General features: G+C 67.1%; 105 protein-coding genes and 1 riboswitch (1 of these 106 running past the window's edge). Of the genes, 41 read left to right on the plus strand and 64 right to left on the minus strand.

What is annotated here, in order from left to right:
- The 3 genes from ASD42_RS17995 to glpK (ASD42_RS18005) form a co-directional block, all read right to left on the minus strand.
- Nucleotides 1–352, minus strand: the start of a protein-coding gene (locus ASD42_RS17995) for an SDR family oxidoreductase (protein WP_056818152.1). It extends 398 nt beyond the left edge of the window; only the first 352 of its 750 coding nucleotides appear in the window; the start codon lies at nucleotides 350–352; its stop codon lies off the left edge, out of view.
- Between the two features lie 172 nt (nucleotides 353–524).
- Nucleotides 525–2,204 (minus strand): glycerol-3-phosphate dehydrogenase, encoded by a 1,680-nt coding sequence (gene glpD, locus ASD42_RS18000; protein WP_056818154.1) that lies wholly within the window; start codon nucleotides 2,202–2,204, stop codon nucleotides 525–527.
- Nucleotides 2,205–2,236: 32 nt separating this feature from the next.
- Nucleotides 2,237–3,739 carry a glycerol kinase GlpK gene (glpK, locus tag ASD42_RS18005; protein WP_056818156.1) on the minus strand — a complete coding sequence of 501 codons (1,503 nt, stop codon included), beginning with the start codon at nucleotides 3,737–3,739 and terminating at the stop codon, nucleotides 2,237–2,239.
- 133 nt (nucleotides 3,740–3,872) lie between these two features.
- On the opposite strand from glpK (ASD42_RS18005), the gene ASD42_RS18010 reads away from it, so the two are divergent.
- Nucleotides 3,873–4,625 carry an IclR family transcriptional regulator gene (locus ASD42_RS18010; RefSeq protein WP_056818157.1) on the plus strand — a complete coding sequence of 251 codons (753 nt, stop codon included), beginning with the start codon at nucleotides 3,873–3,875 and terminating at the stop codon, nucleotides 4,623–4,625.
- A gap of 55 nt (nucleotides 4,626–4,680) precedes the next feature.
- Complete coding sequence (gene glpK / locus ASD42_RS18015; protein WP_056818160.1) at nucleotides 4,681–6,183, plus strand: glycerol kinase GlpK; 1,503 nt, start codon at nucleotides 4,681–4,683, stop codon at nucleotides 6,181–6,183.
- Between the two features lie 39 nt (nucleotides 6,184–6,222).
- On the opposite strand, the gene ASD42_RS18020 is transcribed toward glpK (ASD42_RS18015), so the two are convergent.
- The 4 genes from ASD42_RS18020 to ASD42_RS18035 all read right to left on the minus strand — a co-directional run bounded on the left by ASD42_RS18020 (nucleotide 6,223) and on the right by ASD42_RS18035 (nucleotide 11,670).
- Nucleotides 6,223–7,104 (minus strand): hypothetical protein, encoded by an 882-nt coding sequence (locus ASD42_RS18020; protein WP_056819191.1) that lies wholly within the window; start codon nucleotides 7,102–7,104, stop codon nucleotides 6,223–6,225.
- Between the two features lie 41 nt (nucleotides 7,105–7,145).
- Nucleotides 7,146–8,294 carry an MFS transporter gene (locus ASD42_RS18025; protein ID WP_056818161.1) on the minus strand — a complete coding sequence of 383 codons (1,149 nt, stop codon included), beginning with the start codon at nucleotides 8,292–8,294 and terminating at the stop codon, nucleotides 7,146–7,148.
- Between the two features lie 354 nt (nucleotides 8,295–8,648).
- The gene (locus tag ASD42_RS18030) at nucleotides 8,649–9,866 is read right to left on the minus strand and encodes an NADP-dependent isocitrate dehydrogenase (protein ID WP_056818163.1); all 1,218 of its coding nucleotides are present in this window, start codon (nucleotides 9,864–9,866) and stop codon (nucleotides 8,649–8,651) included.
- A gap of 310 nt (nucleotides 9,867–10,176) precedes the next feature.
- The gene (locus tag ASD42_RS18035; RefSeq protein ID WP_235569654.1) at nucleotides 10,177–11,670 is read right to left on the minus strand and encodes an MFS transporter; all 1,494 of its coding nucleotides are present in this window, start codon (nucleotides 11,668–11,670) and stop codon (nucleotides 10,177–10,179) included.
- Nucleotides 11,671–11,804: 134 nt separating this feature from the next.
- Here ASD42_RS18035 and ASD42_RS18040 point away from each other — a divergent pair, with 134 nt between their 5' ends.
- The 3 genes from ASD42_RS18040 (at nucleotide 11,805) to metX (ending at nucleotide 15,243) form a co-directional block, all read left to right on the plus strand.
- On the plus strand, nucleotides 11,805–12,527 hold the full coding sequence (locus ASD42_RS18040; protein WP_056818165.1) for a TetR family transcriptional regulator: 723 nt from the start codon (nucleotides 11,805–11,807) through the stop codon (nucleotides 12,525–12,527).
- Between the two features lie 64 nt (nucleotides 12,528–12,591).
- Nucleotides 12,592–12,702: riboswitch (SAM riboswitch) on the plus strand.
- An 82-nt stretch (nucleotides 12,703–12,784) separates the two neighbouring features.
- The gene (locus ASD42_RS18045) at nucleotides 12,785–14,101 is read left to right on the plus strand and encodes a bifunctional o-acetylhomoserine/o-acetylserine sulfhydrylase (RefSeq protein WP_056819196.1); all 1,317 of its coding nucleotides are present in this window, start codon (nucleotides 12,785–12,787) and stop codon (nucleotides 14,099–14,101) included.
- Nucleotides 14,098–15,243 (plus strand): homoserine O-acetyltransferase MetX, encoded by a 1,146-nt coding sequence (metX, locus tag ASD42_RS18050; protein WP_200950475.1) that lies wholly within the window; start codon nucleotides 14,098–14,100, stop codon nucleotides 15,241–15,243. Before ASD42_RS18045 ends, metX begins: the two co-directional genes overlap by 4 nt.
- Nucleotides 15,244–15,246: 3 nt before the next feature.
- Here the strand turns inward: metX and ASD42_RS18055 are convergent, their stop codons facing one another.
- A complete protein-coding gene (locus ASD42_RS18055; protein ID WP_056818167.1) occupies nucleotides 15,247–15,882 on the minus strand; it encodes a TetR/AcrR family transcriptional regulator in 636 nt (211 codons plus the stop codon).
- 140 nt (nucleotides 15,883–16,022) lie between these two features.
- Here ASD42_RS18055 and ASD42_RS18060 point away from each other — a divergent pair, with 140 nt between their 5' ends.
- The gene (locus tag ASD42_RS18060) at nucleotides 16,023–16,970 is read left to right on the plus strand and encodes an oxygenase MpaB family protein (RefSeq protein ID WP_056818169.1); all 948 of its coding nucleotides are present in this window, start codon (nucleotides 16,023–16,025) and stop codon (nucleotides 16,968–16,970) included.
- A gap of 1 nt (nucleotide 16,971) precedes the next feature.
- On the opposite strand, the gene ASD42_RS18065 is transcribed toward ASD42_RS18060, so the two are convergent.
- Entirely contained in the window at nucleotides 16,972–17,298 is a 327-nt protein-coding gene (locus ASD42_RS18065; RefSeq protein WP_235569656.1) for a DUF3017 domain-containing protein, read from the minus strand.
- Nucleotides 17,299–17,344: 46 nt separating this feature from the next.
- Between ASD42_RS18065 and ASD42_RS18070 the strand changes: the two genes are divergently transcribed.
- Complete coding sequence (locus ASD42_RS18070) at nucleotides 17,345–17,827, plus strand: tRNA (cytidine(34)-2'-O)-methyltransferase (RefSeq protein WP_056818171.1); 483 nt, start codon at nucleotides 17,345–17,347, stop codon at nucleotides 17,825–17,827.
- Between the two features lies 1 nt (nucleotide 17,828).
- Here the strand turns inward: ASD42_RS18070 and ASD42_RS18075 are convergent, their stop codons facing one another.
- Genes ASD42_RS18075 through ASD42_RS18090 form a run of 4 tightly spaced genes read right to left on the minus strand, consistent with a single transcriptional unit; the run spans nucleotide 17,829 to nucleotide 23,043 of the window.
- Nucleotides 17,829–18,053: a DUF167 domain-containing protein gene (locus ASD42_RS18075; RefSeq protein WP_056818173.1), complete on the minus strand. Its 225-nt coding sequence runs from the start codon at nucleotides 18,051–18,053 to the stop codon at nucleotides 17,829–17,831.
- On the minus strand, nucleotides 18,013–19,014 hold the full coding sequence (locus tag ASD42_RS18080; RefSeq protein WP_056818175.1) for a DUF4349 domain-containing protein: 1,002 nt from the start codon (nucleotides 19,012–19,014) through the stop codon (nucleotides 18,013–18,015). Before ASD42_RS18080 ends, ASD42_RS18075 begins: the two co-directional genes overlap by 41 nt.
- A gap of 59 nt (nucleotides 19,015–19,073) precedes the next feature.
- Complete coding sequence (locus tag ASD42_RS18085) at nucleotides 19,074–22,529, minus strand: error-prone DNA polymerase (protein WP_056818177.1); 3,456 nt, start codon at nucleotides 22,527–22,529, stop codon at nucleotides 19,074–19,076.
- 58 nt (nucleotides 22,530–22,587) lie between these two features.
- Nucleotides 22,588–23,043: a hypothetical protein gene (locus ASD42_RS18090; RefSeq protein WP_063816123.1), complete on the minus strand. Its 456-nt coding sequence runs from the start codon at nucleotides 23,041–23,043 to the stop codon at nucleotides 22,588–22,590.
- Nucleotides 23,044–23,175: 132 nt separating this feature from the next.
- On the opposite strand from ASD42_RS18090, the gene ASD42_RS18095 reads away from it, so the two are divergent.
- Nucleotides 23,176–24,132 carry an SDR family NAD(P)-dependent oxidoreductase gene (locus ASD42_RS18095; protein WP_056818179.1) on the plus strand — a complete coding sequence of 319 codons (957 nt, stop codon included), beginning with the start codon at nucleotides 23,176–23,178 and terminating at the stop codon, nucleotides 24,130–24,132.
- Nucleotides 24,133–24,204: 72 nt separating this feature from the next.
- Here the strand turns inward: ASD42_RS18095 and ASD42_RS18100 are convergent, their stop codons facing one another.
- Both ASD42_RS18100 and ASD42_RS18105 read right to left on the minus strand, forming a co-directional pair.
- Nucleotides 24,205–24,645, minus strand: coding sequence for a GNAT family N-acetyltransferase (locus tag ASD42_RS18100; protein WP_056818180.1), 441 nt, complete (start codon nucleotides 24,643–24,645; stop codon nucleotides 24,205–24,207).
- A 74-nt stretch (nucleotides 24,646–24,719) separates the two neighbouring features.
- Nucleotides 24,720–25,646 (minus strand): sucrase ferredoxin, encoded by a 927-nt coding sequence (locus ASD42_RS18105; protein ID WP_056818182.1) that lies wholly within the window; start codon nucleotides 25,644–25,646, stop codon nucleotides 24,720–24,722.
- 264 nt (nucleotides 25,647–25,910) lie between these two features.
- Here ASD42_RS18105 and ASD42_RS18110 point away from each other — a divergent pair, with 264 nt between their 5' ends.
- Nucleotides 25,911–26,666, plus strand: coding sequence for a hypothetical protein (locus ASD42_RS18110; protein ID WP_056818183.1), 756 nt, complete (start codon nucleotides 25,911–25,913; stop codon nucleotides 26,664–26,666).
- Here the strand turns inward: ASD42_RS18110 and ASD42_RS18115 are convergent.
- Nucleotides 26,657–28,228: a DNA polymerase Y family protein gene (locus ASD42_RS18115; protein WP_056819204.1), complete on the minus strand. Its 1,572-nt coding sequence runs from the start codon at nucleotides 28,226–28,228 to the stop codon at nucleotides 26,657–26,659. The two genes, ASD42_RS18110 and ASD42_RS18115, sit on opposite strands and share 10 nt — an antisense overlap.
- A 201-nt stretch (nucleotides 28,229–28,429) precedes the next feature.
- The gene (locus ASD42_RS18120; protein ID WP_056818185.1) at nucleotides 28,430–29,170 is read right to left on the minus strand and encodes a hypothetical protein; all 741 of its coding nucleotides are present in this window, start codon (nucleotides 29,168–29,170) and stop codon (nucleotides 28,430–28,432) included.
- Nucleotides 29,171–29,369: 199 nt separating this feature from the next.
- On the opposite strand from ASD42_RS18120, the gene ASD42_RS18125 reads away from it, so the two are divergent.
- Nucleotides 29,370–30,503: a serine/threonine-protein kinase gene (locus ASD42_RS18125; protein WP_056819206.1), complete on the plus strand. Its 1,134-nt coding sequence runs from the start codon at nucleotides 29,370–29,372 to the stop codon at nucleotides 30,501–30,503.
- Here the strand turns inward: ASD42_RS18125 and ASD42_RS18130 are convergent, their stop codons facing one another.
- A complete protein-coding gene (locus tag ASD42_RS18130; protein WP_056819208.1) occupies nucleotides 30,504–31,139 on the minus strand; it encodes a response regulator in 636 nt (211 codons plus the stop codon). It abuts the gene before it with no gap.
- A 110-nt stretch (nucleotides 31,140–31,249) separates the two neighbouring features.
- Nucleotides 31,250–32,578: an ATP-binding protein gene (locus tag ASD42_RS18135; RefSeq protein WP_056818188.1), complete on the minus strand. Its 1,329-nt coding sequence runs from the start codon at nucleotides 32,576–32,578 to the stop codon at nucleotides 31,250–31,252.
- Nucleotides 32,579–33,285: 707 nt separating this feature from the next.
- Here ASD42_RS18135 and ASD42_RS18140 point away from each other — a divergent pair.
- The 5 genes from ASD42_RS18140 (at nucleotide 33,286) to ASD42_RS35630 (ending at nucleotide 40,029) form a co-directional block, all read left to right on the plus strand.
- The gene (locus tag ASD42_RS18140; RefSeq protein WP_056818190.1) at nucleotides 33,286–33,915 is read left to right on the plus strand and encodes an MspA family porin; all 630 of its coding nucleotides are present in this window, start codon (nucleotides 33,286–33,288) and stop codon (nucleotides 33,913–33,915) included.
- 85 nt (nucleotides 33,916–34,000) lie between these two features.
- Nucleotides 34,001–37,828, plus strand: coding sequence for an NACHT and WD repeat domain-containing protein (locus tag ASD42_RS18145; RefSeq protein WP_056818192.1), 3,828 nt, complete (start codon nucleotides 34,001–34,003; stop codon nucleotides 37,826–37,828).
- Between the two features lie 65 nt (nucleotides 37,829–37,893).
- The gene (locus ASD42_RS18150; protein ID WP_235569663.1) at nucleotides 37,894–39,603 is read left to right on the plus strand and encodes a PspC domain-containing protein; all 1,710 of its coding nucleotides are present in this window, start codon (nucleotides 37,894–37,896) and stop codon (nucleotides 39,601–39,603) included.
- Nucleotides 39,596–39,808, plus strand: coding sequence for a hypothetical protein (locus ASD42_RS18155; protein WP_056818196.1), 213 nt, complete (start codon nucleotides 39,596–39,598; stop codon nucleotides 39,806–39,808). Before ASD42_RS18150 ends, ASD42_RS18155 begins: the two co-directional genes overlap by 8 nt.
- Before the next feature lie 86 nt (nucleotides 39,809–39,894).
- On the plus strand, nucleotides 39,895–40,029 hold the full coding sequence (locus ASD42_RS35630; RefSeq protein WP_268793533.1) for a hypothetical protein: 135 nt from the start codon (nucleotides 39,895–39,897) through the stop codon (nucleotides 40,027–40,029).
- A gap of 1 nt (nucleotide 40,030) precedes the next feature.
- On the opposite strand, the gene guaA is transcribed toward ASD42_RS35630, so the two are convergent.
- Nucleotides 40,031–41,605 (minus strand): glutamine-hydrolyzing GMP synthase, encoded by a 1,575-nt coding sequence (gene guaA, locus ASD42_RS18160; protein ID WP_370585280.1) that lies wholly within the window; start codon nucleotides 41,603–41,605, stop codon nucleotides 40,031–40,033.
- 132 nt (nucleotides 41,606–41,737) lie between these two features.
- On the opposite strand from guaA, the gene ASD42_RS18165 reads away from it, so the two are divergent.
- On the plus strand, nucleotides 41,738–42,538 hold the full coding sequence (locus ASD42_RS18165) for an alpha/beta fold hydrolase (protein ID WP_056819211.1): 801 nt from the start codon (nucleotides 41,738–41,740) through the stop codon (nucleotides 42,536–42,538).
- Nucleotides 42,539–42,543: 5 nt separating this feature from the next.
- Here the strand turns inward: ASD42_RS18165 and ASD42_RS18170 are convergent, their stop codons facing one another.
- Together ASD42_RS18170 and guaB are read right to left on the minus strand one after the other, a co-directional pair.
- On the minus strand, nucleotides 42,544–43,698 hold the full coding sequence (locus tag ASD42_RS18170) for a GuaB3 family IMP dehydrogenase-related protein (RefSeq protein ID WP_056818200.1): 1,155 nt from the start codon (nucleotides 43,696–43,698) through the stop codon (nucleotides 42,544–42,546).
- 268 nt (nucleotides 43,699–43,966) lie between these two features.
- Nucleotides 43,967–45,511: an IMP dehydrogenase gene (gene guaB, locus ASD42_RS18175; RefSeq protein WP_174555356.1), complete on the minus strand. Its 1,545-nt coding sequence runs from the start codon at nucleotides 45,509–45,511 to the stop codon at nucleotides 43,967–43,969.
- Between the two features lie 222 nt (nucleotides 45,512–45,733).
- On the opposite strand from guaB, the gene ASD42_RS18180 reads away from it, so the two are divergent.
- Complete coding sequence (locus ASD42_RS18180; RefSeq protein WP_022567296.1) at nucleotides 45,734–46,147, plus strand: DUF5319 domain-containing protein; 414 nt, start codon at nucleotides 45,734–45,736, stop codon at nucleotides 46,145–46,147.
- Between the two features lie 169 nt (nucleotides 46,148–46,316).
- Here ASD42_RS18180 and ASD42_RS18185 read toward each other — a convergent pair whose 3' ends face one another.
- The 3 genes from ASD42_RS18185 to ASD42_RS18195 all read right to left on the minus strand — a co-directional run bounded on the left by ASD42_RS18185 (nucleotide 46,317) and on the right by ASD42_RS18195 (nucleotide 48,981).
- Complete coding sequence (locus ASD42_RS18185; protein ID WP_063893669.1) at nucleotides 46,317–47,420, minus strand: anti-sigma-D factor RsdA; 1,104 nt, start codon at nucleotides 47,418–47,420, stop codon at nucleotides 46,317–46,319.
- Nucleotides 47,413–47,991, minus strand: a complete 579-nt coding sequence (locus tag ASD42_RS18190; protein ID WP_056818204.1) for a sigma-70 family RNA polymerase sigma factor — start codon at nucleotides 47,989–47,991, stop codon at nucleotides 47,413–47,415. Before ASD42_RS18190 ends, ASD42_RS18185 begins: the two co-directional genes overlap by 8 nt.
- Before the next feature lie 156 nt (nucleotides 47,992–48,147).
- Nucleotides 48,148–48,981 carry a hypothetical protein gene (locus ASD42_RS18195; protein WP_056818206.1) on the minus strand — a complete coding sequence of 278 codons (834 nt, stop codon included), beginning with the start codon at nucleotides 48,979–48,981 and terminating at the stop codon, nucleotides 48,148–48,150.
- A gap of 621 nt (nucleotides 48,982–49,602) precedes the next feature.
- On the opposite strand from ASD42_RS18195, the gene ASD42_RS18200 reads away from it, so the two are divergent.
- The 3 genes from ASD42_RS18200 to ASD42_RS18210 all read left to right on the plus strand — a co-directional run bounded on the left by ASD42_RS18200 (nucleotide 49,603) and on the right by ASD42_RS18210 (nucleotide 50,915).
- Nucleotides 49,603–49,896 carry a WhiB family transcriptional regulator gene (locus tag ASD42_RS18200; RefSeq protein WP_022567299.1) on the plus strand — a complete coding sequence of 98 codons (294 nt, stop codon included), beginning with the start codon at nucleotides 49,603–49,605 and terminating at the stop codon, nucleotides 49,894–49,896.
- A gap of 148 nt (nucleotides 49,897–50,044) precedes the next feature.
- Nucleotides 50,045–50,662, plus strand: coding sequence for a sigma-70 family RNA polymerase sigma factor (locus ASD42_RS18205; protein WP_371852131.1), 618 nt, complete (start codon nucleotides 50,045–50,047; stop codon nucleotides 50,660–50,662).
- A gap of 1 nt (nucleotide 50,663) precedes the next feature.
- Nucleotides 50,664–50,915 (plus strand): RskA family anti-sigma factor, encoded by a 252-nt coding sequence (locus ASD42_RS18210; RefSeq protein WP_056818210.1) that lies wholly within the window; start codon nucleotides 50,664–50,666, stop codon nucleotides 50,913–50,915.
- A gap of 60 nt (nucleotides 50,916–50,975) precedes the next feature.
- Here the strand turns inward: ASD42_RS18210 and groL are convergent, their stop codons facing one another.
- Together groL and groES are read right to left on the minus strand one after the other, a co-directional pair.
- A complete protein-coding gene (gene groL, locus ASD42_RS18215) occupies nucleotides 50,976–52,586 on the minus strand; it encodes a chaperonin GroEL (protein ID WP_056818212.1) in 1,611 nt (536 codons plus the stop codon).
- Nucleotides 52,587–52,670: 84 nt separating this feature from the next.
- Nucleotides 52,671–52,970, minus strand: coding sequence for a co-chaperone GroES (groES, locus tag ASD42_RS18220; protein WP_056818214.1), 300 nt, complete (start codon nucleotides 52,968–52,970; stop codon nucleotides 52,671–52,673).
- Between the two features lie 352 nt (nucleotides 52,971–53,322).
- Between groES and ASD42_RS18225 the strand changes: the two genes are divergently transcribed.
- The gene (locus ASD42_RS18225; RefSeq protein WP_056819216.1) at nucleotides 53,323–54,810 is read left to right on the plus strand and encodes an Hsp70 family protein; all 1,488 of its coding nucleotides are present in this window, start codon (nucleotides 53,323–53,325) and stop codon (nucleotides 54,808–54,810) included.
- A 52-nt stretch (nucleotides 54,811–54,862) separates the two neighbouring features.
- Here ASD42_RS18225 and tsaD read toward each other — a convergent pair whose 3' ends face one another.
- From tsaD to ASD42_RS18260, 7 genes are all read right to left on the minus strand, one after another.
- Entirely contained in the window at nucleotides 54,863–55,909 is a 1,047-nt protein-coding gene (gene tsaD / locus ASD42_RS18230) for a tRNA (adenosine(37)-N6)-threonylcarbamoyltransferase complex transferase subunit TsaD (RefSeq protein WP_056818216.1), read from the minus strand.
- The gene (gene rimI / locus ASD42_RS18235; RefSeq protein ID WP_056819219.1) at nucleotides 55,906–56,400 is read right to left on the minus strand and encodes a ribosomal protein S18-alanine N-acetyltransferase; all 495 of its coding nucleotides are present in this window, start codon (nucleotides 56,398–56,400) and stop codon (nucleotides 55,906–55,908) included. The genes tsaD and rimI overlap by 4 nt, the downstream gene beginning before the upstream one ends.
- A 29-nt stretch (nucleotides 56,401–56,429) precedes the next feature.
- Nucleotides 56,430–57,122 (minus strand): tRNA (adenosine(37)-N6)-threonylcarbamoyltransferase complex dimerization subunit type 1 TsaB, encoded by a 693-nt coding sequence (tsaB, locus tag ASD42_RS18240; RefSeq protein WP_056818218.1) that lies wholly within the window; start codon nucleotides 57,120–57,122, stop codon nucleotides 56,430–56,432.
- A gap of 65 nt (nucleotides 57,123–57,187) precedes the next feature.
- Nucleotides 57,188–57,643 (minus strand): tRNA (adenosine(37)-N6)-threonylcarbamoyltransferase complex ATPase subunit type 1 TsaE, encoded by a 456-nt coding sequence (gene tsaE / locus ASD42_RS18245; protein ID WP_056818220.1) that lies wholly within the window; start codon nucleotides 57,641–57,643, stop codon nucleotides 57,188–57,190.
- Nucleotides 57,636–58,712 (minus strand): alpha/beta fold hydrolase, encoded by a 1,077-nt coding sequence (locus tag ASD42_RS18250; RefSeq protein WP_056818221.1) that lies wholly within the window; start codon nucleotides 58,710–58,712, stop codon nucleotides 57,636–57,638. The genes tsaE and ASD42_RS18250 overlap by 8 nt, the downstream gene beginning before the upstream one ends.
- Complete coding sequence (gene alr, locus ASD42_RS18255) at nucleotides 58,709–59,872, minus strand: alanine racemase (protein ID WP_056818223.1); 1,164 nt, start codon at nucleotides 59,870–59,872, stop codon at nucleotides 58,709–58,711. Before alr ends, ASD42_RS18250 begins: the two co-directional genes overlap by 4 nt.
- On the minus strand, nucleotides 59,869–61,341 hold the full coding sequence (locus ASD42_RS18260; RefSeq protein ID WP_056819221.1) for a bifunctional ADP-dependent NAD(P)H-hydrate dehydratase/NAD(P)H-hydrate epimerase: 1,473 nt from the start codon (nucleotides 61,339–61,341) through the stop codon (nucleotides 59,869–59,871). The genes alr and ASD42_RS18260 overlap by 4 nt, the downstream gene beginning before the upstream one ends.
- A 71-nt stretch (nucleotides 61,342–61,412) precedes the next feature.
- On the opposite strand from ASD42_RS18260, the gene ASD42_RS18265 reads away from it, so the two are divergent.
- Nucleotides 61,413–61,838, plus strand: a complete 426-nt coding sequence (locus ASD42_RS18265) for a plastocyanin/azurin family copper-binding protein (protein WP_082844301.1) — start codon at nucleotides 61,413–61,415, stop codon at nucleotides 61,836–61,838.
- Between the two features lie 35 nt (nucleotides 61,839–61,873).
- Here ASD42_RS18265 and glmS read toward each other — a convergent pair whose 3' ends face one another.
- Nucleotides 61,874–63,754, minus strand: coding sequence for a glutamine--fructose-6-phosphate transaminase (isomerizing) (gene glmS, locus ASD42_RS18270; protein WP_056818225.1), 1,881 nt, complete (start codon nucleotides 63,752–63,754; stop codon nucleotides 61,874–61,876).
- Nucleotides 63,755–63,790: 36 nt separating this feature from the next.
- Between glmS and ASD42_RS18275 the strand changes: the two genes are divergently transcribed.
- Complete coding sequence (locus ASD42_RS18275; RefSeq protein WP_056818227.1) at nucleotides 63,791–64,645, plus strand: dienelactone hydrolase family protein; 855 nt, start codon at nucleotides 63,791–63,793, stop codon at nucleotides 64,643–64,645.
- A 61-nt stretch (nucleotides 64,646–64,706) separates the two neighbouring features.
- Here ASD42_RS18275 and ASD42_RS18280 read toward each other — a convergent pair whose 3' ends face one another.
- From ASD42_RS18280 to ASD42_RS18300, 5 genes are all read right to left on the minus strand, one after another.
- Nucleotides 64,707–65,048: a hypothetical protein gene (locus ASD42_RS18280; RefSeq protein WP_056818229.1), complete on the minus strand. Its 342-nt coding sequence runs from the start codon at nucleotides 65,046–65,048 to the stop codon at nucleotides 64,707–64,709.
- A gap of 25 nt (nucleotides 65,049–65,073) precedes the next feature.
- Nucleotides 65,074–66,609 (minus strand): hypothetical protein, encoded by a 1,536-nt coding sequence (locus ASD42_RS34445; RefSeq protein WP_156677503.1) that lies wholly within the window; start codon nucleotides 66,607–66,609, stop codon nucleotides 65,074–65,076.
- 99 nt (nucleotides 66,610–66,708) lie between these two features.
- Nucleotides 66,709–67,023, minus strand: a complete 315-nt coding sequence (locus tag ASD42_RS18290; RefSeq protein WP_056819224.1) for a type VII secretion target — start codon at nucleotides 67,021–67,023, stop codon at nucleotides 66,709–66,711.
- A gap of 130 nt (nucleotides 67,024–67,153) precedes the next feature.
- A complete protein-coding gene (locus ASD42_RS18295) occupies nucleotides 67,154–67,462 on the minus strand; it encodes a DUF6802 family protein (RefSeq protein ID WP_056818233.1) in 309 nt (102 codons plus the stop codon).
- A 91-nt stretch (nucleotides 67,463–67,553) separates the two neighbouring features.
- Nucleotides 67,554–67,745 carry a PspC domain-containing protein gene (locus ASD42_RS18300; RefSeq protein ID WP_056819227.1) on the minus strand — a complete coding sequence of 64 codons (192 nt, stop codon included), beginning with the start codon at nucleotides 67,743–67,745 and terminating at the stop codon, nucleotides 67,554–67,556.
- A 198-nt stretch (nucleotides 67,746–67,943) separates the two neighbouring features.
- On the opposite strand from ASD42_RS18300, the gene ASD42_RS18305 reads away from it, so the two are divergent.
- Entirely contained in the window at nucleotides 67,944–69,530 is a 1,587-nt protein-coding gene (locus ASD42_RS18305) for an ABC-F family ATP-binding cassette domain-containing protein (RefSeq protein ID WP_442938658.1), read from the plus strand.
- 4 nt (nucleotides 69,531–69,534) lie between these two features.
- Nucleotides 69,535–69,960: a hypothetical protein gene (locus ASD42_RS18310; RefSeq protein WP_056818237.1), complete on the plus strand. Its 426-nt coding sequence runs from the start codon at nucleotides 69,535–69,537 to the stop codon at nucleotides 69,958–69,960.
- On the opposite strand, the gene ASD42_RS18315 is transcribed toward ASD42_RS18310, so the two are convergent.
- From ASD42_RS18315 to ASD42_RS18340, 6 genes are all read right to left on the minus strand, one after another.
- A complete protein-coding gene (locus tag ASD42_RS18315; protein WP_056818239.1) occupies nucleotides 69,957–70,310 on the minus strand; it encodes a hypothetical protein in 354 nt (117 codons plus the stop codon). The two genes, ASD42_RS18310 and ASD42_RS18315, sit on opposite strands and share 4 nt — an antisense overlap.
- A gap of 131 nt (nucleotides 70,311–70,441) precedes the next feature.
- On the minus strand, nucleotides 70,442–71,779 hold the full coding sequence (gene glmM, locus ASD42_RS18320) for a phosphoglucosamine mutase (protein WP_056818241.1): 1,338 nt from the start codon (nucleotides 71,777–71,779) through the stop codon (nucleotides 70,442–70,444).
- Between the two features lie 144 nt (nucleotides 71,780–71,923).
- Nucleotides 71,924–72,448: a 30S ribosomal protein S9 gene (gene rpsI, locus ASD42_RS18325; RefSeq protein WP_082844303.1), complete on the minus strand. Its 525-nt coding sequence runs from the start codon at nucleotides 72,446–72,448 to the stop codon at nucleotides 71,924–71,926.
- Complete coding sequence (rplM, locus tag ASD42_RS18330) at nucleotides 72,445–72,888, minus strand: 50S ribosomal protein L13 (protein WP_056819237.1); 444 nt, start codon at nucleotides 72,886–72,888, stop codon at nucleotides 72,445–72,447. The genes rpsI and rplM overlap by 4 nt, the downstream gene beginning before the upstream one ends.
- Nucleotides 72,889–73,092: 204 nt before the next feature.
- Nucleotides 73,093–74,442 carry a hypothetical protein gene (locus tag ASD42_RS18335; RefSeq protein ID WP_235569665.1) on the minus strand — a complete coding sequence of 450 codons (1,350 nt, stop codon included), beginning with the start codon at nucleotides 74,440–74,442 and terminating at the stop codon, nucleotides 73,093–73,095.
- 70 nt (nucleotides 74,443–74,512) lie between these two features.
- Nucleotides 74,513–77,047, minus strand: a complete 2,535-nt coding sequence (locus ASD42_RS18340; protein WP_056818245.1) for an ATP-binding cassette domain-containing protein — start codon at nucleotides 77,045–77,047, stop codon at nucleotides 74,513–74,515.
- A gap of 107 nt (nucleotides 77,048–77,154) precedes the next feature.
- Here ASD42_RS18340 and ASD42_RS18345 point away from each other — a divergent pair, with 107 nt between their 5' ends.
- Nucleotides 77,155–78,600, plus strand: a complete 1,446-nt coding sequence (locus ASD42_RS18345; protein ID WP_056818247.1) for a hypothetical protein — start codon at nucleotides 77,155–77,157, stop codon at nucleotides 78,598–78,600.
- A 193-nt stretch (nucleotides 78,601–78,793) separates the two neighbouring features.
- Here the strand turns inward: ASD42_RS18345 and ASD42_RS18350 are convergent, their stop codons facing one another.
- On the minus strand, nucleotides 78,794–80,104 hold the full coding sequence (locus tag ASD42_RS18350) for an FHA domain-containing protein (protein WP_056818249.1): 1,311 nt from the start codon (nucleotides 80,102–80,104) through the stop codon (nucleotides 78,794–78,796).
- A 165-nt stretch (nucleotides 80,105–80,269) separates the two neighbouring features.
- Here ASD42_RS18350 and ASD42_RS18355 point away from each other — a divergent pair, with 165 nt between their 5' ends.
- The 8 genes from ASD42_RS18355 to ASD42_RS18390 all read left to right on the plus strand — a co-directional run bounded on the left by ASD42_RS18355 (nucleotide 80,270) and on the right by ASD42_RS18390 (nucleotide 89,256).
- Nucleotides 80,270–81,469, plus strand: coding sequence for a DUF7373 family lipoprotein (locus ASD42_RS18355; RefSeq protein WP_056818251.1), 1,200 nt, complete (start codon nucleotides 80,270–80,272; stop codon nucleotides 81,467–81,469).
- A gap of 71 nt (nucleotides 81,470–81,540) precedes the next feature.
- A complete protein-coding gene (locus ASD42_RS18360) occupies nucleotides 81,541–82,734 on the plus strand; it encodes a DUF7373 family lipoprotein (RefSeq protein ID WP_056818253.1) in 1,194 nt (397 codons plus the stop codon).
- Nucleotides 82,731–83,963: a DUF7373 family lipoprotein gene (locus ASD42_RS18365; RefSeq protein ID WP_056818255.1), complete on the plus strand. Its 1,233-nt coding sequence runs from the start codon at nucleotides 82,731–82,733 to the stop codon at nucleotides 83,961–83,963. Before ASD42_RS18360 ends, ASD42_RS18365 begins: the two co-directional genes overlap by 4 nt.
- A 93-nt stretch (nucleotides 83,964–84,056) precedes the next feature.
- Nucleotides 84,057–85,610, plus strand: a complete 1,554-nt coding sequence (locus tag ASD42_RS18370) for a serine/threonine-protein kinase (RefSeq protein ID WP_235569667.1) — start codon at nucleotides 84,057–84,059, stop codon at nucleotides 85,608–85,610.
- A gap of 180 nt (nucleotides 85,611–85,790) precedes the next feature.
- The gene (locus ASD42_RS18375; RefSeq protein ID WP_056818259.1) at nucleotides 85,791–86,960 is read left to right on the plus strand and encodes a DUF7373 family lipoprotein; all 1,170 of its coding nucleotides are present in this window, start codon (nucleotides 85,791–85,793) and stop codon (nucleotides 86,958–86,960) included.
- A 30-nt stretch (nucleotides 86,961–86,990) separates the two neighbouring features.
- On the plus strand, nucleotides 86,991–88,262 hold the full coding sequence (locus ASD42_RS18380) for a DUF7373 family lipoprotein (protein WP_056818260.1): 1,272 nt from the start codon (nucleotides 86,991–86,993) through the stop codon (nucleotides 88,260–88,262).
- Between the two features lie 330 nt (nucleotides 88,263–88,592).
- On the plus strand, nucleotides 88,593–88,916 hold the full coding sequence (locus ASD42_RS18385; RefSeq protein WP_056818263.1) for a WXG100 family type VII secretion target: 324 nt from the start codon (nucleotides 88,593–88,595) through the stop codon (nucleotides 88,914–88,916).
- A 37-nt stretch (nucleotides 88,917–88,953) separates the two neighbouring features.
- On the plus strand, nucleotides 88,954–89,256 hold the full coding sequence (locus ASD42_RS18390) for a WXG100 family type VII secretion target (RefSeq protein ID WP_056818264.1): 303 nt from the start codon (nucleotides 88,954–88,956) through the stop codon (nucleotides 89,254–89,256).
- Between the two features lie 122 nt (nucleotides 89,257–89,378).
- Here ASD42_RS18390 and ASD42_RS18395 read toward each other — a convergent pair whose 3' ends face one another.
- The 3 genes from ASD42_RS18395 to eccCa are packed head-to-tail and all read right to left on the minus strand — an operon-like array spanning nucleotide 89,379 to nucleotide 95,400.
- Complete coding sequence (locus tag ASD42_RS18395) at nucleotides 89,379–89,939, minus strand: hypothetical protein (RefSeq protein WP_056818266.1); 561 nt, start codon at nucleotides 89,937–89,939, stop codon at nucleotides 89,379–89,381.
- Entirely contained in the window at nucleotides 89,936–91,366 is a 1,431-nt protein-coding gene (locus ASD42_RS18400) for a type VII secretion-associated protein (protein WP_056818267.1), read from the minus strand. Before ASD42_RS18400 ends, ASD42_RS18395 begins: the two co-directional genes overlap by 4 nt.
- Nucleotides 91,363–95,400 (minus strand): type VII secretion protein EccCa, encoded by a 4,038-nt coding sequence (gene eccCa / locus ASD42_RS18405; RefSeq protein WP_056818269.1) that lies wholly within the window; start codon nucleotides 95,398–95,400, stop codon nucleotides 91,363–91,365. Before eccCa ends, ASD42_RS18400 begins: the two co-directional genes overlap by 4 nt.
- A 188-nt stretch (nucleotides 95,401–95,588) precedes the next feature.
- Here eccCa and eccD point away from each other — a divergent pair, with 188 nt between their 5' ends.
- The 3 genes from eccD (at nucleotide 95,589) to ASD42_RS18420 (ending at nucleotide 99,300) form a co-directional block, all read left to right on the plus strand.
- A complete protein-coding gene (eccD, locus tag ASD42_RS18410) occupies nucleotides 95,589–97,055 on the plus strand; it encodes a type VII secretion integral membrane protein EccD (RefSeq protein WP_056818272.1) in 1,467 nt (488 codons plus the stop codon).
- Between the two features lie 59 nt (nucleotides 97,056–97,114).
- Nucleotides 97,115–98,470 carry a type VII secretion-associated serine protease mycosin gene (gene mycP / locus ASD42_RS18415; protein ID WP_235569675.1) on the plus strand — a complete coding sequence of 452 codons (1,356 nt, stop codon included), beginning with the start codon at nucleotides 97,115–97,117 and terminating at the stop codon, nucleotides 98,468–98,470.
- Nucleotides 98,471–98,532: 62 nt separating this feature from the next.
- Nucleotides 98,533–99,300, plus strand: coding sequence for a potassium channel family protein (locus ASD42_RS18420; protein WP_056818274.1), 768 nt, complete (start codon nucleotides 98,533–98,535; stop codon nucleotides 99,298–99,300).
- On the opposite strand, the gene eccB is transcribed toward ASD42_RS18420, so the two are convergent.
- On the minus strand, nucleotides 99,297–100,775 hold the full coding sequence (gene eccB, locus ASD42_RS18425; RefSeq protein ID WP_056818276.1) for a type VII secretion protein EccB: 1,479 nt from the start codon (nucleotides 100,773–100,775) through the stop codon (nucleotides 99,297–99,299). The two genes, ASD42_RS18420 and eccB, sit on opposite strands and share 4 nt — an antisense overlap.
- Nucleotides 100,776–100,888: 113 nt before the next feature.
- Between eccB and eccE the strand changes: the two genes are divergently transcribed.
- Entirely contained in the window at nucleotides 100,889–102,532 is a 1,644-nt protein-coding gene (eccE, locus tag ASD42_RS18430; protein WP_056818278.1) for a type VII secretion protein EccE, read from the plus strand.
- A gap of 4 nt (nucleotides 102,533–102,536) precedes the next feature.
- Here the strand turns inward: eccE and ASD42_RS18435 are convergent, their stop codons facing one another.
- The gene (locus ASD42_RS18435; RefSeq protein WP_056819242.1) at nucleotides 102,537–103,097 is read right to left on the minus strand and encodes an NADPH-dependent FMN reductase; all 561 of its coding nucleotides are present in this window, start codon (nucleotides 103,095–103,097) and stop codon (nucleotides 102,537–102,539) included.
- A 103-nt stretch (nucleotides 103,098–103,200) separates the two neighbouring features.
- On the opposite strand from ASD42_RS18435, the gene ASD42_RS18440 reads away from it, so the two are divergent.
- Complete coding sequence (locus ASD42_RS18440; RefSeq protein WP_056818280.1) at nucleotides 103,201–104,181, plus strand: GAF domain-containing protein; 981 nt, start codon at nucleotides 103,201–103,203, stop codon at nucleotides 104,179–104,181.
- On the opposite strand, the gene ASD42_RS18445 is transcribed toward ASD42_RS18440, so the two are convergent.
- The gene (locus ASD42_RS18445; protein WP_056818282.1) at nucleotides 104,182–104,988 is read right to left on the minus strand and encodes an S-methyl-5'-thioadenosine phosphorylase; all 807 of its coding nucleotides are present in this window, start codon (nucleotides 104,986–104,988) and stop codon (nucleotides 104,182–104,184) included.
- Between the two features lie 133 nt (nucleotides 104,989–105,121).
- Here ASD42_RS18445 and ASD42_RS18450 point away from each other — a divergent pair, with 133 nt between their 5' ends.
- Together ASD42_RS18450 and ASD42_RS18455 are read left to right on the plus strand one after the other, a co-directional pair.
- Nucleotides 105,122–105,457 carry a metal-sensitive transcriptional regulator gene (locus ASD42_RS18450; RefSeq protein ID WP_056818283.1) on the plus strand — a complete coding sequence of 112 codons (336 nt, stop codon included), beginning with the start codon at nucleotides 105,122–105,124 and terminating at the stop codon, nucleotides 105,455–105,457.
- 74 nt (nucleotides 105,458–105,531) lie between these two features.
- Nucleotides 105,532–106,908 carry an ATP-binding protein gene (locus tag ASD42_RS18455; RefSeq protein WP_084787193.1) on the plus strand — a complete coding sequence of 459 codons (1,377 nt, stop codon included), beginning with the start codon at nucleotides 105,532–105,534 and terminating at the stop codon, nucleotides 106,906–106,908.
- 19 nt (nucleotides 106,909–106,927) lie between these two features.
- On the opposite strand, the gene ASD42_RS18460 is transcribed toward ASD42_RS18455, so the two are convergent.
- The 11 genes from ASD42_RS18460 to infA form a co-directional block, all read right to left on the minus strand.
- Nucleotides 106,928–107,878, minus strand: coding sequence for a nitrilase-related carbon-nitrogen hydrolase (locus ASD42_RS18460; protein WP_056818285.1), 951 nt, complete (start codon nucleotides 107,876–107,878; stop codon nucleotides 106,928–106,930).
- A gap of 254 nt (nucleotides 107,879–108,132) precedes the next feature.
- Complete coding sequence (locus ASD42_RS18465) at nucleotides 108,133–109,083, minus strand: helix-turn-helix domain-containing protein (protein ID WP_056818287.1); 951 nt, start codon at nucleotides 109,081–109,083, stop codon at nucleotides 108,133–108,135.
- Nucleotides 109,084–109,331: 248 nt separating this feature from the next.
- The gene (locus ASD42_RS18470) at nucleotides 109,332–110,306 is read right to left on the minus strand and encodes a helix-turn-helix domain-containing protein (protein WP_056818289.1); all 975 of its coding nucleotides are present in this window, start codon (nucleotides 110,304–110,306) and stop codon (nucleotides 109,332–109,334) included.
- A gap of 305 nt (nucleotides 110,307–110,611) precedes the next feature.
- On the minus strand, nucleotides 110,612–111,433 hold the full coding sequence (gene truA / locus ASD42_RS18475; RefSeq protein WP_063057019.1) for a tRNA pseudouridine(38-40) synthase TruA: 822 nt from the start codon (nucleotides 111,431–111,433) through the stop codon (nucleotides 110,612–110,614).
- 82 nt (nucleotides 111,434–111,515) lie between these two features.
- Nucleotides 111,516–112,031, minus strand: coding sequence for a 50S ribosomal protein L17 (gene rplQ, locus ASD42_RS18480; RefSeq protein ID WP_056818291.1), 516 nt, complete (start codon nucleotides 112,029–112,031; stop codon nucleotides 111,516–111,518).
- 21 nt (nucleotides 112,032–112,052) lie between these two features.
- Nucleotides 112,053–113,111, minus strand: a complete 1,059-nt coding sequence (locus tag ASD42_RS18485; RefSeq protein ID WP_056818293.1) for a DNA-directed RNA polymerase subunit alpha — start codon at nucleotides 113,109–113,111, stop codon at nucleotides 112,053–112,055.
- 91 nt (nucleotides 113,112–113,202) lie between these two features.
- Nucleotides 113,203–113,808, minus strand: a complete 606-nt coding sequence (gene rpsD / locus ASD42_RS18490; protein ID WP_056818294.1) for a 30S ribosomal protein S4 — start codon at nucleotides 113,806–113,808, stop codon at nucleotides 113,203–113,205.
- A gap of 24 nt (nucleotides 113,809–113,832) precedes the next feature.
- Entirely contained in the window at nucleotides 113,833–114,246 is a 414-nt protein-coding gene (gene rpsK, locus ASD42_RS18495) for a 30S ribosomal protein S11 (protein WP_019045110.1), read from the minus strand.
- Nucleotides 114,247–114,255: 9 nt separating this feature from the next.
- Nucleotides 114,256–114,627 carry a 30S ribosomal protein S13 gene (gene rpsM, locus ASD42_RS18500; protein ID WP_056818296.1) on the minus strand — a complete coding sequence of 124 codons (372 nt, stop codon included), beginning with the start codon at nucleotides 114,625–114,627 and terminating at the stop codon, nucleotides 114,256–114,258.
- 181 nt (nucleotides 114,628–114,808) lie between these two features.
- A complete protein-coding gene (gene rpmJ / locus ASD42_RS18505; protein ID WP_056818299.1) occupies nucleotides 114,809–114,922 on the minus strand; it encodes a 50S ribosomal protein L36 in 114 nt (37 codons plus the stop codon).
- A 145-nt stretch (nucleotides 114,923–115,067) separates the two neighbouring features.
- The gene (gene infA / locus ASD42_RS18510; RefSeq protein ID WP_003418601.1) at nucleotides 115,068–115,289 is read right to left on the minus strand and encodes a translation initiation factor IF-1; all 222 of its coding nucleotides are present in this window, start codon (nucleotides 115,287–115,289) and stop codon (nucleotides 115,068–115,070) included.
- Between the last annotated feature and the right edge of the window lie 54 nt (nucleotides 115,290–115,343).

A 115,343-nucleotide genomic window follows, 5' to 3' on the forward strand; every position in this document is an offset into this window, starting at 1 on the left:
GGGCGGCAACGAAATTCACCATCGCGGTCTGGCGGTTGGCCTTGTGGTGGCCGGTGCCGAGCGGCGCGCCCTTACCGAGGCCGGCATTGACGATCACCCGGTCGATGGTGCCGAATTCCTCGGCGAACTCGTCGAAGACGGTGAACACCGCGGCATCGTCGGTGACGTCGAGTTGCTTCACCGAGACGACCCGGTCGGAGTGGTCGGCGAGGATCTGCGTGCGCAGTTCGTCGAGGCGCTCGGTCCGGCGAGCACACAGGCCGAGGTCGTACCCGAGCGCGGCGAACTGGCGGGCCATCTCGGCGCCGAGTCCGGAGCTGGCGCCGGTGATCAGGATGGTGCCCCGGCTCACGACAGTGCCGGAATTCGTCGGGGGGTGATTCGCGATTCCATGTGCCCACGCTAACCACCGCGCGGCGTGGTCGTCGAGGATCGGCGACTATGTTGCCCGACCCGAGGCACCGCGGTTGCGCACGCCTTCGCTCCGGCGAGGGCGGCAGCCGCCGCAGTGCTGTCGGCAGGGTTCAGCGGGTCGCGACCAGCCTCGCCGCATTGGCCGCCGCGTCGTCGCCCGCTTCGTTGGCGGCGAGTTCGGCGTGGACCCGGTCGTAGTACCGGTTGATCTCGGCGTTGGTGGTCTCCTCGGTCCAGCCGAGCAACGGCGCGATCAGGCGGGCGACCTCCGGCGCGGCGGCGAGACCGCGATCGGGGACCTCGATGGAGATCCGGGTGCGGCGGGTGAGGATGTCGTCGAGATGCAGGGCGCCCTCGTGGGTGACGGCGTAGACGATCTCGGCGGCGATGTAGTCCGATGCCCCCGGAACCGGGTGACGCAGGGCGGGATCAGCGGCGATGAGGCCGAAGATATCGGTGCTCAGCGAACCGTAACGGCCGAGCAGGTGCTCGACCACGTCGACCGGCAGTCGCTGTGACACCGACAGGTCGGTCACCTCGGCGAGCATGTCGAAGTAGCCCGCCGCGCCGACGATGGGCAACTGCGCGGTCGACGAGGCGGGAACATCCCCACCCAGGCGCGCGACGGCAGCGTCGACGACATCGGCGGCCATCACCCGGTAGGTCGTGTACTTGCCGCCCGCGATCACGAACAGGCCCGGCGCGGGTTCGGCGACGGCGTGTTCGCGCGAGAGTTTCGCGGTCTCCTTCGTGGCACCGGTCATCAGCGGGCGGAGGCCCGCGTAGGTGCCGACGATGTCTGCCCTGGTCAACGGCTCGCGCAGCAACGCGTTGACGTGATCGAGGATGTATTGCACGTCGGCGGCGGTGGCCGTCGGGTGGTTCTTGTCCAGGGCCCATTCGGTGTCGGTGGTGCCGATGATCCAGTGTTCGGCCCACGGGATCACGAACAGGACCGACTTCTCGGTGCGCATGATCATGCCGGTGTGCAGGTTCAGCCGGTCGCGCGGCACGAGGATGTGCACGCCCTTCGACATCTGGACGTGGAACGGGAAGTCCACGCCGGTCATCTTGATCATGTCGTCGGTCCACACGCCGGTCGCGCTGATCACGGCGCGGGCCCGAATGGTGTGCGTCAGGCTGGTTTCCAGGTCTTCCACGCGCGCACCGACGACCTTGTCGCCGTCGCGTTCCAGCCCGATCACCTTGGTGCGGGTCAGCACCGTGGCGCCGTGTTCAGCGGCGGTCCTGGCGATCATCATCGTGTGGCGGGCGTCGTCGACCTGCGCGTCGTAGTAGCGGATGGCGCCGGTCATCGCGTCATCGCGCAGCGCGGGCGCGAGTTCCAGTGCGCCGGAACGGGTCAGGTGCTTGTGCATCGGGACGGTGCGCGCGCCACCGAGGGTGTCGTACAGCGCGATACCGGCCCCGATGTACGCGCGCTCCCACACTCGGTGCTGGAGCGGAAACAGGAACGGCACCGGATGCACCAGGTGCGGCGCGAGCGTATTCAGCAGCAGCCCACGCTCTTTGAGCGCCTCGCGCACCAGCGCGAAGTCCATCTGCTCCAGGTACCGAAGGCCACCGTGGATGAGCTTGGACGACCGGCTCGAGGTGCCCGCGGCGAAATCACGTGCCTCGACCAGGGTGACCGACAGGCCGCGCGACGCGGCGTCGAGCGCGGCACCGGCGCCGGTCACGCCACCACCGATGACCAGGACATCGACCTCGGCGGTGTCGAGCGTGCCGACAGCCTTCTCGCGGTAGGTGGGGTCCAGTTGCACAGACACGATGATCTCCTTCTCGAAAGTATTGTGGTGATTCAGATTTCGGCCCAGTCGAGGGTGCGCTCGACGGCTTTGAGCCAGCGGCGGTAGCCGTGTTCGCGTTGCTCGTCGGACCAGCTCGGATACCAGCGGACGTCTTCGGACCAGTTGTCGAGCAGTTCGTCGGTGCCGCTCCAGAAACCCACGGCCAGTCCCGCGGCGTAGGCGGCGCCGAGCGCGGTGGTCTCGGCGACGACCGGTCGCGAGACCGGGACGCCGAGTAGATCGGCTTGGATCTGCATGGCCAGCTGGTTCACCGTGACGCCGCCGTCCACCCGCAGCGTCGCCAGCCGGACGCCCGCGTCGCGCTGCATGGCCTCGACCACGTCGCGGGTCTGGTAGGCGATGGATTCCAAAGTAGCCCTGGCCAAGTGGGCGTTGTTGCTGTAGCGCGACAGCCCGACGACCGCGCCGCGTGCATCGGGTCGCCAGTACGGCGCGAACAGACCGGAGAAGGCGGGCACGAAGTACACGCCGCCGGAATCGGCCACCTGACCGGCGAGGTCCTCGATCTGCGCGGCGCCGGCGATGATGCCCATCTGGTCGCGCAACCACTGCACCGCGGAGCCGGTGACCGCGATCGAACCCTCCAGCGCGTAGGCGGGCTTGTCGTCGCCGAACTGGTAGGCGACGGTGGTGATCAGGCCGTGGTTCGAGCGCACGATCTCCGTGCCGGTGTTGAGCATCAGGAAATTGCCTGTGCCATAGGTGTTCTTGGCCTCGCCGGGCTGGAAGCACACCTGTCCGACACCTGCGGCTTGCTGGTCGCCGAGCACGCCCGCGATGGGCACCGACCCTTTGAACGGGCCGTCGGGTTTAGTGGTTCCGAACAGTTCCGGGTTCGCCGACGGTGCGATGGTCGGCAGCATGGCGCGTGGGATGCCGAAGATCGCGAGGAGTTCGTCGTCCCAGTCGAGGGTTTCGAGATCCATCAGCATGGTTCGCGAGGCATTGGTGGGGTCGGTGACGTGCACGCCGCCGGTGAGATTCCAGATCAGCCAGCTGTCGAGGGTGCCGAACAGGGCGTCACCGCGCTCGGCGTCGGCGCGCACGCCCGCGACATTGTCGAGGATCCACTTCAGCTTGCCGCCGGAGAAATACGGCGCGGGCGGCAGGCCGGTCTTCTCGCGGATGAGCGCACTGTGCCCGGCGGCGTCGAGATCGGCGATGATGCGGTCGGTGCGGGTGTCCTGCCAGACGATGGCATTGCCATAGGGGCGGCCGGTGCGGCGGTTCCACACGACCGTGGTCTCGCGCTGGTTGGTGACGCCGATGGCGGCGAGGTCGTCGGCCGTGAGATCGGCGAGCGAGAGAGCGGTCTTGACGACGGTGCGGGTGCGTTCCCAGATCTCGTCCGGGTTGTGTTCGACCCAGCCCGGCTGCGGCATGATCTGGGAGTGTTCGAGCTGATGGCGGGCTACAACGGTGCCTTTGTGGTCGAAAACCATGAATCGCGTCGAAGTCGTGCCCTGGTCGATCGCGCCCACATACCGGTTCATTTGTCGTCCTTCCCGGACCTCGCCATCGAGTCCGTCGATCGGGCACCTGGGCCCGGAACCCACGCTAGGAACGCGCGGACGCGCACACCACACGCACCGTTCGACAATGCTGAACGGTGGTAGGTTCGGGGCCATGCCTGGGCCGATCCAGTCGATCGAACGCGCCGCCGCCGTGCTGCGTCTGCTCGCGCGCGGATCGGGACCGCTGGGCGTCGGCGAGATCGCGACCGCCCTCGACCTGGCCAAACCCACCGCGCACGGCATCCTGCGGACGCTGCTCGGCGTCGGTTTCGTCGGGCAGGACACACTCACCGGCAAATACCTACTCGGCCCCGCGATCGGTGAACTCGGGACCGATCGGCTCGATGTGAACGAGTTGCGTTCGCGGGCGATCCACCGGGCCGACGCCCTCGCCTCCCGTTCCGGGGAATCGGTGCGCATCGCGGTGGCTCGGGAAACCGGGATCACGGTCATCCACCACGTCTTCCGGCCCGACAACAGCGTCCAAGCCTTGGCGGTCGGCGAAATACTTCCCGCTCACGCGACCGCGCTCGGCAAGGTACTGCTGGCCTACGACGCCGCGGCGGAAGCCGTTGCGCTCCAAGGGTTCACCCAGCGGACGATCACCGAACGCGACATGCTCGACCATGCCATCGCCGAGGTTCGGCGGCGGGGTTGGGCGGACGAAGTCGAGGAGCACCGCTCGGGCGAAGCGGGCATCGCCGCGCCCGTTCGAGCCAGAGGCGGGCTGGTCGTCGCGGCTATCGGCATCACCGGGCCGACGGATCGGCTGTGCGACAACCGCTTACAGGTGCGTCCCGCCGCGATCGAGCAGGTTCGCGCCGCCGCTCTCGCCGTGCACCGTGACCTGACGGCAGCGCAATGAGCTGGGCCGGTATTCCCGCCGCCGCGGCATCGGCCGACAACGAGAGCAGACGACGATGACCCAACGTTTCGTGCTCGCTATCGATCAGGGCACCACCTCGAGCCGGTGCATCGTCTTCGATCAGCACGCCCGGCTGGCCGGCATGGCGCAGCGGACCCATCGTCAGCACTACCCCAGGTCGGGATGGGTGGAGCAAGACGCGCTCGAGATCTGGCGGACGGTCGAGCGAATCGTGCCCGCGGCGCTGCGCGATGCCGGGATCACCGTGGACCAGGTGGCCGCGATCGGCATCGCCAATCAGCGCGAGACCACCGTGGTGTGGGATCGGCGCACGGGGCTGCCGGTGCGGCTGGCCATCGTCTGGCAGGACGTGCGCACCGAAGAGCTGGTCGATCGGATGAAGGAATTGCCTGGAGCACAGCGCATTCCCGAACTGAGCGGGCTGCCCCTGGCCACCTACTTCGCCGCACCACGGCTGCGCTGGCTACTCGACAATGTCGACGGTCTTCGCGCCAGAGCCGAACGCGGCGACGTCCTGTTCGGCACCATGGAATCCTGGCTCATCTGGAACCTGACCGGCGGCGCCGAGCACGTCACCGACGTGACCAACGCGGGCCGCACCCTGCTGATGAACCTCGCCACCCGCCAGTGGGACGCGGAACTGTTGCGGTTCTTCGATATTCCGCCCGCCATGCTCCCCCGCATCGAACCATCGACCGGCGATTTCGGCACTGCCTCCACCGTCGTGCCGGGCGTGCGGATCGGCGCCGCCCTCGGCGACCAGCACGCGGCCCTCTTCGGCCAAACCTGCTTCGCCCCGGGGGAAACCGAATGCACCTACGGCACCGGCGGCTTCCTCATGATGAACACCGGCACCGAACTGATCCGCTCCGAACACGGCCTGCTCACCACCATCGGCTACCAGGTCGGCCCCGAACCGGTCTACGCGCTGGAAGGCCCGATCGCGGTGACCGGGTCCCTGGTCCAGTGGCTGCGCGACATCGTCGGCCTGATCGCCACCGCCCCCGAAATCGAAACTCTTGCCAACACCGTCGACGACAACGGCGGCTGCTACCTCGTCCCCGCCTTCTCCGGCCTCTACGCCCCCCACTGGCGCAGCGACGCCCGCGGCTTGCTCATCGGTCTGACCTCCTATGTCACCAAAGGCCACCTGGCCCGCGCGGTCCTGGAGGCCACCGCCTGGCAGACCCGCGACGTGGTCGAGGCCATGAACGCCGACGCCGGTCTCCAAGCGAAGTCCCTGCGAGTGGCAGGCGGCATGGCGTCCAACAACCTGCTCATGCAAATAATCGCCGACGTCCTCGATACCCCTGTCATACGCCCCCTCGTCACCGAAACAGTCTCTCTCGGCGCCGCCTATGCAGCAGGCCTGGCCGTCGGCTACTGGCCCGATCTCCAAGGGCTACGCCGCAATTGGAAGGTCGCTGCCCAGTGGACACCGTCCCCGGACCGCCGCATCCGCGACAACGAGTACGAACGCTGGCAACGAGCCGTCCAACTCAGCGTCGGCTGGGCCCGCCCCGCCACAGCCGACTAGATCGCTCAGAAATGCTGTCTCGCTGGATGAAGCGAGGAGTCAGCCGAAAAGTTCGTCGGTGCTTGTGACAGTCACGGCCTGCGTCAACCACGCGTCGAGTTGGCCGAAGTCGCTGCACGCGGCAAGCTGAGCACGTTGCGCGGCCGAAAGCTCCAGCCCGCGAGCGGTCAGCACTGTGAGCACCGCGTGCGCGGCGTTCTCTGTGCGTCCCTCCTCGCGTCCCTCCTCGCGCCCCTTCGCCACGTACTTGGTGGCGATGCGGCCGCGGTACTGCGGGGTGCTCTCCATCAGTTCCTCCAGGCGTCGGCTTGCCGAGACGGTCAACGCGTCGTCGACCAGGTCCAGATACATTTTCGCATGCTCGTCGTCGGTTTTCATCAGCCCAGCCAAGAATGCGGCAAGGACCTCCTCCATGTGCGGCCCTGCGCCATGGGCGATCGCCGAGAGAGTCGCCCGCTCGGGACGACGTCTGGCCTCATCGGGGTCCGTCACGACGGGAAACCGGTCAGGACCGAGTACCAGCGGTTGAATGACCGATCCGACGGTATCGAGCTCGATCGGCTGCTCGGCCCACTTCGCGACTTTCCTGCTCGGCGTCACCACCAACAACACCACTGGGCAGCACAGCCGTGACCGCAGGGTGGTCAAATAGACTGGCCATTTCCAGCGCCGCACATCCGCCTTCGACAACTGCACCTCGACGCACACACCAAGAACGGGCATCTCCCGATGGTCATGGGTGCTGAGTGCTAGGTCACCGCGAAATTCCTTGGGCCCGACATCGGTGAAATCGCACGGCTCAGCCCGCATTTGCGACAAACCCGGCAGCGGAATCCTGAACTCCTCGGCCAGCAGCGATGGTGCGAGCAGGAGATCCGTGCGGAACAGGTCAAGCAAACCCTCGTGCAGGTGGCTCGGCATGTGGGGCACCGTATGTCGAGGTGAGTAAGGGTACCAATCGGTTACGGCGTGTTGTGTGCGGAGCGGCGTTGCAGGAACACCGTCAGCGTGAACAGCAGCACACCGGCTACGGCGAGGACGGCCCCGACCATCGCCGGGGCGGTGTAGCCGAGGCCCGCGGCGATCACGAGGCCGCCGAGCCAGGCACCCGCGGCGTTCGCCATGTTCAAGGCGGCGTGGTTGAGGGCGGCGGCGAGAGTCTGGGCGTCGGCCGCCACATCCATGAGGCGGGTTTGCAAGCCCGGGGCCAAGGCCGCGCCGGAGGCGCCGACGAGGAAGGCCCCGATCGAGGCCGTGATCGGATTGTGGGCGGCCAGGACGAAGCCGGCCAGGATCACCACCATCGCGATCATGGCGACGAAGATCGACCGGTCGACGCCGCGGTCGGCGAGGATGCCGCCACCGATATTGCCCACGATCATGCCGAGACCGAACAGCGCGAGCACGATCGGCACCGCGCCGATGGGCATGCCCGCGACATCGGTCATGGTGGTGGCGATGTAGGTGTAGACGGCGAACATGCCGCCGAAACCGATCGCGCCGACGGCCAGGGTGAGCAGCACCTGCGGGCGACGCAGCGCACCGAGTTCGGTCATCGGGTTGGTGATCTTCATGCTGGTCAGCGCCGGAACATAGCGCCACAGGGCGGCGACTGTCGCCACTCCGATCACGGCGACGACCACATAGGCGTCACGCCAGCCCAGGTGCTGACCGAGCCAGGTCGCGCCGGGCACACCGATCACATTCGCGACGCTGAGCCCGAGCATCACCGCGGCGACCGCCTTGGCACGCTGTCCGACGGGCGCGAGCGTGGCCGCCGCCAGCGAGGCGACACCGAAGTACGCGCCGTGCGGCAGACCGGACACGAAGCGGGCGAGCACGAGCGTGCCGAAGGTCGGCGCGAGCACGGTCCCGATATTGCCGACGGTGAACGCGACCATCAGCGCGATGAGCAATTTCTTGCGCGCCACCCGGGCGCACAACGCGGCGATCAGCGGCGCACCGACCACGACGCCCAGCGCGTACGCCGACACCGCGTGCCCGGCCGACGGCTCGGAGATATCGAAAGCCCGCGCGATATCGGGCAGCAACCCCATGGTCACGAACTCGGTGGTCCCGATCCCGAATCCACCCAGCGCCAACGCGAGCATCGCCGGGACATGCCAGCTGGTGCGTGGCACATCGAGGCGATCGGGGGCTGCGATGGAAGAAGTCACGCTTCCATGCAACGGGCACAGGTACCCGTTCGCTACCCGAGCAGAGCGTGAGTTACCCCACCCCACAGAAAACGACCAGGCAAGTTACCAGTGATCTCGCAAGAACATGGGTAACTCACCAAGTCGAGCAAACCCGAACATCGCCCTCCCGCCGGCCGCCGACGGAGGTCTCACCCCACTCGAGTCCGGCTCGAATACGCGGGGAGGCGGAACAGAAGGCGCTCGCACCGGATTCGGTGCGAGCGCCTTCATAGCCGTGCGGGTTCGCGGTCGCGAACCGGGGCTACATCACTTCAGTGCACGAGCCAGGTTGACGTCCAGCGCGCCGAGGAATTCCTCGGTGCTCAGGTAACCCTGGTCGCCGCCGACGAGCGCGGCGAGGTCCTTCGTCATCTGACCGCCCTCGACGGTCTTGATGACCACGTCCTCGAGCGCCTGCGCGAAGCCGATCACCTCGGGGGTGTTGTCCAGCTTGCCGCGGTGTTCGAGGCCGCGGGTCCAGGCGAAGATCGACGCGATCGGGTTGGTCGAGGTCGGCTTGCCCTGCTGGTGCTGGCGGTAGTGCCGGGTGACCGTGCCGTGCGCGGCCTCGGCCTCACAGGTCTTGCCGTCCGGGGTGAGCAGCACCGAGGTCATCAGGCCGAGCGAGCCGAAGCCCTGGGCCACGGTGTCGGACTGCACGTCGCCGTCGTAGTTCTTGCAGGCCCAGACGTAGCCGCCCTCCCATTTCATGGAGGAGGCGACCATGTCGTCGATCAGGCGGTGCTCGTAGGTGAGACCCGCCGCGTCGAACTCGGCCTTGAACTCGGCGTCGAAGACTTCCTCGAAGGTGTCCTTGAACATGCCGTCGTAAGCCTTGAGGATGGTGTTCTTCGTGGAGAGGTACACCGGGTAGTTCTGCTGCAGGCCGTAGTTGAACGAGGCCCGCGCGAAGTCCTCGATGGACTTCTTGAAGTTGTACATACCCATGACGACGCCGCCGTCTTCGGGCATCTTCACGACCTCGTGCACGATCGGCTCGCTGCCGTCTTCCGGCGTGAAGGTCAGCGTGACGGTGCCCGCCTCGTAGACCTTGAAGTCGGTGGCGCGGTACTGGTCGCCGAAGGCGTGACGGCCGATGATGATCGGCTTGGTCCAGCCGGGCACCAAGCGGGGCACGTTGGAGATGATGATCGGCGCGCGGAAGATGGTGCCACCCAGAATGTTTCGGATGGTGCCGTTCGGCGAGCGCCACATCTTCTTGAGGCCGAACTCTTTCACCCGCGCTTCGTCGGGGGTGATGGTGGCGCATTTCACGCCGACGCCGTACTTCTTGATGGCATTGGCCGCGTCGACGGTGACCTGGTCGTCTGTCTTGTCGCGGTACTCGATGCCGAGGTCGTAGTACTCGAGGTTCACGTCGAGATAGGGATGGATCAGCTTGTCCTTGATGAACTGCCAGATGATCCGGGTCATCTCGTCGCCGTCGAGTTCTACAACGGTGCCTTCAACCTTGATCTTGGACATGGATCTTCGTGTCCTCCTCGGTGGGTGCCCTTATTGCACGGCTAGGCGAACACGCTTGTGAGCGGACCCCAGCAGTTCCAACAGACAACGTATATGCCCCGCGTTGTCTGCGGGACGTGTGGTGCAAACAAGACGAGCGTACTGCTGTCCCCCACCTCACCGCGATGGGAGGGCCCGCTGTGCGGGACTCCTCGAAGCTACTCCGCCCCGACCGCGTGCCGGTACCCGATCGGGCCTTGACCGGCTACTCAGTAGTAACACGGCGAGGCCCGCGCACCGAGGAACGGTGGCGCGGGCCCGGTCGAGCAGGTCAGACCGCGATCGGTACGGCGGCCGCGTGCTCGTCGCCTTCGATCAGGTTCTCCGGCTTGTCGCGGATCATCACCGCGATCACCACGGCGGCGGCGAGGAAGAAGCCGGCGCCGATATAGAACGCGACGTCGTAGCTGTAGATCGAGGCGCGTTCGATCAGGTGGTCGACGGTGGGGTTGTCGGTGACGTAGTTCTCGGCGGCCTGGACCGAGAGGGTGGTCAGCAGGGCGGTGCCGACGGCGCCGCCGACCTGCTGGGCGGCATTGAGCAGGGCGCTGGCGACGCCGGAGTCCTCGGCGTCGACCTGATGCAGCGCGACGGCCTGCATCCCGACGAACAGCGGACCCATCCCGAGCGCCATCAACAACTGCGCGGGCAGCACGCTCAGCGCGTACCCGTCGCCGTAGCTCAGTTGCGCCAGCCACAGCAGCCCGACGACGCCGAGCAACGCGCCGACCACCATCAGCGGACGCGGCCCGAACTTGGGCATCAACGAACTGGTGATGCCCGCCGCGATGCCGATGCCCACCGGGAACGGCAGGAACGCGATGCCCGCCTTCAGCGGCGAATAGCCGAGGGTGTTCTGGTAGTAGAAGCTCAGGAACAAGAACATGGCGAACATCGCGATCGGGATCAGCAGCGCGGCCAGCAAAGCGCCGCCTCGATTGATCTCACCCGGAATTCGCAATGGCAGCAGCGGATTCGCCGAGCGCGCCTCGATGAGGACGAACGCTATGAGCAAGGCGAAGCCCGCCCCGAGCAGGCCGAGGGTGCTGCCCGCCAGCCACCCGTGTTCGGCGGCGCGACTGAATCCGTAGACGATCGACACCAAGCCGAATGTCACGGTGACGGCGCCGGGCAGGTCGTAGCCGCCGGTCCTCGGCACCGGGATATCGCGCGCGATCACCGCGACCGCACCGACTACCGCGATGAGCGCGATCGGCGTGTTCATCAACAGCGTCCACCGCCACGACGCGAACTCGGTGAGCGCGCCACCGACGATCAGCCCGAACGCGATGCCACCCGCGGTGATACCCGCGAACACCGCGAACGCGCGGGCCCGCTCCTGCACATCGGTGAAGATCACCGACAGCAGCGACAGGGCCGCGGGGGCGAGCAGCGCGGCGAACGCACCCTGCAGACCTCGGCCGATGAACAACTGCGGGCCGGTCTGCGCGAGCCCCGCCAGCGCCGACGCGGCGGCGAAGCCCACCAGGCCGACCAGGAAGATCCGGCGTCGGCCCAGGTAGTCGGCCATCCGTCCGCCGAGCAGCAGTAGCCCGCCGAAGATGAGCGTGTACGCGGTGAGCGCCCACTGTTTGTCGCCGTCGCTGATCCCGAGGTCACGCTGGGCATACGGCAGGGCGATCGTGATCACGGTGGCGTCGAGCACCACCATCAGCTGGGCGGCCGAGAGCACGACCAACGCCCACCACCGCATCGAATTCTGTTGTGAATCAACATTTTTCGTCAATACCTCGGTGCCGGTCACCAGGACTCCTCGTCGCTCGATTGGCGTGAACCAATTCTGGCACTACGAGACAATTGGCGTCAAGAGAAAAATGTCTGAACGCGCCAATTGGCCTACTTGGACAGATAAAGCCGCCGACACGGTAGGCTGAGGGAATGCTGGACTCGACCACTCCGATCAGCGCCGACCGGACGACCGAACCGGCTGCCGACGCGCCGCTGGGCCTGCGCGAGCGCAAGAAGCTCCAGACCAAAGCCGCGATCGTGACGGTCGGGCTCGACCTGTGCGACAGCCAAGGATTCGACGCGACGACGGTCGAGCAGATCGCCGCGGGCGCCGATGTGTCCCCACGCACCGTCAACCGGTACTTCGCGCTCAAGGAAGACATCGTGCTGGCCCCGATCGACGACTTCGGGGTCTCCGTCGCCGTCGCGCTGCGCTCCCAACCGAATACCGGCAACGAACTCCAGGCGCTGTGTGGCGCCTACCTGGCGGTGGTCCAGGCCGAGGCGGACGCGGACGGCATTCGGTTCATCCGCCAGTTCCTGCAGATGCAGCGCATCATGCGCACCAGCCAGTCGGTCAACGCGCGCGCGCTGGAATACGCGGAGAAGAAGAACGTCGCGGTGTGCACCGAACTCGCGCAGCGGATGGGCACGTCGCCGGACGACTTCACGGTGAAGCTGGTGGCCGGCATCTGGCAGATGCTGTGCCACCTCTCGGTCGCCGATACCGAACAAGCCTTGCTGAGCGGGTCACCGACGGTAGCCGTTCGGGTCACTCGCGACGCCGTGCTGCGCGCCTACCACGGCTTGCGGCAGGTCTGTGGCGCACCGGTGGACGACACGCCAGGCTTCGGCACACCGTCCGACGAGTGATCTTCGGCGGGAAATGCGGGGGAAGTTTCCGCCCGCGGGAGATCTCCGGTTAACATGACGGCAAGGTCATGAGTACCAGCGCCAAGCCCCGGCTCGCTGGTCGGCAACCCTCCAGCTGCGGTGGGGTGCTCCGGGTGATGACCGGGCTCTCGAAAGTCGAGAGCAAGCGCGCACTGCAGGAGGCCCCCATGTGTTGTTGCCAGTCGATCCGACCCAGTTGACGAGATCCCCCGGCTGACACCCATTTGGAGCACGACATGACTGACTCTTCCCTGCCCGAGAACTGGTCCTTCGAGACCAAGCAGATCCACTCGGGCCAGGCACCCGACGCCGCCACCGGCGCGCGGGCACTGCCGATCTACCAGACCACCTCGTACGCCTTCCGCGACACCGATCACGCCGCCGCGCTGTTCGGTCTCGCCGAGCCGGGCAACATCTACACCCGGATCATGAACCCCACCCAGGACGCGGTGGAGCAGCGCGTGGCCGCGCTCGAAGGCGGCGTCGCGGCGCTGCTGCTGGCCTCGGGCCAGGCCGCGGAGACCTACGCGATCCTGAACCTGGCGAGCGCGGGCGACCATATCGTCTCCAGCCCGCACCTCTACGGCGGCACCTACAACCTCTTCCACTACTCGCTGCCCAAGCTGGGGATCACGGTCTCGTTCGTCGAGGACCCCGATGATCTCGAGCAGTGGAAGGCCGCGATCCAGCCGAACACCAAGGCGTTCTACGGCGAGACCATCGCCAACCCGAGTAGCGCGGTGTTCGACATCCCCGGTATCGCCGGTGTCGCGCACGCGAACGGCCTTCCGCTGATCGTGGACAACACCGTCGCTACCCCGTACCTGATCCAGCCGCTGGCCCACGGCGCCGACATCGTCGTCCATTCGGCGACGAAGTACCTGGGCGGGCACGGCGCGGCCGTGGCGGGCGTGATCGTCGACGGCGGCACGTTCGACTGGACGGTGCGCGACGCCGACGGCAACGCGCGCTTCCCCGGCTTCACCGAGCCCGATCCCAGCTACCACGGTGCGGTGTTCGCCGATCTGGGCGCGCCCGCGTTCGCGCTGAAGGCTCGCGTGCAGTTGCTGCGCGATCTGGGTGCGGCGGTCTCACCGTTCAACGCGTTCCTCATCGCGCAGGGCATCGAGACGCTGAGCCTGCGGGTCGAGCGGCATGTCAGCAATGCCGAGACGGTCGCGAAGTTCGTCGCCGAGCAGCCGGGCGTCGACGCGGTGTTCTACGCGGGCCTCGAGTCCTCGCCCTGGCACGCGCGGGCCAAGGAGCTGGCGCCCAAGGGTGCGGGCGCGATCGTGGCGTTCGAGCTGGCGGGCGGCGTCGACGCGGGCAAGAAGTTCGTGGACGCGCTCAGCCTGCACAGCCATGTAGCTAACATCGGTGATGTGCGTTCACTCGTGATTCACCCGGCGTCGACCACGCACTCGCAGTTGACGCCCGCAGAGCAGCTGGCGGCCGGCGTCACTCCCGGCCTGGTCAGGCTCGCGGTGGGCATCGAGGGAATCGACGACATTCTGGCCGATCTGCGGGCCGGGTTCGCGGCGGCGACGACGTGACCGTGAGCACCGAATCGCCGATCGCCCGACCCGGAACCGGGGTGGCCCTGCTGCCACCGCCGGACGGGCGCGTCGGCGTGGTCGCCATCGGGGATGTGGCGCTGGAGAACGGCGCCGTCGTCCCCGATGTGCGGCTGGCGGTGCAACGCTGGGGCGAGCTCTCGCCCACCCTGGACAATGTGGTGCTCGTCGAACACGCGCTCACCGGCGACTCCCATGTCGTCGGTGGGCCCGACGGGGCGCCCGGCTGGTGGGAGGGCATGGTCGGGCCCGGCGCGCCGATCGACACCGACGAGTGGTGTGTGATCGCGACCAACGTGCTGGGCGGCTGCAAGGGCAGCACCGGCCCGTCCTCGCTCGCCTCCGACGGAAAGCCATGGGGCGCACGGTTTCCCGAGCTGAACATCCGTGACCAGGTGCAGGCCGAAGCGCAGTTGTTCGAGGTGCTCGGCATCGAGCGGCTCGGCGCTGTCGTCGGCGGCTCGATGGGCGGCATGCGGGTGCTCGAGTGGATCATCGGCCTGCCCGAGCGGGTCAGCGCCGCGCTCGTGCTGGCCGTCGGCGCCCGCGCCACCGCCGATCAGATCGGCACCCAGACCACCCAGATGGCCGTCATCACGGCCGATCCCGACTGGCAGGGCGGCGACTATCACGGCACCGGTCGCGCGCCGATGACCGGCATGGGCCTGGCCCGGCGCATCGCGCACCTGACCTACCGCACCGAGGGCGAACTCGACCACCGCTTCACCAACAAGCCCCAGGGCGACGAAGACCCGTGGACCGGTGGGCGCTACGCGGTGCAGAGCTACCTCGAGCACCAAGCCGACAAGCTGGTCCAGCGGTTCGATCCCGCCACCTATGTGCTGCTCAGCGAGGCCATGAACCGCCACGATGTGGGTCGCGGGCGCGGCGGTATCGCTGCCGCGCTGGCTTCGACATCGGTGCCGTGCGTGGTCGGCGGGGTCGACTCGGATCGCCTGTACCCCCTGAACACTCAGGCCGAGCTGGCCGAAGGTCTGCCCGGCTGCGCGGGGCTCGAGGTCGTGCACTCACGCGACGGGCACGATGGGTTCCTCACCGAGGCCGCCGCGGTGTCGAAGTTGCTCACCGAGACGATGCGCCTCGCGCGGGAGAACCGCTGACCTTCACGGTCCCGTCAGCAGGGCGACGATCGAGCGGACGTAGGCCTGAAGTCGTTCGCGCGGATATTCTTCCGGCTCGCTGACCCCCAGCCGACCGAGCATTTCGGCGATGGTGAGGGTCGAGTTCGCGAGTAGTCCGGCATCCATACCCGACCATCGCGGCAGCACGGAGATGCCCATGCGGACAAGCGATTCCGCGCGCTCCAAGATCTCGGCGCGCGAAGCACGAAGCGCCGCACGGTATTCGTCGGGCGCACTCGCCGGGGTGGCGAGGATCAGCCGCCAGCGGGTCGGATTCGCCAGTGCCACACCGACGAACGCTTCGACGGTCGCCGACGCGGCGGCCAAGGGATCGGCGCCGAGCAGGTCGTCGGGCAGGGTGTCGGCGATCTGATCCAGTCCCCGTTCCCGTTCGCGTTCCAGCAGCGCTTCGACGAGTTCGGCGCGGGTCTTGAACACCGTGTACAGCACAGGTTTTCCGACGCCCGCCTCCTGCGCGACGGCCTCCATGCTCAACTCGTGCAGTTCCATCCGGCCCAGGACGGTGAACGCGGCGTCGAGAAGTTGCGCGCGGCGCTGCTCCGGCGGCAGGCGCGGCGCATAGCGGCGTCGAGGTCGTTGCTCCTGCGTCGAGGTCACCGCCCACCTGCCTTTCGCTCGCCGACGATACCCGCCGACCCTGTCGTCACGAATCCTACGCAACCGTTGTATTCACGTCGAGCCATTGCTACGGTGGTGTTGTATTCAATTATTCCTCGCACTGCAAAGGGGCATGTGCAATGGCTTTCGATGCGTCGACTCTCCGTCGCGACGACCATGGCTTCTTCGGACCGGATTCCCCCACCTGGAAGGTGTGGGCGGCGCCGACCGCGCTGATCGGCTTCCAGCGCGCGGTCACTCTCGAACACTTCGATCCGTTCCTGACCGCCGCGGTCGCCGATTCACACGGGATCTACGACAATCCCGCCACCCGTCTCGACCACACGCTGTCCTACTTCCTGCTGGTCGCGCTGGGTGACGGCCGCACCGCCATCCAGGCCGCCGAGCACCTGATGAAAGTGCACGCGCCGATGACGGGCATCGAACCGATCAGCGGCAAGCGCTACAGCGCCAACAACCCCGACTCCCAGCTGTGGATCCACGTCACCGGGTGGCATTCGGTCCTCAAGGCCTACGAGATGTTCGGACCGGGGCCGCTGAGTCCCGCCGAGGAGGATCGGTACTGGGCCGAGTGCGTGATCGCCGCCGAGCTGCAGACCTGCAAGCCTTCGGATGTGCCGCGCGATCGGGCCGAGGTGCGCGCGTACTTCGAGCGCGTTCGGCCGCAGTTGTGCGTCAGCGAGCGGGCGGTCGAGGCCATGCATTTCCTGCTGTGGCCGTCGGTGAGCAAGGGCATGACGTTCGCGGCCGGTGGTCGGGTGCTGTCGCTGGCGACGATCTCGACGCTGCCCGCCTGGATGCGCGAGCTCGGCCGATTCGACATGCCCCGGGTCGTCGACGCCGCGGTGCGCGTCCCGGGGAAGGCAATCGTCTGGGCCGCCGCGCGTCGCGACAACCGTGGCCTGATCCTGGCCAGCCCGTACGTCGCGAAGATGACCGGACAGATCCTGGCTGCCCACGCCGGCGCCGCACCGCCACGAACCCGGACGACGATCAGCCCGAGCGATGCTCGCGCGCTCTACGGCAGCAACGGCACCCACAGCCTGTGGGACAGGACCTCCGCCTGAACTAGGAAACGCCGAGGGTGTTGATGGTGGCCGCCAGGAAGACGATGGCGCTGCCGAGCGCGGTCAGCGCGGCCACATCGAACGGACGGCTGCGGACGGCGAGCAAGCCCACCTGCACGGTCGGCAAGCACAGCCGGAACGCGGCGGCCACCAGGGCGGCGCTGCCGAAGATCAGCGCGCCGCGACGCCACCGATCCCAGGCGACGAAGCCGACCGCGATCACGATCAGCGCTGTCACCACGGTCATCGGCAGATGACTGCGCAGGTACTGCTCCCCCGCGCTCAACCGCGCGACCCGGTGCTTGCCGGTCGTCTCCGCCTCGTTCACGAGCCCGATTGTTCCAGATACCGCCTGCGCGCGGACGGGGTGGCGCATGACAGAGTGGTCCGCTGTGCTGCACCTGATCTTTCACGAGCCCGTGATTCCGCCCAATACCGGCAATGCGATCCGGTTGGCCGCGGGGACCGGCTGCGCGCTCCACCTGATCGAACCGCTCGGCTTCGATCTCTCGGAGTCCAAGCTGCGACGGGCCGGACTGGACTACCACGACCTCGCGGTGGTGACCGTGCATCCCGACCTCGCGACGGCGTTCGCGGCGATCCGGCCCGGTCGGGTCTTCGCCTTCACCACCCAGGCCACCACCCGCTTCACCGATATCGCCTATCGCGACAACGACGCACTGCTGTTCGGCACCGAGCCCACGGGACTGCCCGAGGAAGTGCTGACCGATCCCCAGATCACCGAGCAGGTCCGCATTCCGATGCTGCCGGGGCGACGTTCGATGAATCTGTCGAACGCGGCGGCGGTATCGGTGTACGAGGCGTGGCGGCAGCTGGGCTTTCCGGGCGCGGTCTGACTCAGTCGATATCGAAGCGCTTGAACCGTGAGGTGGCGCCCGCGGTCAACCGGACGGCGGACTTGGCGACGCCGAAATGGTCGGCGAGGAGTTCGATGGCCGCCTTGTTGGCCTTGCCCTCTACGGCCGGGGCGCGGACATAGAGGGTGAGGGAGCCGTCCTCGGCGGTTTCGACCAGGGGGCCCTTACGGCTGTTCGGTTTGATCGTCGCCCGCACTGTGGGCACCGGGGGTCTCCTTCGCCGACGCTGTCTGTTCGGTGGCACCTGACGCGGTGGTTGCCGGCGCGGGAGCCGTGGCCACCGGCGCGGCGGGCACACGCGCTCCGGCACGACGGCGCCTGCGCAGCAATCGCAGTGCGGCATAAAGCAATCCGCCGATCACGGCGAGGAAGCCCAGCCACGGCACGGCCTTGCCGACGAATACGATCGCGTCCTGCAACCAGTCGATCAGCGAGTGCCAGCCCGAGACGATGCCGTCCCAGAAGTTGTCCGGGTCGCCGGGTGCGTTCTTGTCGTCGGCGGTGAGCGTGATGGTGAGCGTCGACAGCGCGACCTGATCGTCGAGGCTGCGTTTCTGCGCGGTGAGGCTGTCGAGTTCGCCCTGCCTGCTCGACAGCGCCTCCTCCGCCGCGATCAGGTCGGCGGTGTTGGTGGCGCCGGTGATCAGCGCTTTGAGCCGATCGACGGAGGCTTGCAGTGCGCGGATACGGGCATCGAGGTCCTGCCACTGCATGGTGACGTCGTCGCGATTGGTGCTCACCCTGGTGACCGTGCCGACCCCGCCGAGGCCGGTGATGAAGGCGTCGGTCTTGTCGGCGGGCACCCGAACACTGAGCACGGCGCGAGCCGCGCGCTTGTCGGTGCCGGGTTGTTCGGTGCGGCTGTCGATTCGGCCGTCGACGGCATCGACCTGCCCGGTGACGGTCGCGGCGGCGGCGATCGGATCGGGTGAGGTGACATCCACCGACCCGGTGATCACCTCTTTCCGGTTCGACTGATCCGTCGGCGCCGGACTGTCCTTCTGCGGTGCGCCCTCCCGGAACCCGGGCGCCACAGCGGGTGCGGGCCCGCCGAGGACGGTGGGCGCCGACGCCCGACCTGCCTCGTCCTCACTGTCGTCATCGCCGCACCCGGCCAGGAACAGGAGTCCGAGCAACGCGATCATCACCACGGCAAGCTTGCGCATATTTCGCAGCGTAGTGCGTGGGTGGGTCGGTGACTCGTGTTCGAAGGCGGAGCGCGCTGTCAGCGGAAGTCACGGGAGCGGGCCACGATGGTCAGGTCCAAGTGTTCGAGGTGGTCGGCGACGAGGCTGGCCGCGCCCTCGGCGTTTTGGATGCGGCCACGGATGAGCAGGGCGGTGGCGTTCTGGGCGAGGCGGCGGTAGCGGGTCCACAGGCCGACCGAGCAGACCACATTGACCATGCCGGTCTCGTCTTCGAGATTGAGGAAGGTGACGCCCGCGGCGGTGGCGGGGCGCTGACGGTGGGTGACAGCGCCTGCCACCAGGATTCGCGCGCCGTCCTCGACGAGCAGTAGATCGCAGGCCGGGACGACACCGAGCGAATTCAGATGGGCGCGAAGGAACTCGGTGGGGTAGGTGTCGGGCGAGATACCGGTGGCCCAGACGTCGGCGGCGGCGAGTTCGAGTGCGCTCATGCCGGGCAGCGCGGGTGCCGCGACGGCCGGGCCGGTACCGGGCAGGAGGTTCGCGCGTTCCTGGGCCGCCGCTCCCGCCGCCCACAGCGCCGCCCGCCGAGAGCTCGTCACCGAGTGCTCGGTCGAGGTGTCGACCAAGGTGCTCAACGCGCCTGCGGTGGCGAGGGATTCGGTTTGGGGGATGGTCAGTTCGATGCGGCCGGTGAGGTCGAGCATCGAGGTGAAGGGGCCGTGTTCGGCGCGGGTGGCGACGATGCGGTCGGCGAGGTCGGTGCCGATGTGGCGCACGCCCGACAGGCCGAGCCGGATCTCGGTGCCCGCGTTCTCGAGGGTGGGTTCGGCACGGCTGGCGTTGATATCGGGGCCGTGCACGCGCACCCCGTGGCGGCGGGCGTCGGCAACCAGCGACTGCGGTGAGTAGAAACCCATCGGCTGCGCGCGCAACAACCCGGCGCAGAACGCGGCCGGATGGTGCAGCTTGAACCACGACGAATAGAACACGATCGCGGCGAAGCTCTGCGAATGGCTTTCGGGGAAACCGAAATTGGCGAAGGCGTAGAGCTTCTCGTAGATGCGGTCGGCGACCTCGCCGGTGATGCCGTGCAGCGTCCGCATGCCCTCGTAGAACCTGGCCTTCAACCGTTGCATCTTCTCCGGCGAACGTTTGGATCCCATCGCGCGGCGCAGCTGATCGGCTTCGGCCGCACTGAAACCGGCGACATCGACCGCCATCTGCATCAGCTGTTCCTGGAACAGCGGGATGCCGAGCGTGCGCGTGAGCGAGCGCTCCAGCGAGGGATGGTCGAACACCACCGGCTCCTTGCCGTTACGCCTGCGGATATAGGGATGCACCGAGCCGCCCTGAATCGGTCCGGGGCGGATCAGCGCCACCTCGACGACCAGATCGTAGAAATTACGCGGCTTGAGCCGGGGCAGCGTCGCCATCTGCGCGCGCGACTCCACCTGGAACACCCCGACCGAGTCCGCGCGTTGCAGCATCTCGTAGACGCCGGCTTCGGTGAGGTCGAGCGCGTGCAGTTCCACTGTCTCGCCCTTGTGCTCGCGCACCAGGTCGATCATGTAGTGCAGCGCCGAGAGCATGCCGAGGCCGAGCATGTCGAACTTGACCAAACCGACCGCGGCGCAATCGTCTTTGTCCCACTGCAGCACACTGCGCCCGGCCATCCGCGCCCACTCCACCGGACACACGTCGGCGATCGGTCGATCACAGATCACCATGCCGCCGGAGTGGATGCCCAAATGCCTGGGCAGACCGTCGAGTTCGCCCGCGAGTTCGAGAACCGTGTCCGGGATATCGGTGCCCGTCTCGGCGGCCACCCCGGACCAGCGGCTCACCTGTTTGCTCCACGCGTCCTGCTGTCCGGGTGAAAAGCCCAGTGCCCGTGCGGCATCGCGCACCGAGGACTTGCCCCGGTAGGTGATCACGTTCGCCACCTGAGCGGCGAAGTCGCGCCCGTACTTGGCGTAGACGTGCTGGATGGCCTCCTCGCGGCGGTCGGATTCGATATCGACATCGATGTCGGGTGGCCCGTCGCGCTCGGGCGAGAGGAACCGCTCGAACAGCAGTTGGTTGCCGACCGGGTCGACATTGGTGATGCCGATGGCGTAGCAGACCGCGGAGTTGGCGGCCGAACCCCGGCCCTGGCACAGGATGTCGCTGTCCTTGCAGAACTGGACGATGTCGTGCACCACCAGGAAATAGCCGGGAAAGTTCAGGTCCGCGATCACCGCTAGTTCGTGGTCGATCTGCTGATACGCCGTGGTGTTTCGCTGCCTCGGCCCGTAGCGGCGCGCCGCGCCCGTATAGGCGAGGTCGCGCAGCCAGGAGTTCTCGTCGTGGCCGGGCGGCACCTCGAACGGCGGCAGGTTCGGAGCGATCAGCCCCAGGTCGAACGCACATTCGCGAGCCAGCGTCACCGCGTTCGCCACCGCGTGCGGGTAGTCGGCGAACAGGTGCGCCATCTCCGTACCCGAACGCAGGTGCGCACCGCCGGTGGGAGCGAGCCAGCCCGCCATCTCGTCGAGACTGCTCCTGGCGCGGATCGCGGCCAGTGCCATCGCCCGGCGACGTTGCGCCGGTGACGCGAAATGCGCACCGGTGGTGGCGAGTACGGGAACATCGAGCCGGTCGGCCAGCGCGATCAGCAGGGCGTTGCGCTCGTCATCGGTGGCGATGCCGTGATGGGTGAGCTCCACACTCACCCGGTCCGAGCCGAATCGCTCGATCAGATCCCGCAGTGCCGCTTCGGCTTTCGGCAGCCGAATATCGCCACCGCGTAGATCGTGTTCGAGCGCGGTGCGCAGGTGACCTTTTCGGCAGCCGGTGAGAATGTGCCAGTGTCCGCCCGCCGCCGCGGCGAGCGTGTCGAGGTCGTAGCGCAGCACGCCCTTCTCCCCCGCGGCCATGTGCGCCGTGGTCATCTCCCTGGAGAGCCGCCGGTACCCCTCCTGCCCCCTGGCCAGCACCAGCAGATGCGGGCCGAACGGGTCGGGAGATCCGGTGCGCGGCACCGAGTCCGGCGCGTGCGCGTGTCCTCGCTCGACCGCGTCATCGGCAGTGGCTCGCACCCCGCCCCGAGGGACAGAACGGCGCCGGACCGCATCCCCTCGGCCCGGCGCCGCCTTCGCATCGGTTCCCAGTGACAGTTCGGCACCGAAAACCGTTGGCATTCCCCATTCCCTGGCCGCCTCGGCGAACCGGACGGTCCCGTAGAACCCGTTGTGGTCGGTGAGCGCGAGCGCTTCCAGACCGAGCCGCACCGCCTCCTCCACCAGCTCCTCCGGCTGACTCGCGCCGTCGAGGAAGCTGTAGGCGGAGTGGGTGTGCAGCTCGGCGAAGGGCACCGTCGGGCCGGTCGGCCGGTCGAGCCCGCCGGCGTGGTACTCGCCGCGTTTGCGTGACCAGGCCGGACTGTCGCCGCCGTCGCCGGGGTGCATGTCCTCCGCGGGCCTGCCGCTCGGCTTGCCCGAGAGTACCCGTTCCAGTTCCGACCAGGTCGGCGGACCGTTGCTCCAGCCCATGCACCCACTCCTCTCACGACCCCCGCATCACCACATCCCTTTCGTGTTGGAAGACAACTCAATTCGCGGGCAAACGCTCCATCGACCGCGATTCCAGCGCAGCCTCCACATGCCCGAGACCCGAGCGGATCACCGCGCCGTAGGCATCGTTGGCGAGCACATCCAGGTGCCCGCGCGCGATCGCCAACTGCATCCGCGCCATCTCGAAGTCACCGACACGGCGGTGACTGTCGGCCAGGTTCAGATACAGCGAGGGCAGGAACCCGCGCAGTCCCTCATCGAGCGGGATGCCCGGCCCGAACACCGCGGCCAGCGCCCGCTGGTCCCACAGCAACGCACCCTCCGGCAACTCCTGCACATCCGCCAGGTGATGTGCCACCACGCAGCGATGCAACGGGTCGCCACCTTCCCCTATCTCACTCCACAGCCTGGTCAGCGCCGCGCGCGCCGCATCAGGGTCGCCACCGCCGAGCCGCACCGCGGCATAGATGTCCGCCATCCGATCGTCCGCCATGCGCACCAGTATCGCACATACGTTCGAATAATGGGGAGAGGGATTCGAACATATTTTCGAGTTTCTCGAGGGCCCTGGCTCTCGAACTTACTTTGGAGTAAGTTCGAGGGAACGAGCTGCAAAGGAGCAGTGATGTCTCAGGTTTCTCCAGGTGAACGGGGCCGCAAGCGGCGCGATCTCACCGGCAGGCATGTCGTGATCACCGGCGCGTCCTCCGGGATCGGACGGGCCGCCGCACTCTCGGTGGCCGACAAGGGCGGGGTCGTGTTCCTGCTCGCGCGCCGCGCCGACGAACTGGCCGCGGTGGTCACCGAGATCGTCGACGCGGGCGGGCTGGCCTACGGCTACCCGTGCGATGTCACCGATTCCGAATCCGTGGATTCGGCGGTCAAGGCCATTCTCGACCAGCACGGCCACGTCGACATGCTGGTCAACAACGCGGGCCGGTCCATCCGCCGCGCCATCCACCGCTCCACCGACCGCCTGCACGACTTCGAACGCACCATGGCGGTCAACTACTTCGGCGCGCTGCGGATGACGTTGGCCCTGCTGCCACAGATGCGCGAGCGCGGCTTCGGCCACATCGTCAATATCTCCAGCGCCGGCGTGCAGGTGGCCACTCCCCGCTTCGCCGCCTATCTCGCCAGCAAGGCGGCCCTGGACAAGTTCACCGAGGTCGCCTCGGTCGAAACCCTCGCCGACGGAGTCACTTTCACCACCATTCACATGCCGCTGGTGCGCACCCCGATGATCGCCCCCAGCGGCGACCAGGGTCCTTCCGAATCCCCCGAGTGGGCCGCGGGCACGATCGTCCGCGCCCTCGCCGAACGCCCCAGGCGTATCGACGTTCCCCTCGGCACGATCGCCGAATACGGCGGCATCATCACCCCCAAACTCCGCGACCGCATCTTGCACCGCTACTACCGCGCGCTGCCGGATTCCCCTGCGGCCAAGGGTGAATCGGCCGAAGACACCCCCGCCGCCGTCTCGACCCCTCGGACAGATCCGAAAACCCGTTCCGCCGCCCGAAAGGTCACCGGTACCGCTCTGCGCCGCGCGGCTCGCTGGGTGCCCGGTACGCATTGGTGACCCCCACGTAGTCACTCAATTCGCCTCGGGCCCACAGGAATTCGGGGCACAGATTCCGGGTCCGCCCGCGATTCACTGCAGGTCGAGGGTGAAGTGGTGGGCGGTGATGGCCAGGTGGTGGCGCATGTAGAGGCGATGGGCGGCGGCTCGGGTGGGGCCGACGCCGGAGTCCAGGTGGATCCCCGTGCACCGCAGGCGCCTGGCCTCGGCGGTGAGCCAGTCGAGCAGGTGGTCGGCGTGGCCTCGACCGCGCACCGCGGGGAGGGTGGAGACGTCGTCGACGTAGAGGTGGTGGCCCCAGGCGGTGGAGTGGGATTCGCGGAAACCCGCCACCGATAGCGCTGTGGGAGAACCCGGTTCGAAGCTCCCGACCAGCCGGTAGCCCTCGGGACGGAGTTCGGTGTCGATGAACTCGGCCAGCCGCGATGTCGTCTCCCACCGTGGGCGTAGCTCCAGCAGGGCAGGGGCCGCCAGCTCGGTTTCGTCCTTGCCGATTTCGCGGATGTCACTCATGGAGTCGACGGTAGGGCCGCCGGGCGATCGTGCGGAAGAGCCATTCCGCCGGAGTTCCGATAGTCCACCGACCCTCAGCGGTCGGCGGACTGTTCGGGCTGGATGGTGGATGGCTCGCAGAGTTGTTCTACGGCAGCGGCTTCCAGGTAGGTGGCCGGCTTGGGGGCGGCGCCGCAGCTGGCTTGGCGGGGAGCGGCGGGGACGGTGCGGGCGGTGACGCGCCAGCGGCGGCCGTCGCGGTGGGTGACGACGGCGGCGCCCGCCAGGGTCGGGTCATCGGTGGGAGCCGGGTCGGGGTGGACGGTGAGGTCGGTGGCGCCGGCCGGGAACTGTTCGCGCACAGCCACTTCAGCGAGCTGGGAGATCGGGGGGTAGCAGCTGCGGCCGCGGAGACCGGTCAGGGAGACCTCGTCGACGTCGGCCGCTTCGAGCATCGCCTTGGCGGCAGGGGCGTCGACACGGCCGTAGGTGAGGCCGGAGGGAAGCAGGACGACCGCGGGGGCGAAACGGTGACCACCGGTGTGTGAGGCCTCCCAGACCCGGCCCGGGTAATCGGCGGCAAGGGCGGCGGCGATCGGGCGGCCCAACAGGGCACAGCACTGGTCGCGTTTACCGTGGGCGCAGACCAAGACCACCGGATCATCCACCCGCACACCGATTCCCGGTGCCGGTCCGTCGACGAGATGCAGGTCGATGTCGAAGAGTTGGCGCAGGTCGGTGATCTCGAACCGCTCACACCAGGAGCCCTCCGGCCGCGAACTGACCAGTAGCACCGTGCGGGTACCCGTGAACTCGTTGCGGCCCGGACGGCGGATCAGCGTCGGCCGAACCCGCGCCGCGGACGTCCGCGCCGCCAGTTCGGCGGTGATCTCCGGACCGAGCACCTCATCACCGATCACATCACCGCCCCACGCGCCGGGATGCTCGATACACAGCCATCCGGTGAAGTGCCCCGCGGTGCCGAGCAGCGGAAGGTCGGCCGCGGCCGCCGTACACAACATGCCCTCGAATGGGTTCACAGCGCTCCTCCCGCGACCGAGCCTTCCGGGCGATCCGAGACAGGCCTTGTTCACTGTAGAACCAGTTGAACGACCAATTGGAAGCCTGGGTCGAGGTCGGTACAGTGGTCGCCGTCACTTCGACAAGACAGGGTGGGCCGAACAAAGAAGAACCCCCACGACCTAGCTGTCGCGGGGGAAACTCCATGTGTTTACGAGGGACCTTGTCCTCGTATCTGTCATCGATGATAGCGGGGGGAAACCGGGATGCCAACACGCGCCACGATCATTGCCGTCAACAAACATCTCCACCCGGTACGACTCGCTACCTACAGTGCGCGCTGTGGCAACGACCCCTTCCTCGCGCTGGAACTCTACAAGTGGAACCTTCATCTATCGGCAGCCTTCCAGCAGGTCCTCGCCATCAGCGAAGTTGCCCTACGCAACGCCATCGATCAACAACTCCGTACCTGGAACGCCTGTCAACCACATCACACACGCACAGGCGCGACCCATGGCGCCGACTGGCTCATCGACCCCGCTCGGCCGCTCAACTCGCTGACCAGAGGATCCCGCAAGACCGCGACACAACACGCCACCGAAGCCGACGGCAACCGCGACTCGAAGCATCCACGCAAAGGCGCGGTGATCACCCACGACGACGTGCTCGCGCAGATCACTTTTGGAGTCTGGCCGAAACTTTTGCCGACACCGAATGCTGGTGATGCCAGCTATCGCGGCCGCCAGGTTTTGTGGCGAGATGCGTTGCGCCTTGCCTTCCCACACGCGGTAAACGACCCACACGGCCTTGTTGTTGCGGATCGAGCGAGCCGATTGCACGGCCTGCGCAACCGGGTCTCACATATGGAACCGCTCCTCGATGTCAACATCACGGCTCGCCACAATGACGCCTTGCGGTTGCTCGGTGCGATCAGTCCGGAAGTGCGTGACTGGTGCGCAGGGTTCAGCAGGGTGGTCGAAGTTCGACGGAAGTGCCCGGTCGAGCTGAGTCGTCACTCGTAGACGCCCTCGGCGTGCCAAAGGGCGGCGTCGTAGACGAGCAGGACGGCGCGGATTTCGGTGGGGTCGGCGTCGAGCTGGACTTGGACGCGCACGGCCAGGGAGGTGGGTTCGGCGGTGGACCACCATCGTTCGGCGACCGGCCACGGGCCCGCCCAGCCCAGCAGCGCCCATTCCTTGCGGCCCCAGCGCAAACGGGTGGGGGTGGCGGTGAACAGACCGCGGTCGGTGACCAGGACGGGGGCGCCGTCGGCGGCGGTCAGGTGCACGACCGGGCGGTGCAGCAGGAGCAGGGTGGGGGCGGGTTCGGGGAGTCGACCCGGCCAGGGCTGGGTGGGGTCGGCGGCGGGGGTCAGTTCGTCGCCGAGGGCGATCATGGTGATGCGTTCGGCGGGGCCGCGCCCGCCGCTGAGCACGCCGATGCGGACCGCTTCGCCGCCGAGCAGGCCCTGCACGCGGACCAGCGCGCGGCGGGCACGTTCGGTCTCCTCGCCTTCGCCGCCCCACAGACCGAGTTGCAGCGCACCGGCGGCGACCACCTCGACCGGTTCCAGCGTGAGCTCCACGATCGGGCCGGTGGGGCGGGCGCGGTGGGTGAGCCAGCCGTCGAGCTGCCAGCGGACACGGTCGGCGGTGTCGACGGGAGTGAGCGGACGGGCGCAGCGCCAGATCCTGGTGAGCTCCTCCCCCGCCTCGGTGCGCGCGGTGACGGCGAGCCGGGTGCAGGCCACGCCCGCCGCCGACAACACCGCGTGCAGCCGGGTGGACAGTTGCCTGCCCGCGAACGCGGCCGCGTCGACCCGGTCGATGGGCGGATCGCAGGCCAGCTCGACGGTCAGTTCCGGAGCGGGGCGGCGCGCCGACGGTGGGCGTTCCGGCAGGGCGCGGGCGGTGCGATGGGCGAGCACGGCGTCGGCGCCGAACCGGGAGGCCACTTCGGCCGGAGACAGGCGCGCGAAATCACCGATGCGGCGCAATCCCAAGCGCCGCAACAGGTCTACCAGCTCTGTGCGTTCCGGTGCGGCCAGGCTCGGTTCCACCGCGAGCTCGGAGACCGAGAGCCCAGCGAGGTACTTCGCGCCCTCCCCCGGCACCACGATCGCCCCGCGCCTGGCCGCGATCACCGCCGTCGACATGGCATCGGCGATCCCGATCTGCGCCTCCGCTCCCGCTACGGCGACCGCGTCGATCAACCGCACCACCGCGGCCTCCTCGGAGCCGAAATACCGTGCGGCACCGCGTGCTCCGAGCACGATGAGCCCGGGCCGCAACACCTCGACGCCCGGCACCGTCTCATCGACAGCTCCCACCACCGGCTCGAACAACCGCGCGTCCCGCTCCGGATCATCCTGCACGACAACAAGTCCCGGACAACACCCTTGCGCGTCCCGCCGCCGCATCCCCCGCCGCACGCCCTCGGCCCGCGCGATCGCCGAACACGCCACCACCGAACTGCCCCGCAACACCGCGATCGGCCGCTCCGCCGACACCCCCTCCGCCGCGGCCGCGGCCACCGCGGGCCAGTCCAGGCACCACACCGCCAGCACCCGATCGACACTCGTCACCACGACACCGCCGATCCACACGCCACACCACGTCCGAACCGAGACACCCGCCACGAATGCGGTAGGCGATCAGCAACCGCAACGGCGTGCCGAGAGCGACTCGGGAACAAACGGGAGACCCGCGGCGACTGTCCGGCGACCGCCGGACAGTCGGTGGATCCCCTCACGCCCATCGACCGGAACCCGACAACAGGTCGGCGGTCATGAGACGGCCTCGTGTAGCGCGGTGACTTCCGTTGCACCGCTCACGGTTTCGCGAGGCAGCCATTCGGTGCGCCCGACCTGGGCGCACAGGTCCATGTGGCCGTGGCGGGTCTGGCCCGCCTTGGCGCTGACGCGCACGTCGAGGCAGACCGAACGCAGGCGTCCGCGACCGGCCCCGAGGCCGCGGTAGCCGGTGACGCGGGAGTCCAGGCGCAGGGTCGGGTTGGCCCATTCGCCCGCGACGACGAGGGTGGCGCCGCGATTGCGGGCGCGGGCGGCGAGGACGCGACAGCGGGCGGGCGGGACGGCGAGGCCGCCGAGGCCGAGGACCACCAGGTCGAGGCCGTCGAGCAGGACCGCGGCCACCTCGGCGGGGTCGGGGCCGGGGTCGGCGATCACCGCCAGGTGGGACAACCGGGCGCCCATCTCCGCGGCGGCCAGCAAACCGAGCCGGGGCAGGCCGACCACCGCCGCGTGGCCGCCGTTTCCGGTGACGGCGGCGAGCAGTCCGGTCAGCAGGGAGTGCGCGCCGGTGTAGGCGACCACCGCCCCTTTGGGCAGCCCGCCATCGGGCAGCAGATCGGCCAGCGGCGGCGGAACCGGCAACAAATCGCGACGTAATTGCTGCTCACGCGGCATGTGCCCGGTCGCGGACTCACCGCGCCCCGGCACTGCGGCCATGCGCCTACGCAGCTCGTCGAGCATGCCACGATCGGGCGACAACGCTTCCGAACCCATCAACACCACCTACTTCCACGATGGACCCGCGAGCGGAAAACCGCCCCGCGCCGAAACGACAGCACCGTTTCAGCTATCGATCGTATTCGAATATACGTTCGATAGCGACCAGCGTGACACCCACCCCCACCCCGTGTCCACCGCGAAGCACCCCGAAGATCCCGGCCAGTCAGCGCCATATTCGGCTACCCTCGCACCCGTGACCGAACGTGCTCGTCCCCATATCGGCCCCGACTACCTGGTCGCGGGTCGCTACCGCCTGCAGTCCAAGCTGGGCGGGGGTGGCATGGGTGCGGTCTGGCTCGCGACCGATCGGTTGCTGAACCGGGAAGTCGCGATCAAGCAGGTGCTGTCCACCGCGGGACTGAGCGCGGCCGAGGCCGAGCGAATCCGCAGCGCCATCGTGCACGAGGGCCGGGTGGCCGCCAAGTTGTCGCACATTCACGCCGTCTCCGTGCACGACGTGGTGATCGAGGCGGGCGAGCCGTGGCTCGTCATGGAGTACTTACCCTCGCGCAGCGTGGCCAAGGCGCTCGCGCTGGTCGACACGCTGCCCGCGGTCGAGGTCGCCCAGATCGGCGCGCAGGTGGCCGACGCGCTCGCCGCCGCGCATGCCGCGGGCATCGTGCACCGCGATATCAAGCCGGGCAACATCCTCGTCGCCGACCGCGGCAACAGCGTGGGCCTGGCCAAACTCAGCGACTTCGGCATCTCGCGCGGCGCGGGCGACGCCCAGGGTGACGAACCCGACGGTGTGATCACCGGCACCCCCGCCTACCTCCCGCCCGAGGTCGCGCGCGGCGCCCGGCCCACCGAGGCCAGCGATGTGTTCTCCCTCGGCGCCACCCTCTACACCGCGCTGGAAGGCCAGCCGCCGTTCGGTTTCGACTCCGACGAGAACGACGTCGTCGCCACGGCCGCGATGGGCCGGATCATCCCGCCCACCCGCAGTGGCATCCTCACCCAGCCGCTGCTGCACATGCTCGAGCCCGCGCCCCAGCGCCGCCCGACCATGGCCGAGGCCCGCGACGAGATCCTCACCGCCGCCTTCGGCCCCGGCACCGGCGCCTACATCCTCGGTGTGCCGCTGCGCGCCGAAGACGGCACCATCCCCGCCTGGTCCACCCGCAACTCCGCCAGCGGCCTGCGCAGCCCCAACTCCTCCCCCCTCCCGCGTCCGCACCGGGCCCCGGTCGCCGCCACCGCCGCCGCACCCCAACAGCGCACCGGCAGCTTCATCGACAATCTGCCCAACGGCGCCCCCCTCGCCATCGGCGCGGGCGTGCTGATCGGCCTGATCATTCTGATCGCGATCATCATCGCCGTGATGTGATCATTCGATCCGTCGTCGGTGCGCCCAACGGGTGAGCGCATTGCGATTGGACTGCTGGGTCTTGCGCAGCACATTCGACGCGTGCGTCTCGACGGTCTTCACCGAGATGAACAAGGATTCGGCGATCTCCCGGTAGGTGTAACCACGCGCGAGCAAGCGCAGCACCTCCAACTCACGCGGGGTGAGCGAGTCCAATTCGGGATCGAGTGGCGGCTCGGGAACGGGCGAGCGCCCGGTGAACGAGTCGAGCACGAAACCGGCCAACCGCGGACTGAACACCGCGTCCCCGCCCGCGACCCGGCGGATGCCGTCGGCCAGCTCGGCACCGGAAATCGTCTTGGTGACATACCCGCGCGCCCCCGCCCGGATCACCGCGATCACATCCTCGGCCGCGTCGGACACGCTCAACGCCAAACACACCGGCCCCTGGGCGATTCCGCTCAGCACCGCCACCCCACCGCCATCGGGCATGTGCACATCGAGCAGCACCACATCCGGCTTCGCGGCATCGATCCCGGCGATCGCCTCGGCCACCGCCCCCGCCTCACCGACGACCTCCATATCGGTCTCGCGGCTCAGCTCGGCCCGCACCCCCGACCGGAAGACCGCATGATCGTCGACCAGGAACACCCGCACACTCACTACAAGACTCCTCAGTAGAACCGTCTCGATCGACCTGCTGTCATCGGTACCACACCGCGGTGTCCGGGCGTCGAAATCGGCTCGGGTTCGGTGCGATCGCGCACTCAGGGGTCGGTCGGATGGTCCTGCGTCGACGCGCGGTCATCGGTGGTCGGCTCATCCTCGCTCGCGACCTCGTCCGGCTCCGAGGTCCCCGAGTCGGTGCGCGGCATGACAATCCGCACCTCGGTGCCGCGCCCGAGGGTCGAGTCGATCTCGGCGGTGCCGCCGCGGCGCTCGATTCTGGCGCAGATCGACTTGGCCACCCCGCGCCGGTCGGCAGGCACCGCCGACACGTCGAAACCGGCGCCGCGGTCGCGCACGAAGATGCTCACCTGGTGGGGTTCGGTCTCGGCGAACAGGTCGATCTCGGGGACGTCGGCGTGCTTGGCGGCGTTGACCAGTGCCTCGCGGGTGGCGCCGAGCAGGGCGGTGAAATGTTCCTTGGGCAAGCCGGCGCCGGTGTCGCCGGGGTCCATCGCGACATCGCCGACGGTGACCGGGGTGACCTTCACGCCGTGCTGGTCCTCCACCTCGCCCGCGATGGTGCGCAGTGCGGTGGCCAGGCTGGACTGGGCGGGCGCGGTGTCGTCGAAGAGCCACTTGCGCAGTTCGCGCTCCTGACTGCGGGCCAGGCGGAGCACCTCCTGGGGGTCCTCGGCCTGACGCTGGATCAGCGCGAGCGTCTGCAACACCGAATCGTGCAGATGGGAGGCGATCTCCTCGCGTTCCTCGTTGCGGATGCGGGCGCCGCGCTCGGCATTGAGCGCGCGGACCATGCGCAACCACAGCGGCACCGTCAGCAGGCCGGCGCCGACCAGGGTGACCGCCACCGCGATCAGCGCGGACCCGAGCGAACTGAGATCGATCCTGGCCAGCACCACCACCCCGAGCCCGACCACGATCAGCGTCGCCCCGGCCACGATGCGCGACCAGGTGACCACCGAGGGTCGCGCGGGCAGCCCGAACAGGGCCCGTGGACCCGGCGCGGCCACATCGTATTCACGCCACACCAGCGCGGCGCCGACCGCGACCACCACGATCGGCGCGATCACCTGCGCCGCGGTCCCCTGGAACAGCCACCCCACCGTCACCGTGAGCCCGAGCCCGAGCAGGGCCAGCCCGATCGCCTGCCTGCGCTCGTCACCGGTCGGTTTCACGGCGTCCGCGCCACCGGGCGTGAAGATCCACAGCAGCCCGTAGGCCACCAGCCCCGCACCGACAATCGCGGACAGCAGCACGAACGCCAGCCGCACCTTGATCACATCGACGCCGAGATGGTCGGCCAGACCACCCGCGACACCGCCGACCACCCGCCCACCACTGCGACGGACCAGGCGCGGGGGCTCCGGCAACGGCGCACCCACCGGTTCGGGACCGGGGGCAGGCAGCATGGGCCGATAGCCGCGAGGCACGCCATAGCCCTGCGGGCCCCCCGGATACCCCGGCGCGGCCCGGTACTGCGGCGGCGGAAGGTAGTGCTGCGGCGCCCCATGAACCGCAGGCTGCTGTCCCCCGAACGCGCGCTCTACGAAACGACCGCGCGGCCGATGCCCACCGGACCGCGGATTCGCCGCGGCCCCCGGCCCATCGGAAGGCCCTACCGCATTACCCGGTTGAATCCCGTTCGCGGCCACCGGCGCACGACCCACCGCACTGTTGCCGACCGCGGGTCGAAACCCGTTCTGTGCGCCGGATGCGGGGTGCGCGTCGTTCCCAGGGACACTGCCGTACCCGTGGGGGTACCCCTGGGTGGCCTCGCGAGCGGGAACAGACGGATCCATGCTCTCGATAGTGGCACGCGGGGCGGGGCGCCGACATCAGGAAAGTCCCCGATATCGTCCCCGATATCGACGATCCGCCGCTGACCTGGGCGCCGACCTGTCCGGTCCGGACAAAAATAACGCCCTACCTGGGGGTATGGCCGATCCGGTGACGGACCGGAACGCCGGCGGCGGACCGCCGGACCGGAAACTCCGCCACAGGGTCCTCAACAGGTCTTTTAAGCCGACGGGCGGGCACTCCGAAAGCCCGGCCGCAGAAGCTCTTCCTACGTTGATGGCAGGCCGCAATCACGGCCGCCGCTTCAGGGGAGGAACACGTGAACATCATCACCACCGTGCTGGGCGCCGCTGCGATCGGACTGAGCGCCATCGGGATGACGCCGATCGCTTCGGCGACGCCGATGGCACCGCACGAGACGACCTATCACGGGCCCGTCGGCTTCGAACTCACCCTCGGCCATACCGAGGAGGCCTACCGGCTGGTCCCCCCGCTCAACGCGATGCCGACCAATCGCGAGGTGTTTCTCGACAACACCGCCTACGTCACCGCTCCGCCCCGCGCGACCGGCAAAGTCAGCTCCGGCTATCTCGTCGCCTGCGCGGTGGACCTGACCCTGTCGGTCGGGCTCGACGGCGGCATCTCGGTGGGCGCGGGGGCCACCATCGGGTTCGGCTCGTCCGGCCCCGATGTGTCCGCCGACATCGGCCCGTCCATCTCCGCCGGTCTCGATCTGAGCCTGTCGCTGGCGCCGGGCGAGATCAAGAAGATCGACGTGGGATCCATGCCCCTCGGTTCGGGCACCACCTATCTGGTGAACCGTGACTTCCATCTGATGGTGGGCAACTGCGGTGGGCCGCTCAACGTCTACTCGTGGGCGACGGTCACCGCGAGCACCGGACAGGTGAGCGCGACGAACTCGATCTTCGGCGACACCATGTTCCTGTAGGCCGAGCCGGGGCCCGGCGACTCGCCGGGTCCCGATCGAGCCGAATACCATGACCCTCGGTCGTTTTCATCGAACGGGGGGTTCCTTGACCAACAGTGACGAGCAGAGTTCTTCGCCGCGTGCGCTTTTCGCCCAGCGGTTCGCCGAACTCTATGCCGCGGCGGGCAATCCGACCTTGCGTCGGGTAGCCACGGCCACCGAGCGGCGCATGCGCGGGGCCCAGGCGGCCACGCCGTCACCGCAGCGGATCAGTGACTGGAAGGCCGGGCGTAATGTGCCCGCTCGCTTCGAATCGCTGCTGCCGGCGGTCCTCACGCTTGTCGAGATGACCGCGAAGGCCCAGCGCGATCTACCGCGCAAGCTCGCCGACCCACACGAGTGGCAACGGCTGTGGCAGGAGTCGGTCACCTGGACCGCAGCCGCGGGCGACGGCGAGACCTGCCCCTACCCCGGCCTGCGCGCCTACCTACCCGAGGAGCACACCTTGTTCTTCGGACGCGAGCAGGCCACCGCCGAATTCGTCGAACTGGTCCGCGCCACCACCGGCATCGTCGTGCTGATCGGCGCGTCGGGCGCGGGCAAGTCCTCGCTGCTCGCGGCGGGCCTGCGACCGGCCATCGACCTGCCCGCCGCCACCATGACGCCGGGTGCGACGCCGACCGCCGGACTCGCCGCGGCGCTGACCGACGATGTGCGGGTTCTGATCGTCGACCAGTTCGAGGAACTGTTCACCCTGTGTCAGGACGAAGCCGAACGTGCAGCCTTCCTGTCCGCGCTCGCCGACCTACCCGATTCGGTGACGGTCGTCCTGGCGCTGCGTGCCGACTTCTATGAGCAATGCCTGCACCAGCCGCTATTGCGGAACAGCTTGCAGCACAACAACTATCTGCTCGGCGCGATGTCCATGGACGAGGTGTCGCACGCGATCACCGGACCGGCGGCCGCCGCCGGACTCACCCTCGAACCCGGCTTGGAAGAGCTGGTGCTCACCGAACTGCGCGGGCTCGGCGGGCACCTCAGCGCCGACGGCCACGATCCCGGCGCGCTGCCACTGCTGTCACATGTGATGGCCGCGACCTGGCAGCAACGCGAAGGCCGCAAACTCACCGTCGCCGGGTACCGCAAGGCGGGCGGTGTCGCGGGGTCGGTCGCCGAGACCGCCGAGCTGGCCTGGAGCGAGCTGACTCCGGGGCAGCAGACCGCCGCGCAGGAATTGCTCGGTTCGCTCGTCACCGTCGGACAGGACGGGCGTGACACCAGGCGCACGGTCGACCGTGCCGAATTGCTCGGCCGCAGCGACGATCCCGACAATTCAGCGGAAGCGCTCGAAGTCCTCGCGGCCAGCAGACTGATCGCCCTCGACGCGGGCTCGGTGCAGTTCTCCCACGAGATCGTGCTGACCGCGTGGCCCCGGCTGCGCGGCTGGATCGACACCGACCGGGTCGGGCACCTGGTGCGGCAGAGGCTAGAGCACGATGCGACGGAATGGGAAGCAGCGGCACATGATTCAGCGCTGCTCTATCGCGGGACCCGACTCGACAACGCGAACGAGCACACCGGCCGGACACCGATCAGTCCGCGCGTGCGCACCTTTCTTCACGCCTCTCGGCGGTCGGCACGCAACAGTGGGCGCCGGCGGATCGTGGCGGTCATGGTTGTGTTCGCACTGCTCGCCACCGGGGTCATCGCGATCGACCGCAGCAGGCTCGCCGATCAGCGCGCGCTGGACCGCGACTACGCCGAACTGGTGACCGCGGCGCAACGGACCCGGACCATCGACCCCTCGATATCGGCCCAGTTCATGCTCGCTGCGTACCGAATTCGTTCCGATGAAGCCACGCGCACCCAGTTGCTCAACAGTCAGGACTCTCCGCTCGCCATCACCGAGCCCGCCCACGAGCAGGGGGTCGATACGCTGGCGCTCCGATCGTCCGACCGCCTGCTGGTCTCGATCGACTACGTAGGCGACACAGCTTTCTGGGATCTCCGCGATCACCTCGCGCCCCACCGTCTCACCACCGGGCTCGGAACGCGCGTCAACGAGTTCGAGTTCGTTGCGGGCAGCACCGACGTGGTCACCATCGGCCCATCCGGTACCCAGCTGTGGGATCTCGCCGCCCCGGAATCACCACGACTGATCCACACTCTGGACACCCTCCGAGCGACCACGATCGCCGTCGATCCGAGCGGAACGCGCCTCGCCGAACTCGAGGGGTCGACCCTGACCCTCTGGGATATCCGCGATCGGACGCGACCGTCGCGAATCGCCACACGCTCCCTGCCCGGCGAGCTCCACATCATCGGGTTCGGTTCCGAAGAAGGGGTTCTCGCCGTCGGCACCATCACGATCGACCTCGATGTTCCCGACTACGTGCAACTGTGGGACGTACGCGATCCAGCCGCCGCTCGTCCTGTAGGACCACCGATCTCCACTGCAGGCGACGACCAACTGCGAGGCTTCGCACTCAGTCCCGACGGTACTCGTCTTGCCGTGGGGTACTACGGCGCAAAGGGCACCGTCAACGCTCCATCGAGCCGAGTCGAGATCTGGGAGATCACCGACCCACATCACCCGACCTCCTATCGGACGTCGATGCGACTCGACAACGGTGTCTTGGCCTCGATCGTTTTCCACGAAGGCGGAAACCTACTCGCCACCAGTACCGGTAGCGCCGGACAACTGTGGAACGTCACCGACCCCGCACAGCCTGTCCAAGCAGGCCCCGCGCTGTCGGTGGCTCCGACCGGCTGCCCACAATTACGAGTCGCCCCCTGCGTTGGTGGACCGACGACAATGCTCTTCCTTCCCGGCGAACCAGCGCTGATCGGAGCAGGTGACGATGGACTGCTGCGTGTCTGGTCACTGCCGCGATCGACCATCGACGTGGTATCCGGGACGCCGTCGATGCCTGTGTTCGATCGAACCGGCGTTCGGATGGCCATGCTGTCCGGGACCAGCGCCGTGACGATCTGGGACACCACCGATATCCGTCGCCCGGTCCGCCTGTCCACTGTTCCCGGTTCACCCGGGCTGTCGAATATCGCGCTGAGTTCAGACGGACGCACGCTCTCTGTTCACGACCGTCCCGGCAAACAGCGAAAAGTCTTCGATCTCGGCGATCCACGTCGGCCACGCGCGCTGCCCAGCTGGCCGACCGGGGACGCCCAACTATCGACGGTCACAGGCAACCGGATGCTGCTGAGCTTCCCGAATTCGGTACAGATGTGGGATATCACCGACCGAACCACCCCGGTGCCCGTCGGCGTGCCGATCAACGCAACGATCGGCACGGTCTACAACACAGCCTTCAGCTCCGATAGCAGTCGGGTCGAGCTGGTGTTGCTCGATGAGCGGGACCGTCGGCTCCCCCACTATCTTCGCCAGATGTGGAATCTGGACGATCCGCAGCACCCACGATTGACCACCGAGTCCGAGATCAGCCGAAACACCATCATCCAACCATCCCACTTCCTACCCGACAACCGAACCGTCGCCGTCACGGAACCTGACCAGTTCGGCCTGCGCAACGTCGACGAACCCGACGCATTTACCCCACTAATCGACGTGGCTCGGGCTGAATCAGCACCGATCAGCGGGATGTCCGTCTCAGCGGACGGCACCGAGCTGGTCGTCTCGGGCAACGGGGTGGCCAAGCTGTGGAACCTCGATGACCCACGCGCACCGCGCAAACGAGCCGGACCGATCGGCCCCACCGACGGTCGCCGTCGACAGATGGCGATGCACCCCCACGGCGAACAGCTCGTGATCGTCACCGACAACGGCCAGCTCGGCGTGTGGGATCTCGACGCCGAGACCGTCGCCGCACGGATCTGCGCGTCGACCGGCCGACTCACCGAAGCCGTCTGGCGCGGGCAGGTCGCGAACGTCGCCTACCGCTCCCCCTGCCCCTGAACCCGGGCAATTATCAGGGTTACCCCCGATGTGCGAAAGGGGTGGCTCGGCACACCATGGATGACATGAGCAGAACGAGCTTCTCCGACCAGGTTCACCAGATGTGGCAGACGCGGCCCGTCCGGCTGCCTCGGCAGGGGCCGATCGCCGGGGTGGCGGCGGGTTTCGGGTTGCGGTACGGGGTGGACCCGGTGCTCGTGCGGGTGGCCTTCGTGGTGTCGACCATTTTCGGTGGGGCCGGGATCGTGCTGTACCTGCTGGCCTGGCTGGTGCTGGGGTCGGCGGGCAACGAGGTGTCGGCGGCGCAGGCCCTGTCGTCCCACGATCGGGGGTCGCATTCGCAGACCAAGACGATCGTGTTGATCGTCGCGCTGGCGATCGCCGTGTCGACCATGGGGCCGATCGGGCTGGGGATGGGCGGGGGCGGGGTGGTCAGCTTCGGGCTGATGCTCGCGGGCTGGTGGATGCTGTATCTGCGTCATCCCGAGCTGCCCGCGGGGTTCGATGCCTACCGCTCTCCGCTCGGCACGACGGGCTACCCGGGTGCGGGCTACCCGACCGGCGTCCCGGTGCGCGGCTATCCGTACAACCCGGAGGTACCGCCGACGGGGATGTACACGCCCTACACCAAGCTCCCCGACGCCTACGTGCCCGATCCGGCGACCGCCCGCACGGCCACGGCCGAATCGACCCCGCTGTTGCGTGTCGATGCCACCGAGACGGTCGTCCTGCACAAGGACATCGACGAAACCGGTGAAACCACGTCGGATTCGGTAGACACGGTCCGGATCACTGTGACGCCGACGGAAGCCGGCGAGCCCGAACAAGATGACGCGGATTCGGCGCCGACCAGCCGCCTCGACGTCACCGACGCGACTTCGGATGCACCGAAAGCCGCAGGCTTGATCGAGCAGACAGCGGATCCGGTTCGTCCGGTTGATGATTCGGCCGCGCCCGTCGATCTCGACAAGCGCGCGGACAGCCCGAAAGCCGAGGTCATCGAGACACCTGTAGCCGAAGTGAACTACGCCACCGCGGTTCTGCACAAGAATCTTCCCGGAACCATCTTTCCCGCACCGGAACCCGCTCGTATCAACGCGCAGGTGCCCAACGGCTGGGATCCGCTCGCCGTCGCCCCGCTCGCCTGGGAACTCATGGAGGCGGCCCCCCAGCACGCCCCCGTGGCACCACCGGCACCGAAACGTCCACGCTCCCGGCTGACTCCGGTGACCATCGGCCTGGCGATCCTCGCCGCGGCGCTGGCGGGTGCCGCAGCAGCCTCGGGCGTCGAATGGATGACCCCGGCACGGATCGCGGCCTTCGCCTTGGCCGTGGTCGGACTCGGCCTCGTCGTCGGCGCGTTCCTGCGGCGCGGGTACGGGCTGCTGATACTCACCGCCCCGCTGGCCGGTTTCGTGGTGTTGGCCTCCCTGATCGGGCCGATCGAATTCGACAGCGCCACCATGGGCGACCACAACTGGGCACCGGTCGCGCTCACCGAACTACAGCCGACCTACGCGGTGAACATGGGCTCGGGCACGCTGGACCTGCGCGAGCTGAACCTCACCGAATCCCGCACCGTCGAGGTGTCGGTGAACATGGGCGAGGCCACCGTCCTGCTACCGGAGAACATGACCGTGAAAACTACTTGCGAGGTCGACATGGGCGAATCACACTGCACCGACGGCATTTCCGGACCCAACACCCCCGGTGCCCCGGTCCTGGACCTGCGCGTCGCGGTGCACATGGGTGAGGCGGCGGTGAATCGTGGCTGAGCAGAACAGCGTCGAGACCCGGCGCCGACCCGCGTTCACCCTGCTGACCACCGGCCTGATCGCGCTGGCCGTGAGCGTCTGGGCACTACTGGGCGCACCCACCCCCGACGAGGGCGGCATCCTGCCCGTCGGCTGGGGCGTGGTGATCGCGGCCATCGTCATCGGACTGCTGCTCACGCTGACACCGAGCCGTAAACACCACTGACCGAAGGACGACCCAGGAAACCAGCAATGGCCCGTCATCGTGACGGGCCATTGCTGTTGGACGAGACCAGTTGGAGGACAAGGGCGATGGACCAATCCGATAAGCAACCGGAAACCCCGCTGGCGAAGGTCCTGCCACCGGCCACCCACCGACCGCACACCGGCGGCTTCCTCCTGGGCAGGCTCCTGCTCACCCAGGCGGCACCGCCACGACCGGTCTAGGTCACTCCCACTCGATGGTGCCCGGCGGCTTGCTCGTCACGTCGAGGACCACGCGGTTGACGTCGGCCACCTCGTTGGTGATGCGCGTCGAGATCCGTTCCAGCACGTCGTAGGGCAGCCGGGTCCAGTCCGCGGTCATCGCGTCCTCGCTCGACACCGGACGCAGCACGATCGGGTGACCGTAGGTGCGACCGTCGCCCTGCACACCGACCGAACGCACGTCGGCGAGCAGCACGACCGGGCACTGCCAGATCTGCTTGTCCAGACCGGCGGCGGTGAGTTCTTCGCGGGCGATGGCGTCGGCCTGGCGGAGCAGTTCGAGCCGGTCGGCGGTCACCTCGCCGACGATGCGGATGGCGAGACCCGGGCCAGGGAAGGGCTGGCGGGCAACGATTTCCTCGGGCAGGCCCAGTTCGCGACCGACCGCGCGGACCTCGTCCTTGAACAGCAAGCGCAGCGGCTCGACCAGGTCGAACTCGAGGTCGTCGGGCAGGCCGCCGACATTGTGGTGGCTCTTGATGTTCGCGGTGCCGGTGCCGCCACCGGATTCGACGACGTCCGGGTACAGGGTGCCCTGAACCAGGAACTCGACCTTCGGGTCGCTGCCTTCGACCGCGCCCTCTTCGATGACGATGCCCGCGACCGCGTCCTCGAACGAGCGGATGAACTCGCGACCGATGATCTTGCGCTTCTCCTCGGGATCGGAGACGCCCTTCAGTTCGCCCAGGAACTTGTCCACCGCGTCGACGGTCACCAGCTTGGCGCCGGTCGCGGCGACGAAGTCCTGCTGGACCTGCTCGCGCTCACCGGCCCGCAGCAGACCGTGGTCGACGAACACACAGGTGAGCCGGTCACCGATCGCGCGCTGCACCAGCGCGGCGGCCACGGCGGAGTCGACACCACCGGACAGACCACAGATGGCGTGTCCGTCACCGATCTGCTCGCGCACACTCTCGATCAGCGACTCGGCGATGTTGGCCGGGGTCCACTGGGCGGGGATGCCCGCGAGCTCGTGCAGGAAGCGGCTGAGCACCTGCTGGCCGTGCGGGGAGTGCAGCACCTCGGGGTGGTACTGGACACCGGCCAGACGACGCGCGCGATCCTCGAACGCGGCGACCGGAGCGCCCGCGGTGGTGCCGGTGACCTCGAAGCCCTCGGGGGCGTCGGTCACCGCGTCACCGTGCGACATCCACACCGGCTGGATGGTCGGCAGACCGCCGTGCAGAACACCACCGTCGATGTTCAGTTCGGTGCGGCCGTATTCGCGGGTGCCGGTGTGCGACACCGTGCCGCCCAGTGCCTGCGCCATCGCCTGGAAGCCGTAGCAGATGCCGAACACGGGCACGCCGAGATCGAACAGCCGCGCGTCGAGTTGCGGTGCGCCCTCGGCATATACGCTCGACGGCCCACCGGACAAGATCACGGCCAGCGGCTGCTTGTCGGCGATCTCTTCCACTGTCATCGTGTGGGGAATCACCTCGGAGAACACCCGCGCCTCACGCACCCGTCGGGCGATCAGCTGGGCGTACTGCGCGCCGAAGTCGACGACGAGGACCGGTCTCTGAGTATCTGCCACCGACACAGTTTAGTGACGGGGTGCGACGAGCAAGCAGCGGGCATCGTCGGAGCCCGGACTCGCCGTAGTGACTGTGCACGACGCGCCCACATTCTTGGGCGTGGCGGGGTGGCTCTGGCTATCCTCGTCCTCGTGCCATTCGCCCGCGCGATCGACGCCGACATCTACTACGAGGACAGCGGTGGCACGGGTCCGGTGGTGTTGCTCGCCCACGAATTCTTCATGGATCGCACGATGTTCGCCTCGCAACAGGCCGCACTCGCACCCGAATTCCGGATCGTCGCCTGGGACGCGCGCGGTCACGGCCGCACCAAAGACCAGCGGTTGCCCTTCACCTACTGGACCGCGGCCCGCGACGCGCTGACCGTGCTCGACTCGATCGGCGCCGAACGCGCCATCATCGGCGGTACCGCGCAAGGGGGCTTCACCGCCTTGCGGACCGCGCTGGTCGCGCCGGAACGGGTCGCCGCGTTGATCTTGATCAGTACCGAGGCGCACGGGCCGACCCTCGGCCAGTCCACCGCAACCCAGCGGTTCCTCGACGAGTGGCACGACCGCAGCTCCCGCGAGGAGGCCGCGGGCCGGCTGGCCGACTGGCTCATCGGCGACGACACCTGGTACCGCGACATCTGGACCCGGCGCTGGGTCGGCGACGCCCACAGCGGGCTCGACGCCGCCGTGGGCTGCCTGCTCGGGCGCGATTCGGTGCTCGACCGCTTGCGCGAGATCACCTGCCCGGCGCTGATCATCCACGCCACGCAGAGCGGGATCGCGGGCGCGAGGGCTCGCACGCTGGCCGACGGGCTCACCGCCTCCACCTTCGTGGAGATCGATGGCGCCCGCCTGGCCGTCACGATGACCCACCCGGAACCGGTCAATACCGCGATCTCCCGGTTCCTGCGGGATCGGGTCTCACTGACCCACGTGCGTTAGCGCTTTCAGCGGACGCTGAGCCCGACCTTCTGGAATTCCTTGAGGTCGGAGTAGCCGGCCTTGGCCATCGAACGACGCAGGCCACCGACCAGGTTCAGCGAACCGAACGGGTCGTCGGAGGGGCCGTAGAGCACGCGCTCGAGGTTCGGGCGGGCCACCGCGCCGTCGGGGCCGTCGAGCCAGGCCTCGTCGACCGGCAGGAACGAACCACGCGGCACCGAGGGGTGCGCGGTGGCCGAGGGCCAGTACCAGCCACGACCGGGCGCCTCGGCCGACGCCGACAGCGGCACACCGAGCATCACGGCATCGGCGCCACAGGCGATGGCCTTGGCCAGCTGACCCGAGGTGGCCACATCACCATCGGCGATGACGTGCACGTACCGGCCGCCGGTCTCGTCGAGGTAATCGCGACGAGCCGCGGCGGCATCGGCGATCGCGGTCGCCATCGGGACGCCGATGCCGAGCACCTCGCCGGTGGTGGTGGCGCCGGGGAACGAGCCGTAGCCGACGATGACGCCCGCCGCACCGGTGCGCATCAGGTGCAGCGCGGTGCGGTGATCGCTCACGCCGCCGGCCACGACCGGCACATCCAGCTCGGCGATGAAGGTCTTGAGGTTGAGCGGCTCGTCGCCGCCGACATGCTCGGCGGAGATGATGGTGCCCTGCACGACCAGCAGGTCGATGCCGGCCTGGAGCAGCGCCGGGGTCAACGCGCGGGCGTTCTGCGGGCTCACGCGCACCGAGGTGGTTACCCCGGCCGCCCGGACCTGCGCGACGGCGGCGGCGAGCAGGTCGGGCTGCATCGGCGCGGCGTGCAGTTCCTGCAGCAGCGAGATGGCCTTTTCGTAACCCCCCTTGTCGACCAGATCCAGCAGCTGATCGATCTTGGCCTGCACGTCGGCGTGGCGCGCCCAGAGGCCTTCGCCGTTGATCACACCGAGGCCGCCCTGGCGACCCAGCTCGATCGCGAACTCCGGCGAGACCAGCGCGTCGGTGGGGTGCGCGAGCACCGGGATCTCGAAACGGTAGGCATCGAGCTGCCAGGCCAACGAGACCAGCTTGGACGAACGCGTCCGTCGCGAGGGGACGATATCGACGTCATCGAGCTCGTAGGTCCGACGGGCCACCCTGCCCATACCGATTTCGACCATGTCACGCACAGTTGCTCCTGTGTTTTTGGAGCGCTGGCGCGCTCGAGTTCGCGGCCACCACGGACCGCCGGTCAGGCACCGCCGCTTGCTCCTTCGTCGCCTACGCGGCGGCGCCTGACCGGCGACCCGGCCGCGAACCGCCGCTGCGCGGCGGACCCTCCTCGAGGTCGGGTCGTGCGTGGCCAGGAGCGCCAGTAGGTGGCGGACTCGGAGCCTGCCTGCATTGCCCTTGTGCGCCGGGAGCGTACCTCCCGGCGCACAAACGCATCTATTGTACTCAGCCGCGCCCGGTGTAGTTCGGGGCCTCGACGGTCATCGTGATGTCGTGCGGGTGGCTCTCCTTGAGACCCGCCGCGGTGATCTGCACGAACTGCGCGCCCTGGAGGTGCTCGATGTTCTGCGAACCGGTGTAGCCCATCGCGGCGCGCAGGCCGCCGACGAGCTGGTGGATCACCTGGTTGACCGGGCCGCGGAACGGAACGCGGCCTTCGATGCCCTCGGGGACGAGCTTGTCCTCGGCGAGCACGTCGTCCTGGAAGTAGCGGTCCTTGGAGTACGACTTGGCCTGGCCGCGGCCCTGCATGGCGCCGAGGGAGCCCATGCCGCGGTAGCTCTTGAACTGCTTGCCGTTGACCAGGATCAGCTCACCGGGCGACTCGGCGGTGCCCGCGAGCAGCGAGCCGAGCATCACGGTGGACGCGCCCGCGGCGATGGCCTTGGCGACGTCGCCGGAGTACTGCACGCCACCGTCGGCGATCACCGGCACACCGGCGGCCTTGCAGGCGGCCACGGCTTCGAGGATCGCGGTGATCTGCGGCGCGCCGACACCGGCGACCACCCGGGTGGTGCAGATGGAGCCGGGGCCCACACCCACCTTCACCGCGTCGACGCCCGCCTCGACGAGCGCGGCGGCGCCGGCGCGCGTGGCGACATTGCCGCCGACGATCTGGATCCGGTCACCGACCTCGGCCTTGACCTTGGCGACCATCTGCAGCACCTGCGACTGGTGGCCGTGCGCGGTGTCGACGATCAGCACGTCCACTCCGGCGTCGGCCAGCGTCATCGCACGCGACCACGAGTCCTCGCCGACACCGATCGCGGCACCGACCAGCAGGCGGCCGTCGCGGTCCTTGGTGGCGTTGGGGTACTGATCGGTCTTGACGAAGTCCTTGACCGTGATCAACCCACGCAGGCGGCCGTTGCCGTCGACGATGGGCAGTTTCTCGATCTTGTGGCGGCGCAGCAGACCGAGCGCGGCTTCGGCGGTGACACCCTCACGCGCGGTGATCAGCGGCGCCTTGGTCATCACCTCGTCCACGCGGCGATCCTGATCGACCTCGAAACGCATGTCGCGGTTGGTGATAATGCCCACCAGCGCGCCGGTCTCGTCCACCACCGGCAGACCCGAGATGCGGAAGCGGGCGCACATCGCGTCGACCTCGGCGAGGGTATCGGTGGGACGACAGGTGACCGGATCGGTCACCATGCCCGCCTCGGAGCGCTTCACCGTCTCCACCTGGGCGGCCTGATCAACGGCCGAGAGGTTGCGGTGCAACACGCCCATACCGCCCGCACGCGCCATGGCGATGGCCATGCGCGCCTCGGTGACGGTGTCCATGGCCGAGCTCACCAGCGGCGTACGCAGGGTGATGTCCCTGGTCAGTCGACTGGATGTCTCGACCGAGCTGGGGATGAGATCCGAGGCGGCAGGCAGCAACAGCACGTCGTCGAACGTGAGGCCGAGCATGGCGATCTTGGTCGGATCGTCGCCCCCCGTAGGAGGGCGCACCGCGGTTCGTTCGCCCGACACGGGATTACTCATTCGGATCGACCCCTCCTGGTCGTCATAGCAACCGACGCGGTAGACACAGTGCGTCGGTGCTCGAGCGGAAAAAAGCTTTCGGATGGTCGGCAAGAACAAAGTCGCCGACGCCTGCATTCCATGGTATCCGGCGGCCGCGGACGCCTGTGAAGTGAGCCCTTCCGCAAAACTTGCCCGGTGCATCGCTGGCGCGATGCACCAAGTACTGCGTACCGTGGGGATGTGCGTGACCATCTACCACCTGGCCTGCCGCCGGATCCCTTCGCCGGAGACCCCTCCGATCCGTCTGCCGCGCTCGATGCGATCGAGCCCGGTGAGCCGTTGGATCCTCATGAGCGCCTCGCGGTCGAGGAAGATCTCGCAGACCTCGCCGTATACGAAGCCCTGCTGGCACACCGCGGAATCCGCGGTCTGGTCGTCAGCTGTGAGGATTGTCGGCAAGATCACTACCACGACTGGGACATGCTGCGGGCAAATCTGCTGCAGCTACTCGTCGACGGCACCGTCCGTCCGCACGAGCCCGCCTACGATCCCACCCCCGAGGCTTACGTCACGTGGGACTACTGCCGCGGCTACGCGGACGCGTCGATGAACGAGGCGTTCCACGGCGACGGCTTCGACGGGTTCGACAACTGAGCTCCGCGTCGACTCGGCACAGCTGAGTCTGTCGCGCACGCCTGCCCTCCCCCGCTCTCGGTCACGCGTGCGTGGGGGACCACGCAGGCCCGCGTCCGAACTCCCCCAGCACACAACGAAGGCCCCGAACCTGTTCGGGGCCTTCGTCTTTGTTCAATTCATCGTTCTACTACGAAGAGGGCACCGCTGGTGGCGACTGCAGGATCGTCGCCGGCGGGGGCACCTGCTGCGTGGGCGGCAGGATCGGCGGCAACGGTGACGACGTCGGGACCACCGTCGGCACGGTGACCGGCGGTGGTTCGGCGATCGTCGTCTGCGGTGTCGTCGGATCGACCGTGACCGGCGGCGGACTCACCGGCGGCTGGGTGGTCACCGGTGGTTGCGTCGGCTCGACCGGCGGCAACAGCGGCTTGGTCTCCGGGCCGGGAGACTGCAAGATGACCGGCGGCTGAGTGGACGGATCGGTGCTTTCCGATCCGGGACCGACCGGCGCCACCGGAGCAGTGGTGCCCGGGTTGGTCGTCGGGGGGACCTGTACCGGCGAGCTCGGCTTGCCCGGGGCGGTGGTGGTCGGCGGCAGTTGTGCGCCGACCTCCGGTGCGACCTTGATCAGCTGATCACGCAGCAGGTTCCAGCGCGCGATCAGATCCTCACGCTTGCCCTGGTCGTCGACCTGGCCCGCGTTGGCCGAAGCCTGTTCCAGCCTGGCCTTCGCCTGTTCCGGATTGCCCGAGGTGAGCAGGTTCTGCGCGGCGACCAGATCTTCGTCGGCGTACTGTACGACGGTGGACTGCGCCTGCTCACTGAACACGACCTCCTTGACCCGCCAGAGCGGATCGCCGGGGGCCGCACTGTAAGCGAAGGCCGTGATACCGCCGAACACCAGCGACAATGCCGCTGCTGCCCCGAAAATCGGGCGGACCAGTCGTAGACGTCCGCGCGAGGAAGCTCCGACTCGAACCTGCCGTGCGCCGATCTCCTGATTGACTGCCGCGAACACGGTGTCCAGATCAGGGCCCGCGGGCATCGGCTCGGCCAGAAGGTCGGCCCGCCAATCCGCGAGTAACGACGCCAGCTGGAACTCTTCGGGACTGTCGGTACGAACCGGACCGTCGCTTGCGATCGCGTCGATCAGCGCGTCATCGCTGCGCACCGCCGCGATGTCGACCGGTCCGGAGTCACCGGTGTCCTCGGCGGCGTAGGGACCGCTGTCGTGCGATCCGCGCTGCCAAACTTTCCGGTCGCCTAGACCGCGCTCGCCATCCCTAGCCATACATTTCACCTGCCCTCGCCACTTGTGACTTCAGTTTCGCGAGTGCCCTGTGCTGGGCGACCCGTATCGCTCCCGCCGTGCTGCCCACGGCGACTGCGGTTTCCTCTGCTGACAGACCCATGACCAAACGCAGGATCAGGATCTCTCGATGCTTCTCGGGGAGCGTTGCCAGCAGAGTGTTCATCTGCCTGCTCGTCTCCGAGTCGAGAGCCCGCTGTTCCGGCCCGTGGTCGGTGGATATGACATCTGGTACTTCGGCCATCGCCTCCGCCTTGTTACGGGCGGCGTTGCGATGGGCGTCGGCGACCTTGTGCGAAGCGATTCCGTACACGAAGGCCATGAAGGGCCGACCCTGATCCTGATAGCGGGGCAGGGCGGTCATCACAGCCAAACAGACCTCTTGCGCAACATCGTCCGCGGAGAGCTGTCCGCGCTCCGCGGCTCCGATCCGTGCCCTGCAGTAGCGAACTACCAAGGGACGGACCAGTTCCAATACCCGAGCTAAAGCGGTCCTGTCGCCCTGCGCAGCCGCAGCGACGGCGAGGTCCAACTCTTCGCCCATATGCGTCATCGTCAGAGATTTTCCTGGCGTTACGAGTGGCGCGGTCGAATGTGACCGAGCTTCCACCGAAAAGGCGGAACGGGACTAACAATAGCGACCCCCGGATCGGCCGCCAGCGGGCGTGGTCGCTTCTAACCGTGCTCACAGGAAGATCATCCGGAGCAATCACGCACCCAACGGGGCGATGTCCCCACCCCAGGCCCGCAGACGGGCGCCATGATCTGCGGCTTCGTTCGCCGCGTCGCGCGCTAGCGCTGGTTCGGCGACCCCCGAGCGCAGCATCGCGGTGGCCCAACGCAGTGGGAGAAGGCCGTTTTCGCGACAATCCGTGTCGACCCGCGCGGCCAGTTCCGCCGACCGGGCGAGGTCACCGGTCGCGGCGGTCGCGGCGGCGACGAGTAGTGCCGATTTCACCTGGTGGCGGACCGACGGCAGCGCCGCGGCGAGGTCGACGGCCTCGACCGCGTCGCGCAGCGCAGCGCTCGCTTCGCCGCCCGCGAGCGCGGTCTCGGCGCGCACCCAGTGCCAGCGCACCCCAGCTCGTGGGGGTGCGTCGGCGAGCAGTGGTCGCACGCGCCCGAGCAGCGTGCGGGCCAGGGCGAGTCGGCCGGTGCCGAGCGCGTCGGCCGCAAGCCCCGTATACGCGTCGGCGAGTGCCTCGGCGCGGGCCGCTCCGGTGGCGCCGAGCGCGATCGCCGCCGCGCGGCCGTCGAACGCTGCCGCGCCCGCGTGATCGCCGAGCTGGCGCAGCAACGATCCGCGGGTGCTCTCGACGAGGGATCGCAGCCCTGGATCCGCTGCCGTTCGGGCCAATATTCGCAGGTCAGCACGGGCGGCGGCGTAGCGACCCTGCCCGCCGAGCGTGACCGCGCGGTACCACCGTGACAACGGGTCCGCGGGCTCCGGCAACTCCGTAGCGGCCAGCCCGGGAGTGGGGCCGAAGGCAGTCGAAGCGAGTATTTCGGAACCGATATCCGCGGGTGAGGCCGTTGTCTGCACGCCGAGACTCTAGCCGCCACTCGCCCGGGACAGTTCGCGTGTTATGACGCGGAGACGGCCATTCAGCTAACAGTCAGCATTTCTCTCGAGCGTCGATGTTGCCATCAGGTAAATCTCCGCTCCTCGGTGCCACCACCGGAAAGTCTCGAATTCACATGCGTTTCGCGCAATTAACCTTCGCGCCCCGTTTTCGCCATCTACACGCAGTCCGGCCGCGGAGGGCGTTGTGATCCAGCACACCCACTCGCGGTGGGCACCGCCTGTGCGAACCAGGCTTCTACCGGCGCGACCTGGGAAGATCGGGGATGTCGCGGAGACGCGAAGACACCCGATCCATAGCCAACCGAACAGTATGGAGGGATCGGGTGTGAAATGTAAATAGTGAGTAGGTTAAATTTCGGCGTTGCAGATTTACTGAACTCATGCGCCGAACTATTGACGGAATTTCCCGCCTGCACCTAACGTAGCTCATCGCCACGGTTGGCGCTGCGCGAAATCGCAGCGACCTCCGAGCGGCACCGTCAGGCACCGTCGAGCCGGCCACCCTCCACCGGGTGGCGCGAAGACCTGCCGCACCACTCGCTCGACAACGCTGACGAGCTCGCGCCACAAGGAGTTCACATGCCCATGCCCACCCACCTCCCCGGACCGAACGCCGATGTCTGGGATTGGCAGATGCGTGGCTCGTGCCGCGGTCAGGACTCCGCGGTCTTCTTCCACCCCGACGGCGAACGTGGCCGCGCCCGCACGGCGCGCGAAATGCGCGCCAAGGAGATCTGCCGGGCCTGCCCCGTCCTCATGCAGTGCCGCACCCATGCCCTCAAGGTCAGCGAGCCCTATGGCATCTGGGGCGGCATGTCCGAGACCGAACGCGAGATGCACGCCCGCCGCAACCGGCGCCGGATGGCCGTCTGAGATCCCGCCGAGCCTGTCTGGCCGGGTTGGCAAATCCGTTCCAATCCGTTTGCCGTGGCGCGCCGAATCTCTAGCAAACAGCTGGCACCCCGAATAAAGACACCCCCGGTCGTGGGAAGGTCATAGCTTCGGGCTAGATTCGTGACCGATGACACAGAATGGGTTCCGAAGCGAAGCCTTTCCACCGATCGTGGATTCTGCGGTTACCGCACGCGCGGCCGAAGGAGTCGAGCTAGCTGCACTGCTGGAACGATGCAGTCTGTCCGACCAGCAGGCCTTTGCCGAGCTGTACGACCGAACGTCTGCGCGCGTTTTCGGCCTGGTCCTGCGGGTGCTCCACGACCCCGGGTACGCGGAGGAGACCACTCAGGAGGTCTATCTCCAGATCTGGCGTACCGCCACCAGTTTCGACCCCGCCAAGGGGTCGGCGGTGACCTGGCTGATGACGCTGGCACACCGGCGCGCGGTCGACCGGGTTCGCGCCGAGCAGGCCCACACCCAGCGCGAGGTCGCGTACGGGATCCGGGTGCTCGGCCACGAATTCGACGAGGTCACCGAGGAGGTGGAACGCAGACTAGAACAACAGGCCGTCCAGCGCGGGCTCTCGACCCTCACCGAGACCCAACGCGAGGCGATCTCGCTCGCCTACTACGGCGGGCGGACCTACGCGGAGGTAGCGCAATACCTCGGCATCGGGTTACCGACCGTTAAGTCCCGGATTCGGGACGGATTGACACGACTGAAGAAAAGTTTGGGGGTGACGTGAGATGAACGAAGCCCAGATCGATCTCGCGCACACCGTCGCGCTCGGATTGATCGACGACGAAGACCATCACGCGATCCAGACCATCATCGATACCGAAGACCCAACCCTGTGTACCGAGTTCTTGCGAGAGCTTCGCGATACCCGCGAAGCCCTCGCCCAGCTCGCGTCCGCAACCCCCACCCCACCGCCTCCGTCTCTGCGCGGCCGTTTACTGGCCGCGCTCGACAGCGAAGATCCGCCGGTAGCCAGCTAGCGGATAACGAAAGGCCCCCAGATCGCGCTCGCGATCAGGGGGCCTTCGTTGTTGTTCGCGCTAGTGCGAGTGACCGTGATGCCCGTGGTCGTCGTCGGCGTCGGCCGGCTTCTCCACGATGGCGCTCTCGGTGGTCAGGATCATCCGTGCGACCGAGGCGGCGTTCACCACGGCGGAACGGGTCACCTTGACCGGGTCGACGACACCATCGGCGAGCAGGTCGCCGTAGGTCAGGGTGGCGGCGTTGAAGCCTTCCTTGCCCTCGGAGACCTTGGCGACGACAACCGCACCGTCGAGCCCGGCGTTGCTGGCGATCCAGTACAGCGGCGCCTCGAGGCCCTTGCGAACCACCTCGACACCGACGGCCTTGTCACCGGTGAACGAGTCACGCAGCTCGGCCAGCGCGGCAGCGGCGATCACGAGCGCCGAACCACCACCGGGGACGATGCCCTCCTCGACCGCGGCCTTGGCGGCGGCGACCGCGTCGTCGACGCGGTACTTGCGCTCCTTGAGCGCGGTCTCGGTGGCAGCGCCGACCTTGATCACCGCGACGCCACCGGCCAGCTTCGCCAGACGCTCTTCGAGCTTCTCGCGATCCCAGTCGGAGTCAGAGGCCTCGATCTCGCGACGCAGCTGCGCGCTACGGCCCTTGATGTCCTCGTCGGAGCCCGCGCCGTCGATCAGCACGGTCTCGTCCTTGGTGACGACGACGCGACGCGCCTGACCCAGCTGCTCGATGGTGGCCTCGCGCAGGGTGACGCCGAGATCGGGGTTGATCACGGTGCCACCGGTGACGACAGCCAGGTCGTCGAGGAACGCCTTGCGACGGTCGCCGAAGAACGGCGCCTTCACGGCGACGGCCTTGATGGTCTTGCGGATCGAGTTAACCACCAGGGTGGACAGCGCTTCGCCGTCGACGTCCTCGGCCACGATCAGCACGGCCTTGCCGGACTCGGCGATCTTCTCGAGCAGCGGCAGCAGATCGGGCAGCGAGCTGATCTTGTCGCGGTGCAGCAGGACGTAGGTGTCCTCGAGCACGGCCTGCTGGGTCTCGGGATCGGTCTGGAAGTAGGGCGAGAGGTAGCCCTTGTCGAACTGCACACCTTCGGTGATGACGAGTTCGGTGTTCGTGGTCGAGGACTCCTCGACCGTCACGACGCCGTCCTTGCCGACCGTGGTGAGCGCCTTGCCGACCATCTCGCCGATTTCCTCGTCACGTGAGGAAACGGTGGCGACCTGGGCGATGGCCTTCTCGCCGGAGACGGGAGTGGCCAGCGCGAGCAGCACCTCCGACACCTTCTCGGCGGCAGCGGCGATGCCCTGGCCGAGGGTGATCGGGTTGGCGCCCGCGGCGACGTTCTTCAGGCCGCCGCGCACGAACGCCTGGGCCAGCACGGTGGCGGTGGTCGTACCGTCGCCCGCGACATCGTTGGTCTTGGTGGCGACGCTCTTGACGAGCTGTGCGCCGAGGTTCTCGAAGGGGTCCTCGAGGTCGATCTCACGCGCGATGGTGACACCGTCGTTGGTGACGGTCGGGCCACCGAAAGCCTTGGCCAGCACCACATGCCGGCCACGGGGGCCGAGGGTCACCTTGACGGCGTCGGCCAGCTTGTCGACACCGCGTTCCAGAGCCCGGCGAGCCTTTTCGTCGAACTCGATCTGCTTGGGCATAAGAGGATTCAGCTCCTGTTTGTGAACGCAATCCGCCCCGGGCCTGTGAAGACGCCGGGGCGGAACGCTGATGCGGCGTTGGCCTTACTTGGTGACGACGGCCAGGATGTCGCGCGCCGAGAGGATGAGGTATTCCCCACCCTGGTACTTGATCTCGGTGCCGCCGTACTTGCTGTAGATGACGACGTCGCCTTCTTTGACATCGACCGGGATGCGGTCACCCTTATCGGTGACGCGGCCCGCTCCGACGGCAATGACGGTGCCCTCCTGCGGCTTCTCCTTGGCCGTGTCCGGGATGACCAGGCCGGAGGCCGTCGTCGTCTCGGCCTCGTTGGCCTGGACGAGGATCTTGTCCTCGAGCGGCTTGATGTTCACGCTCGCCACGTTGAGCCCTCCACTTTCAGGGGAAATTCGGTTGTCCGGAACTGGTGTCCCGGACCGGGTTTCGGTCAGCTCGCGACCCTGCGCACAGCCCCGTCGTCGCGGGTGCCGGAGCCGAAGCCCAGAAGTCGACTGGCACAAGTACAGCTACACAGTGCCGACTAGCACTCTATACGTGAGAGTGCCAGCACTCAAGGTCGGGTTCTGCCGATGTCGCATTATCGACACGCCCACACTGGCCAGTGATCTTCACATCGCCTGCCACAATCTGTAACGTTCGCATAACAGGCTGTGACATAGCACAGGAAAGGCGCCATCCGCTCGGAGAGCACCATCGGCTTGAAGGGAGGTGAACATGCGAACATCCCTCGGCATCTCGGCCGGGAACGAGGTGGTGTGCTCGGCACTGGTCGCGACGGGGCCGGCCGGCGAGCAGAGTTTCGACTACCGGGTCGTTTCCGCAGATGAGGCACATTCCGATCTCGGCGATCTCGTGGCATCTTCGATCGAATTGATGACCACCCAGCTACCGGTGTCACAGGCCGCGATGGCAGGCGAACCGCTCGGTCGCTATTCCGGCAGCCACCGTCGGGTCGAGTCGGCCCGCTCGCGTCCGCCGACCAGCGTCGCCGTCGCCTACCGCAACAAGGAACAGGCACAGGCCATCCGGGCCGCGTGCGCCCGCCACCGTGATCTGCGGTTGGTCACCGAGGGCGCCGCCGCCCTCGCCTACCTGCGCCACACCGGACTGCTCGACCGCTACCCCACCGTCGCCGTGATCGACCTGGGCGCAACCGGACTCACTGTCACCGTGGCCGATCAGGTCGACAGTGTGGTCCTGCACTCCGAACGCACGCCGACGCTGAGCGGCAACGCGATCGACGAGCTGATCTACCACCACCTGGTGGACCTGCACTACGCCCGTCGTGGCACCCGGCCCAATCGCACCACCCTGACCAACCGTGGCCGCGCCGCCAAGGAACACCTGTCGCAGGCGCCCGTCGTCACCATCGATCATGTTGCGGGACAGGGGCTCGAGCTCACCCGCCCTGATTTCGAGGAGCTCATCGGCGGCCTGCTGCGCAATATCGCACTCTTCTCGTCGTCGGTGTTCACCCGGGCGCCGAAGTATCCCGACGCGGTCGCCGTGATCGGCGGGTGCGCCAACATCCCGTGCGTCATCGACATTCTCGCCTCGCGCCTCGACGTACCCGTGCTCACCGTGCCCGACCCCGAGGCCGTGATCGCCAAGGGCGCCGCGCTGGTCGCCGATGCCGCGGCGCCGTCCGGACTGTCGGGCGGCGCGAACTCCGACGCACCGAGTGGCACCTTCGCCAAGGTCGTCGGCACCCTCGTCGGCGCGGTGGTGGTGGTCGGCCTGGTGATCGGCTACGGCGTGCAAGCCGTCACGCCCGACACCCCCGATGTCACGCCGGCCGGCACGAGCAGCACCGTGCGTCAATCCCCCTCACCGACGGCGCCCTCCCTGGCACCCGCCCCCGCCAATCGGGAGAGCACCGAACGCACCGGCGCCACCGTTGCCCCACCCGCCACCGAAGCGCCCAAGGCCACGACCGGGGCGCCGTCGACGAGCGCGAACGCCACCACCCCGTCCGCGCCCACCTCGACAACGGCCCCCACCCTGCGCCCCGACCCGAACCTCCCGCAGATCCCCTACCCCGAGTCCCCCCTCGGTCGCATGGACAGCGGCTCCTCCGCAGGCGGCGGGCAACAACGCCCCTCCACCCCCAACACCTCTCCCACGCAGGCGCCCGCCAGCAGCACCCTCCCGATCCCGTCGACGACCACGACAGACGAAATCCCCGTACCGCCGGCCGATTGACGAGCCGAGGCGACGGTTCTCCATGGGGCCGTACGGGCGGCCAGGACGGACGCTAGCCGCGCAGGGCGCTCACCGAGACCGGCAGCCCCGGATCCGTGGCGACAGTCAGTTCAGCGGGCAGCGCACCCGCCGCGATCACATGGGCCCCCAGCGCCGCGATCATCACACCGTTGTCCGTACACAGCCGCGGCTTAGGCACGCGAAGCGTCAAACCCGCCGCAGCACAACGCTCTTCGGCGAGTGATCGAATGCGCGAGTTGGCGGTGGCGCCGCCCCCGAGCACGATCGTGTCGACACCGACGTCGTTCGCCGCGCGCACTGCCTTCATCGTCAGCACATCCGCCACCGCCTCCTGGAAGGACGCGGCGATATCGGGAATGGGCAGCTGGTCGGCAGTGATGCCCTGACGCTGCGCGGCCTCGACGTAGCGGGCCACCGCGGTCTTGAGGCCGGAGAAGGAGAAGTCGTAGCGCGCGTCACGGGGCCCGGTCATCCCGCGAGGGAAGGCGATCGCGCGTGCGTCGCCCGAGGCGGCGGCAGCGTCGAGGGCGGGCCCGCCGGGATAGCCGAGACCGAGCAGACGCGCGACCTTGTCGAACGCCTCCCCCGCGGCATCGTCGACCGTGCTGCCGAGCTCGGTGATCGGCTCACCCAGATCCGTGACCTGCAGCAGATGCGTGTGTCCGCCGGAGACGAGCAGCGCCACCGCGGGCGGCATCGGCCCGTGCTCGAGGGTATCGACCGCCACATGCCCACCGAGATGGTTGAGCGCGTAGAACGGCACATCCCATGCCGCCGCGTAGGCCTTGGCCGCGGCCACCCCCACCAGCAGCGCACCGGCCAGTCCTGGCCCGATGGTGACGGCGAGCGCGTCGGGCTTGCTGATTCCCGCGGTCGCCAGCGCACGACGCATCGCGGGCACGATCGCCTCGAGATGGGCGCGTGAGGCGATCTCGGGCACCACGCCACCGAAGCGCGCGTGCTGGTCGACGCTGGAGGCGACCTCATCGGCGAGCAGTTCGACGGAGCCGTCGGAATGACGGCGCACGATGCCGACTCCCGTTTCGTCGCACGAGCTCTCGATCCCCATGACGATCACGACAACACCTCGTCCTGCCGACCGCGCGCGGCCCACTCGTCGGCCGCGGCGGTCAGTTCCGGACGCCGCATCGTGTACGCGTCGGCACCGCTGGGGTGGTAGTAGTTCTTGCGCAGCCCGATGATGTGAAAACCGTGCTTGGCGTACATCGCGATGGCGGGCGCGTTGTCGGTGCGCACCTCGAGGAACACCGGCCCGCCACGTTCGGCCGCCGTGGCCAGCAGCGCTTCGAGCAGCAGCGTTCCGATGCCACCCCGATGACATTGCGGGTCGACACCGATCGTGTGCACCTCGGCCTCGGGATGGGCATCGTCACCGAGCAGCGCGATGCCCGCGTAGCCGACCATCATCCCGTCGGCATCGCGCGCGGTGATGTAGCGGTTGTGCCCACCCGCCAGCTCGGACCGGAACGACACCGCTTGCCACGGGTCGTCCTCGGGAAACAGCAGGTGCTCCAGTTCGACGCAGCGGTCGATATCGGGCAGCGTCATGGGAGCGATCAGGTAATCGGTCACGGCACTCACGCCCCGGTTCGGTCGAGGGTGCGGAAGCTGTTCTCCACCGCATCGGGCCTACGCAGATACAGCGGCACCAGCGCTTCCGGCACGTCTCCGGCCAGTAGCGCGGACGCGGCGACGGTGACCAGCCCGGCAGGCGACGGCGTCTCGCTGGGTAGCACCGGTAGATCGAAATAGTCGACGTGCGCGGCCGACCCGGCGACGGCGGAGGCATCACCCACCGGCACCTCGGCGGCCTTGTTCACCTCGGGACCGGCGACCCGCGCCCCGTTCAGATACTTGGCCCAGTACACCTCGCGCCTGCGCGCATCGGTGACCACCAGCAGTTCGCCGGGATCGCGCTTCTCACCGATGGTGTCGGCGGCGATCGCGTCGAGACTGCACACCCCGTGCACGGGTAGCCCTAGTGCGTCGCCGAAGGCGGCCGCGGTGGCCATCCCGACGCGTAGCCCGGTGAACGGTCCCGGTCCCAGCCCGACGACGACCGCGTCGAGCTCACCGCGGCTCACCCCCGCTTCGGCCAGGCATTCCAGGATCTGCGGGGTGAGGACCTCGGCGTGCGCGCGGGCGTCGACCTTCACGCGGGCAGCGAGCGTCGCCACGGCGGGCCGGGTGCCGGGTTCAACGGCAGGTGACAGGTGCACCAATCCCGCTGTAACGGCGGGTGTCGCGGTGTCGACTGCTAGTACGAGCATGATTGTCTCAACAATACCGGGTGGTATCGGCGCTCGGCGCGCACCGGTGCGCGCGTGATCGCGCGTTATTCGATCCATTCCCAGATCGCCGTGCGCACATCGGATTCCGGCTCCCGGGCGAGTTGGACTCGCAAGTGCCGGTCGGCGAGGTGTTCGACCACCCCCTTGCCCCATTCCACGACGACGACCGCGTGGTGCAGGTCGGTGTCGAGGTCGAGCGAGTCCAGTTCGTCGAGGTCACCGGCGAGCCGATAAGCGTCGACATGAACCATCGCCACCCCGGGCGTGCCGTCCGGGCGCACCCCGGCCTTGTGCGCTCGCGCGATGATGAACGTCGGCGAGCTGACCCGGCCCGCGACACCGAGTCCGGCGGCGATTCCTCTGGTCAGCGCGGTTTTACCGGCGCCGAGCGGGCCGTCGAGAACGACCAGGTCACCCGGGCGCAGGGTGGCCGCCAGTTCGCGGCCGAACGCTTCGGTGTCCTCGACCGTGTCGAGCACGCGCTGGTGCGGATCAGCCACCGACGGCCTCCTCGCCGCGGGTGTCGGTGATCCCCGCGCGCGCCAGCAGCCGATCGAGTGCGGCCAGACTCACCTCGGGGAACTGCATGTGCGGCATGTGCGCCGCCTCACGCACCCGGACCAGTTCGCTGCTCGGCAGTTCCGCCGCCAGTTCGCGGGAGTTGCGGAACGGGATCACCACGTCGTGCGCGCCGCCGAGAATCAGCACCGGCAGTTCGCCCAGGACCGGCAATGCGGCCGATTCGTCGTGTAGCTCAATCGCTTTCAGGAATTTCTCGATGGTGCCGACCGGGGTTCGGTCGATCATCATCGTGGTGAATCGCGACAGTGTCGGACTCACCGGGCCGTGGAACGAGCTGACGTGCAGGATCGGCGTCACCACGTGCTTGCTCGCACTGCGGCTGAACTGCACCAGCGTCGGCGCCGTTCGCACCGCCAGCCGGAAGCCGTCGACCGCGGGGTGCCGAATCAGTTGCGAGATCCCGGTCGCGGTCACCTCGGCCGCCGCGGTGCTCAGTAGCCCGACCGCCCGCACCCGGGTCGCGAACAGCTCCGGGAACTGCGCGGCCGCCGCGAGCACCGCCATTCCGCCGAGTGAATGACCGACCAGCACCACCGGTCCCTTCGGCGCGCACTCGCGGATGACGGTGGCGACGTCGTGACCGAGTTGGGCGACCGTGCAGCTGTCGGTACTCGGCGTACCGGAGCGTCCGTGTCCGCGCAGATCGAAGAAGACCATTCGCAGCCGCGATCCCCACTGCTGCGCGAGATCACGGCGCTGGAAGTGGAACGACTCCATGCTGTTGCAGAATCCGTGCACGAAAACGACCGTGAACTCGGCGGAATCGTCACCGAAGGTACGGGTGGCCAGCGACACACCGTCGTCGGCGAGCACCGACCCCGGCTCGTCCTCGTCGATCAGGGCGAAGTTCTCGTCGCGATACTCGTCCCGTTCGGCAGGCCACCGCACCCGGGCGCCGATCTGGCGCAAGGTGTGGGCGATGGCGAGCCCCGCGAGCAGCCCCGCGGTCGCCAACCCGCCGCGACGGATCACCGTGCGCCGGGTCATCGGCCCGTCCCCACGTAGCGGCGGACCACGCGACCACGCGGCGCGCAGACGACCTCGTAGTCGATGGTGTCCAGCGCCCGCGCCCAGTCGAGCGCGTGTGGCTGTCCCGCGCCGCCGCCGAACAGCACCGCGCGGTCACCCTCCCGCACTCCGCCCGCGTTGTCGCCTAGGTCAACCATGAACTGGTCCATGCACACCCGTCCGACATTACGGTGTCGCGCTCCGCCCAACCACACCTCGAAACGCCCACTCAGCGACCGGAATACGCCGTCGGCATACCCCGCGGGCACCAGCGCGATCGTCGTGTCGCGCGGCGCGATCCAGCGATGCCCGTACGACACGCCCTCCCCCGCCGCCACCTGTTTCACCAGCGCGACCTCCGCCTGAAAGGTCATCGCCGGCTTCAAACCGAATTGCCCGAGCTCCGGGATGGGCGAGAGCCCGTACACCGAGATGCCCGGCCGAACCATGTCGAAATGCAGATCGGGTCTGGTCAACGTGGCCGCCGAATTCGACAGATGCACGAGCTCGGGTTCGAGCCCGTGTTCCTTGGCCAGCGCGATCGCCTCGATGAACCGCTCCCGCTGCTGATCCATCATCGGATGCCCCGGCTCATCGGCATGCGCGAGGTGGGAGAAGATCGCCCGCAACCGCACCACCTGCCCGTCGACGAGCCCCCGCAGCGCCTGCAAGAGCTGCGGATACTCCGTCACCGACACCCCGTTGCGATTGAGCCCCGTATCGACCTTCACCGTCACCGTCGCGGTCTGACCCACCACCAGCGCGGCTCGCTCCACCGCGCGCAGCTGCGCCAGCGAGGACACCCCGATCTCGAGGTCCCCCGCGATGGCGCCCGCGTAATCAGCGTCAACGGTATTGAGCCAGCAGAGAACAGGGGCCGTGATTCCCGCCGCCCGTAATGCCAGCCCCTCGCCGACAGTGGTCACCCCGAGCTCCCGAGCCCCCGCCCCCAACGCGGCCCGAGCCACCTCGACTGCCCCATGGTTGTACCCGTCGGCTTTGACCACCACCATCACAGCGGCCCCCTGCGCGTACTCCCGCAACACCCGCACGTTATGAGCAATGGCATCCAAGTCGACGACCGTCTCCACTTGCGCATTCACACCCCCGATCGTGCCAGGACCCACCGAATACCTCATACCTGGGCCATACCCCCGCCACGCTCCGGAGAACCACCACCGATCTCCCGCAACACCCGCACAGCTCCCCGGACATGCCCGAGCAAAGGCATCGCGGAGATGGGCGCCCCTGCCTCCTGGCCGCCATAAGCAGCCAAATTGGCGGCCAACGCATGAACCCGAGCCCCCGCGGCAGCAGCCCACCCCGCCTCACGCCCTGCGGCGAGCAACGCCCCGATAATCCCCGACAGCACATCCCCCGACCCCGGCGTAGCGGCCCAATCCCCGCCCGCGTCATTGACCAGCGTCGCTTCCCCAGGCGAAGCGATGATCGTCGCCCGCCCCTTGAGCAACACCGTCACACCCCAGTCCTCGGCCAGCCCCCGCACCGCGCCCATGCGATCACCCCCCACCGCAGCCCCGGTCAACCGAGCGAATTCGCCCGCATGCGGCGTGAGCACTGTGGGAGCCGAACGCCCCCGAACCAGCCCCGGCTCCTCGGAGAGAATCGTCAACCCATCCGCATCCACCAGCACCGGCAGATCAGAACCCAGCACCTCAGCCAACCGATCCCGAGCCGCCGAATCGGTACCACCACCTGGCCCGACCACCCAGGCCTGCACCCGCCCCGCCGCCGAGATCGACGAGCTGGCAACAACTTCGGGGAACTTCTCCAATACCTCGGCATCGGACCCCACATACCGAACCATCCCTGACGTAGCCGCCACCGCCGCCCCCGTACACAACACCCCCGCCCCCGGATACTTCGCACTCCCCGCACAGACCCCCGTCACCCCTTGACTGTATTTGTCATCAGCAGGCCCTGGCACCGGCCAACCGGCCCCCACCGCCGCCGGATCGAGCTGCACCAACCCAGCCTCTGGAAGCCGCAATCCGATCGGCACCAACACAATTCGCCCACAGCGCGGCACCGCCAACGCATGCACCGGCTTATAGGCGCCGAACGCAACCGTCACATCCGCCGTCACCGCGGGCCCGTCCACTGCGCCCGTCTCAGGATCGACCCCACTGGGCAGATCGACCGAGATGATCGGAACATCGATCGCCGCAACCACTTCCGCTGCATCCGGCCGCAACGGGCCTCGTCCGGAGATCCCCACGATCCCATCGATCACCAGATCAACTGAATCGAGCCGGTCGACCACCCGTCCCCCGGCCGCCCGCAGGGCTGTGAGCCCTTCTTTATGCGCCCGTTCAGGATTCAACAGAACGGCTGATACCCGAACACCCCGCCGCCGCAGAAAGACCCCTGCCCACAACGCATCCCCGCCGTTGTCTCCTGACCCGACGAGCAACCCCACTGACCGCCCGACCACTCCCCCGGTCCGCGACCGCAATTCGTCGACGACCATCCCTGCCAGCCCGAAGGCCGCCCGGCGCATCGGCGCACCCGCGGGCACCCGCGTGAACAGCTCGGCTTCCGCGGCCCGAACCTCGTCGACGGTGTAGTAGCCACGCCGATCCGACATAGTCGCCTCCCAGCTGCCCGAAACGGGCCGCCGACCGGCCCAGGATCGCTCGCAGACTACGCTCCACACCCATGTCGATGGTTCGTCACCGCGCCGCATCCGCCCGGTTTGTCGCCGGATTCGTCGTGGCCGCCGCCCTGTTGTCCGCCGGCTGTTCCGGCGACTCCGGAAACGCCGCCACCACCACAACCCGCAAACCCCGCCCGGTCACCACCACGACCAGCACCCAACAACACCCACCCACCAACCTCACGGTCGAGGTCGGCGGCATGAGTTACGCCCCCGCCGACGCCACCATCAAGGTCGGCGAGACGGTCACCTGGAAGTTCTCCGACAAGGTCCCCCACAACGTGCAGGGCATCGGCGACAAGGCGATGGGCCTCAACAGCCCCATCATCGACAAGGGCGAATGGTCCTACACCTTCACCCAACCAGGCACCTACCGCTACCTGTGCACCCTGCACCCGGACATGCGCGGCTCCATCACGGTCAAGTGAGCCTGCCGGCCTCGCGATGAGGCCGGCCCGAGGCCCTATTCGACAGTGACCGACTTGGCCAGGTTGCGGGGCTTGTCCACGTCGTAGCCCAGCGTCTGCGCCACCTCGGCGGCGAAGATCTGCAAGGGCACCGTGGACAGCAACGGCTGGTACAGCGTCGGCGCCGCCGGGATCTCGATCAGGTCGTCGGCGAACGGGCGCACCGTGTCGTCGCCCTCTTCGGCGATCACGATCGTGCGGGCCCCGCGCGCCTGGATCTCGCGAATGTTGCTGAGCAGCTTGGAATGCAGCACCGCGCGCCCCTTCGGCGACGGCATCACCACGATCACCGGCAGACCTTCTTCGATCAGCGCGATCGGTCCGTGCTTGAGCTCGCCCGCGGCGAACCCCTCGGCGTGCATGTAGGCCAGTTCCTTGAGCTTGAGCGCACCCTCCAGCGCCACCGGGTAGCCCACATGGCGACCGAGGAACAGCACCGTCGGCACATGCGCCAGCTCGCGCGCGATGGCCCGCACCTGCGGCGCGGTTTCGAGCACGCGCGAGATCAGCTTCGGCATCGACTCGAGCTCGGCGAACTCGCGAGCCACCTCGTCGGGGTACTTGGTTCCGCGCGCCTGGGCCAGCGCCAGACCCACCAGGTAATTGGCGGCGACCTGCGCCAGGAACGCCTTGGTCGACGCGACGCCGATCTCGGGCCCGGTCCGCGTGTAGATCACCGCGTCGGATTCGCGCGGAATCTGCGCCCCGTTGGTGTTGCAGATGGCCAGCACGCGCGCCTTCTGCTCCTTGGCGTGGCGCACCGCCTCGAGGGTGTCCGCGGTTTCACCGGACTGCGAAATCGCCACCACCAGCGTCGACCGGTCCAGAACCGGGTCGCGGTAGCGGAATTCGCTGGCGAGCTCCACCTCCACCGGCACCCGGGTCCAGTGCTCGATCGCGTACTTGGCGAGCAACCCCGCGTGATACGAACTGCCACAGGCGACGACGAACACCTTGTCGAACTCGCGCAGCTCCTGGTCGGCGAGGCGCTGTTCGTCGAGAACGATCCGGCCGCCCTTCTCGTCGACGACGAAATGCCCCAACAGGGTGTCGGCGACGGCGGTGGGCTGCTCCTCGATCTCCTTGAGCATGAAGTAGTCGTGGCCACCCTTCTCGGCGGCGGCGAGGTCCCAGTCGATGGTGAACGGTCGGCTGACCACCCCGTCGGTGTTGCCCGCGAAGTCAGTGACTTCGTAGCCGTCCTTGGTGATCACCACGGCCTGGTTCTGCCCGAGCTCGACCGCCTCGCGGGTGTGCTCGATGAACGCGGTGACGTCGGAGGCGATGAACATCTCGCCCTCACCGACCCCGACGACCAGCGGCGTCGACCGGCGGGCCGCGACGATCGTGCCGGGGTGATCGGCATGGGTGAACACCAGCGTGAACGCGCCCTCGAGGCGCTGCAGCACGGCGTGCACACTCGCGGTGAAGTCACCGGCGGTCGGGCCTTCGGCGTAGGCGCGCGACACCAGATGCACCGTTACCTCGGTATCGGTGTCGCTGAGCAGCTCCGCGCCCGTTTCCTCCAGCTCGCGGCGCAGCGGCGCGAAGTTCTCGATGATGCCGTTGTGGACCACGGCGAGCTTGCCGGAGACGTCGCGGTGCGGGTGCGCGTTGCGGTCGGTGGGCGCGCCGTGGGTGGCCCAGCGGGTGTGTCCCATACCGGTCGACCCGGCGAAACGCTCGGTCCCCGCCTCGCCCAGTTCGGCTTCCAGATTGGCCAGCCGCCCGGCCTTACGTTCGACCGCGAGAGCGCCGTTTCCGTCGAGGATCGCGACCCCCGCCGAGTCGTATCCGCGATACTCCATGCGTCGCAACGCGTCGACGACAACGCCGAGCGCATCCCGGTATCCGACGTAGCCCACGATTCCGCACATGGTCCCCCACCCTACTGATCGGATACTCTTCTCGCCGTGTCGGTGTCTGCAAAATCGCTCCTGAGCACCCTGTCCGTGCGCGGCCCTCACCGGGTGCTGCGCGGGAACCTAGGGATCGCAGGTCAGCCGGGTGTGGTGTACACACCCGAGTCCGGACTGAACCTGCCCGCTGTCGCGTTCGCGCACGGCTGGCTGACCAGCGCCGAGAACTACAAGAGCCTGCTCGAGCACATCGCATCGTGGGGTTTCGTGGTCGCCGCGCCCGACACCGAGCGCGGCCCGATCCCGTCACACCTCGACCTCGGCACCGACTTGCTCACCACGCTCGACATCGTCACCAAGGTCCGCCTCGGTGACGGCACCATCAGCGTCCACCCCGACCGCCTCGCCCTCGCCGGTCACGGCATGGGAGCCGGTGCCGCCGTGATCGCCGCAGCTCAACGCCGGGTAGCCACCGTAGTGGCCCTCTTTCCCGCCCCCACCTCCCCCGTCGCGGAGAACATCGCCCCCGAAATCGACACGCCCGGCCTGATCCTGACCGGCGACGACCTCGACTCGGTCAGCTCCAACGCCCGTGCCCTGGCCGCCGCCTGGTCCGGCACGTCGATCCTGCGCACCATCAACGGCGCCTCCCACAACGGCATCATCGAAGGCCGCCGCCTCTTCGCCGCCCTCGGCGCGGGCCGCTACGAACACAAAACCGACAAAACCACCCGAGCCCTGGTCACCGGCTACCTCCTCGCCACAGTCCTCGCCGACAAGAAGTACGCGGCCTTCGCCGACCCGGAAGCCGAGCTCCCCCACACGAAGGTGGTCGACCCGCACGCCGAGGTCGAAGTCGAGGCGCCGAAGTTGTCCATCGGCACGGTCGCCAAGCTCATCCGCGGCTAAAGCCTCCGGGCCGCATCCGCCCGGCGCGATCACCGCCCGTATTCGGCGTCGCGCTGACGATTCAGACCAGCCAACTCTTGCGCTGGTAGTACTCGGCTTCGGGATCGTCGTCGTCCAGTGGCGCAGCGCGGTCATTGGCGCGCCGAGCCGCGATAGATCGCGCGATGGCTTCGCGTTGCTCTCTGGCCGCGGCGTCCTGGCGCTCGCGTTCCTCCGCTTCGAGCCGTTCCCGCTCTTCGGCTTCGGCCGCTTCGCGCTCCCTGACCGCTTGAATCTCGGCGAGTATCTCGTGACCGTTGTTGTGCACGGCGAGGCTGTTGCGCATCTGGTCGTACTCGTCGTCCAGAATCTGCACCCGGCGAAGGAACTCGTAGGCGCCTTCGTCGATCCGCGATCGACTCATGACGAAACCCCCTCAATTCGTTGATTCACAGCGGTCCCGCCTCGGCCAGGACCGCACCGGAGTCACCCGGATCGGGCTGCTGGCTCACCGGATACTCTTCCGCCCAATGTTCGCCGTCGGGCTCGTTGTCCGCACTCGGCGTCGAGCCTGCCCCCGGCATGTTCTCTGCGGCATAGCCTTTGGCGTTGAGAGAACCGGTCGGGTTCGGTGTCGCACCCGAGGACGTCCCCTCATCAGTGTCTTCGAGACCGGTCGGCCCCTGGCCCGTGCCGGTCTCCGGTGTGCCCGAACCGATTTCGCCGCTGGTCTGGTCGTCGCTGATCACCGGGATGCCGTTCGCATCGAGCGTCATGCCGTATTCGTGTGAGTTTCCGGCAGCGTCGGTGGTACTCACCGTGAGTTGGCCGTTCGCATCGGTTCCCACACTGACTTGGGTGCCGTTCAGATCGAATGTCGCACCACCGGACATCAAGCTGCTCAACTGGCTCGAAATCGACGCGAAACCCTCTTGAACCGAGGTACTGAGCGAAGTCAGCCCGGAACTGATTGTCTCCGCCGTGGTGGTGACGAGTGATTCGAGTTCACTGACCGATGACACGAGCGACGTGAGACCGGTCATCACTTCGCTGACCGTATCGGTGATCTCGCTGATCGTATCGGTGATGTCGTCGTCATCGTCATCGTCGTCCTTGGTGGTCGACGGGTCCTCGGTGGTCGCCGGTTTGGTCGACGTGTCCTCTGTCGTCGACGGTGTGCCACCGGTCGACGTGTCACCCTTCGACGTATCTTTCGTTTGGGGCTGCTCCGTCGTCACAGGTGTCTGCGGCTTGCTGGAATCCTGCGGCATCGGGTATGCGCCGGTATCCAGTCCATTCAAGGCTTCGACAAGAACGCCGTAAATTCGACGGACCTCGGTATCGACTTCCTTACAGAGCTGAATGAATTTATCGTATGTCGCGTGGACATGAGGTATGAAGATATCAATCAACCACTGCTTAGCCTTCTTGCTTGCATCAGAAGAAGTATCTAGGTCATACGTCACCTCTTGGATGTACGCATCGATCGCAGTGCGACTCATCCCGCTGCTGTTCTGCTGCGGGATGTCAGGCGTATTTGGGGACCAGAAGCTTTGGACTGTAACCGCTTTGTGCCGCACAGCAGTGCGCAGCGCAGTCGAAACATAGCTGAGCTCCAGCGATATTGTCGCGGCTTCGATGCGATCTTGTTCGGCACGGACAATCTGCGCATTCAGCATGTTGGATGCGGAGTCGCCTGCCTGGCCCTGCCATATTGACGGCAACGCCGAGAGTTGCCGCCGCTGTTCGTCGATCTCGCCTGGCAGTTTAGCCATTACCTTGGATAGAGCGGTAGACATCCGGTCGATTGCCGCGATATCCATACCACGTTCAGTATCGTATTTGGCATAGATCGCGTCGAAACTTCCGTTCGTACCCGCCAGCAGTTCGGATCTACCCGGAACTTTCGTAACTGCCAGCGCTTTTCCATAGCGAGGTAGGTATTCAACGAAATACTGCAAACCTTCCGCTCCTAGGTCGAGCATCTCGTCTGCGCTACCCCCGGTCGGAATACTCGGCCAGCTCGGAGAGTCAGCCATGAACAACCCCGGACACGACCGAATATGTGGACACCAGCGTGCGCATCAAAGGTTCACCCCAGCAGCAGTTATCTTCTTGACGTTGGCATCATCGACCGTTGCGTAAGTATCGGCACTGGTACCGAACTGAACGCCCGTCTTGTCGATCGCGGTCTGCCAGTTCTTCAACCAGGTCTCGACCTTGCCGATCACGCCCCCGACCTTCGTCCCCTCCGCGCCGTAGTCGCGACCGGCTTGCGCGGCGGTGAAGGACCAGCCCTTGACATCGGCAGAGCATGTGCCGATGTCCGCCGCCGATGCCTTCAAGTTCGAGGCAGCCTTACGCAGAGCCGTCGGATCGACCGTAACCGAATTGCCCACTTCCCCCTCCTTCTGGTCAAGCGCCGGCAGGCGCACTACTCCCTTAGACGCGCCACGACCCGGATCGGTTCCACGATCACACGACGAATGCCGCTGTGCTCGGATTCGACCACAGCGACACCCTCGTGCGCTACTTCTCCAGATTCCCCTGATCCGTCTTCCGCCACTCCGACGTCCCGTCGGGATGACGGTGGTACTCCCAGGCGGCGTAGTCGCCGTCCTCCTCGACGACGGTGACGTGGTCGGCCAGGCCGTCGTGGTCGTAGTCGGACCAGATGCTGGTCGAGTCCGCGTCGCCGGTGGAGAGGGAGTCGACGACGCCGTCGTGGTCGAGGTCGAGGGATGGGTTGTTCAGTTCTACGGGGCCGAGGCCGCCCAGGGACGAGTGGGCGTCGATGTCGGGTAGGCCGAGGCCGGGGAACTCACCCGAGGTGACCATGACTGCTCCTCCAACGGGAAACTCGCGGATGACGACGTGGCGGGGTTGCCACCATCTTGTCATCCGCGAGCGGGTGCCGGGAGGTTCGGGGCTACTTGTTCGGGATGAGGATCCACATCGCCAGGTAGATCAGGAACTGCGGGCCGGGCAGCAGGCAGGACACGACGAAGACCAGGCGGACGACGTTGGGGTTCCAGCCGTAGCGTTCGGCGAGGCCACCGCAGACGCCTGCGATCCACTTGTTGCTGGTCGAACGGGTGATGCGGCGGGCGGGGGCGGTCATGATGTTGCCTTCCTGTGGAGCGGTGATATCTCCACTGTGCCTATCGAACACCCCCACCCGCATCGGTCCACAGACCTATCCGCACCCTGATTTCGACAGGCCCCGACCTCAGGGTCAGACCCCGAGACGGGCACAATTGTCGAGGTGAGCACGACATTGCACGCCAGCGGCCTGTCCGCGGGGCACGCCGAACGGACCCTGTTCGCCGACCTCGATTTCACTCTCGCCCCCGGCGATGTGATCGGGCTGGTCGGGGTGAACGGCGCGGGCAAGTCGACGCTGCTGCGGATGCTGGCCGAGCGCGAGCCGGGCGAGGGCACCATCGCGTTGAGCCCGCCCGATGCGACCGTCGGCTACCTGACACAGGAACCGGAGCGCATCGAAGGCGAGACGGTGCTCGAATTCCTCTCGCGCCGAACCGGAGTCGCGCACGCCCAGCAGGTGATGGACGCGGCGGCCGAACGTCTCGGCGACGGCGGCGACGACGATTACTCACCCGCGTTGGAACATTGGCTGGCATTGGGCGGTGCGGATCTCGATCAGCGCGCCGAAGAGGTCGCCGCGGATCTGGGGCTGACCAACGGATTGGCCAGTGGCCTCGACACTCCGATGACGGGCCTGTCCGGCGGCCAGGCGGCCCGCGCGGGGCTGGCCTCGGTGTTGTTGTCGCGCTTCGACATTCTGCTGCTCGACGAGCCGACCAACGACCTCGATCTCGACGGCCTCGACCGGCTGGAACGGTTCGTCACCGGCGTGCGGGTACCGCTCATGGTGATCAGCCACGATCGAGAGTTCCTGGCGCGCACCGTCAACAGCGTCCTCGAACTCGACCTGGCTCAGCAGCAAACAGGCTTCTACGACGGCGGCTACGACGCTTACCTCGCCGAACGCGAGATAGCCCGCAAACACGCCCGCGAGGCCTACGACGAATTCGCCGACACCAAAGCAGGTTTGGAGTCACGCGCGCAGATGCAGCGCAATTGGCTCGAGCACGGCGTGCGCAATGCCCGCCGCAAGGGCAAGAACGACTCCGACAAGATGGGCCGCAAAACCCGCGCGGAATCCACCGAGAAGCAGGCCGCCAAGGCCCGCCAGACCCAGCGCCGCATCGAGCGCCTCGACGTGGTCGACGAACCGCGCAAGGAATGGGAACTGCGGATGGAGATCGCGACCGCGCCCCGCAGCGGCGCGGTGGTCGCGACGGCCAACAACGCCACCCTCGCGCGCGGTGAGTTCACCCTCGGCCCGATCACCACGCAGATCGACTGGGCCGACCGGATCGTGCTCACCGGCGCCAACGGCTCGGGCAAGTCGACCCTGCTCGGTCTCCTGCTCGGCAAGATCGCACCCGATTCCGGTTCGGCCGCACTGGGTTCCGGGGTCGAGATCGGTGAGGTCGACCAGGCCCGTGGGCTGTTCCGTGGTGGCGACGCGCTGGCCGACACCTTCGCCGCGGCGATGCCCGACTGGCCCGACGCCGAAGTCCGCACGCTGCTGGCCAAGTTCGGCCTGCGCGGGCCGCATGTGACCCGCGCCTGCGACACCCTGTCCCCCGGCGAACGCACCCGCGCGGCGCTGGCCCTGCTCCAGGCACGCGGGGTGAACCTGCTCGTCCTCGACGAGCCGACCAACCATCTCGATCTGCCCGCCATCGAACAGCTCGAGCAGGCGGTCGACTCCTTCTCCGGCACGTTGATTCTGGTGACGCATGATCGCCGGATGCTGGATTCTGTTCGTGCGACCCGTCGTTGGCATATGTCCGGTGGGCTACTCACCGAGGAATAGGCACATGGACTACGCACCAGGCATCGATACCCGCATCACGCTGCTCGTCACCGGAGTGATCTTCCTGAGCGCCCTGTTGCTCGGGATCTGGAAATACCACGGCATCCGCGTCGCGGGCGCGGCACACGTCTATGTCGACATCGCCCATCGCGCCGCGCTGATGTACTCCTTCGCGGGGATCCTGCTCGCGGTGTTCACCGAGCTCAGCGCCTGGCCGACGATCGTCAACCTGACCGCGGACCTGGTCGTGCTCGCGTTCTTCGTCGGCGCGATCGCCAGCTACGCCCTGCACGGGCTGCGCCGTGACACCACCAACCAGTTCGACGGGCGGATCCCCACCGAACTACGGCTGTCGATGTACGGGCTGATTGTGGGCGAGATCGGCGGCTTCCTGGTGCTGTTCAGTGGGTTCGTCGTGGGGCAGTTCTAGAACGACCGCACCACAGCCGGTGCGGCGGCGCCGAACAGGTCGATTTCGGAACCGAGCTTGGCCCCGATCAGCCCCACACCGCAGGTGACACCGAGCACGGCGACCACCGCGATGAACGATCGCGAACGTGGCACCCGTGACGCCGCGAACGGGCGCGTACTCGCGGCCTGCTCATACTCGAACTGCCCGTAACCCTCGTCGCGGATCGGGGCCGTAGGCGAATAGCCTTGCGGCACTTCGCGGCATCCCGGTCGCCCACAGGCCCCACCACAGCGGTGCGGCTGATCGGCTTCGCCGTACTCGTACGGGTACTGGTCTTGATAGTTGCGGGCAGGCAGCGGCGGAACCATCTCGGCCCCCTTCGAATCGTGCTGCGCGCCAAAACAACCGCCTGCGCCGAGCAGCACACACGCGCCACGGGCACACAGGTCCTTACGGCGAATCTCGATACTAGTTGCCGCGCACCGGACCCGCCAGGCGACTAGACGGCGGCGACCCGTTTCGCCAGGTCATCGGCCAGCTGACGCGCCTGTGCCGGATCGGTGGCCTCCACCATCACCCGCACCAACTGCTCGGTCCCGCTGGGTCGCAACAGGATCCGGCCGGTTTCCCCGAGGATCCGCTCCGCCTCGGCGACGGCCTCCCGCACCTCGGGAGCAGCCGCGACGGCGGCCTTGTCGGACACCGCGACGTTCACCAGCACCTGCGGCACCGTGGTCATCACCGAGGCCAGCGAGGCCAACGTGGCCTTGGTCTGCGCCATCCGCGCCATCAACCGCAGGCCGGTGAGCACCCCGTCACCGGTGGTGCCGAACCGCGGGAACACCACATGGCCGGACTGTTCCCCACCCAGGCTGAACCCACCGCGCCGCAGTTCCTCCAGCACGTACCGGTCGCCGACGGCGGCGGTGATCACGGTGATCTCGGCGGCGCGCATCGCGATATGCAGACCGAGGTTGCTCATCACGGTCGCGACCAGCGTGTTGTCGACCAGCTCGCCCGCGTCGCGCATCGCCAGCGCGAGCACGGCCATGATCGCGTCACCGTCGACGGTCTCGCCCGCCGCATCCACCGCGAGGCAACGATCGGCGTCGCCGTCGAGCGCGATGCCGAGGTCGGCGCCGTTTTTCAGGACCGCGGCCCGCACATTGTCCAGATGCGTCGAGCCGCAACCATCATTGATATTGAGCCCGTTGGGTTCGGCGTTGATCGCGATCACCGTCGCGCCCGCCTCCCGGTACACCTGCGGGGCCACCTCGGCGGCCGCACCGTGCGCGCAGTCGACAACGACGGTGAGCCCGGACAGATCCTGCCCGGTGGATTCGAGCAGATGCTCGACATAGCGTTCGTGTGTGCCCTCGACGGAGTAGTCGCCGCGTACCCGGCCGATACCCGCGCCGGTCGGGCGCACGGTGACGCCTTCGGCGATCAGGGCTTCGATCCGCGCCTCGATGACGTCGTCGAGCTTGTGCCCACCCGCCGCGAAGATCTTGATGCCGTTGTCGGGCATGGGATTGTGCGAGGCGGAGATCATCACGCCGAAGCACGCGTCGTACAGGCCGGTCAGATAGGCCACGGCCGGGGTGGGCAGCACGCCCACCGAGAGGACGTCGACGCCGACGGAGGTCAGGCCTGCGGTCACCGCGGCCTCGAGCATCTCGCCGCTGGCGCGGGGGTCGCGACCGAGCACCGCGACCGGACGCTTCTTGCCGCGCGAGAGCACCTGTGCTGCCGCGGCGGCGACGCGCATCGCCAGTTCCGGGGTCAGCGACTCGTTGGCGAGCCCACGAACACCGTCTGTGCCGAACAGCCGTCCCATAAAACCCTCTACCTGTAGTTAGTCCCCGAATACAGCACGAGAGCAGGCGACCAGCCGTGCTGGAAGCCTGCTCTCGCACACGTGCTCCGCCGACCGTACCGTCTCAACCAAAGTAAGCGAAGACGGCGGTCGACAGTGCGTAAATCAGCGCTTCGAGTACTGAGGCGCCTTACGGGCCTTCTTCAGGCCGTACTTCTTACGCTCGGTGGCACGCGGGTCACGCGTCAGGAAGCCGGCACGCTTGAGGGCGGGACGGTCGTCCGGGGTGACCACGATCAGCGCGCGGGCGATAGCCAGACGCAGGGCGCCTGCCTGACCCGACGGGCCGCCACCGACCAGGCGAGCGAAGATGTCGAAGTTCTCGACACGCTCGACCAGAACCAGCGGGGACTTCACGAGCTGCTGGTGCACCTTGTTCGGGAAGTAATCCTCGATGGTGCGGCCGTTGAGCTCGAAGTTGCCCGAACCGGGCACCATGCGAACGCGAACAACGGCTTCCTTACGACGGCCGACGGTCTGCACCGGGCGGTCGAGGCCGAGCGGCTCGAAAGCCAGCTCTTCTTCGACGTATTCGCCTTCAGCGTAGCCTTCGCCGTCTTCGACGATCTCGACTACGACCTCATCGGTGGCGTCGAACTCTTCGGCTGCGAACTCTTCAGGAGCGGTCACTGGGCCACCTGCTTGATCTCGAACGGAACCGGCTGCTGCGCGGCGTGGGGGTGGTTCGGGCCTGCGTAGACCTTCAGCTTGCCCGCGATCGCGTTACCCAGCTTGTTCTTCGGGATCATGCCCTTGACGGCCTTCTCCACGAGACGATCGGGACGGGTCGCCAACACCTCGCCGACAGTGCGCGACTTGAGGCCGCCCGGGTGTCCGCTGTGGTGGTGGATGAGCTTGTCGTTCTTCTTGTTGCCGGAGATGGCAACCTTTTCCGCGTTGATGATGATGACGAAGTCGCCACCATCGACGTGGGGTGCGTAGGTCGGCTTGCCCTTGCCGCGCAGCAGGCCAGCGGCCTGCACGGCGAGACGGCCGAGGACTACGTCAGTGGCATCGATGACGTACCACTTGCGGGTGGTGTCACCTGCCTTGGGGCTGTACGTAGGCACAGTGGATCCCTGTCTGTCGTCGGTGTTGCCGGCCCTGTTGTGTGGATCGGGTTGCCCTGGCGGCCGGTGGAGACCCAGGACATCGAGGAGACGCCGACCCGCGAACGGTTCGACGTTCCACACGCCAACCGGCAACGATACCAGCCACGCATCACCGACCCACAATCGGGCGATGCTGATCACAAGCGATCGTCGACCGCGTCGCTAGATCACTACCGGCGGTCCCGGATCGGTCGCCCGCGCCGGGCCTGGAATGAGGTAGCGCAGGGTGTCGATGCCCGGGGTGACGCAGGCGTGGTCGTCGACGAGCACGCCGCGCGCGGTCGCGATGCCCTCACGCGGGACCGTGTTGGTGTACGGGGTGAACGCGCAGCTCACCGGTTCGGCGGCGGTGGCAACGGCGGGGTCGGGCTGGAATGCGACCAGCGCCAGCGCGCCGACCACAGCCGGTGCTCCGAAGAAGCCCTTCTTCACCTTACCGAGCAGTTTGCCGCGGCGGTCGTCGTCCTCGGAGTCGTCGTGTTCGAGCGCGTGCCGCGGTGCGCTGGAGGCAGGACGCGGCGGTTGCGCGGCGGGCGGACCGGCGACGAACCCGGCCGGACCCGGTGGCTGAGCGGTGGGCGGCGCAGTGGGTTGCGCACCCCACCCGACCTGGGCGGCGACTGCCTGACCGGGATGTCCCGAGGCCGGATAGTCGTCCTCCTCGTCGTCGAGTTCGGGCTCGGTCACCAGCAGATGCGCGGCGCCGAGGACCAGCGCGTGCATCGGATGGTCGGCCACGTGCAGACGCTGGCCGAGATGGTTCTGGAAGGCGAACCGCAGGGCATCGTTGAAGCAGACATTGCCTGCCAGCAGCACCGTCGAGGTGTCGGCGCCGATCGAACGGGCCGCGGCCATCGCCTCGATCACCACGTTGTCGGCCGTGCGGGCATCGCGCAGCGCCTCGGCGCTGACCGCGACCTCCGTCGATTCGGTCGGCTGCTCGTCGTCGCCGTGCACCGCGACCACCAGCAGCGCGCGCCCGTCGGAGTAGATCCCGGTGGCGCCGATGCCGGTGCGATGCCGCTCGCTGGGCGGGGAGACCAGTCCGAGCGCACGCACATAGCCCGAGAGCGCGACACTTTCCGGCAGCGGTTCCACGACCACGTCGAGCTGCTCGACGAGCGCCGCGTACACCTCGACCTTGTCCTCGGGCCAGCTGTCCGGATACGGCAGCGCCACCAATTGCGGCTTACCCTGCAGGTATTTTCCGATCGCCGCGAGCGGGTTGTAGAGCCTGGCCCGGAAGACGAGCTCGGCGGGCCAGGTGGCGCCGGCGATCACGATCTGCGGGTGGCCGAGGATGTCGCGCACATCGGCGATCGCCATCCCCAGGTCCGGTCGCTGCCGGTCGACACCGGCGGTGTGCAACCTGCCCGCGGCATCCGCGAGCAGGTAGGCGGGCGGGGTATAGGTGCCCTCGACCTGTACCGGCCGGACCGGGGTCGCGCCGCCACCCGCGGCCACGGACACCACGTCCCACCCCAGATGTAGGGCCCCAACTCGAACGGTCACAGGCTCAAGTGTGCCCGGTCGGCGACAGACACGCGCATCTTGCCCACCGAAATGGCGCTGACCTGCCGGATCATGCCTGTGACTTCTTCAGTCGCAGTCTGCTCCAGGTGAACAGGGCGATGATCGAGGTGATCACGATGAGCATCACGATGTCGAGAATCCAGATCCCGACCGAGTGGGTCCAGAGCGAGTCCTCCTGCGTACCGAGGACCAGCTCCTTCAAATCCACCGTCGACGCACCGGCCGCGTAACCCCAGCGCGAGGGGAACAGGTACGACACCTGCTCGAGGCCGACGCGGTCGGTCACCGGGATCAAGCCACCGGCCATCACCAGCTGCACCATGATCATCACCACGAGCATCGGCATGACCTGCTCGTTGGACTTGGCCAGGCTCGACATCAGCAAGCCGAACACCACGCAGCACACCGCCGTCATCGCGATGTCGAAATACAGTTCCACGCTGCCGTTCGGGATCAGCGAACCCTCGCCCGGCGGCTTCTTGCCGATGAACGTGATGCCGATCAGCACCGCCGACTGCAGGAACGCGGTCACGCTGAACACCACGATCTTGGCCATCAGATACGCCGAGGGCAGTAGGCCGACGGCACGCTCGCGAAGGAAGATCGACCGTTCGCCGACCAGGTCACGCACCGTGAGCGTGGCGCCCATGAAGCACGCGCCGAGGATGAGCACCACCAGCAACTGCTGCGCCTCACCGCCGCTGGCGCGCCCGAACGAACCATCGGGCAGCTGCACCAGCGGTGCCGCGGTGAACCCGTCACTGCCCGGCACTACCAGCGACAACGCACCGAGAATGAACGGCAACACCACCAGGAACGCCAAATACCCGCGATCGGCGAAGATCAGCCGCAGCTGTCTTCGGATCAGCGTCGAGAACTGACGCACGCCGTTCGACTGTGGCGGAGCGCCCACGTTGCCGCGGTTGGGTTGAGCCGGCGGCGGTGGCGGCACATACGCCTGCCTGGATCGATACTTCGCGAAAGCTTGATCGGGGTTGGCCGCGACCTCGGCGAAGATCTCCGCCCAGTCGCTCGTCCCCATCGCCGCACCGACGCCACCCGGATGTCCGGCGAAAGCCGTCTTGCCACCGGGAGCCAGCAGCACCACCTGGTCACACATATCCAGGCAGGCGACCGAGTGCGTCACCACGATCACCACGCGGCCCGCGTCGGCCAGCTCGCGCAGCATCTGCATGACCTGTCGATCCAGCGCCGGGTCGAGGCCCGAGGTCGGCTCGTCGAGGATCAGCAGCGACGGACCGGTGAGCAACTCCATCGCCACCGACGCGCGCTTGCGCTGACCACCGGACAGCCGGTCCACCCGGGTGTCGGCATGCTGGGTGAGCGAAAGCTCTTGCAGCACACCGTCGATCACCTTCTGCCGGTCGCTCTTGGTGGTATCGGGCGGCAGCCGCAGTTCGGCGGCGAAGCCGAGCGCCTGGCGAACGGTGAGCTGACGGTGCAGCACGTCGTCCTGGGGCACCATGCCGATGCGCGAACGCAGCGCCTCGTACTCGGCGTGCAGGTTGCGTCCCTCGAAGGTCACCACACCGCCGGAGGGCTGGGTGTTGCCCGCGATCAGCTTCGACAGCGTCGACTTGCCCGCGCCCGACGGCCCGATCAGCGCGGTCAGTGTCCCGCGCCCCGCCGTCATGTTCACATCGACGAGCAGTTGTTTGTTGTTCTCGACCGTGAACCCGACTCCGTGCACCGAAAGGCCCTGCTCGGCGACCGGCTTCTGCCGATGCGCCAGCGCGCCCTGGGTGACGACGAAGTCGATGTTGCCGATGGTGACGATGTCGCGCTCGTGCAGCACCGAGCGCTGCTGACGGTGCCCGTTGACGAAGGTGCCGTTGGCCGAACCGAGGTCCTCGATCACCAGGCCCTCGGGCGAGGACAACAGCTTCGCGTGTGCGCGCGAGGCCAGCGGATCGTTCACCACGATCTGGTTGTCCGAGGTGCGGCCGATACTCAGGCCGCCAGGCGGAATGCGGTCACCCCGCGCGACCGGTTCGGTCGACGCCGCTTTGCGGACCGGCGGCAGCATCGACGAATCGGCGCGGCGGGTCATATTGATGTTGTCCTGCGCCTGCGCGGGCAGCTGCGAGGTGGGTACGTATTGCGGTTGCTGTTGTTGCGGGCGCGACGGCGGCTGGAAGCCGGGATGCGGCTGCTGCGGACGCGGCTGCTGGTGGTGAGGTTGCTGGTGGTGCGGCTGGTGCTGTGGTTGTGAAGGCGGCGCGACCATGGTCGCCGCGTGGCGCGCCCCAGGCGCCGCGGGGACCAGGTGTAGCAGCGGCCCGGTGATCGCGTCACCCAGGCGTACCTGTGTGGGTCGGTCGATCGAGACGGGCTGGTTGAGCCTGCGCGCGTCGACGAAGACGCCGTTGGTACTGCCGTTGTCGGCGAGTACCCACGCGCCGTTGCTGAATCGAAGAGTGGCGTGCACACGAGAGACCAGCGGACTGTCCACGAACAGGGTGACCTCGGGCGCACGGCCCATGGTGATCTGCTGACTCGCTTCGAAGACTCGTTCGGTTCCATCATGGCGCACGGTGATGGTCTGCGCCCCCGGTGAAGACATGGAGCGGATACTATGCCATCGCCCGGACATCGGCGGTGCCCCCGAGACGGCTGTGAGCCCGATCCGGCGATCGACCTGCACGTGTATCCGGCCGACCAGGGGGACGTATGCCGAAAGCCCAAGTGTTCGTTGCGATCTCTGTCGTGCTATGCGCGCTGATGGGTGTCGGCTGCACGCGGGCGATCGAAGGGCACGGCGTCTCCATCTATGACGATCCGTTCCAGGTGGCGGGATTGCCGACCACCGGTGGGCCGAACGGTCCACGCACCGGCGTCGCCGATTCGCCCCTCACCGCGACCAATGGCGACGGCGGCGAGGTGGACAAGTTGGCGCTCAACGCGATCGACGACATCCAGTCCTACTGGCAGGCCGGCTTCGGCGCCGAATTCCCCGGTGAGACCTTCGCCCCGGTCGAGAAGCTGATCTCCTGGAACGCGCGCGCCGCCCGCAGCCAGGCGATCGAGTTCTGCAAGGAAACCACCTACCACCTGGTCAATGCCGCCTACTGCCGCAGCGACAACTCCATCGGCTGGGACCGCGAGATGCTGTTGCCCACCATGAGCGAGACCTTCGGCACGATGTCGGTGGTGATGGTGCTCGCCCACGAATACGGCCACGCCATCCAGACCATGGCCAAGATGGTCACCAAGAAGACCCCGGTTCTGGTGAAGGAACAGCAGGCCGACTGCTTCGCGGGCGCGTTCATGCGCCACGTCGCAGAGGGCAAGTCGAACCACTTCACGATCAACACCTCCGACGGCCTGAATTCCGTGCTGGCCGCGACCGTTTCGATTCGCGACTCCGATCCCGACGATCCGGAGAGCGTGCACGGTTCGGCCTTCGAGCGGGTCACCGCCGTGCAGATCGGGTTCACCGACGGGCCGCGCGGGTGCAAGGGCATCGACGAGGACGAGATCGACTCGCGCCGCGGCGCCCTCCCACAGAGCTTCGCCGACGACAGCGGTCGCGGCGAATACCCCGTCTCCAAGGAGAACCTGGTCGAGCTGAGCAAGGCGCTGCAGGCGATCCTGCCGGTGAAAGAGGCCCCGACCTACGACTACGCGGGCTCACGGATCGACTGCAAGGACGGCGCGGTCACCGACCCGGTCACCTACTGCCCCGCCAAGAACACCATCGCCACCGACGTACCCGGCCTGGCCGAACGCGGCGCCACCGACACCGACGACGACGGCCCGCTGCCGGTGAAGGTCAGCGGCGACTACAACGGCTATGTGGTGTTCATCTCCCGCTACACCCTGGCCGTGCAGCGCAGTCACGGCCAGCAGTTGACCGGCGCGAAGACCGGTCTGCGCGCGGCCTGCCTGTCCGGAGTGGTCACCGGAAAACTCGCCCAGCCGGGGCGGCCCGTGAGCCAGGGCGACATCCAACTGTCCGCGGGCGACCTCGACGAGGCGGTCTCGGGCCTGCTCACCGACGGCCTGGCCGCCAGCGACGCCGAAGGCAACACGGTGCCCAGCGGATTCTCCCGCGTCGACGCCTTCCGAGCAGGCGTCCTCAACGGCGAAACCACCTGCCTGTCACGGTATAGCTGAGCCTTTGGAGCGCTGGCGCGCTCGAGTTCGCGGCCCCGCCGGTCCCGTCGATCAGGCACCGTTGCTTGCTCCTTCGTCGCCTACGCAACGGCACCTGATCGACGGGACGGCCGCGAACCCGCCGCTGCGCGGCGGATCCCTCCTCGGGGTCGGGATGCGCGGGGGGGTGGGAGTGCGATCGGCGAAGGGGTTGTCAGCCGAATGGCGGCGGTGCGGCCGGTTCGTAGCGCAATACCCGGTTGCCGATCATCACCTCGGTGCCGGGGACGAGCACCATCGGCTGATTCGGCGTGAGCCGGACCCAGTCGCGGTAGCCGGGGTGCCGGCTGCGAGTTCCGTTGGTGGAACCGCGATCGATGAGTTGGACGTCCCAATTCACCAGGTGCACTTCGGCATGCGCGCGTGACATGCCACCGGAGGTGTCGTCGATGCGTAACGGGATGAGTCCGCGCTGAGCCGCGTCGGAGTGCTCCGGGTCACGCCCGATCACCGCGTCGGCGGCCATCAGATAGGTCATGCCGTCGTCGAGCACGAGCATGCCCAGCGGCGGGCGGACCACCTCGGCGAGCGCCTGGGTCTGGTCGACCGGCATGCCGCACACCGTGCAGAACGCCGAGCGGGGATCGCTGGGATGCGCACGCGCGCACTTGAACCCCATCACTTTCACGGCCAGCACCGTCGACTTGGCCGTGGCCTCGAGCCTGCGCTGCAGGTCGGGGTCGGGTTCGGGCGCGGGATTGGTTCCGGAGAGCCGGGTTTCGGCATTGTGCGGGTCGACGATCGGGGTGTCCACCGTGCCGGTGACAGCGTCCATCAGCGATGTCGCGGGCTGCATCCCGGTCGCGGGCTGCTCGCTGGGTCGCGGATCCGATTGCGCCGCACGCGGTTCCCGATCGATGCGCGCGGTAGCCGGTGGCGGCCTGCGTGTTTGCCCCACGGGTTCCGCGGTCCGCACGCGACTGCGCACATCGTTGGACCACATCACGGCCCCGCCAGCCTGCGCGATTCCTTCGACGAGCCAACCGATTCCGCGTTCCGGCGGCAGATCCGGGATGCGGCCCTTGGCATCGTCGACGAACAACGCGACCGCCTTCGCCGGCTCCGAGGCCACCCGATCGACGGTGAACGCGGCGTCGCTACCGCGGTAGTACTCCGGGCCCCGATCATCGGCGAGAACGGCAGTTACCGAGCCGTGCAAGAAGATAGCCACGCCCCCGTTGTCGGCGGCGGAGAGCACCCCGAAATCGATCGGCACACCCGGCGAGATCTGCTCGGCGTATTTCATCAGCCACCGAGTCGCCTCACGCGCCACCACCGAACCCGGCCCTGACGGCGCTTGCTCGTGCGCGTCACGCACCAACTCCGCCAGCGATTCCAGCGCGATCGCGGCAGTATCACCGGGTGTGAGCTTGCCCTGCCCGCGATGCGCGACCACGATCACCGCGCCCGCGACCCGCGCGACCGCGTGACTTCCGAGCACCACTTCGACCTGCCGATCCCTCACAGGTATCGGCCTCTACCGGAACTGCACAGCAGGGGGGTCGCCATGTCGTCCAGAGTATGGCAAGCACCCCACATCGGTCCCCCTGGGCGGGTTCGGTCCGGTAACTTCATACCGAGTAGCGATGGCGGAGGTACGCACCTCGCGGCGGACATCGAGGGGCTTGTGATGATCGGTTCGACCAAATTTCGCATCGCGCTCGCCTTGTGTGGCGCCCTGATCACCCTCACCGGCTGCGCGGTCAGCGGCATGCCGGTCGCCGGTGAGCCCGATGTGCGTGGCCTGGAGACCGGGACCTTCGCCACCGACCGGCACACCTACACCGACACCGCGGGCAACAGAGGCGCGATCGTCGAGGGCGCGCGGATGTCGGCGGCCGTGGTGCCCGCGCTGCGCATCGATCCCTCACTGTCGCACGGACGCGGCGGTGTGGTGATCCCCGACATCGACAGCGCGCTGGATTTCATCGCGAATGTCTCCAAACCTGTTCTGGAGAACCGCAAATTCGTGACCGGCTATGTCGCGCTCGGCGCCGACAGGGCCGATCCAGACGGCAAGACCCGCCCCGGCCCCGACGCGACCGCCCTGACCACGGCCTTGTTGCGTTTCCCCACCGCGTCCGCCGCCACCCTCGCCGCGCGCGAACTCGAGGAGGTCGACCTGGCGGTCTCCCCCGACAACCGCAAACTCACCTCCACCAAGTACCCCGACGCCTACCTCCATTGGCGCCCCGGCGTTCCCACCATCGGCGCGTTCCTCGCCCACAAGGAATTCGTGATCTCGCTGTTCATCCAGCGCCCCCGCGCCGACGCGACCGACCTCACGTCCTGGATCGACAAGAACCTCGCCGCCGAACTCGCCCAGCTCGCCGAGTTCGACCCCACCCCCGCCGAGAAGATCGCCGACCTGCCCGTCGACCCCGCCGGGCTACTGGCCCGCGCCGTAGTCGACGACCGTTCCGCCATGCACCCCGGCCAGTACTCCTTCGCCTCCTACGCCCCTGAACACCTCATCAACAAGGCCGCCGACCTCACCGCCCGCCAGAACCTCATCACCGCGACCGGGGTCGAAGCCCACGCGGTAGTCGAGGGCGGCGCCGTCACCCTGGTACGCGACCAGTCCGCAGGCCAATCCCTCATGCGGGGGCTCATCGATTCAGCGGGCCACTACGACCCGATCACCGCCCCCGCCGACGTCCCCACCGCGACCTGCCTGAAGCTCAACGACAACGGCAACAAAGAAGACGACTACCTCTACCGCTGCTACGTCGCCTACAAGCGCTATCTGGCCATGGTCAGCGCCGACGGTGAACCCGAAGTACGCCAGAAGATCACCGCCCAGTACGCCCTGCTGGCCAATAGCTTGTGAGTTGGCTCGGCCCCGTTCCTCGAAGTCGGTGACGTAGGATTCCGCCGACAATCGTTTCGGGGAGGAATGAGTTGCGAGCCACGAAAGCCGTCTGTGTCCTGGCGACCGCATTGCTGACCACTGTCGTCGCGGCCTGCGGTGGTCCCGACGAAGTCGCCGCCACCGACGCCCCCGTTGACCTCGCCACTCTCGATGTCGGCAACTACTCGACCCAACCCCGCCAAGTCGGGGTGGTCTCGAACCTGGACCAGGGCCGATTCATCGAGGCCGAACGCCTCGGCGACTTCGTGCCGGCACCGGCCGACATCGATCCCCGATTCATCCACACCAACCCCACGATCGCGTCGGTCTTCCTCGACGCCGAAGCCGCGCTCGGCAAGATCATGGCAGTCGACCAGTTCGCCGAGGTCGCGCCTGATTTCATCGGCGGATTCGTGAGCTCGGCAGAGACCGAGCCCAAGAATATGGGCCTCGACATGGTGAACGCGGTCATGATCTTCCCCGACGCGCAGCGGGCCGCCACCGCCGCCGCCGAGCTGGAGAAGCTCGATTTCGGCTACGCCCCGAACAACCAGCGCATCGAGATCCCCGGTTACCCCGCGGCGACCGCGCACTGGCAGCCCGACCAGCAGTCGATCGGATCCTGGTTCGCCACCGGCCATCTGGTGATCTACACCTGGTTCTACGACTACCTGAAGATCTACCTGGAGAAGGTCGACAAGCAGGTCCTGCTCGATCTGACCCGCAAGAGCCTCGACACGATCGTCCCCTCGGTCGCGAAGTTCACCCCCACCCCCAGCACCGAACTGATGACCCTGCAGCGCGACCGCGAGGGCATGCTCGGTCGTACCGCACCCCGCGTCCGCGAGGATTCCTGGATCAACCCACCCGGCGTCTACGCGGGCCGCACCGCCCGCCACTTCCTCTCCGACCCGGTGAGCACCACGAAGATGATCGACGACTTCGGCATCGACCTCTACGCCAACGACGGCGCCGAGGTCTACCGGGCCCGCGATATCGCGGGCGCTCAGGGTGTCCGCGACGAACTCGGCGGCCTCACCCGTAAATTCACCGCCTCCGCCCCTCCGAAGAACCTGCCGAGCGCCAAGTGCAAGGAATACATCGGCAGGCAGCAACGGATAGCGATCCGCTTCTATTGCGCGGTGTCCTACGACCGCTACGCCGCCTACGTCTGGTCGAACCAACTCCTCGACGCCCAGCAGCGAATCTCTGCCCAGTACGCCCTGTTGGTGAACGCGAAATGAGAATCCACTACGCCGCGCTAGCGGCCACCCTCACTCTCGTGCTGACCGCCTGCGGATCCACCCTGTCCGGTCAGGCGCTGCCCGGCGAGATCGATGTCCGAACCCTCGACGTCGGTTCGTACCCCACCGAGCCGATCAATGCCCACGACGACGATCCCATCCCGCCGTTCTACGAGATGTACGAGGTAGCGGCGATGCGGATCGCCGACTACGTGATCAACTCCCGCGACATCGACGCCCAGATGACCTACGGCAAACGCGCGACCACCGTCTCCGCCGGCGTGATGCCCTCCGCTCTCGGCGACGAGCCCGCGATGTCGGCCATCGCGAAGAAGTACAAGATGCTGTACGGCTTCGAATCCAGTGGCGCCTCGAAGGATTCACGCGTCGAAACCTATGGCGGCTGGCCGACGAAGAAAGCCGACAACAGGCTCACCGCCACCACCATGGTGTTCCAATTCTCCGATGCCGAGCGCGCGGCCGCCGCGGCGAAAGAGTTCTACGACACCGACTTCGGCATGCAGGAGGGTCGCAACCAGCCGGTCGCGATCGCCGGACACCCCGCGGCCCTGTCCCATTGGCGCCCGGACTCCCCCTTCCTGCGCACCGTCCTCCCCCACGGCCCCTATGTGATCGCCTTCCTGCTGTCGGTGGCCACCCCCGACCAGCAAGCGCTCACCGCCCTCGCCTCGACCGCCTATACCGAGCAGATCGAGGCACTCGCCGAAACCACCCCGCTGACCGACGAACAGGTCATGGACCTGCCCTGGGACCCCGACCACCTCCTGATGCGAACGCTCAACCCGGACCAACTGGCCAACCCCGAGGGCTCCGGCTACTACCTGGTCACCGGCAAACACGGCATCCTGCACTACTCCGGCGACCAACTCCCCACCGACCGCCACTACATCGACGAGCAGCTCACCAAGATGAGCGCCCAGCAGGTGGCCCTGTCCTGGGGCTCGATCGGCATCCGCACCCCCGACGCGCAAACCGCCCGCCGCGCGGTCACCGAGAAATTGTTCCCCTGGCAGGTAGAAGGCGAGGCCGCCAGCCCACCCAATCTCCCCGATTCTGCCTGCGTAGACAACAAACGTCCAGGCGCGTCGAAACGCTTCAGCTGCATCCTCGCCTACAACGAATACGTCGGAATAGTAAGCGGCAACCAGCTTTTGGACGCCCATCAACGTGCGGCCGCGCAATATGCACTATTCGCCAACAGCCGATAATCCCACACCGGCCGCCCCCTGCGGAGTCCGATATGCTCCAGCCGGGAGAGCGGCAGTGTGCGGCATTGAGTCAGGAGATCGTAAAAGATGGTGATGAGCCACGGCACCATCGTCGGGGGGTACCGCGTGCAGCGAGTGCTCGGCGCCGGCGGCATGGGCACGGTTTACCTGGCCAAACATCCCAGCCTGCCGCGGATGGACGCGCTGAAGGTGCTCAGCGCCGAACTCAGCCGTGACCCCGAGTTCCGCGCCCGTTTCGAACGCGAGGCCAACCTCGCCGCGGGCCTGGACCACAACAACATCGTCTCGGTCTACAACCGCGGCGAAGAACACGGCCAGCTGTGGATCGCCATGCAGTACGTCGACGGCACCGACGCCGCCGCCGAACTCGCCCGCGACCCGCACGCCATGACCCCGCTGCGCGCCCTGCGCATCACCACCGAGGTCGGCAAGGGCCTGGACTACGCCCACCGCCGCGGCCTGCTGCACCGCGACGTCAAGCCCGCCAACTTCCTGCTGTCGAGCAGCGACGGCGAAGAAGAACGCATTCTGCTCACCGACTTCGGTGTCGCCAAGTCCACCGACGACGCCACCGAACTCACCCAGACCGGCAGCTTCCTCGCCACCATCGCCTACGCCCCGCCGGAACAACTCAGCGGCGCCAACCTCGACCACCGCGCCGACATCTACAGCCTCGCCTGCGCCTTCTACAAACTCCTGACCGGCCAAAACCCTTACCCCGCAGTCCAACCCGCCATGGTCATGATGGGCCACCTCCACGAGCCCCCACCCCAGGCAACCCGAGTCCGCCCCAGCCTCCCCCACGCCATCGACCACGTCTTCGCCCGCGCGATGGCCAAGAACCCCGCCGCACGCTTCGCCACCTGCCGAGAATTCACCGACGCGGCATCGAACGCGCTGACTCCGGGCTTCAACCCCACCGGCCACAACACCTCGCCGACGTACCCGATCCAGGTGCCCGACATGCGGCCCAACACCGATCCGCGCACGTCGTACTCCACACCAGCGGGGATCTACCAGACCCCACAGCCCCAGCCTGAACGCCCGAAGACCAGGCGGTTCGCGCTCATCGGAGCAGCAGCAGCGGTAGTCGTCGCGCTGGCCGCGGGCATCGGGATATGGGCCATCAGCGACTCGGGCGGCAACTCGGGGACCTCGCCTACATCCGCCGCCGCGCCATCGGCCGCGCAAACTCCGCGGGAAAAGGCACGCGCCGAAAACCCTGGCTTCGAGGGTAAGACGATCACCATGGTCGACGTACTCTCCAACCGCAAAATGGCGATTTACCTCGGAGCCACTCCGCAGACTACGTTCCTGCAGGACCTGGGGTTCGTCTACAACCTCGAGTACACCAAGCGTGCCGACGAGACGTCGCCGCGTCCCTTGGACGAGGTATTCGATCGGGTCAAGGCCGACGACAATACCTACATTCTCGCTGTTCGTAGCGACGAAAAGGCTGGTGGTGGCGGGCTTTCCGGTTTGCCCGACGACCTCGCCCGGTCCAGGGCAACCGTCATCCCCGTCGACGATCCCGCGACTATATCCGCCATCCGCAACTGGTCGGAGACCTCCGAGCAAGTACTGCTCCAAAAGTTGGTGCCGGTGTTGCACAACAGGGTCAAGTGAACAAAACCTCGACGATCGGGGTCGTCTCCCCATCGTCCGAGATGCTATGTTGGCGCGTGCGATGCTGACGGTCGGCTAGGGACCACACGCGCGTCGCCGGGGGGATAAAGCTCTGATTGGCATGTCCTCCACTTGCGTATAGACCACTGGAGGGGATCAATGCGGGCACCATCGACATTTGTGGCAGCGAGCCTTGCTCTGATTACATTCGGAATTACCGGATGTGGTTCGGACGAGACGGCTAAGGTCGAGCAGCCTGCGCCTGCCGACATTTCGGTACTTGATGTCGGAGGCTACGCGACGACTCCGCGCACGATTGGTAAACAGAATATCGACCGGGCTCGCCTGACCGAAGGCCAACGCCTCGGCAACTATCTTCCCACGCCTTTCGAAATCGACAGCCGCTTCAAATTCCAATCCGCGCTGAGCTCGAACTCAGTGTACGGATTCATCGAGCGAATCTATACAGTCGGCGACACATTCACAGAGGACGCACCTGGATTTGTCGGCGGCTTCTACAGCTGGGCGCAGACACACGAGGACATTCTCGTTGCCGAGATCCTCTCGAATGCGGCAATGGTTTTCGACAGCGAGGCCTCGGCGACTGCGGCAGCAGATGCACTGGCACGTAGCCAACGTGCGAGAAAGGAAGGCCGAGTTGTTGCTTCGATCCCAGGCTATGCCGACGGACACGCGTTCTGGGACCCCGCTCGCCAAGAGCTTTTCACCGTCAAGGCACATAAACAGATCGTCTTGTACTCGGTAATCAAAGACAGCGCCAAAATTGAAGTCGGGACGACCGATTTCAATGCGATGAGCACCCTTGCAACCAAGAATTGGGCCGCCGTTCAGCCCCGCATCGATAAGTTTGATCCGACACCCGTCGACAAACTGGTGGACACGGAACTCGATCACGATCAACTCCTCGGTCATTCACTGTCGCGCCAAGGCGAAGAATCTCAGAAGAATCCACCAGGTATTTACAATCAGCAAGGCGCTCTGCACATTTCCACAAGGCCGGAGAGCGACAAGAAGCTCTTCGAAACCGCCGGAGTGGAATGGCTCGGGATCAACGCAACCGAGCTCTACCAAACCAAAGACGCCAAAGGCGCAGAGCTTCTCAGCGAAGAGCACAGCGCACTGAACAAGGCACTCCGGTCAGCTGATTCACCGAAGGGGCTACCCGCTGCCCGATGTGACGAACTGAAGGTCAAAGACTCCTTCACCATGAGATTCCACTGCACCGTCGCTTACGACCGCTATGTCATCGAAGCCCGCTCCAACCAGCTGATCGATGCCCACCAGCGGATCTCGGCCCAATACGCCATGCTCGCCGCCAAGGCCAAATAGCGAACCAGAAAAGGACTTGGAGACATAGCGATGAAACTCAGAGGGATCAAGAGTGCTGCGATCGCCCTGACCGTCCTTGCTGTCAGCGCGTGCGGACAGACCGTGGCGGGAAATTCGGGCGCCGGTGAAATCGACGTCCGCAAACTCGAAGTGGGAAAATACCCGACCGAGCCACTCGACTCCTACTACAAATTCTCACACTCGGTCCGAAGCGGTAAAAGCTTGGCCATCACCCGGCTCAGCGATCACGTTGTGATCGGCACCGACGTCGATCCAAAACTGCGCTACGGGACAGGCGTTCAGGAAGTACTGAAGCCCGAGGACGTCGCCCAATCCATGGCGGAGCCGAGCCGGGGGGTCGCCGAGCGGAACAAAATGCAGTTCGGATTCATCTCGGGTAGCAGCGATACCGAGGTCGTCGCCTTCCAAAAATCTCCGATGACCGCAACCTTGCTCACCGTTACCGTCCTACAGTTTCCGAGCACCGATGCAGCGGATACTGCGGCCCGCGAGTTCGAAGCGGTTGACTTCGAGGTCAATCCGGAGGAAAATAAACGTGTTGCGATTGGCAAATACCCTGCCGCGCAAGCACATTGGCGGCCGGGGACGCCGACAATCGGGTCGATCGCCGCGCACGGCAACTATACGGTGAGCGTTTTCGTATCGACGGGAAGCGCCGATCTACCGCTGCTCACTTCTCTGGTAGAGAAGACCTACGCAGCACAATTTCCCATGCTGGACACGCTCCCGCCCCTGTCACCAGAAGAGGTCATGCGCACGGATCTCGATCCGGAAGACATGAAGCGTCGAGTGCTGAACCCGAACAAGCTCGGGGTTCCGTCGTTGGGAGGCTTGGCCACCAACACCGTGCAGGGCTTCTTGCACTTGCAGACCGACCGCGAAGCGGCCAAGGCGCTGTACGCAGCTGGCAACGTCGAGTTCGTGACAATGGGTCAGGCGTACTCGGGGCAAACCTACAGCTTCAACACCAATGGGATCGCGCAGGGTTTCGGCACCGGATCCAGCCAACTACTCGACGGCGCCATCATCTACCGGAGCAGGGACGAGGAATCGGCGAAAGCTCTGTGGTCCGGCCTGGCCGCCGAACCGGATCCCTCGCTGACGCCGGCCGGCGTCCCTGACTCGAAGTGCGCCGATGAGCCCAAGCCAGGATCGAACGCCAAGTACTTCCTCTGTGTTGTCCGCTACCGCAACTACATTGGCACGGTGTGGAGCACACAGCCGCAAGACTCTCAGCAGCGCGCAGCGGCCCAGTACGCCGTGCTCGCCAATAGTCAGTAGCGCACATGTTTGGAGTGATCGCGTCATCCGTGCCGTTTCGGTAAGGTGAGGCGAGTCAGCCCACTAACCGTCGAACGGTCAGCACAGTGGGGAGGAGGGGGGCAGGGCTGACCACTGGGATCGGTCCGTGTCGGCTTGTACGACCGGGAACCGGCCGCTGACCAGGTTGAACGCCGCACCGGGCCGGTGCGCTCGACCGGAGTCAGCACTGAAACCAAACTTTCTGGCTATTGGATGGAACCGATCGAGGTCGGGCAGCGTCCAAGTATATGAACTGGGAAAACGATCCCAGACCGCAGCAGCCAGGATCGAACCCGAAAGGAAGCCAACATGGCAGGACAGCTCGACGCGAGTAACGAGAAAATCGGCGAGTTCGCGAAGGACATCAAGCAGAGGCACCTCGATCTGATGACCGCGATCCGTACTCTCAAGGCCAAGGAAGACCAGACCACCGCCACATGGAGCGGTGGGGCGCGTACCGCGTTCGACTCCTTCATGGAGCGCTACTACTTCCAGGCCGACAAGCTCAACGACAAGCTGCTCGAAACCTCAGAGAAGCTGGTCAAGGCCGGTTCCCAGTACGAAGAGCAGGACACCGACTTCGCCCAGCAGGTGAAGGCCCAGGTCTCCAGCCTCGACCTGCCCGCGCTCTGATCCACCCTCCAACCAAACTCTCAGAATAGGAGCTCAGATGGCTGCCAACGACCCCACTCGGATTTCCGCGAATTTCGGCGAAGTCGAGGCCGGCGCCCAGGCGATCGTTACCGAAGCGCGCAACGTCATGTCCATGCTGGAGGACTTCCACAAGTCGGTCACCGATTTCGTGACCAACAACTGGAAGGGTGACGCGAACGACTCGTTCACCGAACTGCAGACTCAGTGGAACACCCACGTCCAGCAGCTGAACACGACCCTCGAGGGCGCCGGTACGCTTGTCGGACAGGGTAACTCGGATCTGCAGGGCACCGACACCGCTCTCGCGGGTCTGTTCTGAACCCAGCACAACGCCAGTCAGGCCCCGGCTCAGCCGGGGCCTGACTTGTCTCACGAGCAGGACCGTCGAACCGCTTCGGAATTCATCGGGTGATCTGGTCGCCGGGGTGACACGGAAGATGACTACTGAGCGCTGATACGCACACCGCTCAGAATCGTGTCCAGGTCTGCCCGATAGCGGGAAACGTTGGCGACGGGGGTCTGGGTGGCTATTTGGATGGGGTAGAACTTGTCGCCCAGCGGATAGGCGAATTCCAGGTAGTCGTGGTGGGCGATGGCGTTGGTTCCGGTGGTGAGGTGGGCGGTGTTGCCACAGATCTGTACCTCTTCGGAACGTGTTCGGTGCCAGTCGGATTCGCTTGGTCGGAGAATTCGGAGGGTGTTGATCGCGGCATCTGCGGTCTTTGCCGGGCTGAAGGTGGCGACGGTGACCGTGGCCATGCCGAAAGGTGGGTCGGCGCCTTCGATGATGTCGAAGCGGTGGAGCACGAGGCCGCCACCTTCGACCGGTCGGGTCGACCAGCCCGGGGGCTGTGGTGCGTGGATGGTGAAGCCGGCCGAGTGGGTGGTGATGGCGGAGGCGATGTCAGCCGGGCACGAGGGCGCGTTCGAAGTCGTCAGGTCTGCGGGGGTGCAGGCCAGGGTGCACGATGCCAGCAGTGCGATGAGGAGGGTGCGGATCATGGCCCGACGTGGACGGCTCCGACAACCTGCTCACAGGCGGACATCACACCGGCCCACCCGTTTTCGGCGTATTGGCAGCCCACACTGACCTGGACGCCGCGTTCGACCAGCACCTGCCAGCGGACGGTCGATCCGTCGGCGGGGCGTTCTTCGTAGGAGAGGCCGGGGCGGCCCGCGAAGACTACGTCTCGGCGGACAGGGGTGACTGTGCCCGCCGGCTTCTTGGCGATTTGGGCGGCGAGGTCGGCGGCGACCTCGTCGTAACCCGCCCCGGCAGTGACCGGTTCCTGGGTGATGGTGATGCGGTGGCGGGCGGCGTCGTCGGGGACGAGGTCGGCACGGGCATCGGTGGCGGTGGTGCGACGCCAGCCCGCAGGGACTTCTACGATGACTCGACCGACTGTTTCGGTGGAAGGCTTCGGTTTCGGCTTCGACGATGTGGGCAGCGGCGCCGAACCGATGGTTGTCGGCACGGTGGTGGTCGCGACGGCGGCGGTCGCTTCCTGATCACCGGAGCCGAACAAGAAGAAGCCGCCGACAGCCGCTGCGGCAACGACAGCGACCAGGGCAGCGGCACCGATGTAGAGGGGACGACGATCGACCGGATTGGTGGCCGCGGCGCGTTCGCGAAGAGGTTGCATCCACTCGGCCGCCGGGGGGATGTTCGGCGTGTAGGCCGGGGTCTTCTGGGTCGGGCGGGCGAGGTCCGTTCCCGTCAGAGGACTTACGGGAACACCTGCACCGCAGACACTTTCGACGACCTGGGTGACCGCATCCAGTACCGCGGGATCGGTCGTGCCGAAGACCTGTACGACGTCGGCCGGGCGGTCGGTGAGCAGGCGGCCCAGAAGCGCCGCGAGCTGGCCGAAGCCGTCCTCGCCGGCGAGTTCCGAGGCCGCGAGATTGGGTTCGACCTCGACCGCCTCGACATGGGTGCCGTAGGTGTCGTAGGTGACCGATGAAGCCGAGGTCGACAGCATGCCGAACTCGATGATCGCGGTGCGGCGGCTCCGGCTGGCGGTGACATCGACCGCCGACGCCCGCAGCGCACAGGTCTCGAAGACGACCTCATGGGTGAATTGCTGTGCCGCGGTAGCGAACAGATCGAGCTCGGGCTGTCCCCACGAGGTGGGGTGCACGACGACGATCCGCTCACACAAGGGCGTGACGCGCAGGGTGTCGATAATCGCCCCGAGCACCGCGGACAGTGCCTGCCCCACCGTCGGCATCCGAGGAGGCAGCGCGATCACGCCACCGGCCAGGTTCTGCACCACCGACACCGCCTGGGTGGGCGGAGTCAGCGGCTCACCGACGACGAGATCGGAACCATTGCTGCCCAACACCACCGACGGCGCGACATCCCAATGAGTGGTGGCGCCACGCGCCCACACTTTGGCTTCGCTGACAACGAGCTCGACGACGGTCATTCCGCTTGCGGCATCCACGCGGTCTGGACCAGGCCCTCGGAATTACGCGTGACGAAGGTGCCACGCCCGGCGGGCTTGGGGCCGGGACGGGTAGTACCGACCATGACGCCTTCGTCTTTGCTGCAGCTCATCACCAGCGCGGCCGAACCGAGGTCCTTCATCCGGGCCAGCGTCGCCTCGTACATGGCGCGGCTGGCGCCGCCGGAGCGGCGAGCGATGATCAGGTGGAAACCGAGGTCTCGGGCGTGTGGCAGATGCTCCACGAGCGCCGAGACGGGGTTGCCCGACGAGGTGGCGACCAGGTCGTAGTCGTCGACGAGCACATACAGCTCGGGACCGGACCACCACGAACGCTCACGCAACTGCTGCGGCGTCACCTCGGGACCGGGGGTCCGCTTGGCGACATACGCCGCGAGGTCGGCCATGTTCTGGGTGAATTGCGGTGCGGTGGAACCGTATCCAGCCTGGTAGCCCTCGGGGATGATGCCCAGCATCGAGCGGCGGTAGTCGCCGACGATGAACCGCGCCTCGTTCGGGGTGTTCGACGCGGCGATGCCCTCGATGATCGAGCGCAACAGCGTGGTCTTACCCGACTCGGAGTCGCCGATGATGATGAAGTGCGGGCTCTCCGCGAAATCGATGTAAACCGGAGCGAGCTCGGCCTCGTTGATACCGATCGGGATACGCAGGCACTTGGTCGCCGGATCGACCCGCGAGGGCCAGTTGCCCGCCAGGTACAGCAGCTGTTCGCGGGGCAGACTGTCGGGCAGCATCCGGACCTGCGGTGCGGGACGTCCCGGCGTCATCCGAGCGATCGTCTCGACGGCACTGGACACAGCCTGACCCAGATTCGACGGATCGGCGGAACCGTCGATCCGCGGCAATGCCGTGAGCATGTGCAGGCACTCCGCGGTCATACCGCGACCTGGCCGACCCTGCGGAACCAGCGACGCGAACTTACGGCCGAGGTCGGAATCCATCGGGTCACCGAGGCGGAGTTCGATACGGGTACCGATCTGGTCCTTGAGCGCGGGACGGGCTTCCGCCCAGCGCGCGAGTGCGATCACCACGTGCACGCCGTACGAAAGACCCTGCACCGCAAGGTTCATGATGACCTGCTCGAGGGCGTCGAAATCCTGGCGGATCGAGCCGTAGCCGTCGATCACCAGGAAAACGTCACCAAACGGATCCTCGTGTGCGCCCGCGGCCGCGGGGCTCGACGCTGGATCCATCGAACGCAGTCGCCGGAACTCGACCATCGACTCGATGCCGAGCTGACGGAACTTCGCCTCACGGGTGCGCACGATCGTGGTCATCTCGGCGACGGTGCGCCGAACCTGGTCCTCGTCGAGACGGCTGGCCACCGAACCGACGTGCGGCAGGCCGAGCAGGCTGGTCATCGTGCCGCCACCGAAGTCGAGGCAGTAGAACTGCACCTGTTCGGCGGTGTGCGTCAAGGCCATCGCCATGATCATCGAGCGCAGAGCGGTCGACTTGCCCGACTGGGGACCACCCACGATCGCGACGTTGCCTCGTGAGCCCGACAGGTCGACGACGAACGGGTCGCGACGCTGGTCGTAGGGGCGGTCGACGATGCCCATGGGGGCACGCAAGGTGGCGATCGCGGCGTACTCGCCGGTGAGGATCGAGCGCGGCACGAGCTGGTCCATGGTCGGCGCCTCATCGAGGGGCGGCAGCCAGATCTCGTGGGCGGGCCTGCCGTGGCCCGCGATCCGCGAAACGAGCATGTTCAGGTTCGACATCTGCTCGTTCTCGTCGCCGAGAGGCTCCGGCTCGAACTCGGCTTCCACCGGCAGCGGCACCCGGTCCGCGGCACGGAAGCCGACGTGGGTCGCGGCGAAAGGCCGTGCGTTGACATCGATTTCGCCGCCGACGATGCCGGCGCTGGTGACCTCGCGCGCCGATCCACCACCCACATAAGCGCCCGAGACATACGAGGCCTGGAAGCGCTGGATCTCGCCCGAGTCGGACTTCAGGTAACCGCCGCCGGGGGTGCTCGGCAGGTTGTAGGCGTCGGGGACGCCGAGGACCTGGCGGGACTCGTTGGCGGAGAAGGTCTTCAGGCCGATGCGGTAGGACAGGTGCGATTCCAGGCCCTTGAGCTTGCCTTCCTCCAGACGCTGCGAGGCGAGCAGGAGGTGGACCTGTAGTGAGCGGCCCAGTCGACCGATCATCACGAACAGTTCCGCGAAGTCGGGGTGCTGGGTGAGCAGTTCGGAGAACTCGTCGAGCACGACGAACAGCGCTGGCAGCGGGTCCAGGTCGGCGCCCGCGGCGCGGGCCTTCTCGTATTCGGAGACGTTGGCGAAATTGCCCGCCTGCCGCAGGACTTCCTGGCGACGGTTCATCTCGCCGGCCAGCGCGTCTTTCATACGGTCGACGAGGTCGGCTTCGTCTTCGAGGTTGGTGATGACCGCGGCGACGTGCGGAACGCCGTCGAGGCCGAGGAACGTCGCGCCACCCTTGAAGTCGACGAGGACCAGGTTGAGCTGGTCGGGCGAGTGGGTGGCGAGCAGGCTGAGCACCAGGGTGCGCAGGAATTCCGACTTACCCGAACCGGTCGCGCCGATGCACAGGCCGTGCGGACCCATGCCGTTCTCGGCGGCTTCCTTGATGTCGAGTTCCACCGGGGCGCCGTCGGCGCCGATGCCGAACGGCACGCGCAGACGTTCGCGGCCGTAGCGGGGACGCCACGCGCTGGCCGGGTTGAAGTTGCCGATATCGCCCAGGCTCATCAGCTGCGACCAGGTGGAGATCGTCTCGGTCTCGTCGGTCTCGACGTCGCTGCTGCGCTGGGTGGCCGCGCGGTAGGGCGCGAGCCTGCGGGCGAGCTGCTGGGCCTGCTCGGCGCTGACGCGGTCGATGGTGGCGAAGCGTTCCTGGTTGCCGGTGGCGCCGCGACCGAGGCACTCGCCGTCTTCGACGACCATCTTGATGCCACGCGAAACGGCAAGGCGCGGTGCGTAATTGCACAGGTCGATGATGGTGACACCCTCGTACCCGGACTCGCGGAGCTGGTCGTCCTCGGCCTCGAGTAGACCGCCGTCGACGACGATCACCACGTGCACCATGTTCGGGTTGTTCGGCTGGTTACGCGAGTAGCGCACCCGGTTGCCGAGCAGCGGATGCAGGCCGCTCATGGCCTCGCGGATGGAGCCGTAGAACATGCGCTGGGTGCCGATGCCGTCCTGCACCTCGGGGTGCTGGGTGTGTGGCAGCCACTTGGTCCACTCCCACTCGCGGGCGGTGTCCGGGCCACAGACCACGGCGACGAGCACCTGGTCGGGCGCCTGGAACATGCACAGCTGCAACAACATCGCGCGCGTCATGTCGCGTGCCTGGGCACGGTCGCCGTCGAGGGCGACGGTGCCGAAGCCCTTCACCGCGATGGCGGTGGGCAGGTCGGGAACCGTGGAATGCGCGCGTACGAAGCGGCGCAGCGACACCGCCGCGATGGGCTCGAGTTCTTCGACGGGGCCGGTTTCCGGGGCCACCAGCCTGGTCGCCAGCCGCTGGCCGCCGAGGCCGATACGCGCGTGGCAGAAGTCCTTGTCGCCGGAGCGGCGCTCCCACATCCGGCTGGTGCCCGCGAGCATCCAGATCAAGCCGGGTTCGGGGTGGCTCCATTCGACGGCTGCGCGTTGCTGTTTGGCGGTCTCGTCGACATCTTTACGAACTTGATCGAGGTAGCGCAGGTAGTCCTTGCGATCCTCGTTGGCCTCCGCGGCTTTCGCGCCCTTGCCGCCACCCTGTCCGAACATGGTGACCATCGACATGATCATCATCATCGGGAACATCATCGACATCGGGTTGGACAGCATGCCGCTGCCCTGGGTGAACATCAGCGCCATCATGCCGACCATGCCGACCACCATCACGACGGGCATCAGCTTCATCAGCAGGCTGCCCGGGGTGATCCGCGGGATCTCCGGCGGCGGCTGCAACGTGACCTCGCCACCCGGTGTACGCGGCATCTCGCGCCGGGCACGGCGCTGGAACCTGACGGTGCTCATGGTCGAAGACTCCCCCTGCTTGACTACTCGCTCATCTGTCGTCGCGAACGGGCTCAGTGTAGAGGTCGCGGCCGACATGTCGTATGGTTCGTCAGGCATTCTGCTGTCCGAACGGTGGGTTCCGCAAACTGTCGACCGTTAAGAGCGGTCGAGCGGAAACACGAGGTAGAGACGGAACTGGGGGAGTTTTGACGCACGCGCGACTCGATCATGTGGAAGAGGACTCCGCACGCGGCATAGTGCGCGCGCCGGACCTTGCCCGAGTAACCATCCTGGCCAAGCACACGCAGGTAGACATGGCTATTCCGGTCGATGTACCGGTCGCTCTCGTCATTCCCAGCGTGGTCGACATGGTCGCGCAGCACAGCCGCTCGAATGATTTCGACAATGACGGCGAACGCTACGAACCCGCCGAATGGGTGCTCGCGCGTATCGGCCACCCACCGTTCTCGAATTCGCTGAGCCTCGGCGAACAAGGCGTGCGCGACGGCGAATTGCTCATGCTGGAGAGCGCTTCGCACGCGGCGCCGACGCCCCTGTTCGACGACATCATGTACAACGTCGCGGTCGCCGACGCCGAGCACTACCGCAGCTGGACGCCGAAGACGGCCCGCGTCACCGGTTCGGTCCTCGCCGCGATCACCATGCTGGTCGGCTGCTTCGGTCTGCTTGCCGCACCGGATGCGTTGCCGTTCTGGGTTTCCGGGTCGCTGGCGCTGTTCGTCGCGATCCTCTGCGTGGTAGCGGGCACGGTGCTGAGCCGCATGTACCGCGACACCTCGGCCGCGCTCGTACTCGGCGGCTGTGCGCTGCCGACCGCGTTCACCGCCGGCATGCTGCTGGTCCCCGACCATTACGGCGCGGCGCATCTGCTGCTCGGATTCGCGATGCTCGGCTCCATCGCGGTGCTCGCCTGGCGGGTCACCGGCATCGGGCTGGCGCTGTTCATCGGAACGGCGACCGTCTCGGTGTTCGGCGTGCCCGCCGCCCTGGTGGGGTTGCTCACCGATCAGCCGGTCAAGGCGATCGGCGCGGTCGTCGCCGCGCTCGGATTGGCGGGACTCTCACTCTCGCCGCGTGTTTCGATGCTGCTGGCCAAGCTGCCGTTGCCGCCGGTCCCCTCTCCCGGCACCCCGATCGACCCGACCGAGGACGACCCGGACGACCACCGCGCCCTGCCGACTCTCGACGCTCTGCGCGCGCGGTCGGAGCGGGCCCGTAACTACCTTGCCGGCCTGGTCAGCGCGACCACCCTGGTCACCGTCGTCGGCGCGCTGCTGGCTATCAACGCCGGCGCCGAAGATCCCTACTGGCCCGGTATCTCGCTGGCGCTGGTGTGCGCGGTGGTGCTGATGTTCCGCAGCCGCACCTACGCGGGCGCCGAGCAGGCCATCGTGTTGATCGCGGGCGGCTCGGCGATCGTGCTGATGATGCTGATCGGCGTCGCGCTCGAAATGCGCCAGCCCCTGGTCGTTTTCGGCACCGCGCTGGTGATTCTGATCTCAGCGCTGGTGATGGGTTTGATCGTGCCGAACCAGTCCGCGACACCGCCGATGCGCCGGGCCGTCGAACTGCTCGAGTACGCGTTCGTCGCCGCGGTGCTGCCGCTGGTGTTCTGGGTCGCCGATCTCTACTCGCTGGTTCGCGGGCTGTGAGGCTCGGCTTTCGACTGACGGCCGTTGCACTTGTCGTCGGGCTGAATGCCGGATTCGGTGTGAGCGGAACGGCTTTCGCTGATCGGCCGCCCGCGATCGATCCCGGGATGTTGCCCGCGGGTGATCCCGCCGCGCCGCCGGACAAGACCGAGCGCGGCAGCGGCACCAACGGACTGTGCTTCCGCACCCAGGCGAGCACCTCGCTGGCGGTGATCCCTCCCAGCCAGCGCTCTCTCGATCTGGAACGGGCGTGGGAATTCTCGCGTGGCGCAGGACAACTCGTCGCGGTGATCGACACCGGCGTAGAGCCGCACCCCCGCCTGCCCGATTTGTGGGCAGGCGGCGACTACGTGGCCGCCGGCGGCAACGGCACCGAGGACTGCGACGTGCACGGCACCGTCGTCGCCGGCATCATCGGCGCGACCAAGATCGACAACCAGGGCTTCTCCGGTGTCGCGCCCGAGGCCCGCATCCTCAGCATTCGCCAGACCAGCTCGCTCTACCAGTCCGAGGGCGCCGGGCGGAACAAGGGACCCGACGACTTCCCCGAGGGATACGGCAAGGTCTCCTCGCTCGCGAGCGCGATCCGGCGGGCAGCCGACTTCGGCGCCCGCGTGATCAATATTTCTCTCGTGGCCTGCAACAGCGGTTCCCCGGCCAACGAAGCGGCATTCGGCGCGCTCGGCGCGGCCGTGCGGTACGCGGCGCTGGAGAAGGACGTGGTGATCGTCAGCTCGGCGGGTAACTCCGACAACGCTTGCAAGTCAGGCAATCCCGGGCCCGACCCGCTCAAGCCCGCGCAGGATCTATGGAGCACGATCCGCACCTACGTCAATCCCGCCTGGTACGACGAGTACGTGCTCTCGGTCGGCTCTATCGGCGCCAACGGCGCACCGTCATCGTTCACCGTGCCCGGTCCGTGGGTCGGCATTGCCGCACCGGGAGAAGGCATTACGTCTCTCGATGCCAGGTCCTCGGGCATCTCCGACGGCAAGTACGACAACCAGGGCAAGTACATGGCTTACAGCGGAACGAGTTTCGCCTCGCCCTATGTCGCCGGTGTCGCCGCGCTGGTGCGCGACAGGTTCCCCGATCTCACCGCCAAACAGGTCATCGAGCGGTTGCAGGCCACGGCCCACGCACCGGCTGAGGGCTGGAATCCGTACATCGGTTACGGCGCAGTCGATCCCGTCGCGGCGTTGACCAACGAGGTGCCGAGAGAACTTCCGCCGAAGCAGGCGAGCCCGGCGCGCAGTCTGCAGCTGCCGGTGCCGGCACCGCCGCCGCCCGCGGACAACACCGCGCGCAATGTGGCCCTGATCGGTTCCGGCGCCATCGGCCTCATCCTGGTCCTCGGTGTGCTGGCGTCGTTCCCGATCCGCCGTAAGTTCGGGATGTCGGTCGACGATCTCTGACCTGCCCGACCAGAGAGCAGGGTACGGTCGGCGGGCCAGAGCCCGTCGACCCAGGTAGCCGCATGAATCCGTCAACGACCGAACGTCCACTCACCCGCCGACAGCAGTGGGAGCGCGCGACCAATCTGCCGTTGATGGTGCTCGCGGTGGTATTCGTCATCATGTATGCGTGGCGGGTGCTCGACACCGAGGTGTCACCCCGGCTCGATACCAGCCTCGTGCTGGCGGATATCGCGATCTGGGCGGTGTTCTTCATCGATTTCGTGGTCAGGTTGCGGCTGTCGGGCGACCGGCTGCGCTTCGTGCGCAAGCATCCACTCGACCTGCTGGTCGTGCTCGTGCCGCCGTTTCGTCCGCTGCGCCTGCTGCGGGCTTCGCTGCTGCTGCTCGACGCCCTCAACCGCGCGACGCACCCGCGCACCCGCCTGGTGACCTTCGTCGCCACCAGTTCCGTACTCATCCTGCTGCTGACGAGCCTGGCCTTCTTCGACGCCGAATACGGCGCCCCCGACAGCAAGATCGAGTCTTTCGGCGACGCGCTGTGGTGGTCGGCGGTCACGGTGACGACGGTCGGCTTCGGCGACGTCTATCCGGTGACCACCGAAGGCCGTTTCGTCTCCCTGATCCTGATGACGTTGGGCATCGGCCTGATCTCCTTCGCCATCGGCACCATGACCAGCTGGGTCGTCGAACAACTCAAGACCGTCGACGACGCCGCCGACCGCGCGGAGAGCATGCTCAGCGAACTGGTCGTCGAGGTCAAAGCCTTACGGATCGAGGTCGCCGAACTCCGTTCCGATTCCGGAAGGCCGACGACTCCGCCCGACTAATTCACCGCGGCGACAGGCTTTTTGGCGGGCGAGGGATCCGGCGCGACACCGTCGTGCGCGACCATCGCCTCTTCCCGGCCCATGGTCGGCCCACCCGCGAGCAGTCCGACGATCGGCCACGGCGCCGGTTCGGCGGTGACCTGCTCGAGGCCGAGCGCCTTGACCGCGTCGGCGTTCTTGATGCCGAAACGGACGCCGGTGTCGGCGATGTAGAACAGGCTGTCCTTGCGGCGGCTGTTCGGTTCGATGCCGGTGGACTGCACATAGGCGCCAGAGGCGGGCGGGATGAAGACCGTGTCCGCGTTGGGGCCCGCGCCGTCGGCCTGCGCGAGATCGACCATCTTCGCCTTGTCCGGGATCGGCAGATCGATGCCGGTGAGCAAGGTCAGTTCGGCGCGAGCGGTCGCGTCGGTGTTGTCGGTGGCGCCCGCGATCGGCTTCCACGACATGCAGCTGATGGGCTGGTCCTTGGCGGCGATCAGCGTCGGCCGGTCACTCGGGTAGTCCTGCACCTTCAACGACCGCACGATGGTCGCGTAGGTCCGGTCGGTCGACTGAATGGTCGTGCCGTTCATCATTGTCGGATAGAAGTTGCGGATGATCTGGGCGGTCAGCGCCGAGATCTCCTGCAGTCCGTCCTGGAGCACCACGTAGTTCTGGTTGGGCTCGTTGAAGACCTGGACAACGTCAGCGATCTTGTGGCCGCTCACGTTGTAAGCCGGTGTGCCACCCGGGTTGGCGATCGTCGGGGTGATCAGCGGCAGCACTTCGGGAATCGCGTTGAGCAGGCCCTCGCTGATGGGACGCGGAGTCACGCCGGTGATGCCGAGCGCGTGGGTGACAGCCGGATCGTCCATCTTCACGCGGGCACGCTTGCCGTCGTAGACCAGGTAGGTAGCGTCCTTGCCCTTCACGAGCATGGCCTTGCCCCCGTCCACCTTCGACGCCTTCGCGCCCAGACTCGGGTCACCGGCCAGCACCGACGTGGTCAGATCCGCTGTGCCGTCGGACTTGAGCTGATCGCACACCGTCCATGTGCGACCCTTGCCGCCCTTGTCGTAGAGGATCGACGACGGGGCGCCCGGAATGCCGATCAGCTGACCGCGCGGCTTCTTGCCGAGCTCGGATTCCTTGACGATCGCCGCTTTGGACGCCTCACCGGCCGCCAAGCGAGCCGAGGCCAGGTTCAGCGCGGGATGCACGACATTGTCGACCACCACGTAGACGCCGCCGGATTCCTTGGCGATCAGGATCTTGCTGTCGCCGATCTTGTCCTGCGGGCGCAGCAGTGCGAGCACACCACAACCTGCGAGAACCACGATGCCGAGCACCAGTCCGACCACGTAGGCACGGGTCTGCGCGCGCATCGGGTCGTGCAGCATTCGCACATCCCGGCGCACCAGGGCGTGCTCCATCCTCCGCACCAGGAAGCGGTATCCGCTGACCTGCCAGCGCGTTGTGGGTTTTGAAGGCATGGTTCCTCCCCCGAACAGTGCTCTCGTCCGGGCAACACAGTACAGTTCCCGGCAGCAGTTGTTCGCATTCGGCCATCGGTCGATCGACAATCGGGTACCTGGGGGAGAAACGAATGGCTGAGTTCACCGGGGCGGGACCGCGCCCGCTGTTCGGTCGGATTTCGCTGCCGCACCTACTCATTGCGCAGGTCCTCGGCCTGACCGCGGGGGTTGTCGCGCTGATCTGCGGGCTCGATCCGCTGGCGGCACTCGGCATCGCCATCGTGGTGGCACTGGTGCCGCTGATCCCGATCGGCAAACGCACCGTCCTCGACTGGATCTCGACCATCCGCCGGTATTCCGGCAAGCGCGAGTACACGCTCGGCGACACCGTCGACTTCCGTGACACCGACGGCCGCTCGCTCGGGCTGTACTGGGACGGCAGTCGCGTGGTCACCGTCGTCGAGGTGCTGCCGCCGCGCGGCGGGCTCACCAGGATCGCCCGCACTGCCGTGCACGCCTCACACCTGTTGCCGCTGCCCGAATTGGCCGCGTGCCTCAACCAGCACGACATCCTGCTCAGCGGGATCGACATCATCAGCCACGGCCACCGCAGCCGGTCGGGTACGCCCGCGGGCGCGATCTACGAATCGCTGCTCGGCCCGCTGCCCGCGACCGCGCACCGCACGGTGTGGCTCGCCATCAGTTTCGACGCGGTGGCCTGCCCCGATGCGACGGCTCGTCGCGGTGGCGGCACCGATGGCGCTTCCCGCTCGGTCACCATCGCCACCCAGCGGATCATGCGCACGCTCGAAGACGCCGATTGCAACGCGCGCATCCTCACCGCGCCGGAGATCCGCAAGGCCGTGCAGCAGATCACCGCAGGTCTTGACCCGCGCACGCTGAGTCAGCGGTGGAAGTACGCCGAGATCGGCAACGCGGTGAATATCGGCAGTGCGGTGGATCCCAAGCAGTTGGGTTCGGATCTGCTCGCGCAGCTGTGGGTCGCCCCGTCGCGGGGCACCACCGTCGCCGTACGGCTGCGTCCCGGTAGCAATGCCGAATCCGTCAGCGTCGGCGCCGCATGGCGATTGACCGCGCGCGAACTTCCGGAGAAGACCAAGTCCAAGGGCATGGTGTCGATGAGCGGCCGTCATCGCGACGCGCTGCTGGCCCACCTGCCGATCGCGGTTCCCGGTGTGGACGACACGATCCCGACCATCGAGTACCCGATCGACATCATCGGCGCGCTGCATCTTCCGTCGTCGGGCTGCGGGCAACTGCTCGGTTCCGATGACGAGGGCAACGGCGTCGCCACCAGGATCGTCGGCGTCGGCATCTCCACCGTGTACGTGGCGGGCGAGTTGTATCTGGCCCAGCAGTTGGTGTTCCGCGCGTTGGCCGTCGGCGAGCGGGTGCTGGTGCGCACCGATCGCGCGCAGGCCTGGGAGCAACTGGTGACCACCGTCGGTAATCCGGAGCGGCTGACCATCGCCGTCGAAACACACCAGTCCGACGCGGGTTTCACCGCGACGGTCGTCGACGGTGGGCTCGCGCCCGCCCCGCACGCCGGTGTCACCACGATCTACCTCACCGGCGATCCGAACGGCTGGCCCGCGTCGCGCCCCGACCTGGAGATCTTCCAGCCGGGCGCGATCGGCAATCGCGTGGTTCTTCGCACGGGAACGACCAGGGTGAACCTCACACTGGTGTCGATCCCCCGCGAGTCGACCTACATCGGCCAGCCACGCGGTCAGCGCGCGATGGCCAGCGCCTGACCGGTCAGCCCGGATAGGGTTCGACAGTCCGGGCCGCCCGCAACGTGGTTCCCCACCAGTTCAATTGGTTCAGCATGCGGTCGCACGCGTCGATCGCGGCATCGTCGTCGGTCATGCCGGTCTTGTCGAAGCGGCGCTTGGCCTGGGCGAAGCTCACCGATTCGCGCACCGAGACCATGTGCAGTTCCGCGACCACCTGACGCAACTGCTCGACCGCGCGCAACCCGCCCGACAGGCCGCCGTAGGACACGAACCCGATCGGCTTGGCCCGCCACTCGTGCTTGGCGCTGTCGAGCGCGGTTTTCAGCGAGGCCGGATAGCCGTGGTTGTACTCGGAGGTGACGGCGACGAACGCGTCCGCCGCGGCCAACCTGGCCCGAAACGCCTCGACCTCCGGCGTTTCGGTGAGGTCGACGGGTAGTGCCAGATCACGCAGATCGAGCACCCCCACCTCGAATTCCGGCCGCTCGCCCAGCGCGGTGACCAGCCAGCCGGCCACCACGGGAGCGAATCGCTCGGGGCGGGTACTGGCGACGATGATCTCCAACCGCAGCGGTGCGTTCATGGCGCCGAGCTTATCGACACGCAATGCCCCGGTCCCGAAGCCGCTGGTCGACTCGTGCACGATAGAGCTGTCGGTTTCGTTCATGGGGCGCAGGGGGTCGCACGTGATTATCGGACGTTGGCAGTTGGTGGAGACGCTGGGGACACCACAGACCTGGTCGATGCTGACCGCGGGAACCACGCCGCGCGACTGGGCGTCGTATCACCGGGCGATTCCCGCTCGGCTGCAGCCGTTGATCGCGGCCGCGCACGAGACGGGTGCGCCGGTGGAGGAGGTCCTGCCGAAGTCGCGCAATCCGTGGTCGGAGTTGCGGTTTCGCGCTGTGCCGGTGCGGTCGCCCGATGCGGAAACGCACGCGGTGAAGGTGTGGGTCGGGCCCGACGTCCCGGCGGAGGAACTGCGTGTCGCTCCGTTCCAGGTCGACGCACAAGCGCGCGTCGTGCGCACCCATCCCGGTCTCGGACCCCACTTCGGTTCGACGCCGGTCGAATACAGCGGCGCCGAGCCGTTCGAGCGGATCGAGCGATTCGATCGCGCCCTGGAATTCGTTGCCGCGCTGCACCGTTCGGAACCTCGGAGCCGATGGTCGGGAGTCGCCACCGTGCATTCGAAGATCGGGCCGCGTTCGCTGTTGGTAGCCGCACGCAACGGCGGCGACGAACAGCGGCGGTTCGCGTGGCGTGGGGTCACCGTCGATGTCACCGACAGCATTGCCCCGCAACGCAAGTCGTTCGAGGCCTCGACGCTCGAGTTGCTGCGTGAATCCCGGCCCGGCCTGTACCTGGTCATCCTCGACACCGCGCAGGTTCGGGCGGTGCGGTGGGTCACCGAGCCGGTGCCGGGGCTGACATGGCGCGGGGTCGACGAGCGGACCGTCCCGCATCCCGACGACCGCCCGAGAATCGCCGCGCTGCGCGCCGAGGTGCTGGGCGGTGCCACGCGCGCCGGACTGAGCGGATTGCGGCTGGCCGCCGAGGCGGGTGGCTGGTTCACCGTCGACGTCGAGGTGTCACCGCTGCCGAGCGGCGGCGCGGCGCCTGCCTTCATCCTCGCTCAGTTGCAGGTCACCGCGCCGCCGGGATGATCAGGGCAGCTCGAAGGGCAGCGAAACCCCGACGTGCACGCGGCAGCGCTCACAGGCGTCGGTGCTGTCGACCGCGGTGACCGCGCGACGCAGGAGCTCCTTGAACGGTCCGAGATTCTTCTTGAACTCGGCGAACACGTCGACCGCGTGCACTCCGTGGCCCTCCTCAAGACCGGCGTCCAAGTCGGTGACGAGAGCGACTGCGGCGTAGCACATCTCGAGTTCGCGGGCGAGGACGGCTTCGGGGTGTCCGGTCATGTTGACCAGATCCCACCCCTGCCCGGCGAACCAGCGGCTCTCGGCGCGGGTGGAGAAGCGCGGGCCCTGGACGACGACCATCGTGCCGCGATCCTCGACCCGAAGCTCACCCGCCGACTTCACCGTGGCGGCGCGCAGGTCGTCGCAGTAGGGATCGGCGAAGGAGACATGCACACCGCCGCCGTCGAAGTAGGTCTGCGGACGACCCGAGGTCCGGTCGACGAGCTGATCCGGCACCGCCACGGTGCCGGGACCCCAATCGGCGCGCAGACTGCCGACCGCGCACGGCGCGAACACCCGGCGCACCCCGAGCGAACGCAGCGCCCACATATTCGCCTGATAGGGCAGAGTGTGCGGCGCGAACTCGTGCTGCTTGCCGTGGCGCGGCAGGAAGGCGACGGCACGGCCTTCGACCTCCCCGATCGCGACCGGCGCACTCGGCGCGCCATACGGTGTGTCGACCTCGACGTGCGTCGCGTCGTTGTCGAAGAAGTCATAGAAACCGCTGCCGCCGATAACGGCGAGTGCGGGCCGGGGAAGCGAACTCATGGCGTCGATTCTTCCGTCCGGGCCGACCGCGCGCAGCACCGGGGACTGTCATCTGACAATCGCACCGCGAAACTGTACCCTAGGGGGGTATTAGTTCGCCACGCGAGCTACCAGGCAGGCGAGGAGACCTTCGGTGACATCACCCACCCCCGACACCGCGACCGGCGACGAACACGCGGGCCACGCAGGCCACGGCTACATCACCGCCAAGGACGACTACCTCAAGCGACTGCGCCGCATCGAGGGCCAATCGCGCGGACTGCAGCGGATGGTCGAAGAGGAAAAGTACTGCATCGACATCCTCACCCAGGTCTCCGCCATGACCAAGGCGCTGCAGGCGGTTGCGATGGGGCTGCTGGAGGACCACATCTCGCACTGCGTCGTCGATGCGGCGGTTGCCGGTGGGCCCGAGGCCGAAGCCAAGATCAAAGAGGCCACCGACGCGATCGCCCGGCTGGTCAGGTCCTGATCGACCCCGTTGACGTGTTCTACTGAGTGTTGCCAGCAGGATGCTCGTCGATTCGCCACCGGGAGGACACGTCCATGTCTGTCGATTCCGCCGTCGTGTCCGCGCGATCGGAAGACGGCCGCTCGTTCATCGTCGACAACGCCGCGGCCAGCCCCTTTCCCGCCGGATCCCTGATCGTGGTCAGTTGCGGGGGGCGTAGGCAGCTCGCGCTGGTCGAGGAACGGACGGCGACAGCGCCCATCGGGCTGCGCGGCCGATTGATCGGCGAGCTCACCGACGACGGTGTCGACACCAGGGCAAGTCATGCCTTCGACGGCGGTGCGGTCAGCGCGGCCGATCGCGACACCGTCGCCGCGCTCCACCACACCACCGGCGCCGAACTGGGGGTGGGGGTGAGCCTGTCGGCGCCCGGCGGTCCGGCCCGTCTGCTCCCGACCCGCTTCAACCGACACACCTTCTGGTGCGGCCAGAGCGGCTCGGGCAAGACCTACGCGCTCGGCGTCGTCCTCGAACAGCTGATCGCCCATACCGCGCTACCGATCGTCGTCTTCGATCCGAACTCCGATTTCGTGCGGATCGGCGAGGTGGTTCCCGGCGCCACCGGCCCGACCGCCGACGCTTTGCGCGAACGCGATATCCGCGTGCTCCGACCGAAGGGCGACCCGCCCGGTCGCCTGCGTGCGAGGTTCATCGACATGACGCTGACCTCGAAAGCGGCTGTGCTGCAGCTGGATCCGGTGGCGGATCGGGAAGAGTTCAACGAGCTGATCCATCTGTCGGCAATGCTGGTCGGCGAGCTCCACGAGGTTCTGGTCCGCCTGCGCGCCGTCGACACCCCGGCTCGCCGCCGCCTCGCGATGCGCGTGGAGAATCTGGGGTTGCTCGACTGGGAGGTGTGGGCCGGAACCGATCGGGCGGTCACCGACATCGTCGCCGAACGTCCTGATGTGGCGGTCCTCGATCTCGGCGGATTCTCCACGCCCGCACAGCAACTCGTCGTAGCCCTGTCGGTGCTGGACGATCTGTGGGCACGGCGCGAGGAACGGCGTCCGGTCCTGCTGGTGATCGACGAGGCGCACAACCTCGCCTCACCCGGGCTCGATTCGCCGGTAGCCGTCGCGGTGCGCGAACGATTGATCCAGATCGCCGCCGAGGGCCGTAAATTCGGTCTGTGGCTCCTGCTCTCGACGCAACGCCCGTCGAAGGTGCACCCCGGCATCATCTCCCAGTGCGACAACCTCGCCCTGATGAAGATGACGTCACCGGCCGACCTCGCCGAGCTCGGCACCTACTTCGGCTACGCGCCGAGCGATTTGCTGGCCCAGGCGCCCTGGTTCCGACAGGGTGAGGCGTTGCTGGCGGGCGGATTCGTCCCGACGCCCACCCTGGCCAAGGTGAACAAGCGGCTGACCCGTGAGGCGGGCGCCGATGTGTCGGTGCCATTGCGTTGAGCACCGGCCAGGCAGGTATCTATGCCCGCGCAGGCTGGACCCGCACCGGCTCACGCCGAATGATCCGACCGCTCGACACCCGGAGAGGCTGCGAGCGCTCAGCGCGCGGCACAGCCGCTGTGGCCGTGCGCAAACTACGACTGAGATCCAACTCGGCGTAGAGCAGTCCCTCCTCCCCTTCGGCCAGCGGCGCGGCGAGTTCGAGCCCACCGGGTCCGAAGATCCGCGAGACCCCGCCACCGCCGCGGAGCAGACGCCGCTCGGGTGTGCGCGCGTCGACGACCTCCCAGCCGGCCACGGGCACGACCGCGACGGGCGCGATGACGTAGGTGGACCCATCCATCGCGTAGCGGACGCTGGCAGCCGTATTGAGATCGGGCCCCCATTCCTTGCCCTCGCCGTAGTACACGGTGAAGCCCGACCACGCCGAGACGTGGATCTGTTCGCGCTGATCGTGCAGCTGTCCGCGCAGGTCGGCACGAAGATGATCGGCTCCGCCGAGCACCCCGATCCGGCCGTGCACAGTGTCACGGACCAGTGGTCTCCCGCCTGGAGAGCCGCTGAAGACAGTGCGTTCGAGTCCGGTCGGTTCGGCCTTGCGAGCGACGGCGATAATGCCGTCGGCATCGATCAGGGCCTGGGACATGAAGACCTCGCGTCCGTCCCGCTCGGCGAAGCCGATCGAGACGTGAACGCCGGTGCGGCGGGCCGCGTACGCGATGGCGCGCAGTTCAGGGCCGTCGGCGGTCACCGCGTTGGCCAGGTACCTGGCCAGGAATTCCTCACCCCAATCCACCGAATTGAGCCACATCCACCACGGGAATCCGGGCAGGAAGGTCTCCGGGAAAGCGATTAGTTGCGCACCGCCGCGTTCAGCCATCTCGATGCATTCGATTGTTTGTTCGACTCCGGCGGACAAATTCAACCACTTCGGCTCGGCTTGCACCGCTGCCACACGTATCCGACTCATCGTGCCCCCTTGTCGCTCAACCCAGTGAAGAGTGTTCAATTCACCCTCTCGCAGAATGGCGCCGCACAAACTGTCATCCCGTGCCAGTCGACTGACCCTCCGTGCCAATTCTTTGATTGCTGTCGATGCACTCGGTCGAACGGAAGCCATCGTAGCCGTAAATGAGCCATGCCGAGGACACCGAAGTGTCGACCATTCTTTCGGTGTGGGCAGATCGAATTCAGTCGCTGTCGGACATGCGGTAATACGGTTGATCAGACGGACAACGAACTCGATGCGATCATGCGAAATTCGCCGGGAGTCATCCCCGTCTCCAACCGGAAGGCACGGAAGAAGTGGCGTTCGGAGGCGAAACCGGACGCGATCGCGACGGTCGCCGTCGCCCGATTGGGGTGGCGAACCAGCAGTGTGCGCGCGCATTCCACCCGCATGCGCCGCAGCACGGCACTCAGCCCGTCTTCCACATCACCGAACAGCCGATACAGCGTTCGGCGCGACACCAGACAGGCACGCGCGATGTCATCGATCGTCAGGCTCGGGTCGGCGCACCGGGCCCGCATGAAGGCGAGTACCTGCTCGCGGGTCAATGCCTGCGCCGGCTCACCCGACGGGATTTCCCCCGAGGCCAGTCGGACCGCGGACGCGAGCAGTTTGACCCCGTTGTCGGCCAGCACGGCCGCGTGACCAGGGGCGCTCTGCTGAATGCGGGCCAAATCGCGAAAGAAGCCGGCGACCACCCCGCCCGCACTGTCGGCGCTGACCGTCACCGCGGTCGGCAACGGGAAACAATCGGAACCCAGTTGTCGGCGCAGGACCTCGAGCGGTGTCTGTACGACGACCTGCGCCCACGAACCGCGCAGATCCCAGTGATACGGACGCGAGGTGTCGTAGAAGACCATCTCGCCGGGGCGCACCAACGCAACTCGATCGTCTTGGTAGAGCAGCCCGGAGCCTTCGGTCAGAATGGAGACCAAGAGGAATTCGCCATCGGTCTTCGCGATTCCGCGCCGGGTGCGGCGAATCCGCTGGGCGCTCGCGCTGACCGTCGACAGTTCGAAGCCTGGCTGGCTGCTGCGCTCGATCCGGCCGTGGAAGGCGTCCTCACCGGTCGGGTCGACCAGCAGCGGGACATAACTCTCCGAGAGCAGCGACTCCCATTCGGCGAACGATTCGCTAACCCCGGCATGGGACTGCGCGAACTGCATGGCAGCACCTCGCTTCCTATCCGAATCGAACAGCAAACACCTGGCGTCGCACGGTCATCGGGCTCGCCCAGCGCCGAGCCTGCCAGATCAACCGTTCAGTTTCCATCTAATGTTTCCGAATGGGATGATTCGCCGACATCGAAAAGGCGTCTAGCACTGCCGATTCCAGCGAATATCCATGACGAGTCTTTCATAGTGAAACCCCCATGTGAGACACATCACCATGCGCCGCATGGCCGTTCGGAACCTCAGAAATGGGTGCTGGAACGAGCTACTACTCGGTATTCACGCGGTGTCATGCCCGTCGCCGTCCGGAACGCGCGGTAGAACTGTCGCTCAGTGGCGAATCCCGACGCCGTCGCCACTGCCGCTACCGAATGGAAATCGGGCGCCGCCAGCAACACCTGTGCACGCTCCAAGCGCATTCCGCGCAGTACTCCCCCGAGCCCGCCCTCGAATTCCGCGACCACCCGGTAGAGCGTGCGCCGCGATACCCCGCACGCGTCCGCGATCCGCTCGATTGTCAAGCCGGGGTCGGTGAAGTTGGCGCGCAGATAGTCCAGCACCTGCTGCCCGTTCACAGCCTCGATCTGGGCCCTGCCAGGTTGCCCACCCGACGCGATCGTGGCCGCGGCGCCGAGAAGGTCGATCCCGCTACTCGCGAGCACTGCCGCGGATTCCGGATCGACGCGGTGCAACTCGGCGACCTGCCGGAAGAACCTGGCCAGCATCGGCCCGACGCCGCTGTCTCCGATCACCATCCCCGCAGGCAGGACGTCGGCACGAACCCCCAGATAGTCGACGACCTGCTGGCGGGGCACGCGAATGGTGAGATCCTCGATCATGCCCTCGGAGCGCCACCGAATCGGCTGTGCGGTGTCGTAGAAGATCATCGCGCCCGGCGTCAGCTCGACGCGATTTCCCGCGTGCTCCACCTGAGCGCGGCCGGCGAGTACCACGCTACCGATGACATGAAAATCGTCGGCTCTGGCAATATGCCGTCGCGTCCGTCGCAATTCGTGGCCGTCGGCAACCACAGTGCCAACGGCGATATCTCCGAAGTCAGCCGATCTGATTCGACCCTCGAACGGGCGCGGCACGGTGGGTGAGATCGACACTTCGGTGAGCGCGCGGGTGACCAACTGTTCCCAGTGCTCGAACGCATCCGACGCCGCGATCTGCGCGGTCGAGCAGATCTCGGGAAAACCCTCGAATGCTGTCATCGTCGGATTCCGCTATTCCACCGCGACTATCGGGACGCAGGCATCTGATACGACCGCTTCCCGTTCATCGAATGAGGCCGGGGAGGCTTCCATAGTCCGCACCTATTTCTATCGCCGTACCAACACTCGAGAGAAACCTAGCATCGTCACCGAAAAACACACTGCCAACGTGCACGGGCCTACCGCAATCGGGCAGTGCCACAAGGAAGTTGCGCAATTCTCAGGCTGTCGACATCACGTCGAAACGATATAAAATCGCCATTCGAATTGTCGAGTGTCACAAATTCGGGGACACGACACAGGGATCAGTCGCCACAGCAACCTTCATCGGGTACCGGAACCGTTCTGGTTTCCCGGGTTTGGATGTTGCGCGCGGCGAGCTCGGCGTCGGCGGGGTAGTCGACGGCGATGAGGCTCAGGCCGTGAGCAGGGGCGACTGTGACCGAGCTGGATCGTTCGGTTTCGGCGAGAAGGGTTTTGGTCCATTCAGGGGTGCGGCGACCTTCACCGACCGCGAGGACGGCGCCGACGAGGCTGCGGACCATCGACCAGCAGAAGGCGTCGGCGCTCACGTAGGCGGTGAGCAGGTCGCCGTCGCGTTCCCAATCGAAACGCTGGAGTTCGCGGATGGTGGTGGCGCCCTCGCGTCGGCGGCAGAACGCGGCGAAGTTGTGCAGGCCCAACAGGTTTCGTGAAGCGGCGCGCATGGCATCGAGGTCGACGCCGGGCTTGCACGGCACCACACCGCGCGCCTGCAACGGTTGCGCGCCGTAGGGGGCGGTGGTGAGCCGGTAGGCGTAGTGGCGGCGCATCGCGGAGAAGCGGGCGTCGAATTCGGCGGGAGCGGTGCGGATTTCGGTGATCCGCACGTCCTTGGGCAGGAACTTGGCCATGCGGTACAGCAACTTGTCGGCGTCGAATTCGGACTCCGTGTCGAAGTGCGCGACCTGCCCCTCGGCGTGCACGCCCGCGTCGGTGCGCCCGGCGACCGTCAGCTGCAGCGGCTCACGCAGCACCTTCGACAGCGACTCCTCGAGCACACCCTGCACCGTGCGCAACCCCGGCTGGCGTGCCCAGCCGGTGAAATCGGTGCCGTCGTAACTGATCCCGAGCCGCACCCGAGTCATGCCATCCTCCTGATTTCGCGCACGGAAAAGAACCGAGCCCGCCACCCACGAAGGGTGACGGGCTCGGCAGAACTCCTGAGAATCAGGCGTCCTTCTTGTCCTCGGTGGCCTCGTCGGCGGCCGGGGCATCAGCCACGGTCTCGTCGGCGACGGTCTCGTCGACGACCTCAGCGGCCGGAGCCTCTTCGGTCTTCTGCGAAGCGGCGACACGACGGGCCCGATCGGCCTCGTTGGTCACGGTCTTCTCGCGGACGAGCTCGATGATGGCCATCGGCGCGTTGTCACCCTTGCGCGGCAGCGCCTTGGTGATACGCGTGTAGCCACCCTCGCGACCCTCGAACGAGGGGCCGATGTCGGCGAACAGGACGTGGACGACGTCCTTGTTGCGGATGTCCTTCATGACCTCACGACGGTCGGCAAGGCTGCCGGCCTTCGCCTTGGTGATGATCTTCTCGGCGTAGGGACGCACCGCCTTGGCCTTGGCCTCGGTGGTCGTGATCCGACCGTGCTCGAAAAGCGCCGTGGCCAGGTTGGCGAAAATCGCCTTCTGGTGCGACGCCGAGCCGCCGAACCGGCGGCCCTTCTTGGGCTTGGGCATTGTGGGTTTCTCCTGGGCGTATTAAAGCTGTTCGGTTTCGGCGTAGTCCTGCTCGCCGCCGTCGGTATCACTGAACGTGCCGCTGTCGCTCCACGTTCCGGTGCTCGCGTCGTAACCCACCACGGAGGACGGGTCGAACGACGCCGGGCTGTCCTTGAGCGAGAGGCCGAGCGTGTGCAGCTTGACCTTCACCTCGTCGATGGACTTCTGGCCGAAGTTACGGATGTCGAGCAGGTCCGACTCGGTGCGGGCAACGAGCTCGCCCACCGTGTGCACACCCTCGCGCTTGAGGCAGTTGTAGGACCGGACGGTGAGGTCCAGGTCCTCGATCGGCAGACCGAACGAGGCGATGTGATCTGCCTCGGCCGGGCTGGGGCCGATCTCGATGCCCTCGGCTTCGACGTTGAGCTCACGGGCCAGGCCGAAGAGCTCGACCAGGGTCTTACCCGCCGAAGCGAGCGCGTCCCGGGCCGTGATGGAGTTCTTGGTCTCCACGTCGAGGATGAGACGGTCGAAGTCGGTGCGCTGCTCGACACGGGTGGCCTCGACCTTGTAGGTCACCTTGAGCACCGGGGAGTAGATCGAATCCACCGGGATCCGGCCGATTTCCGCGCCGGTCGCCTTGTTCTGCACGGCGGGCACGTAACCGCGACCCCGCTCGACGACGAGCTCGATCTCGAGCTTGCCCTTGTCGTTCAGGGTGGCGATGTGCATGTCCGGGTTGTGCACGATGACGCCGGCGGGCGGGACGATGTCACCGGCGGTGACGGTGCCCGGGCCCTGCTTACGCACGTACATGGTGACCGGCTCGTCCTCTTCGGAGGACACGACCAGACCCTTGAGGTTCAGGATGATGTCGGTGACATCTTCCTTCACGCCGGGAACGGTGGTGAACTCGTGCAGGACGCCGTCGATGCGGATGCTCGTGACCGCGGCCCCCGGGATGGAAGACAGCAGGGTACGACGCAGCGAGTTGCCGAGGGTGTAACCGAAGCCCGGCTCGAGGGGTTCGATGGTGAACTTCGAGCGGTTCTCCGCCACAACCTCTTCGGTCAGTGTCGGACGCTGGGAAATCAGCATGAGGATCTACTTCCTGTTCAGGGCATCCGCTATTTGATGCCTCGTCAGTGATTGCGGGGGCCGCTGTGTGAGCAGCCCCCACCAAAAGCGCTTACTTCGAGTAGTACTCGACGATGAGCTGTTCCTGCAGCGGCACATCGATCTGCGCGCGCTCGGGCAGCTGGTGCACCAGGATGCGCAGGCGGCCGGGGACGACCTGCAGCCAACCGGGGACCGGACGGTCGCCGACGGTCTCGCGAGCCACCTGGAACGGCAGCGTCGGGAGCGACTTCTCCTTGACATCGATGATGTCGTACTGGGAGACCTGGAAGCTGGGGACGTTCACGTTCACGCCGTTGACGATGAAGTGACCGTGGCTGACCAGCTGACGGGCCTGACGACGGGTACGAGCCAGACCGGCGCGGTACACGACGTTGTCCAGACGAGCCTCGAGCAGACGGAGCAGGTTGTCGCCGGTCTTACCCTTGAGGCGGTTGGCCTCTTCGTAGTAACGACGGAACTGCTTCTCCATGACGCCGTACGAGAAGCGAGCCTTCTGCTTCTCCTGCAGCTGCATGAGGTACTCGGATTCCTTGATCCGCGCACGGCCGTGCTGGCCGGGCGGGTAAGGACGACGCTCGAACGCCTGGTCGCCTCCGACGAGGTCGACGCGCAGACGACGCGACTTGCGGGTGATGGGGCCTGTATAACGTGCCATTTTGAGCTTTTTCCTTTCCCGCTATTAGACGCGACGCCGCTTGGGCGGACGGCAGCCGTTGTGCGGCTGCGGAGTGACATCGGAGATCGAGCCCACTTCCAGGCCTGCAGCCTGCAGCGAACGGATCGCGGTCTCGCGGCCCGAACCCGGGCCCTTCACGAACACGTCGACCTTCTTGACGCCGTTCTCCTGCGCCTTGCGGGCAGCGTTCTCGGCAGCGAGCTGCGCGGCGAACGGGGTGCTCTTACGCGAACCCTTGAAACCGACGTGACCCGACGACGCCCACGAGATGACATTGCCCTCGGGGTCGGTGATCGAGACGATGGTGTTGTTGAACGTGCTCTTGATGTGCGCGTGGCCGTGCGGGATGTTCTTCTTATCCCGGCGACGCGACTTCTGAGTCTTCTTCGGGCCAGCGGCCCGGCTCTTCGGAGGCATACGCTATCCCTACTTCTTCTTGCCGGCGACGGTCTTCTTCGGACCCTTGCGCGTACGCGCGTTGGTCTTGGTGCGCTGACCACGAACGGGCAGGCCACGACGGTGGCGGATGCCCTGGTAGCAGCCGATCTCGATCTTGCGACGAATATCGGCCTGAACCTCGCGGCGCAGGTCACCTTCGACCTTGTAGTCCGTGCCTTCGATGAAGTCGCGGAGCTTCGACAGGTCGTCGTCGCTGAGATCCTTGGAGCGCAGGTCCGGGCTGACGCCCGTCTCGGCCAGGATCTGGGCGGCGCGGGTGCGCCCGATTCCGAAAATGTAGGTCAGCGCGATCTCCATGCGCTTTTCGCGCGGGAGATCAACGCCCATCAGACGTGCCATGTGGCAGGTTCCTTAATGGTTGCGGAGGTCTGCTCCCCGTCCGTCCCCCCGTCTTCCACAGTGGTGGGGGCACCGGCCTCCGTGCCGGTGGATGGCGCGCACACGTACGTACGCGCTGGAACTGGGAGTGCTTCTTTCGGTCAGTCCGATCAGACGATCGGTGCCCGGTGGTGAGGCTGAATCAGCCCTGACGCTGCTTGTGGCGCAGGTTGTCGCAGATCACCATGACCCGACCGTGACGGCGGATCACCTTGCACTTCTCGCAGATCTTCTTGACGCTCGGATTAACCTTCACGTCAGTCCAATCTTCTATTGGTCCACACAGGTGGTGTGAACACAGTTTTTCCCCAGCCAGAAGACTGGGGAAGTCTGGTGTGCGTCCCGTTGCCGGGACACTGTGCGACGCCGCGCGCCGGTAGGGCTCGCGACGCCGTCAGGCATCACTTGTAGCGGTAGACAATCCGGCCGCGTGAGAGGTCGTACGGCGACAGCTCGACGACCACGCGGTCTTCCGGAAGGATACGAATGTAGTGCTGCCGCATCTTTCCGCTGATGTGCGCGAGAACCTTGTGACCGTTCTCGAGCTCGATCCGGAACATCGCATTGGGCAGCGGCTCGACAACTCGACCCTCGACCTCGATGGCCCCGTCTTTCTTCGCCATATCCTCCGCGATCCCGGTTACGCTCAACCTGAGTTTGGATTACCTCGTGCTGCT

The organism is Nocardia sp. Root136, from assembly GCF_001427185.1.
GTDB lineage: Bacteria > Actinomycetota > Actinomycetes > Mycobacteriales > Mycobacteriaceae > Nocardia > Nocardia salmonicida.

Coding starts and splice junctions, on each gene's coding strand:
- ASD42_RS18345 (WP_056818247.1), top strand. CDS start 77,155: ATGCCGAAAGCCCAAGTGTTCGTTGCGATCTCTGTCGTGCTATGCGCG.
- alr (WP_056818223.1), bottom strand. CDS start 59,872: ATGAGGTATTCGGTGGGTCCTGGCACGATCGGGGGTGTGAATGCGCAA.
- ASD42_RS18355 (WP_056818251.1), top strand. CDS start 80,270: ATGATCGGTTCGACCAAATTTCGCATCGCGCTCGCCTTGTGTGGCGCC.
- ASD42_RS18190 (WP_056818204.1), bottom strand. CDS start 47,991: ATGACGCATATGGGCGAAGAGTTGGACCTCGCCGTCGCTGCGGCTGCG.
- ASD42_RS18070 (WP_056818171.1), top strand. CDS start 17,345: ATGACAGAGTGGTCCGCTGTGCTGCACCTGATCTTTCACGAGCCCGTG.
- glmM (WP_056818241.1), bottom strand. CDS start 71,779: ATGGGACGGCTGTTCGGCACAGACGGTGTTCGTGGGCTCGCCAACGAG.
- ASD42_RS18365 (WP_056818255.1), top strand. CDS start 82,731: ATGAGAATCCACTACGCCGCGCTAGCGGCCACCCTCACTCTCGTGCTG.
- eccE (WP_056818278.1), top strand. CDS start 100,889: ATGGCTGAGTTCACCGGGGCGGGACCGCGCCCGCTGTTCGGTCGGATT.
- ASD42_RS18265 (WP_082844301.1), top strand. CDS start 61,413: ATGTCGATGGTTCGTCACCGCGCCGCATCCGCCCGGTTTGTCGCCGGA.
- tsaB (WP_056818218.1), bottom strand. CDS start 57,122: ATGCTCGTACTAGCAGTCGACACCGCGACACCCGCCGTTACAGCGGGA.
- glpK (WP_056818160.1), top strand. CDS start 4,681: ATGACCCAACGTTTCGTGCTCGCTATCGATCAGGGCACCACCTCGAGC.
- eccCa (WP_056818269.1), bottom strand. CDS start 95,400: ATGAGCACCGTCAGGTTCCAGCGCCGTGCCCGGCGCGAGATGCCGCGT.
- ASD42_RS18200 (WP_022567299.1), top strand. CDS start 49,603: ATGCCCATGCCCACCCACCTCCCCGGACCGAACGCCGATGTCTGGGAT.
- ASD42_RS18040 (WP_056818165.1), top strand. CDS start 11,805: ATGCTGGACTCGACCACTCCGATCAGCGCCGACCGGACGACCGAACCG.
- ASD42_RS18300 (WP_056819227.1), bottom strand. CDS start 67,745: ATGACCGCCCCCGCCCGCCGCATCACCCGTTCGACCAGCAACAAGTGG.
- ASD42_RS18400 (WP_056818267.1), bottom strand. CDS start 91,366: ATGACCGTCGTCGAGCTCGTTGTCAGCGAAGCCAAAGTGTGGGCGCGT.
- ASD42_RS18105 (WP_056818182.1), bottom strand. CDS start 25,646: ATGTTGTGTACGGCGGCCGCGGCCGACCTTCCGCTGCTCGGCACCGCG.
- ASD42_RS18025 (WP_056818161.1), bottom strand. CDS start 8,294: ATGCTCGCGTTGGCGCTGGGTGGATTCGGGATCGGGACCACCGAGTTC.
- ASD42_RS18210 (WP_056818210.1), top strand. CDS start 50,664: ATGAACGAAGCCCAGATCGATCTCGCGCACACCGTCGCGCTCGGATTG.
- rpsM (WP_056818296.1), bottom strand. CDS start 114,627: ATGGCACGTCTGATGGGCGTTGATCTCCCGCGCGAAAAGCGCATGGAG.
- rpsD (WP_056818294.1), bottom strand. CDS start 113,808: ATGGCACGTTATACAGGCCCCATCACCCGCAAGTCGCGTCGTCTGCGC.
- ASD42_RS18045 (WP_056819196.1), top strand. CDS start 12,785: ATGACTGACTCTTCCCTGCCCGAGAACTGGTCCTTCGAGACCAAGCAG.
- ASD42_RS18370 (WP_235569667.1), top strand. CDS start 84,057: ATGAGCCACGGCACCATCGTCGGGGGGTACCGCGTGCAGCGAGTGCTC.
- ASD42_RS18205 (WP_371852131.1), top strand. CDS start 50,045: ATGACACAGAATGGGTTCCGAAGCGAAGCCTTTCCACCGATCGTGGAT.
- ASD42_RS18135 (WP_056818188.1), bottom strand. CDS start 32,578: ATGCTGCCTGCCCCCGGTCCCGAACCGGTGGGTGCGCCGTTGCCGGAG.
- ASD42_RS18315 (WP_056818239.1), bottom strand. CDS start 70,310: ATGGTTCCGCCGCTGCCTGCCCGCAACTATCAAGACCAGTACCCGTAC.
- ASD42_RS18460 (WP_056818285.1), bottom strand. CDS start 107,878: ATGAGTCGGATACGTGTGGCAGCGGTGCAAGCCGAGCCGAAGTGGTTG.
- ASD42_RS18390 (WP_056818264.1), top strand. CDS start 88,954: ATGGCTGCCAACGACCCCACTCGGATTTCCGCGAATTTCGGCGAAGTC.
- truA (WP_063057019.1), bottom strand. CDS start 111,433: ATGACTCGGGTGCGGCTCGGGATCAGTTACGACGGCACCGATTTCACC.
- ASD42_RS18100 (WP_056818180.1), bottom strand. CDS start 24,645: ATGAGTGACATCCGCGAAATCGGCAAGGACGAAACCGAGCTGGCGGCC.
- ASD42_RS18085 (WP_056818177.1), bottom strand. CDS start 22,529: ATGGGCTGGAGCAACGGTCCGCCGACCTGGTCGGAACTGGAACGGGTA.
- glpK (WP_056818156.1), bottom strand. CDS start 3,739: ATGAACCGGTATGTGGGCGCGATCGACCAGGGCACGACTTCGACGCGA.
- ASD42_RS18150 (WP_235569663.1), top strand. CDS start 37,894: ATGAGCAGAACGAGCTTCTCCGACCAGGTTCACCAGATGTGGCAGACG.
- ASD42_RS18090 (WP_063816123.1), bottom strand. CDS start 23,043: ATGGCGGACGATCGGATGGCGGACATCTATGCCGCGGTGCGGCTCGGC.
- ASD42_RS18060 (WP_056818169.1), top strand. CDS start 16,023: ATGGCTTTCGATGCGTCGACTCTCCGTCGCGACGACCATGGCTTCTTC.
- groL (WP_056818212.1), bottom strand. CDS start 52,586: ATGCCCAAGCAGATCGAGTTCGACGAAAAGGCTCGCCGGGCTCTGGAA.
- ASD42_RS18250 (WP_056818221.1), bottom strand. CDS start 58,712: ATGACCCGGCGCACGGTGATCCGTCGCGGCGGGTTGGCGACCGCGGGG.
- ASD42_RS18280 (WP_056818229.1), bottom strand. CDS start 65,048: ATGAGTCGATCGCGGATCGACGAAGGCGCCTACGAGTTCCTTCGCCGG.
- ASD42_RS18260 (WP_056819221.1), bottom strand. CDS start 61,341: ATGTCGGATCGGCGTGGCTACTACACCGTCGACGAGGTTCGGGCCGCG.
- ASD42_RS18080 (WP_056818175.1), bottom strand. CDS start 19,014: ATGCGCAAGCTTGCCGTGGTGATGATCGCGTTGCTCGGACTCCTGTTC.
- ASD42_RS18380 (WP_056818260.1), top strand. CDS start 86,991: ATGAAACTCAGAGGGATCAAGAGTGCTGCGATCGCCCTGACCGTCCTT.
- ASD42_RS18420 (WP_056818274.1), top strand. CDS start 98,533: ATGAATCCGTCAACGACCGAACGTCCACTCACCCGCCGACAGCAGTGG.
- ASD42_RS34445 (WP_156677503.1), bottom strand. CDS start 66,609: ATGCTCGACCTAGGAGCGGAAGGTTTGCAGTATTTCGTTGAATACCTA.
- ASD42_RS18295 (WP_056818233.1), bottom strand. CDS start 67,462: ATGGTCACCTCGGGTGAGTTCCCCGGCCTCGGCCTACCCGACATCGAC.
- ASD42_RS18470 (WP_056818289.1), bottom strand. CDS start 110,306: ATGACAGCATTCGAGGGTTTTCCCGAGATCTGCTCGACCGCGCAGATC.
- infA (WP_003418601.1), bottom strand. CDS start 115,289: ATGGCGAAGAAAGACGGGGCCATCGAGGTCGAGGGTCGAGTTGTCGAG.
- ASD42_RS18110 (WP_056818183.1), top strand. CDS start 25,911: ATGCCAACACGCGCCACGATCATTGCCGTCAACAAACATCTCCACCCG.
- ASD42_RS18445 (WP_056818282.1), bottom strand. CDS start 104,988: ATGAGTTCGCTTCCCCGGCCCGCACTCGCCGTTATCGGCGGCAGCGGT.
- ASD42_RS18310 (WP_056818237.1), top strand. CDS start 69,535: ATGGACTACGCACCAGGCATCGATACCCGCATCACGCTGCTCGTCACC.
- ASD42_RS18010 (WP_056818157.1), top strand. CDS start 3,873: ATGCCTGGGCCGATCCAGTCGATCGAACGCGCCGCCGCCGTGCTGCGT.
- ASD42_RS18095 (WP_056818179.1), top strand. CDS start 23,176: ATGTCTCAGGTTTCTCCAGGTGAACGGGGCCGCAAGCGGCGCGATCTC.
- ASD42_RS18225 (WP_056819216.1), top strand. CDS start 53,323: ATGCGAACATCCCTCGGCATCTCGGCCGGGAACGAGGTGGTGTGCTCG.
- rplQ (WP_056818291.1), bottom strand. CDS start 112,031: ATGCCCAAGCCCAAGAAGGGCCGCCGGTTCGGCGGCTCGGCGTCGCAC.
- ASD42_RS18120 (WP_056818185.1), bottom strand. CDS start 29,170: ATGGGTTCGGAAGCGTTGTCGCCCGATCGTGGCATGCTCGACGAGCTG.
- glmS (WP_056818225.1), bottom strand. CDS start 63,754: ATGTGCGGAATCGTGGGCTACGTCGGATACCGGGATGCGCTCGGCGTT.
- ASD42_RS18385 (WP_056818263.1), top strand. CDS start 88,593: ATGGCAGGACAGCTCGACGCGAGTAACGAGAAAATCGGCGAGTTCGCG.
- guaB (WP_174555356.1), bottom strand. CDS start 45,511: ATGAGTAATCCCGTGTCGGGCGAACGAACCGCGGTGCGCCCTCCTACG.
- ASD42_RS18340 (WP_056818245.1), bottom strand. CDS start 77,047: ATGTCTTCACCGGGGGCGCAGACCATCACCGTGCGCCATGATGGAACC.
- ASD42_RS18030 (WP_056818163.1), bottom strand. CDS start 9,866: ATGTCCAAGATCAAGGTTGAAGGCACCGTTGTAGAACTCGACGGCGAC.
- ASD42_RS18465 (WP_056818287.1), bottom strand. CDS start 109,083: ATGCAGTTCGCGCAGTCCCATGCCGGGGTTAGCGAATCGTTCGCCGAA.
- ASD42_RS18020 (WP_056819191.1), bottom strand. CDS start 7,104: ATGCCGAGCCACCTGCACGAGGGTTTGCTTGACCTGTTCCGCACGGAT.
- ASD42_RS18395 (WP_056818266.1), bottom strand. CDS start 89,939: ATGATCCGCACCCTCCTCATCGCACTGCTGGCATCGTGCACCCTGGCC.
- rpsK (WP_019045110.1), bottom strand. CDS start 114,246: ATGCCTCCGAAGAGCCGGGCCGCTGGCCCGAAGAAGACTCAGAAGTCG.
- ASD42_RS35630 (WP_268793533.1), top strand. CDS start 39,895: ATGGACCAATCCGATAAGCAACCGGAAACCCCGCTGGCGAAGGTCCTG.
- eccB (WP_056818276.1), bottom strand. CDS start 100,775: ATGCCTTCAAAACCCACAACGCGCTGGCAGGTCAGCGGATACCGCTTC.
- ASD42_RS18455 (WP_084787193.1), top strand. CDS start 105,532: ATGTCTGTCGATTCCGCCGTCGTGTCCGCGCGATCGGAAGACGGCCGC.
- ASD42_RS18485 (WP_056818293.1), bottom strand. CDS start 113,111: ATGCTGATTTCCCAGCGTCCGACACTGACCGAAGAGGTTGTGGCGGAG.
- rimI (WP_056819219.1), bottom strand. CDS start 56,400: ATGACGCTGCCCGATATCGACCGCTGCGTCGAACTGGAGCACCTGCTG.
- ASD42_RS18435 (WP_056819242.1), bottom strand. CDS start 103,097: ATGAACGCACCGCTGCGGTTGGAGATCATCGTCGCCAGTACCCGCCCC.
- ASD42_RS18185 (WP_063893669.1), bottom strand. CDS start 47,420: ATGGCTAGGGATGGCGAGCGCGGTCTAGGCGACCGGAAAGTTTGGCAG.